Below are 115343 nucleotides of genomic sequence, written 5' to 3'. Positions count from 1 at the left end.
TTGCCTTCCAGGGTTTCGTTGGAATCGAATACGTCGTAGATCACCTTGATCCCGGTTTTTGCCTGGAAGTCGGCGAGGGTGGTCTCGCCGATGTAATCGGTCCAGTTGTAGACGCTGACGCTCGGCTGAGCCTGCGCCCCGGCGCAGAACAACACCGCCAGCGCGACCGGAACCACGGATTTCAATAGACGCATATCGACACCTCTTTGAGTTATTCGGTGATCGTTGCAGCTCGGGACGCTCTGATCGTTCCCACGCTCTGCGTGGGAATGCCTCAAGGGACGCTCCGCGTTCCAATGGGACGCAGAGCGCCCCGGGCTGCGTTCCCACGCGGAGCGTGGGAACGATCATTAGGGTGAGTTAGACGCTGAGCAGCAGGAACTCGCGCTCCCAGGAGCTGATCACACGCTTGAAGTTCTCGTGTTCGGCGCGCTTGACCGCGACATACCCCCGGACGAATTTGCTGCCCAGATAACGCTCGATGGTTGCGCACTCTTCCATGCGCGAGAGTGCGTCCTCGATGGTGATCGGCAGGCGCAGGTTGCGTCGTTCGTAAGCACGACCCTGCACCGCGGCGCTTGGCTCGACCTTTTCGACCATGCCCAGGTAGCCGCACAACAGGCTCGCGGCGATCGCCAGGTAAGGGTTGGCGTCGGCGCCCGGCAAACGGTTTTCCACGCGCATGGCGTCGGGGCTCGAGGTCGGCACGCGCAGGCCGACGGTGCGGTTTTCTTCGCCCCATTCGACGTTGACCGGTGCCGAGGTGTCGGGCAGGAAGCGGCGGAACGAATTGACGTTGGGCGCGAACATCGGCAGCACTTTGGGAATGTACTTTTGCAGGCCGCCGATGTGGTGCCGGAACAGCTCGCTCATCTGCCCGTCGGCATCGGCGAAGATCGGCTGGCCGCTGGCGATGTCGACCACGCTTTGATGGATATGCATGGCACTGCCAGGTTCGTCACCAATGGGTTTGGCCATGAAAGTCGCAGTCACGTTGTGCTTGAGTGCCGCTTCGCGCAGGGTGCGTTTGAACACGGTGATCTGGTCTGCCAGGTCCAGCGCATCGCCATGACGGAAGTTGATTTCCATCTGCGCCGGGCCGTCTTCGTGGATCAGCGTGTCGAGGTCCAGGCCCTGGAGTTCGCACCAGTCGTAGACGTCTTCAAACAGTGGATCGAACTCGTTGGCGGCGTCGATGGAGAACGACTGACGACCGCTTTCCGCACGGCCAGAACGCCCCAGCGGTGCCTTGAGCGGCAAGTCCGGGTCTTCGCAGCGTTGGGTCAGGTAAAACTCCATTTCCGGTGCGACAATCGGCTGCCAGCCTTTGTCGGTGTAAAGCTGCAGCACTTTCTTCAGCACGTTGCGCGGCGACAGTTCGATCGGATTGCCGAACTTGTCGAAGGTGTCGTGGATCACGATGGCGGTGGGTTCGATGGCCCACGGCACCACGTAAACCGCGTCGGCGACAGGTTTGCAGACCATGTCAATGTCGGCCGGGTCGAGCAGGTCGTAGTAGATGTCGTCGTCGACGAAGTCCCCGGTTACCGTTTGCAACAGCACACTTTCCGGCAGGCGCATGCCTCGCTCATGCAGGAACTTGTTGGTGGGTGCAATCTTGCCGCGAGCAATGCCGGTCAAGTCGCTGACCACACACTCGACCTCGGTAATCTTGTGATCTTTCAGCCACGTGAACAGCTGATCGAAAGGGACATTCATAAAGACCTCATTGTTGGTTTGAATGACGCCGGGGAAGGCGGCTTCATCCACCGAACACTTCCCCTGTGGCGCGTTGACGACTATCTTGGGTGAGCCGCAGCGTTCCATCTATCCACTTTAAGCAGCACCAAAACGCACCAAACGAGTGCGTAAGGTCACCCATGACAGCGTGCAATCCGTTACAGGTTCAAGCCTTCAACACCGCCGACGTGGCCGAGCAGATCCGCGCCACACCGGGTTGGGTGCAGCACTATCAGCAAATGTCGCCGGGGCATTTCGCCGGGCGGGTGCGCTATCTGGACTTGCAAGGCGTGGAGATTTACGAAGAACAGATGAACACCCGGGTCGAGCAGAATTTCAGCGCCCCCGAAGGTTCACTGGCGTTCTGTTTCGATCGCAACGACAACTCGCTGTACATGTTGAACGGCGAGAGCCGCAACATCTGGATCACCCCGGAGAACTACCAGGAAATCGCCGTGGTGTTCGGGCCGCAATTCGTTCAACGGCATGGCCTGGACGTGGCGCGGCTCGAAGGCTTGTTCATGTCGCCGCTCAATTGCGGGCAGAACGCGCTGTTCAGCCGCTGGTTGAGCGGCACCTTGACGCGACTGGAGCAGACGCTGGATCCGCCGAGCAAAGAGGCATTGACCCAGCAGTTGCTGGAGGACTGTTTGTTCATCCTCGATAACGCCTGTGTGTGCCTGGATCGCGCAGGCTTGCAGCGCCGCGCCGAAGAGCGAACGATCATGAAGCGCGTCGCCGAATGGGCCGCCGATACCCCGGAAGAAACCCTCAATTTGCTGGAACTGTCCCAGGTGGCCGGGGTTTCGTTGCGTCAGTTGCAGCACGCGTTCAAGGCGTACACCGGGATGACGCCCTCGCATTGGTTGCGCTTGCGCCGGCTCAACAGTGCGCGTCGTGAGTTGCTCAGCCGAACGGCCAGCGACACGACGGTCGCTCAAGTGGCGATGCACTGGTCGTTCTGGCATTTGGGGCGGTTTTCCAGCAGTTATCGAGCGTTGTTCCAGGAACTTCCCAGCGAGACGCTCGCCCGCCAACACAGTGGACCTTGTCGGAGGTCATCATGAGTCGGTTATCGTCTTTGAGTCTGTGTGTCGTAGTGTCGATGGCCTGTACGCAGGTTCAGGCCGAAACGGTCGTGCCGTTGAAAGGGCAGAGTTCGCAACAAATCCAGCTGGACATCAACGATTGCCGCAACGTCGCGGCGAGTCAGAGCGCCTCGACTCCGCCACCCTCGGGCGGGCGACTGCGCGGTGCTGCGGTGGGTGCCGCTGCCGGGGCGGTGGGCGCTGAGGTGCGGGGGCGTCAGCATGACGAGTTTTACGATCGGGTCGACGACGATGTGAAACAGGAATATCGTCAGAACCGCGCCGGGCAAACCGCGGCGGCGGGCGCGGTGGTCGGTGGCGCGCGCCAGCGTCAGGAGCGCCGGGCGCAGCAAAAAACCACCGCGGCGACCAGTTCAACCGCCTATACCAGCTGCCTGCAAGGGCGCGGTTATCAGGTAACGCCCTGAGCACCAGGCGTTCGCTGCCGCTGTTCGATCAGGTGAACCATCAGGTCGGCATAGAGCGTGAGGGCGATAAACAGCGCCATGCGCACGGCGAAAGCGGTATAGACGTCCTTGCCGGCAAGACTGTCCTGCACCGACTGGCCCAGCAGGATGATCAACGTGACCAGGCTGTTGAGCCAGAACCCCGGGGTTTGTCGAGTCGGACTCAGGGCATAGAGCTTGCGCGCCAACAGCAAGCCGAACAGCAGCATCCACAGAAAGAACATCCACAAGTGCACGAACAGGCTGAGCGCGCACCAGAACACAATGGCCAACAGCCCGCCCATCAAAGTCGAGCCGAGCAGTTCACGACTGGCGTTGCGCGTCGTTACCGTCGAACTCTGCTGGCCCAGACTGACCGCTTTTAAAATGATCGGCAGATAACTGGCCGGGTCAATCAGCGCCAACAGAAACGCCGGCATCACGATCAGGGTGGCACGTAGCGCAATCCTGGGTACTTCCTGCGCCGGCATAGCGCTGGCGGCAGGTGGCGTGGGTGCATTGGCCGGTTCGGGAAACAGCCAGTGACTGATTGCCACGACGATGACGGCGAGGAGCAAGCCCTTGACCAGGGCACCGATGACCATCATCGCCAGATCGAACTCGGCAACGCCGGCCGAGGAAATCATCGTCAGGCCAATGATCAGAAAGGTCACGACCAGGGCGTTGCCACCGCGTAGCCCGAAACCAAAGGCCAGGAACAGACTGACACCGATCAGCAGCACACCGCTGAGCGGGTAATAACGCAGGACCGGGATCAGCAACAGGCCGATGCCGGTGGTCAGCATGGCAACCACTGCCAGCATCACTCCGGCCTTGAATGGCAGAGGCTTGTTAAGCGTGGCCAACAGCAACACTGAAAGCAGCGGCGCAATAAACGGAATCGGCAACGCCAGGCCGAAGCTGATGGCCAGGCACAGCGCCGTGCCGACGGCGAGACGCGGCGCCCGTTGGTATCTGGGCGGGCGATCAATAGGCATAAGACAGCCAGCTCATCAGCCAGAAAAACAGGCGTCCCAAGGGATTCAGCGGATTGTTCTGCGCAGGAAAGGCCATGACTTCGGCCTGGCCTCCGGCACGAATGGCGCGACTGTCACGTAGCACCTGCATCGCCTCGTCAGAAAATTCGATGATCACCGGGAAGCGTTGGGCCGGACGCAACCAGTCGCGACTGTTTTGCACGCTGGGCAAGGTGCCCGGCGCCGGCGTCTGCCCCACGCTGACGCCGTAGCCCAGGCTGCGCACCCGTCCCTCGAAGACCTCGCCCGGCAGCGCGTCCAGCACGATCGCCACCGGAGTTCCAGGCTTGACCCGCCCCAGGTTGTTCTCGGTCATGTCCGCACTGATCCACACATCGTGAATGGCAATCAAGGTCATGACCGGCGCGCCGACCGCGGCGAATTGCCCGACGTCGGTGCGCAGGTCCGTAATCAAACCCGCCGAGCGCGCACGGACTTGAGTGTTGGCCATGTCGAGTTCAGCTTTTGACAACGCCGTGGCGGCGCTGCGTAACAGTGCGTTGTCTTCCGCGCTGCCGCCTTCCTGTTCCCGTGCGCGCTGGACTTCGGCACGGGCCGCGGCGACCTGGCTGACGGCCTGTTCACGGCTGGCCCGCGAGGCTTCCAGCAGGCGCACGGAAATGGTTCCGCGGTCTTGGCGGTACAGGCTTTCAAGGCGTTCGTTATCTTGCCGGGCCTTGAGTTCATTGGCCTGGGCCGCCCGCAACGAGGCTTGCGCGGAGGCAATGCCGGCAGTGCTGGCACCGATCTGCCGACGGGTAGACTCAAGATCCGCGCGTGCGCGGTCGGCGGCTATTTGATAGGGCTGCTGATCGACCTCGAACAGCACATCGCCGGCCTTGACGTCCTGGTTGTTGCGCACATTCACGCGGATCACGCGTCCGGCCACTTCAGCCGCCACCGGAATCACAAAGGCACCGACCCGAGCCTGTTGCGTATACGGCGTGAAACGGTCAGCCAACAGATACCAGGCCAGGCTCAGGACGATCAGCAGCAGCACCCATTTGATGCCTTTTTTTGCCGGATCGGCAGCCGGCTCGGGCGCCTTGGACGAACGCGCTGCAGTGGCGGGCGGTGAGGGTTCACTCATCGGCTTTGACCTTGTCTGACGTGGAAGAGGGGGCTCGTAAAGGGGCCGGTTCATTCAGCAGGTTGCCCCAGTCTGTGCGGTGTTCCATTTGCTGGCGAGTGCCTGGGTCGACGGTCGGCTGGGCGCTGTACCAGCCACCGCCAAGGGCTTTGTACAGGGCGATCAGGTTGCTCACGGCATTGCTGCGGCTGATCAGGTAATTGTCCTGTTGTTCGAGCAATGCGCGTTGGGCATCCAGCACGCGCTGGAAGTCGGAGTAGCCTTCGCGGTATTGAGTGTTGGCCAGGCTCAGCGAGCGCTTGGCAGCGACTTGCGCTTCACGCAGGATGCGTTCGCGTTCCAGTGATTTGCTCAGGCCGCTGGCGGCATCATCGGCTTCGCGCGCGGCCTGGCGGACTTTGTCGCGATAAACCTCGATCAACTGCTGCAACCGCGCATCCTGCACCCGTACGTTGTTGCTGATCTGGCCGTGATCAAACAGGTTCCAGCGCAAACTGGGACCGCCGATCAGGTCCAGGCTGTTGGAGGTGCCCTTCAGCGTGTCGGTCGACCAGACGATGCTGCCGAGCAAGGTCAGCGACGGATAGAAATCGGTTTCTGCCACGCCGATCAGTGCCGATTGGGCGGCGACGTTGAGTTCGGCGGCGCGCACATCCGGTCGACGCAACAGCAGGCTGGCGGGCACGTCTTGCAGCACGGCCCGGTCGACCAGCGGAATCAGCCCCTGGTTCTCCAGCAATTGGGGCAGGGCGCTGGGCGGCCGTCCGATCAGTACGGCCAATGCGTTGCGGGTGCGCAACACTTGCCCCTCAAGCTCCGGAATGCTGCTCAACGTGCCGAGGTACTGGGTCTTGGCTTGTTGCAAATCGAGCTCGGCGCTTTGGCCGCTGTTGAACAGTTTCTCGGTGATCTCGAAATTGCGTTTTTGCTGTTCGGCGTTTTCTCGGGCGACGCGTAAACGCGCTTCGGTGGTGCGCAACGAGAAGTAAGTGTCGGCCACCTGAGCACGCAGCAGTACCAGTACGTCCTCATAATTGGCTTGAGCTGCGAAGTAACTGGCATCGGACGACTCGATGGCCCGACTGAAGCGCCCCCAGAAGTCCAGTTCCCAACCGACATCAAAGCCCACACTGTGCTGCCAGAAGTGGCTGTCTTGCGGGTTGCTGCCGCCGGATTGCCGGCGGTTGAAGTACAAACTCTCGGCACTGGCCTGTTGCAGTTGCGGATAGCGTCCGCTTTGCGCCATGCCTAGCCGGGCACGGGCTTCCATGACGCGAAGGCCGGCAATCTTCAGGTTGGAATTGTGCGCATCCGATTCGGCAATCAGCCCGTCGAGGACTGGGTCGGCGAACACTTGCCACCACTGGCGCACATCGGGATTGGCGCGTCTTTGGCTGGCCTGCTCAAGCGCAGGGCTGCTCCAGAGTTTTGTCCAGGCCTCGCCCGGGGCCTGAAAGTCCGGCCCCAGGCGCACGCAACCGCCAAGGCCCAGGGCGCCCAGCAGAAGTAGCCGACCCGAACGCGTCAGCATTGCTGCACTACAAGCAGGTCACGGGAAAACCTCATCCTGGAGTCCCTAAGTATTGAATGCCCTGGCTATTGGGCTTGAGCCGGTTTGCTTAGGTTAGTACAGCCCGGACAAACACAAGGTCATGTTGGACGATCATGGGGTCGGGCAACTGCTACGCTTCTGAAAGTTATTCATTCGGGCCAAAAAGACGGGTACGAAGACCATGAGCAGCCCCCAGGACGAGATTGCCCCCAGTTCCACCGGTTGGCGCTTCAAAGCAGGCATTGCGATACTCAGTTTGACAGTGATCTCCTGGCTGACGGTGCCACTCGCCGCCGCCGCGGATGTGCCCGGCCCAAAGATCGCGGCACTGACCGGCATCCTGTTTATCAGCAACAAGATTCTGTTGATCCTCGCCATTGCGGTCATGGGCAAGTCCGGTTTTCAGCAACTCAAGCGCAACGTGTTTGGTTATGTTTCCACGCTTGCACCGGCCGCCGACCTGGAAGTAGGCCCGGCTCGTCATAGAATTGGCATGGTGATGTTTTGCCTGCCACTGATTTCATCGTTTCTCGAACCTTACGTAGATACGCTTTGGCCGGGGCTGAGACCGAACCTCTGGCAGGTCCAGGTGTTGGGCGATGCCCTGTTGGTCGGCAGCTTTTTCGTTTTGGGCGGGAATTTTTGGGACAAGGTCCGTGCCTTGTTTATCCGCACGGCGCGTGTCGTGAATACCAGTACAGTGTGAATCGTCGTCAGGAGCGTCTGCAGGATGAAGAAAGAGGGACTCGATACAAACAAACCTGATGCTCAAGCCATCGTCGCTGCGCTCAACCTCGAACCGCACACGGAAGGTGGTTTCTACCGCAGAACCTTTCAGGCGGATCACCGCGCCATGGTTGAGACCGATGGAGGTCAGCGTTACTTGCTGACCTCCATCTATTACCTGTTGACCGAGGATGCGCCGATTGGCCATTTCCATCTGAATCAGTCCGACATCGTGCATTACTACCATCTGGGCGACCCTATTCAGTACAGCCTGATTTTCCCGGACGGCACACTGAAAACCGTGGTGATGGGCAGCGACGTGATTGCGGGTCAGTGTTTGCAGCTGCATGTGCCGGGCGGCGTCTGGAAGGCCTCGCAACTGATGGATGGCGCGGCGGGTTACGGCTTGATCAGTGAAGCCGTTGCGCCGGGGTTTGATTACGCGGACATGCAACTGGGGACTCGGCGCAAGCTCGGCGAGAGGTTTCCCGAGCATTCGGAGTTATTTGAAAAGCTGACAGCGGATTAACCAGAAATGATCCCGTGATCGATCGCGTATTTTACGAGGGCGGCGGGTTTGTCGATGTTGAGCTTGCGGCGGATACTAAGGCGATGGGTTTCTACCGTCCGGACACTGATGTCCAGCTCGCGAGCCATTTCCTTGTTGTTCAACCCTTGAGCCATTTTGTACAGCACTTGGCTCTCGCGCGGTGTCAGTTCGTTGTCGGTACTTTTATCGGCGATGAGCCGTTGGGCAATTTCGGCACTGTAGAACGTCCCGCCACTGACAATGGCCTCGATGGCCGCAATGATTTCCCGTGAAGGGGCGTTCTTCAGCACATAGCCGCTGGCGCCCGAGCGAACCGATTCACTGACGTATTCGTAGTTGTCGTACATGCTCAGCACCAGCACCTTGAGCGACGGGTACTGGCTGCGCAACAGCCGGGTCAGCTCGAGCCCGTTGATGTCCTTCAGGCTGATGTCGACCAGCAACAGATCCGGCTGGCAGCGTCCGACCATCTCGATGGCATCGGCACCATTCTCGGCCTCGCCCACCACTTCCAGCGGCGCCATGACCGCCAGCAGCGATTTGATTCCATCGCGAACCAGAGAATGATCGTCGACCAGGGCAACGCGGATCGGGTAGGGCAGGTTCATTGCAGGCATTCACTCTAATTGTTATGGGTTGAGTCAGCGTTCTGTACCAGGTGGCTTCATCGGCAGCAGCACGTCCAGCTCACTTCTTCCCGGCATCGAGGTCAGTTCGAATCGACCGCCAAAATGCTCGACTCGCTCGCGGATATTACGCAGGCCAATGCCGGCCTGGCGACGTTCGACCTGGGCGACGTTGAAACCTATGCCGTCATCGATCACCGTCAACCGTACGGACTTTTCGCAGCCGTGCAGGGTAATGATGACGTGTTTTGCCTGTGCGTGGCGTTCGATGTTGGTCAGGCCTTCCTGCACAATGCGAAACAGCGAGGCGGCGGCGCCATCGGCCAGGTGACAGTCGAATTCGTTATCGTTGAAGGTTACAACAAGACCGCTGCGTTGCTCGAACTCGGCGGCCAGTTGACCGATTGCCGCCGGCAGGCCGAGGGTGTCGAGCAAGGATGAGCGCAGGTCGTGGGAGAGGCTGCGCACCTCGCCGATTGCTTCCCCGAGGCGCTCGGTGGCGTCTCTTAAAATGTTCAAACCCTTGTCTTGGCCATTCTCCAGCACATGGCTGGCCAGTTCGAACTGAAACTTGATAGAGACCAGCAGCTGGCTGATGCCGTCGTGCAGCTCTCGGGAAACCCGTGATCGCTCTTCCTCCTGCAAGCTGACGATACGTTGGGTCAGGCGCTGCAGTTTTTTGTCGGCCAGGCGATGTTCGCTGACGTTCAGCGTCATGCCGCCGGCGAATACAAATAGCACCGCCACGAGCGCCACCACGGCAATCGCCAGCATGGTTGTGCGGATGCCCTGAGCCACCTCGGCACGCGCTTGCTGGGTGGCGCGTTCAACGTCTTCAAGGTAGATGCCGGTGCCGAGCATCCAGCCCCAACGATCGAGCATCACTACGTAGGCGAGTTTGTCGGTCACTTGGCCGGAGGAGGGTTTGTTCCAGGCGTATCGTTGAAAGCCTTCGCCTGATTGCGCACTTTTGAGCAACGCCTGGATCACCGGCAGGCCGTGAGGGTCTTTCATGTCCCACAGGTATTGGCCCACCAGCTCCGACTGGCGTGCGTGCATCAGGCTGCGGCCCTCGCGGTCGTAGACGAAGAAGTAGCCGTTGATGCCAAAGCTGAGCTTGCGCAGTTCCTCCAGCACTTGTTGCTGGGCATGCTCGTCACCGCGGCCGTCGTCGTACAGCGGCGCGATCAGGCTCTGCGCCATTTCGACGTAGTTTTTCAGTTCTGCGCGTTTGCTGGCCAGAATGCTGTCTTCGATCAGTTGCGCCTGTTGATCACCCAGTTGGCGGTTCAGGGAAATCACCAGTGCGCAGATGACCGCGATCGCCAACACCAGCGGCAGAATCCCGAGCGCGACGATTTTGTGTTTGAGCTGCATCTCTACTCCTGGCCAGACCGAGGGAGGGCGAAGGCCCGGCATCATATGCCAAAGATACGCGCCTCCAGTAGCGGTGCGAGGCGGAATGACCTGCGGCCGTGATGAAATGCAAAACATTTGGGAGCGGGCTTGTGTGGCGAGGGAGCTTGCTCCCGCTCGACTGCGCAGCAGTCGCAAACTTTTGGGGCCGCTTCGCGCCCTAGCGGGAGCAAGCTCCCTCGACACAGCCGCAGGTGTTGCATCAGCGTCATCTACGTAGAACTACGTAGGCGCCACGTACGTAGTAACGCGGATTTATTTGTCGACAGCATGGGGGGATATTGGGCCCGCTCCGCAAAGCGGACACAATTATAATAATTACCGCCGCAGTCACTGGCTGTCGGCAGGAGACACGCTATGCCCCGTCTGGCTAAACACCTCGCCTGGTTTGCCGTGGCTGTCTTGGGAGCGTTTGCGCTAAGTGTCGTGGCCCTGCGCCGCGGCGAAGCCATCAACGCCCTCTGGATCGTAGTCGCAGCCGTCGCTATTTATCTCGTCGCATACCGCTATTACAGCCTGTTCATCGCCACCAAGGTGATGCAACTCGACCCCAATCGAGCCACTCCCGCCGTACTCAACAACGATGGTCTGGACTATGTACCGACCAATAAACACGTACTCTTCGGTCACCACTTCGCAGCCATCGCCGGTGCGGGGCCGCTGGTCGGTCCGGTGTTGGCCGCGCAGATGGGCTACCTGCCCGGTACGCTGTGGCTGATTGCCGGCGTGGTGCTGGCCGGTGCGGTTCAGGACTTCATGGTCCTGTTCATGTCCACCCGCCGCAACGGCCGTTCCCTGGGCGACATGGTCCGTGAAGAAATGGGCCGCATCCCCGGGACCATCGCGCTGTTCGGCTGCTTCCTGATCATGATCATCATCCTCGCGGTGCTGGCGCTGATCGTGGTCAAGGCGCTGGCCGAAAGCCCGTGGGGTATTTTCACGGTGATGGCGACCATCCCGATCGCGATGTTCATGGGCATCTACATGCGCTACATCCGCCCGGGCCGCATTGGTGAAATCTCGGTGATCGGCGTGGCGTTGCTGCTCGGTTCGATCTGGCTCGGCGGGCAGATTGCCGCGGATCCGGTCTGGGCCAAAGCCTTTACCTTCACCGGACTGCAGATTACCTGGATGTTGATCGGCTACGGTTTCGTGGCAGCCGTGTTGCCAGTGTGGCTGATCCTTGCGCCGCGTGACTACCTGTCGACCTTCCTGAAGATCGGCACCATCGTTGCGCTGGCGATCGGTATCCTGATCACCATGCCCGAGCTGAAAATGCCGGCCCTGACCCAGTTCATCGACGGCACCGGGCCGGTGTGGAAGGGTGGGTTGTTCCCGTTCCTGTTCATCACCATCGCCTGTGGCGCGGTGTCCGGTTTCCACGCACTGATCGCTTCCGGCACCACGCCGAAGCTGCTTGCCAGTGAAGGCCATGCCCGTTACATCGGTTACGGCGGCATGCTGATGGAATCCTTCGTGGCTATCATGGCAATGGTTGCCGCTTCGGTGATCGAGCCGGGCGTGTATTTCGCCATGAACAGCCCGGCAGCTCTGGTCGGCGCCGATGCTGTTTCGGTTGCGCAAACAGTCAGCAGCTGGGGTTTCGCGATTACCCCGGAAGCCCTGCAAGCGGTGGCCAAGGACATCGGTGAAACCACCATCCTGGCCCGAGCCGGCGGTGCGCCGACCCTGGCGGTCGGTATCGCGCAGATCCTGCACCACGTGCTGCCGGGTGAAAACACCATGGCGTTCTGGTACCACTTCGCGATTCTGTTTGAAGCGCTGTTCATCCTGACTGCGGTCGATGCCGGTACCCGTGCCGGGCGCTTCATGCTGCAAGACTTGCTCGGCTCCTTCGTGCCGGCGCTGAAACGCACCGAGTCCTGGACCGCCAACCTGATCGCAACGGCCGGTTGCGTGGCGATGTGGGGTTACCTGTTGTACCAAGGCGTGATCGACCCATTGGGCGGGATCAACACCTTGTGGCCGCTGTTCGGTATCTCCAACCAGATGCTGGCCGGTATCGCGCTGATGTTGGCAACCGTTGTGCTGATCAAAATGAAACGCCAACGCTATGTGTGGGTGACCATGCTTCCAGCGGTATGGCTGCTGATCTGCACCACCACTGCAGGCTTCATCAAGCTGTTCGACGCCAACCCGGCGATCGGTTTCCTCGCGCTGGCGAAGAAATACAGCGATGCCCTGGCCAACGGTCAGGTGCTGGCGCCGGCCAAAAGCATCGAGCAGATGCAGCACGTGATTTACAACGCCTACACCAACGCAACGCTGACGGTGTTGTTCCTGCTCGTGGTGTTCAGCATCCTGTTCTTTGCGCTCAAGGTCGGCATCGCCGCCTGGGGCACCAAAGAACGTACGGATAAAGAAGCGCCATTCCAGGCTCTGCCGAACGCTTGATCGAGGAGGGCCACATGTTCAATGACCTGAGTCGCCTCGGTAAATACCTCGGTCAGGCCGCGCGCCTGATGGTCGGCATGCCCGACTACGACAACTACGTCGAGCATATGCAAACCGAACACCCGGACAAGCCGGTGATGAGCTACGAGATGTTCTTCCGCGAACGTCAGGAAGCTCGTTACGGTGGCAAAGCGGGGCCGAAGTGTTGCTGACCTGACAGCCAGGTTGATCCAAGCCCTGTGGGAGCGCGCTCCCACAGGGTTTGTGTTACTTCAGTCGAGCGAGCAATACCTTGCCGACCTCGATGGCCGAGGCTGGGTTCTGGCCCGAGATCAACTCGCGATCGATGACCACATTAGGCGTCCAGTTCGAAGCATTGCTGCGGTACACCCCACCGGCTTTTTCCAGCGCGGTTTGCGGGTAGAACTTCATGGCGCCACCATTAAGCAGCCCTTTGGCTTCTTCCTCTTCCTTGTTGCTGATAACGGTCATCTTGTAGCCCGCATAGATCCAGTCGGCGCGCCCCTTCACCGGCTTCGCGGTCTGGAGTTGGCGGGTGAAATTTTCGGCGTCAGTCGACCTGGTCGCTGAAGGTTACGATCTGGCGATTCGCCTGGGGCAGCTGCCGGACAGTGGTCTGGTGGGCCGCAAACTGGAAGATGCTCGGCTATGCATGGTCGCGTCTCCCCAGTACCTGGCTCGTGCCGGCATTCCTACGACGCTTGAGAGGTTAGGCGAGCACGTCTGCTTGCCGTTCATCATGCCCAGCAGCGGCAAGATCGGGCCATGGTTGTTCTGCCTTGACGGGAAAAATATCGAATGGCTACCGCAAGCCAATGTGCAGGTTCTGGATGATGTCCTCGGCATCGTTTCGCTGGCCGAAAGCGGCCTGGGCATCTGCCAGACTTATGACTTCATCGTCCGGGACAGAGTGCAGCGGGGGCAACTGGTGGAAATACTTCCGCAGTTGAGTGGCCGCAGTCGACCCTTCTCGATTATTTACCCGCCTCACCGACAATTATCAGCGGCATCCAGAGCGTTGATTGAGTTCATTCTGGACAACACCTTGGCCTGAACGCGTTGACACTCCCGCGCTTCCGGGAGGCTCTGGCGTGCGTTTTGCTTTGCGCTTGAACGTCACCCCCTCAGGAGTTCAACGGCATGGATTTGAAACGCTCTACGCAACAACCTTCGAATGTCGCCCACGGCCCGTCGACAGGCGCGCAGCCCACACCATCGTCACATTATCGCTCGCTGACAGAGGGCGAAGTGATTCAGCCAACGGATGTAGCCGGTGACGACCCTCAAGTCTGGACACTTGTGCCCAGCCATTGGGTCAGCCAGGTACATTGTCTGGCTGTGTACGGTCAGGTACGTCGGCCGACGATCAGCAAGGGCTGTTGCTGACAGGCTGCCAGTCGCCGGGACACCTGGCTGCGAGCTTTATCCTGATTGAATCTCGATGATGGATGGGGAGCTCCCCCATCTGCCATCTTTCTTTGCCAGAGCCCTGGCCATGATTTCCATTCTCCCTTTTCAGAGTGTTCGTGCACCTTCCCTCGGCGGCGAGACGAGATTGCGCTGTCTTGAAGCGTGAGCGTTCATCTGTGCACTGTTGCGAGTCTGCAGAAAACTGACGGTCTGAACAGCTTTCTTTCTGGTCAGACCTGTAAGACCTTGTTTTGCTATCGGTAAATAATAAATTCATGATTTTTCAAGGTAAGTGGCATGGGGAGTGCTCTACCCAGATGCATTCTTCAATGATTGCGCTGTGTTCGGCCAACCTGGCATTCGCCTGAATAGAAGCCGATCGAAGTCGTTGAAGAGAGGGGCAGTCCGCTGATCGACAGTGCTGTCGAGCAGTCAGGGACTCGTTTGATTCTTGACGGAGAAGCATCATGAACCACGATTCAGTTGCCGTGAGCGCAGCCAAACCAGCCAAGGCCTGGTACAAATCTCTCTTTGCACAGGTGCTGTGTACCTTGGTGCTGGGCATCGTGCTCGGTGTTCTGGTACCGGATTTCGCAGTGAAGCTAAAGGTGCTGAGCGACGGCTTTCTCAAGCTGATTGCCATGATCGTTGGCCCTATCGTTTTCTGTGTCGTGGTGCATGGCATCGCCGGTACGGGGGACTTGAAAAGCGTAGGGCGGGTAGGGGGCGTGGCACTGATCTACTTTGAGATCATGACCACCATCGCCCTGGCGCTCGGACTTGTGCTGGCTTTCATCTTTGGGCCGGGGCACGGCATGAACATCGACACTACGACACTGGATGCCGGTGCGATAAGCAGCTATTCGGAGAATGCCCACAAGCTTCAGGGCAGTGGTATCGGCTCGTTCATCCTGAACATCATTCCCACCACCTCAATTGATGCATTGGCGCGTAACGATGTGTTGCAGGTGCTGTTCTTTGCCTTGTTGTTCGGCTCCAGCCTGGCCTTGGTGGGCGGCAAAAGTGCGGAGCGAGTGACCTCATTCATCGATGACATCTCCAAGGTGCTGTTCAAGGCCATGGGCCTGATCGTGCGCCTGGCACCCTTGGGTATGCTGGGGGCAGTGGCCTACACCGTTGGCAAGTACGGTGTAGGTTCGATGAAGCAACTGATCTCCCTGGTCGCACTGTTCTACGTATCGATCCTGATCTTCGTGTTCGTGATCCTTGGCGCTGTGTTGCGCTATGCCGGGATCAACGTGTTCAAGTTCATTGCCTACCTGCGCGAGGAGTTGACCATCGTGTTGGCTACAGCGTCCTCGGATTCGGTGCTGCCGCAGATCATGCGCAAGCTGGAAGTGCTGGGCGTGAAAAAGTCAGTGGTGGGGCTGGTGGTGCCGACCGGCTATTCGTTCAACCTCGATGCCTTCTCGATCTACCTGACCCTGGCGGTCGTGTTTATCGCACAAGCTACCAACACGCCGCTGTCGATCGGTGACTTGCTGCTGGTGTTAGGGGTGTCGCTGGTGACCTCCAAGGGGGCCCACGGCGTACCCGGCTCGGCCATCGTGATTCTGGCTGCGACCCTGAGTGCGGTGCCAAGCATTCCGGTGATCGGCCTGGTGCTGGTGCTGTCCATCGACTGGTTCATCGGCATGGCACGCGCGGCGGGTAACCTGATTGGTAATTGTGTTGCCACTGTCGTGGTCGCGGCCAAGGTCGGTGATCTGGATCACGAACAGGCTCAGCGCGTGCTAAACAATCGGCAGGCATTCGAAGTGTCATAAGTGCCTGATGGAAGCGGCTACGCGCGCGTAGCCGCTGTCGTTGCTCAATGACCTTCAGTGGGCGTGGAACATGATTTTGGCGTAGTACGGATGGTAAGGCTCGCTGTCAGGTCGTCCTCTCCAGCATTAAATTTTTGCATCACTACTTGGCACTTTCGCTGCCGGTGTCACCTCTTGGTGCATTTTCATGAGAATTAATAGTGCATCGGTATTAATCGATGTGCCGCGCTGGACGCCTTGTATTACACGCAGAATAAAAACAGTGAGTAGGAATTTCCCGCTTGTAGGGCATAAAACTCAAATCAGTTGCCAAATGCACCATTTTCGTCCGTTCCAGAGTTGTGCAAGTTACAAGTGGAAAAACCGTTTCAGTAGCTTTATCGATTTTCGTCTCAAAAATGAAATAATGTGTCGCAATTAAGTCTTGCTGGAAGGTTTTTTCGATTTTTATGGGCCATGACAATACTTGGGCACAGCCCTTGCAAAAGTACTTTCAAACCACCGCAAGTGTGGTTTTCAACGAAAAAAATAATGGGGGAACGTTATAAATGGGGCGCCAGAAATCAAACCGCAAAGGCCAAGTCTCTGGCGTCGGGACGCGTCAAGAGATTGCCGAATTCACGAGGAATTTGTTTCCAAATGAGACAGGAAGTTAACGACGCACACTGAGGTGCTCAACAGAAACAGTACTCACTAAAACAACGTAAGGCCTGATTTTATTGAAATAGCGAAGTTATAAGAAAATGCCGTCTGTATCGCGGCAAGGAGTAGGGTATGTCCCGAGCTTTTTTTAACGAAATGTATGATGCGAGTGGTGGCTGCCGCCCACATTACCAGGAGTTCGCGCGTTGGTTGGCGGACACACCTCTGGAGTTGCTGGATCAACGTCGTCGCGAAGCCGACCTGTTGTTCCACCGAGCCGGCATCACCTTCACCTTATACGGGGACGAGCAGGGCACCGAGCGGTTGATTCCGTTTGACATCATTCCGCGCAGCATCAAGGCCAGCGAATGGCAAATGGTTGAGCGGGGCTGCATTCAGCGGGTCCAGGCGTTGAACATGTTCCTGGACGACATCTACCACGGGCAACGTATTCTCAAGGAGGGCATCATCCCGGCCGAACAGGTGTTGGCCAACGAGGGTTATCAGGTCGCCATGCAGGGCCTGAATCTGCACCGGGGCATCTATGCCCACATCGCCGGGGTCGATCTGGTCCGCGACGGCGATGGCAGCTACTACGTACTGGAAGACAATCTGCGCACCCCCAGCGGCGTCAGCTACATGCTTGAAGACCGCAAGATGATGATGCGTTTGTTCCCCGAACTCTTCGCCGCCCAGCGTGTGGCGCCCATCGATCACTACCCGAACCTGCTGCTCGACACTCTGAGGAGCTCCAGCCCGCTGGACAATCCCACAACCGTGGTGCTGACCCCGGGCCGCTTCAACAGTGCCTACTTCGAACATGCGTTCCTGGCCCGTGAAATGGGCGTGGAACTGGTTGAAGGCGCCGATCTGTTTGTCCGCGACGATCATGTTTATATGCGCACTACTGCGGGCCCCAGACAGGTGGATGTCATTTACCGCCGCCTCGACGATGCGTATCTCGATCCACTGTCGTTCAACCCGGACTCCATGCTTGGCGTGCCCGGCCTGATCGCCGCTTACCGCTCAGGCAACGTGGTGCTGGCGAACGCCGTCGGCACCGGTGTGGCCGACGACAAGTCGATCTATCCCTATGTCGGCGACATGATCCGCTTCTACCTCGCCGAGGAACCGATCCTCAAGAACGTGCCTACCTGGCAATGCCGCAAGCCGGAAGAACTGTCCCATGTGTTGGCGAATCTGCCTGAGTTGGTGGTCAAGGAAACCCAGGGTTCCGGCGGCTACGGCATGCTGGTCGGCCCGGCGGCCACGGCGGCGGAAATCGAAGACTTTCGCGCGCGCCTCAAGGCACGCCCTGAAGCCTATATCGCCCAACCAACCTTGTGCCTGTCGACGTGCCCGACCTTTGTCGAAAACGGCATCGCCCCACGCCACATTGACCTGCGCCCGTTTGTGCTGTCGGGCAGAGAAACCCGTCTGGTGCCCGGTGGCCTGACCCGCGTGGCATTGCGCGAAGGCTCGCTGGTGGTGAACTCGTCTCAGGGCGGCGGCACCAAAGACACTTGGGTAGTGGAGGACTAAGACATGCTTTCAAGAACCGCTTCGGACCTCTACTGGATGTCCCGTTACCTGGAGCGCGCCGAAAACCTGGCGCGCATGCTCGAAGTCAGTTACTCGTTGTCGTTGATGCCTCAGGCGGGGCGCACCGATGGCCGCGCCGAGCTGGCGATGTCGCTGCTGGCCGCCGGCACGCTGGAGGATTACAACGAGCGTTATGGCGAACTCAACACTGAGCGCATGTTGCACTTCTTCGCGCTGGATGAAACCAACCCCGGGAGTATCTATTGCTGTTTGCAAGCCGCGCGGGCCAATGCTCATGCCGTGCGCGGACGCATCACCGCCGACATGTGGGAGAACATCAACGCCACGTGGCTGGAGATGCGCAACATCGCCAGCAATGGTCTGGCGCGTTATGGCATCAGCCATTTCTGCGAGTGGGTCAAGGAGCGTTCGCACCTGTTCCGCGGTGCGACCTCGGGCACCATCATGCGCAACGATGCCTATTGCTTCATTCGTCTGGGGACTTTCCTTGAGCGGGCGGACAACACGCTGCGCCTGCTGGATGCACGCTACGAAATGTTTGGCGAGGAGTCGGAGGAGGTGAGTGACAACTCCGCGCGCGGCTACTACCAGTGGAGTGCCTTGCTGCGGGCCTTGTCGTCCTTCGAGGCGTTCAACGAGATCTACCGCAATGCACCGGGCGCCGAGCAGGTCTCCGAGATGCTGTTGTTGCGCGGCGACGTCCCGCGTTCGCTGCACGCCTGCATCGAGGAACTGGACCATATCCTCGCCAGCCTGCCGGGCAGTAACGGGCGGGCAGCCCAGCGGTTGGCCGCCGAGTTGAATGCGCGGCTGCGCTACACCGGTATCGACGAGATTCTCGGTTTCGGTCTGCACCTCTGGCTGACTGACTTCATCTCCCAGGTTCGCCATCTCGGCCAGACCGTTCACGAGTCCTATCTGGAGGTCGTATGAAACTGTCCATACGTCACGACACCACCTACAGCTATGCCGATGAAGTCTGCACCAGCATCCAGTTCCTGCGTTTGACGCCGCAGAACAGCGAACGCCAGCGCATCCTGGAATGGCACCTGGAACTGCCGCGCCTGGTCCGCAGCCAGTTCGATCCGTACGGCAACATCCTGCATGTATTGACGATGGACGAACCCCATGGCGCCTTGGTACTGACAGCTTATGGTCAGGTGGATATCGACTCGGACCGTGAACTGGAGCGCGACAGCCAATCGCCTTTGCCGTTTTTACGCAGCAGTAAGCTGACGATAGCGGACGATGCCCTGAATGCCTTCGCCGTGCAGCACTGCGGTATACGGCGTGATCGAACGGCGCTGACCGACCTGATGCACGGCCTGGCCGAGCATATGGTCTACAACCCGGGCGCGACCACTGTGGACACTACGGCCGCCGAGGCGTTTGCGGGCGGAGGCGGGGTCTGTCAGGACCACACCCATGCCTTCCTGGCCTGCGCCCGTAGCCTGGGGATTCCTGCGCGTTATGTCTCCGGTTATCTGTGCACTGAAGATGAAAACCACTTGGCCAGTCATGCCTGGGCTGAAGCCTGGCTCGACGGTGGTTGGTACAGCTTCGATGTCACCAACCGACTGACCCGGCCCGAACGCCATCTGAAACTGGCGGTGGGCCTGGACTACCTCGACGCCTGCCCGGTACGCGGCATGCGTCGTGGTGGCGGGGCCGAGTCGATGCTGGCGCGGGTACAGGTAACGTCGCTGTTTCAGGTTCAGCACCAATAAGCCTGAAACGTTCACCGTAATTGGCCATACCGTCAGGGAGACGGTATGGCCTTTCATCCAGAATTCACGAGTAAGCGCAAATGACTTATTGCGTCGCTATGCACCTGGCCGACGGGATGGTGTTCATCTCCGATTCACGGACCAATGCCGGTATCGACCAGATTTCAACGTTTCGTAAGTTGTTTATTTTCAGCACGCCGGGCGAGCGGCTGATTGTGTTGCAAACTGCGGGCAATCTCGCCACCTCGCAATCGGTGGTGAACTTGCTCAAGCAGCGTTGCAGCGGGCCTGGCCCGCACCTATTGAATGTCCGCACACTCTATGACGCCACCGTGCTGGTGGCCGAAACTGTTCGCGAAGTCGTCGCCCGGGACCGTACCAAGTTGGCAGGCAAGACCGACTTGAGCTGCTCTTTTCTGGTGGGCGGGCAGATCGCAGAGGGGCCAATGGATGTGTACAGCATTTACCCGCAAGGCAACTTCATTCAGGCGACGGAGGACACGCCATTCCTGCAATTGGGTGAAAGCAAGTACGGCAGACCGATACTTGATCGCAACCTCACGTACCGCACATCACTCGAAGAGGGCCTGCGCTGCGGGCTGATCTCGTTCGACTCGACCATGCGCAGCAACTTGTCGGTGGGTATGCCGCTGGACCTGCTGGTGTTCAGAAAAGACAGTTTTGGCGGTGCAAAAAGTTATCGCATCACGGCTGACGACCCGTACTTCATGCGTATCCGTATGCAATGGGCCGCCGGACTGCAAGACATGCTTGCCGCACTGCCGGAGCCGCCTGACGCTTACATGTCGTCGGCCAACAACAAAAACTAGCTCGTCACCTCTTTTACAGGCGCCGCCCGGATTCCTGGGCGGTTTGTCTGCTGCTGAGTCGGCTTTCTTGAATGACCTTGGGTTGGTCAAGTCTGCACGGATGAAACGCATTGCGAATGAGCGACTGCCATTGAGGCAATCAGCACTGGATTGAACGAGAGGTGTTTTATGAAAAGCAAACTACCAGCCGCCGCATGGATTCTGATCGCCATGACGCTGGGAATCGTGATTGGTTACATGGTATTCATCAATTTCCCGGACAAGGAATCGGCGACGAAAGTGGCGGGCTACATTTCCATTGTCTCGGATGTCTTTTTACGCTTGATCAAAATGTTGATCGGGCCGCTGGTGTTCTCGACCCTGGTGGTCGGCATTGCGCATATGGGGGATGCCGCCTCGGTCGGACGCGTATTCGCCAAGTCCCTGGGCTGGTTCGTGACAGCTTCGCTGGTGTCGTTGGTGCTGGGACTGATCATGGCCAATCTGCTGCAGCCCGGCCACAATCTCGGCCTCCCGCTACCCGATATCGGTGCTCACACCAATCTGGCGACGTCCGCTTTCACCCTGAAGGATTTCGTTATCCACCTGGTACCCAAGTCCTTCGCCGAGGCAATGGCCAACAACGAAATCCTGCAGATCGTGGTGTTCTCCATGTTCTTCGGCGTCGCACTGGCGGCGCTGGGCAAAAAGGCCGAACGCCTGGTAGGCCTGATCGAAGAACTGTCCCACGCCATGCTGAAAATCACCGGTTACGTAATGAAACTGGCACCCATCGCGGTGATGGCTGCCATGGCGGCGACCGTGTCGGTAAACGGGTTGGCAATCCTGTTGAAGTTTGCTGTGTTCATGGGCGACTTTTATCTCGGGCTGTTCTTGCTGTGGGGGCTGCTGGTGCTGGCCGGCCTGCTTTTTCTCGGGCCACGAGTGTTCAAGCTCGTGGTGTTGATCAAGGAAGCTTTCCTGCTGTCTTTCGCCACGGCCAGTTCCGAATCGGCGTACCCCAAAATTCTCGAGGCGCTCGATCGCTTTGGCGTGAAGCGCAAAATCTCCAGTTTCGTCATGCCGATGGGTTACTCGTTCAACCTCGATGGTTCGATGATGTACTGCACGTTTGCAGTGCTGTTTATTGCCCAGGCCTACGGCATTGAGCTATCCATCGGCACCCAGATCACTATGTTGCTGATTCTGATGCTGACGTCCAAGGGCATGGCTGGCGTTCCGCGGGCATCATTGGTGGTAATTGCCGCCACCCTGAACCAATTCAATATCCCCGAGGCCGGGCTGTTGCTGATTCTGGGCGTCGATACATTCCTCGATATGGGTCGCTCGGCAACCAACGCCGTCGGCAACTCCATTGCAACCGCTGTGGTGGCCAAGTGGGAGGGCGAGTTGATGAGTGAAGAGGAGGCTCTGGCGCACGCGCAAATGCTCGATCGCGAGAGTGCCGCGTCAATGGGCGCGCCAGTGGAAGCTTGAGAAACCAGAATCAACGTTTCATACGTAGTTTTGACTGATTGGAGGAGGGTGAGGCGTAGTCGTAAATTATCAAAACCACTTTTGTACCGAGTCCGCTGACAGGCACCTTGCCTGAGGCGGGCTCACTAAAGCGTTTTGCTGACACCTCAGGATTTTTATTGTGTATTTTTTATGGCGCTGGTGTCGACGAAACGAGAAAGTCAAGCGGCAGATGCTAGTGATGAGCGCCAAAACCCGTTTATCCAAGAGAATACTTATCTGGCTACGGTTCTGATGGTCCTGGACTGCCTTTAGGAGTTCATGTCACGGTGGATATAAAGTCTCTCGAGCAGGAAGAACTCTCCACTAAAGCTTCCGGTCGACTGCGTATGGCCATGGACTGTCTATATTTATGGGTTCGCCGTTCCGACCACGATAAAGATCGGAGAATTACGTGGTGAGCTACGCGTTACCTGAGTAAGTCGAGAGATTATTGCCATTAAGCGGCAGCGACTGGATGCGTCGACAGTTTTCGTACAATGAAATGAAATCTCAACTTCAGCGCGGCATGGATGTTCAGCACAATGCTTATGCGATACAGCGGATCTACGTTGAGTCGCACCGAGTCATCGTTTCCGCTAAGCACTCGCCGATAGATGTGGGAAGACATGCCTACAATCCGTTCGATGCCGACAGACCAAAGGAGATAGTCGTCAGTACAGATGGGCGCGTATCTATAAGATTCCCAATTTGCAGTTTGCAGTTTGCAGTAGAGCTGTGAAATTGATTCAAAAGCTGTGTGCAAACGGGCCAATCCCGAAACATGATGTTACGTGTAATGTATATTATGTTAAATTATGTATCTGGGCGGAACTTCTTCATTTCTGTCCACTTTCACTAAACCCCGATCGCTTTTCCAGAAAACTCCGTTTGCTGGAAAATCAGACGCTTGGCGCTCCATCCGCATATTCTCTCTTAGGTTGCCCTGTCATTAACGTCCGGTTCCGCAATAACACCCAGAAACTGGTCAGTGCATGGCGCATCTGCTAAAAATAGATACACCATCAATGATTTTAGCTGGCGAGTGCAGCAATGAAGCGGCCGTTCGTCCCATTCCCCATCTTTCCTCCTTACACTCACTGGCATCCTAATCAGGTGCCAGATTTCCCAAGCAATCTGCAAGTCATAGACTGTCTAAATGACGTCAGCCAATCGAGCCATCCATTCATTAGTACTTGGTACGTAAATCAGTTCATCAATTGGATTGCCCACAGCTGGAACCCTATTAATTCTCAACTGCATTACAGCTCATGCATCAATGGTCTAGAAAAAATGCTCAACTGGAGCTTCGCGAACGATCGTTGTTTGCTTGATTGGACGCGCTCCGATTTCGAGAGTTATTCGGAATTTATCCGTAGTCCTCCGCCTGATTGGACATCGGCTGGAAAACAATCGAGGTTCTTAGGACGTCCATCCAAGGATTTCCGAGAATGGAGAATCAATCCTACTTGGATGATTTTCCAAGGCAACCGTCCCGCAGGATCTCGTGAATTTGCTAAAAAGGTGTGGGAGCGGGAGATTAGATGCGTAAGTCAATTCATGGATTTCTACCTGAAGACCGTGTCCACAAACAGAGAGAACGTGGCCTCTGAAAGACTTAAATTTCTCACATTTAAGACTTCAGAGCCTCTAGCCCCTGTTTCTGATGAAGTCTTTAACTGGATATTGAAAACTCTACCAACATTGGATTTGAGCACGCACGATGTGCAGCTGCTTTCGATGTACCTGATGATCGCTAGGCATTCGGCTCGTCCCATGTGGCATGTGCTGGGTACCGCATCAAGCCCCGGACGTGTTGAACAATTCACACGCAGTGATCAGGGTATTTGGCAGGAAACCAACCCCAAAAATGGCAAATTAGTGTCCTTATCAATTGCATTTGGACAGGCATTTGAGCGTTACCTATTTTACCTGAATATCGACTCCAAACAGCCTTTACCTGATTCCAATCTCTTTCCCAGAGGTTACTCACTGGGCGCATTTTCCCTCACGGCGCTTTGGCGAATGATATGTTCGATTAGGGGGCGTCTTGCAGATATAGCAATGACATCGGACAATCCGGATATTGCCAACGAAGCTCAAAATATCCGACGACTAACAGCTGTCATGATATCTATCCGAAAATTCAGCAAATCGTAATACTATCTTTCGCTATTTTTCTAAGTAAGTTTGGCAGTCTCCCTACTACGCAGATGGTGGGGCTCGCGCAGAAGTGCTTCATCCGCCCTGCCCCTGCATTGACTACCCTGCACTATTCAACGTCACGGCAACTGGACGGGCTAACAGTTAGGAGGATGAAAGAAAGTACGGATGGATCATTAGATCCGGCTTTCCTGCGGTTCGCCTATCTGGTTTCGGCGAAAAGGCCTTCGTAGCAGTCTGTGACATATTCATTCACATCGAACTTCTACGTGAAGAAGGCGCTCCTTGAGCTGGCATTGAAACCCAGACTGAATCTGCAGCACCTCCGACACGACCATCGCGCCTGCGGCTGCTGCACATAAAAATAGGCCCAACACACCAGTCGGGTTATCGCTGAATTACGGACGATATTGCAGACACGGTTGACGTGCTCAGCTCTTAATCTCGTTAAGGCTGAGCGCATGATCATATTTATTATCATCGATGCTAATTGCGCGGATAGCGGCGTCCACGCTGGCGCCATGGTTCACCAGGCAGACGATGTTGAGGCGATGGATAGCGCTGTTTCAAGTTAGGGGGTGATGGGGTCACTAAAAGGTCTACAAGAATGTGATCAATTTGGATTACACCATGTTCCGTATAGTTTGATGCCAGCACTGATCGTGCTATTAGCTTTTCCACTGTTTAACGAGGCTCGCAGCACTGAACTCCGGCGAATCGTCAATAGTGACTTTACTTACGGCGTTTTTGATAAATGGTTCGCAAGGAAGCTTAACACGCACATAATGGATGCTACGGAAGAATTTTTCCATGTCCTGTAAATCGACTCGATTCTGCTTATTCATTTTAATGACCTCTAATGTTCGATTTTGAATTTTTCAGTCCAGATCACTAGCCTAGAACTCCAGCCTGAATAGTCAAGTTGAAAATCTGGGCTCTTGTAACTTAACAAATTTTTTTAAACACCCAAGCACGGTGTGGGCGTTGATCGGAGTGTTGAAATCGAAGTTTGTATTTCTTAAGTGCGCAAGCTGGCAATTTAATGAAATTATTTTAAAGACGAAAAAACGAACAAAGCGAAATCAAGGGTTTAGCTTGCCAGGCATTCGCTAATATTGTCTGCTGAGTTATGATAAATTGAGATCTGGCCGATAGTAATCACTTCAATAGTTGACTTGAGTTATAAGGCAATATAGTTGTATTGCCAAGCTATCGCGGCCATTTATGAATATTTAATTATTTCAGCCTTGGTTTTTTATTTCTTTTCTGCATATGTCCTTCGTCGGTTGTTACCGAAATCAGGGCGCTATTATCACGCCAGTTCGTCCGTGCTGCTTCGGGGCCAGTGTTCGTAAACCGCGCCGCCGACTTTGACCTGTGCTCGGCACGTTAGGCCTCCAGCCTCGCGACTACGGCCCAGGGCCTGCAGGCTCTATTTTCCATCTGATATAAGCCTCCCCTCCTCCAACTCATAATGTCGCCCGCTTAGCTGCCTAGCGTACGCTGACGGCAGTCATAATGATTTTGGAAGATCGAGCTCGCTGCTGGTTTCGGGCGTCACTTTGAAATCGACTCAACAGATACCAACTCCAAGTATTTGTATTTTTGCTTCTTCGCTTCGGCCTTTGCCTCCTGCTCAGCTACCAGCTTGCTGAGGCTGCTGGAATCGTGAACGAAGACTTCGACTTCACCGTCATACACCTTCGATACATGTAACGTCACACGAAGCTTGGACGTATGGTAACCATTAGTTTTCTTCGGGCGTGTGGTTGGGCTTGGAGTTGGTGGGGGCGATGTTGTATCTAGTACTGGTGCTGGTGCGTTAGGTGTCACCGGATCCACACTGGCCCCGAAGAGCGCCTTTCGCATTTCTTCTTCACTTACATCAATAGCCATATATCTACCTTGGAAAGCATTGAAAGCTATCACAGATCGAGTGCCCGTCTTTCAGTGGTTTACGATTTCGGCAGGGAGTGGGTTCGACAGCATGGTTGATACCTGCCGAGGCCGATGATAGCACCGGGATTACCCACCCTGGTCTCCTCGACCACGAAGCTCTATCTCCATCGCCAGCTAGTACGTCGAACCAGCTGGCTTGGAACTAACCACGCGTATAAGCATCCTGCGCGCGGTCAGTCAACTCTTCAGATCGCTAAGGATTGCTGCTCCTCATCGATACTCGGTAGGCCTGCCTGGCCGCCGAAGTCTTCCTCCTCTTCATCCAGGGATGTGCTACCAGCGGTTGACCATTCCCGTAGCTCTACTACGGCTGGAATTTTCTCCAGGGCATTGGTTGGTTCGATCCCGAGCTCCACCAAGCGCTGCAGAAGTTCTTCGAAGATTTCCTCTTTATGCATGCTCCAAGACGAGGCAAAGCAACGCCAAAACGTCCAGCCTGCACGTTCGAGGATACGTTGGCGATTCATGTCTGCCTCCCAGCGATCGGGGCCATGGAAGGCATCTCCATCACACTCGATTGCCAGACGATTATCGTTGGCTCCCTCGACGACCATGTCGAGCCTGAATGCCCCACTCTTCACTTGCGGGATGACGCGGTAGCCCCGCTCAACCAGTCTGCTGAAGACCTGCTGCTCAAATCCAGACTCGCAAAGCTTGATGAGGCCATCCTGATCGACCTCCTGCTCTGTGAGTGGTTTGCTGAAGTACTCCAGGAGTGTACGACGAACATCTTTCAGGGAAAGGTGATCCAGGGTCACCGATCGAATCAGGTACATCCTATCGCGTGCACGGCTTGCGGCTACGTTGAACCGCTGTTCAGCAGCAATGCCTGAAAGCGGATGGCAGTTCTCTGGATCTGCGACCATGGAAATGAAGATGATGTCGCGCTCGCTTCCCTGGAAGGTGCTGGCGTCACCACACGCAAATTCACGAGCGTGGAGCTCAACGGCCGGGCATCGTTCACGTACTAGCGAATCAATGAATTTGGCTTGTTCCATGCCCCCTAACAGCGTTACCACACCAATCGTGCGACCCGCATACTTGTCATCCTCGATAAGTGCCTGGATTTCTTCAACGATGGCTTCTGCCTCAAGCCTGTTGCAGCCCTTCTTGTTCCTCACTCCGTCTTTGACATAAATGTCCACTAGAGGTGGATCGAGGCGCTCGGATGGTCGAGGGATTCGAAGGGGCTGGATCGCACCGCCGTAGAACTGGTTGGAATAGGAAATGATGGGAGGAACGCAGCGGAAGTGCTCACGCAACATAACCATATGGCCAGCGAAGACTCGCGATGCCAAATCGTAAAGAGATTTATCCGGCGTCATGTCGGCGCCATAGGGCTGGTCATTCAGGAACCGGTTACGAAGCTCGCCGATCCTCTTGCCGGATTTGAAGCCACCATCGGGAGAAACTTGCTTGTCATCCCCTACTACCAGCACCTTTTTGGCCCTGACGATAGCCGGCAAAGCCCATAAGTCCGACTGGCTCGCCTCATCCACAATCACCAGATCGAAGGCGCCTATTTCCGCCGGCATGGACTCAGAAATCTTGGCGTGACTCATGATCCAGCATGGCACGGCACCGGCAGCATCCTGCATGCACTGCTGAGCATCGCGGCGATAACGCTCCGCGTTCGGCCCTGTCCCCTGCCCTATCTTGCGTATCGCTGTCGAGTAGCCGGCTAGTGCTTGCAGTACCATCGGGCTGGCATTGGCTTTAGTGGACAGCCAAGCCGCTCGGCTCACCACTTCCCGATACATACGTGCCAGGCCAGTTTCGAGTTTTACTCGCTTGCCATTTAGCTCGACGAGCTCATGACGCGCTTCGATGCTCTGCAGGTGAGAGCGTATTTGCGCATGCTGCCACGCCTCCTTCCAACTACTTGGGAAAGCCAGGTCTTCAGCTCCGTTTTCAACAGGAACGGTCAGCAACCGACCGGAAAGATTTTCCGCTCCAGCTGTCATCACCCGATGCGCGCCCTCCCTGACATAATTCAGGAGGCCACCGAGTTCTCTGATCCGCTGTAGTTCTGTCAGCAGGTCGACATACTGGGACACGACCCGATGCGTATCTTGATCCGGGCTGCCTAGGCACTCCAGAACGAATGTACGAAGCCGGCAGGAGATTGGGCTGTCGCCCGCGACTTTGGCCTGCAGAATTGCGAGTGAGGCGCCCGCCATGCTGAGATCTAATCGAGCAAGGTTTTGAGTGAGGTGATCCCGCAGGCGACGAATCTCGACGATTGTCAGCCTATGCATGTTATCGGGCGCATCTGCGAAGACCGCCTCGCAGAGTGGCTGTACTTTTTCGGCGTACAGTGAGGTGAGCTCGAGCGCAGCCTGAACTGTACTAACGGTGATCTCCAGTTGCCGCAGATGTGCCGTTCCCGCTTGAAGTCGCGGAATCCCCAGTGTCTCGGCCAGAGGGTTCCAACGCGCAGTGAAGGATCTCACGTCCGCGTAAAGCTTCAGGTAGTCCTGGACGATCTTCCACTGCTCGGCAGACTTGGGCGCTGAGCCATTGATCCGGACATTGCTGACGTGTGTCTTGGCTTGGGATGCTCCGAAGCTCATCAGACCAAAAGGCTTTCCTGTTTCGGTAGCTCTATCCACGGCCTCAGATGTTTTCTCGCAATCCAAGGCTTCCTCTGGGAATTCAACAAAGTTTTCCAGCATAACCTTGCGCCGTTGCATCAAGGCCTGGGCGGCTGGAAGCATGCCTACTAGGACTGAGATTTCACTGTCGTACCGTCCACCTGCCGCCTTGAGTCGCAGCTCCTGCGACCAAAGAATTTCGCAGTCCCCGTCGTCGTGCAGCGCCACAAGCTTTTCTTCGCAATGACCCAGCTCCAAATCTAGATTCTTGGCGCCAGCGACAACGGCTTCACTGTCGGATTTCAGGGGTATGAGATCCCCCTGACCTAGAGCATATTCGAGCGACTTTAGCTGGCAGAGTGAGCCGTGGAGCTTGCCGATCTCCGCAGCTGCCGGTAATTGCTCAACTTCAGGCAGACTGGAATTGATGTAGACAAGGTCACGCCCGAGGTCGCGACGGGCCTGTCTTAAGCCCCTACCGAACTCATCGTCAAAAGGCAGCGAGTGTTCGGGAGACAACGAAAGTTCGTCGTCAAACCAGGCGTACTGATCGCCGCCCTTCATCAGAAGCTCAGCAAGCTCTTCCGCACGATACTTGGCATCGCCTACCTGGATATCGGAAAGCTGATTCAGGGCAATCTCATTGACGCGGCGATCAAGCCTCACCAGCTCGGTATGAGCAAGATCAATTGATTGGTGCAGGCGATCAATCTCACTCCGAGCAAGTGATGGATTGATTTGCGAAACTTGGTGTTGGATAGCCTCAATCGAGCCTTGGAATTGCCGGATACCCTCACGGTCACTGGTCAGCAGCGCAACCGTCAGAGGCCGAACCTCAGCCGGTATTTTCGACTGGAGTACCTTCAGGGCCTGCTCGCCACGAGAGGTAACTAGGACACGCTTGCCAGTCGCCAGATAGTGGCAAATGATGTTGGCGATCGTATGGGTTTTGCCGGTACCAGGAGGGCCCTGAACGGCAACCCCTGGTGCGTGCTCCAGGCGCTGAACGATAGTGACCTGCTCGTCATTGTATGGAAGGGGGAAATACAGTTCCTTGGGTTCAGCTCTAGATCCATCCATGCTTCGGCTGGAAAGCCCGCGGAAGTTAACGTGCTGGTAATCGATTGCAATGTTCGAGGCCGGGGTCACCAACGCAAGTGGGCCGGCAGGAAGCTCGAGACATTCCTTAAGCTTCTCCCGGATCTTGCGAAGGTCGTTGATCAGCCAGTTGCTGGGTTTGGGGCGAGCAAACACCACCCACGCATCGCTTATCTGGAGCGTGTCACCTGGTTCCGGGAAGCCCTGGGCTCCATCTCCCATCACCTCCAAATATTTGCCTTTGCTGTCGAGGCTTCTGGCCGAGAGCTTGAGCACGTCAGCAAAGGTCGATGGCAAGAATGGGTTCAAAGGGGAGTCGACATGTCTGCCTAGATGATCGCGAATAGCTCTTTCGCACTCGCTGGCGCCAGGGATATTGGCGTTGATCAGCGCATCGAACTCGATCATCGGCTCTGTGGCGCGCGGGCGAACTTCGACCGCCATGCTCTCCTCGTTCAAAGAGATGTCGAGGGCTTGGGTCAACAATGGATAATTGAATCCCTGCTGCGCATCGTTGATCGTTAACGTCCAAGCGCTAACGCCCAAGCCCCATACCAGTTCGCGAGCAGATTTTCCCGTCTCCATCTGCTGCATCAATGCAAACATGTCGCCATAGAGGCTAATGGTCTTGCGACGTGGTTTCTCAAGCTCAGCCCATTCGTGCCACAGGATAAGATACGCCGTAAGAGCAGCCGAAGCTTGCGCGCGTACCTCGGACTCCACTGCGGCGATATCCCCACCCGGATCTTTGTCTTGCTGTTCGCGGATTAACTGGAGGAGCACCTGCTCAGAGAGCACTGGTAGCTTGGTGGGATTGTCACTGGCTTTAATGACGGAGCTATAGCTTCCATCAACGGGTGCTGGAGCACGTAACTCTTCGAGCCGTTCGATTTGCAGCCAGACATTATCGCCTGGGAACTGGAGATCAAAGTGCAGCCCAGGAAGACCTAGAAGGCCTGTCGGTGGATACACGTCATTAACAGAGCTCGATAGTTGATAGCGCGACGGATCAAGCTCCTTGAGGCTTTCCTCTGCGTACTCGAATAGTCGGCTGAGGAGCTCGTTAGGCGTCCGTTGCATGTTAATACTCCGATAATTCAGGGGGTGCGACTTCAACAGTCAATATAGAGTCAAGGATGCCATATTGCCTCTAGGTGTGGTTTTGAAATAATCGCTTCCTGACGAGTGTCCTTGAGAATCAGGCGGAGCCAAATCTAGCGATACGCAGATGACGTCGGCGGGCCAAACTAACAATGTCGTCACCGGTTGTCTGGGCGTTAACCTTCTGGTCATTGACATAAAAGTAGGAAAAAAGACCATCATGGTACCGAGCTGAGAGCCAGCATGCCCGGTGGTAATCCTTTTCTCGAGTGCTATCTATTCACGCACGACTGACATTCTGATCCGTTACCAAGGAGTCCGCCCTACATATGGAAATTGAAGCGCTCAGCACCTATGCCAAGGGCGACCGATTCGAGGAGCAGGTCTTTGAGTTCCTGTCTCGTGAGATCAATGAAGGTCGCTTCTATGCGTTTCGACCTGAGTGCTGCAAAATTTTCAGGAAGAAGGGTTACTACTCGCGTGACCGAGAAGACTTCATCATTTTTGACATTTCTGTCGAAGTGTTCCTGCCTGGTTTCGAAACCCCATCGTTGCTTGTGCTCATCGAATGTAAGAACTACAGCGGCAAAGTGCCCGTGGGAGACATCGAAGAATTTGGTTCAAAGATAAGCCAAGTGGCCGGCTTCAATGCCAAGGGTGTTTTTGCGTCTGCCAGTGCGTTTCAGTCCGGCACGTTCAACATTGCTCGGAATCGAGGCTTCGGTGTCTTGCGTTACTTCGATCAAACTGAGTTTCGATGGGAGCTTCCTCGCGCCCTGCTAACCGGGGCGCGTAGCGCTAGAGCCCGTAAGCGCGCAGAGATCGAATACGCCCTAACCCAGACGGATTTTCGGCCTACTGTTTATAGCGCCTATGCCGTAACTCCTGCCGGCTTTACGGATGGTTGGGAAGGCATCTGGAAAGGCCTCGACCTTGAGAGTGCCTTTAAAGAGAGCGACCTTAGTCTGATTCGTCAGCCCACGCTTATTGCGACACCCAGGGTCGCGTTCATTTCGCGGGACGGAATAGATCGCTTGGCTCAGCAGGCGTTGAAATCCATCTCATACATCCGGGGAGAGGTCGATCTTACTAAGCTAGCGTCCAGGGAGGCTGATGTCAGTGGACTGTCCGTGAGCTTCATTGAGGACTCGGGCTCAGCCCTCGGCAGTATCACGTTCAACCCGCTTGAGATCAAAATCTTCGGGGCAGATAGCCAATCCCACTTGGCCCGATTCACACTCGCCCATGAGTTGGGGCATCACTTTCTAGGTCATAAGCGCTACATGACACGAGAAGCCATCCGAGCGCAGGACATTGACCAGAGCCAGCTCATCACCATCCCTAAAGGGGAAGTCGAGCGGTTGGAGTGGCAAGCAAATACGTTTGCTTCATGTCTCTTGATGCCTAAAGAGGACTTTCAGGCTGCGTTTGGGTTGTTACTACAGCATCTTGGCATCCGAAACCGTGGTCACGGCCATCTGTATCTGGACAGTCAGAGGGACAACGTCATCCAGTTTCATGCTGTGTGCAATTCCCTGAGCGAATATTTTAACGTTTCGAAGACAGCGATCCGTTTGCGCATGAGGGCGTTGGAGCTGCTGGTCGAGGTAGGTCGGCAGTATTGATTGATCAGCATCTGACGGGAAGTTTATGTCGCATGGTCGGGCGGTGCTTGAGCGTACAGTCCTATATCACCCCGCCACTCTCTTTCACTCCGATCGATACCTAGCGCCCAGTTTCAAGCGCCAAGCTAAGGCCAGCGTACTAAACCTAGCTCCTTGAGCCGTAACGCCATTGCCGAATCGGATACTCCAAACTGCGTAGCAAGCGATACGACGTTGAGATTATTGAAGCGTTGGCACCGCGCCAGTGCCAGCTCTCGTTCCAGGGAGTCTGACGAGGCATACAACAAACCTTCAATGTTATGCGCATCGAGGTGATATGCGACCGTATCGTTAAAGTGAAGCTGGTCTCCACATAGGAATAGACGCCTGAAACGGTCAGCGACCAGCTTCGCAGGCATCAAAAAACAAGCCGCAAAGAAATCAGCCTCCCTTTCTTCAGGGTTTCGAGGCCCGCCGACTGGACGGCCATCTAACGCCCGATCCCTATGCATAACCTCACCTTTATGTAGGGCGAGGTGGCCGATCTCATGAGCACCTGTGAACAGTTTTACCGTGGAAGAGAATTCTTGGGAGATGGCAATGCGGTTCGCTTGGCGATCAATCAGGCCCGCAATCTTGGGGCCGGATCCGCCTCGGATGAATTTGGGATCACCTAGATTCGGAAGTTCCCGATATTCAAAGCCGTAAGCTAGCGCCGCCTTCCTCGGATCACGCGCCTGAAGTGGAGTGATATCTTGATCGCCCCATAGGTGATATCGGTCGCGCCAGAGCATGCGCAGCAGCTCGGATGCTTCTTGTTCGATACTCGGCATGTCCATGCAAATCACCGCATGTAGTGGTCATGACTTGATAATAACCCAATATGTAGGGTTTTCAAGTCCGTCCGAACCTCCGCTGATGGTGCTCTGTACACAACTGCTAATTTGCTTTAGTAGAGCCAGCCGCTTCGATACTTGAATTTTCTCGGATTGCCAATCGAGTGCGGGTGTCGAACTGTGTGAAAGCTGGCGGTAATGTGCTGTTACCCAGCATCAAAGTGAGTCGCTGATGAGCCCACTGAAGCGCGGAGCATTCTTTATTACAGCCCATCGGTTTGAGCGTAGCTTTGTTCATGGTCACTTCCTCGGCGGTTTTGTGGGTGCTGTCTTTGACTTCTCGGATGCGGGCGTAAATGTGGTATTCGAATCGCTTCCAGCTATCTCAGCCTCGGTAGCCTGTAGTTGCCGGAGTTGCTCATTCTCCGATTGGGCAGCCACAAGCAGCAGCCTTGCCTCCAGCTCGCGCTCGCTGCTCTTGGCTGCAGCTTCATTCAGTGCGGTGGCGTCCTTTCGAAGCGTGGCGATCTGTTGCTGGAGCTGCTCGGCAACGCCAGCGGATTTCGCCTCCGCCAGTTTCAGACCTTGGATCTCGCCAGTCAGTGTCTGTATGTGCGCCTCATGGCCGTGTAGCAGTTTCACTTGCTGCCTGGACTCTCCAAGCAACCGCTCGTTGTCACGGTTTAAACGAGTTAGATCATCCTGCTTCAGCACCAGGGTTTCCTGGAGTTTGCGCTTCTCCACTTGAGCCTCGTGGAGTTGGGATTCATGCCGGCGTTGATCCTGATCTCGTTGTTCTTTGACGGACTGCCGGTAGTGCTCCAATGCCCCGCGCGCATGAACATGCTTTTCCTCTAGGGAGTGGATCTGTTTATCCCGGTCACTGACCAAGGCTTCTAGGTCAGTGCAGCGTTGATTAAGTCCGGCATTGCGTGTCAGCTCTGCCTGGAGCGAGGACTGCGTGGTTTTTAGATCAGCAGTCTGAGCCTCAATGGCTGCTTGCAGAGTGTCGAGCTGCCTACGCGCTGCGGTCAGCTCATTTTGAAGGCTGTCGATCTGCGCCTGGAGCTCTACACGCTCAATATCAAAGGCTGATCGGGACTGTTCGATCGACTCGTTACCCTCCTCCATGAGTCGATCCAAAAGGCTTTCGACCATTGCCGAAAGTTCTTCACCCATGCGTTCGCGGGACGATAGTGGGCGTGGATCGTAGGATTCGATCTCCTTCAGGTACCGGGCAATGGTTGTCTTCGACCCGGTATTCCCCAGTTCCACACGCACGGCATCAATGCTTGGGTATGTGCCCCTAGCGAGCAGAGACTGCCTTGCTTTTTGCACCACCGCCTTGTTAATGCCGCCACGAGCCATGTGAACTCCTACGATTTCGTGTTGTGTTACGTGTCATGTAATTACGTGACACGCTAACACCAATTTTGTGGATGTAAAGTCAAACAATTAAAAAGCTATAATAGTACTTTATGGCTTCTTGACTCTTTATCTTGCCCAGAAAACCTCAATATGGCGCGGGATGGCAGAAACGCTCCGATTTTGAAGGCAAAGTACGATGGAAAAGGCAGATCGGTACCTCAGCGCCGGTACCCGGGAGAACACGCGAAAAAGTTACCGGGCTGCGATTGAGCACTTCGAAGTGACTTGGGGCGGGTACCTGCCCACGACCGGCGCGGGCGTCGTTCGCTACTTGGCGGAGTACGCCGACAAACTCTCTATCAACACTCTGAAGCAGCGCTTGGCGGCTCTTGCGCAATGGCACATCACCCAGGGCTTCCCCGATCCAACCAAAACGCCTGATGTTCGCCAGATGATCAAGGGCATCAGAGTCGTGCATCCTGCAAAGGTGAAACAGGCCGCCCCACTGCTCCTGAAGCACCTGGAGCAAGCGGTCACATGGCTTGAAGGGGAAGCTGCAGCTGCGATTGAACGGGGAGACTACAAATCGCTGGTGCGTCATCGTCGCTCGGTGGCGATTATCTTGATTGGGTTTTGGCGTGGCTTTCGTGGCGATGAGTTAGCCAGGCTAATGGTCGATGATACCCAAGCCATAAGTGGTGAAGGCATTACCTTTTTCCTGCCTTACACCAAGGGTGACCGCCAGCATGAAGGAACTACTTTCCAGACGCCGGCGCTTACCATGCTCTGCCCCGTGGAGGCATACATCAGCTGGATAACAGTTGCCGGCATTGCGAAGGGCCCTGTGTTTCAGAAGATTGATCGCTGGGGGAATCTGTCAGGCAAAGCCATGCAACCGCATAGTCTGATACCCGTGCTCCGTCGCATTTTCAAAGAGGCAGGATTGCCAGCGGAGCTGTATAGCAGCCACTCAATGCGGCGAGGCTTTGCAACTTGGGCGTCTGCCAATGGCTGGGACATCAAGGGGTTGATGAGCTATGTGGGCTGGAAGGATATGAAGTCGGCGCTGCGTTATGTCGATGCGGGCATGTCCTTTGGTGGCTTGGCGTCGCGCAATACAAGCCCCAAGCTCGTGCCACTTACCTGACAAGGAGCAGACGGGGCCGAACGGATGAGTACAACGGCCCGACATACTTGATGGGGGCTCCATTGAAGGTTTCGGTGATCTGGATTTACTCGCCTTCCAGTCCCCGAAATCCTGCACCCTCTCATTCATAAAAGGGTGGTCGGCGGCATAGGCAGCGATCAAGAAAGCAACGGCTTGACCCATTTCCACGCAAACCAAAAACTCACGCTTTACGTGCCAGCTGTTACCGCTTGGTACGCCGGCGAGCGAAAATCCGACCCCATCGCTTCCCTCAGCCCTGACGTCCAGGATAAGAGTTGAGGCACGCTCTGAATTTAGACGCTGGATTTTGACTAGAGCTATTCCGAATTCTGAATATCATACGGCCATGGATTCCAGAAACGAGACGGCATGATGAGACAATGCTTTGGAAGGACGCGCAACGGAACCAGATGCAAAAGATCTGGAAATTGGTGGCTGTTTTGCGCTGAGCACCGACTGATGGGCCTGTTGGCTATTCCGCTAATCATCGGGGGCGCTTTGAATCTCGCAGGCAATGCCACCTCGGTTCTGGGCTGGCTATCGATCATGCCACCTGACCTTGCGGGATTGATCAATCCGCAACAGGTATCGCTGCCAGATGCGATCAAGTCTGCTGTGGTTGACGGAATCAACTACACAGCGGCACCCACCAGTGAGACTCTTGTAGCCAAAGTAATTACCCGCGCTAGCTTGGATGATGCGAACTCAGGCGCTGACATGCCTTTTCTGTTTTCGTTGGTGAGTCCGTTCAAACCTACCGGAATGAATACGATCTTCCGAGGCGACGGCTGCAGATTCCTCGGAAAAGGGAGGGGGATTTCTCAAGGCAAAAACGGAGGGTACATCGACATCGTCGGTGCGTCGTGTGTGGACGACCGTGGTATCGCTTACGAGCTCCACGCGCAGGGAACGCGTCGGCTTGGCTTTGTGGTCAACGTGGGTGATTTTGCCAGCGATAGTGTGAAGCTGATCCAGGACAAAGGGGATCACACGCTGCAGCATTCCGAGAATGTAATGCTCCGTTTCGACCAACCAATTGCCCTACTTCTGGAGGCAGGTCGAGTCAGGTGAGAAAGAAGATACTGCAAGTGCGGAGCTGTACAGCAGCCATTCAATGCATCGTGGCTTTGCTGCTGGGTGCCCGCAAATGAGCGGGACATCAAAGGGCTGATGAGTACCGATCCCCCCTAAAGCCCATTAGTCTGCATCTTGCCACAGCCGACCACCCTTAAAGCCTCATATACTATTGGGTTAGCCAAATCTTCGGAACGCTTATTAGCATCAAGAAAATCTAATGCATCACTTATTCGCCATATTGCGTCGTTACAGGCCAACTGAACATTCCTTCCTGATCCTACCGCCAAAGGCGATGGTGTCCATCAGATTTCAAGTGGATAACACTTCTAGCTTTTTAAGAAGGCTTTCATAAAGTTACAATTACGCTCCTATTCCACATCATCAAGGCCAAAGTGATTAAAGAGCGTGCCATTTCACCAATGGCTTAGGGCTAGAGCTCCAAAAAAATACATTAGTATTTAATCGTTGCTATTTTTATAGCCAATATACCATTCGGGGCTAATCCAGTTTGATGTCCAATCAAGCTTCTCGGATATGGCTGCTATTTGAGTATACTCTTTAAAATACGCTTTAACAATATTATCGTTAGTTATATAAAGTGCATTCTCTAAAGAGTTGGTCGCATTTTTTGAAAAGTTAAATGAACCCGTCCAAACAGCATAAGGCTCAATGATGAAGAACGGGCAACCTCCATCATCTCCTTGCTCGATATTTGCAAAAACTAAAAATTTATTATGCATCCTCGGAAAAGCTGATTTTTTAGCGATGTTATGGCATCCGGCACACCTGACTGGATCTAGTGGATATATGTTATCCATAGTAGTAGCTCCGAGTATCCAGTGATCAAAATCTCCTCTCGGAATCGTAAATTTGAGTTTTGAATATTTTGAGTGAAGTGATTTTTTCCACTCATCACCTGATTGGTCATCTTGATCTGGCCTTAAGAAATCTTCTTTTTGAACGATTATTTGGACTTGCTCTGGTAGTGATAGTGCGTCTAATATTTCTGGGCTAGTTAGCCAGGCGACGGCTCCAAAGACCGCATTTGCCCTTGTAATGTGCTCAATCAATTTGGTCTCGATATCTCTAAAATAAACAGAGACGCCACAGTCATCGTGCACGCTATTGTCTTGGGTCTCACCGACCCCTTCAAGATTATGGTTTTCTAATTGGTATTTATTTAAATTCAAGTTCTCGCCTCGAAGTCTCGTAATAGCGATTAGGTGAGGTGGCCGCCGCACCGTCAAGCAGGTAACGGAGATTGGGCCATGCTGAAGTGGGATTGACCTAGCCGTTATCGCCAAAGCGATCTCGCTCTAGGGCAGTGGCGAAGTCATTGAACAGTTCGTCAGATACCCCTAGCTCCTCGATAACTCGATTGAGATTGCACGCATATATTGTATAGCTCCCCTTCTTCGATCCTGGTAGATAAATGTATTTGATCTTTGTAATATGTTGATTGTACTCATCAATATGTGGATGGAATAACCTGTAGCGATCTGAATCCAGAGGGTAGGTTATAATAGAGTTCCTGTACAAGGGGGGCTCTAGAAGACCCTCCCTGTCTCTTTTGTAAGTGTTGCAGTCGGCACATATAACGCAAAGATTCTTTGGCTCGAACATGAACTGAACGTATTTCGACTTAGGTAAAATATGTTCAATTGGAGCATTTACGGCAGCGATTGAACCGAGTTCTTCCCTGCAGTAAGCGCAGGTCAGCTTTTGTTCTCGTCGATAGAAATTTCTAATTTCGCGCCGCAGTTCTTCAAGGTCATCATCGCCCCATCGCGTGTGATTGAGCATGGGTTCCGACTTGACTGTCGCGATTTTTAGAATAATTTCCGGACTAAAAGTTACAGCAGAGTTAATGAGTGGCATGGCTGGCAACTAGCTCCTCTACTGAAGCGATAAGTTTTTTTACTGGATCTTCGTCTGACAATCTCGACTTAAATGTCAATAGAACATCGAGGCCATTTAAGATCTCGATGTCTACGCTTTTTCTGGCCCTTATTTTTGCTATAAGGTTGAATCCTAATCGGGATACATATTCGTTCATTCTACCAGGAGCACCGAAAAGTTCTGCCAATTGAAAGTCTGCAGACTTGTTATTGAAGTCTTTGGAGTTGAGTAATGATCCACTTTCCAGTACTAAAATGTAAGAGAATTCGGATGTGGCTCGGGAAACCACCTGTGGCGAATGTGTGGCGATAATAAACTGGCAGTCCGAAAACCCCGAAAAAGCTGATGTCAGCATAGGCATGAATTCCTCTTGCCAACGAGGGTGAAGGCTAATTTCTGGTTCATCAATCAAAATTACTGAGCCGTCTCTGATGTGCCCGGCAATTCCTAGCATTATAATTAATAGGCACTGCTCGCCGGAGCTAGCGCGGCGTAGGCTCAGAGATCCGTGGTCTTCCTTCTCTAGGATGATATCCATTAGTCGCATAAGCCCAAGCTTCATCAGAATGACAATTGAGTTTAAAATGGAGGGGTATAGCTTTTTGCCGTCAATGTAGGACTTGCTTGTTGCGAAATCAAACTCAAGCTCAATGGCCTTGCGAGCTTGGTAGTAAGAGGCGACATTGGACATCGCATACTCAACTGAGGACTTCTCTTCAGTATCTAACCCGTCATAGACATGCTTGTATCTTTTATCGACTCGTATCGGGCCAGTGCTTTCAACTGGCTCTACAAAGAAATATTCTTCTGTTGAATTGGCAGTGGAATGTACGGCTTTGTCAAAGGCTGGCTTTAGTATGAAATTGGCTTGAGGCCTGAAGTGTAGTGAAGAAAAAACCTCCAGAAAACTAGCGCTATTATGACCAAACAGAGCGCTTTTAAGTAAACCGCGAGCTGCAGAAGACATAAGGGATATTAATGATGAGGCAGAAGTTGAACTGTCCCCGCGTAGACCTACGTAACGGAAATTACTATAATTTTTGCTTCTGCTCCTAGAAATAGCAGGAAACTTATCAAAGGGGCTTGTTGAAATCGCTATAACCAATGGCTCATCTTCATCGTCATAATCATAGTCGTAACGCTGTATTAGCTCTTTTGCAATTCCAGACAGTAAACGACTTTTTCCTATGCCATTTTTACCCACTACCACGGTAAATGAATTGCTCGAAGCTGATAATGCTTCAGCTGGAATCAACTCAATCATAGTCCCATCATGATCAAAACTTCCAATTTTCAATGTTGCTTCCTTGAGCTTATGCTGGCTTTAAGTTATTAGGCGTCCTAGTTTTAATACTGCAGGCTGTTTTTATGTAATCAGATCGAGAATCGACCACCCAGCCTTGTGAGCGCCGCCCTCCGCTTCTCGCCCGCCGAACCTTAACCCATGCTGCTCTGGCGGATAGCTAGGCACAGTATGTGCGATGCTCGGGTCACCTCCATGTACATCTACATCGTGTTCTTTCTCGTTTTTCCTCACTGTCATCAAGTGATTGAACGAGTGCTATGAGACGCTTGGCGATGGCACCTGCAGTCTTGGGGTTGAGCCCTGATAAAGCGCCAGGCTGGATTCGCTCACAGATCCAAATCGCATTCCACTCTAGTAAGCTGAAGATGAAAACCGCTTCGCCCAGCGCCTGGGAGTACTCTGAATCGATAGATTGTCGAAAGCTAGCGTCCTTCATGACTAACTCAAGAGTTTAAGCCGGTTTCCTTGCCATACTGACCCCTCAGTCGTAGAGGCCGGATACATCCGGCAAGCCCATTCGCCTCGGAAATAATCGATGATGGGCGCAGTCGGCTGTCTGCGTTCCTGAGGGGTTCCGGGCTCAAGAACATTCCCAGCTGGGCTCTCGGTTGGTGGATCAAGCTTTGGTGCCGTCGGTGAGTTGGGTGCCGCGAGGAAAGCAAATACAACAACGCATGCCACCCAAGCGGCAAGAACCCCGACACCCGAAATGGCAGTCCGCTTGAATACAGTTTCAGAGCGCCCAACCGGTGTCGTAACCATCGCATCGTAATCGCCTGCAGATAGAAATCTGTACAGCTTGGTCTGCCACTGTTGACGTAATCCGCGTTGCACGAGAATAAAGTGCCAACCCGACCACGCAATGGTTACCACATACAGCCACACGATGACCATGACAGCCAAAATAAGCCAAGGATTGAGCGCAACGCTAATGCGTGCAACGGCAAGGCCAATACCTACACCCGCCGCTGTTGTAATGGCAGTAACTGTCTGACGGGTAGCGTCTGTCGCCTTTGAGGTCTCGTCGGTAACAGCCTTTCGTAGATCGCCCAATGACTTCAAGGTGTCTTTGGTAATCTCGGAAATCGACATTTGGTAAGCGATTTTGGCGCACTCTAGCGCAGCATCGAGGTTGTCTCTGAAATACGTAATGACCTCACCATCTGCACGACCCGAGCGGGCGATTTCAGTTGAGAGAAGCACGTGCTTCATCTCCGCTTCGCGAGCGTTCTCATAGACCCAGGACGCCGCCTCTTGAGCAAGCTGGAAATCCTCCAGATTGAAAGAATCCCCAGGCGGTCGATCCTCAAATTCAAGACTGAGCTTGGGCGGGCCTTTAAAAATTAAGCGATGGTCGCCAGCGCTGACCTCGTTGGCAATGCAGCGAGTCAGTGAAGCGTGGGCATATTCGGCCCAGAGTCGATGGAAAGGCTCGAGTTCGTCGAGATTTGAGCCTTGGAGCAGTAACAGTCGAATGTCCTCTGGTACGCTACGAGTATCGGCTGCCTCCTTAACCAACATGCGGGGCGATTTTGTCGCTGGTAATGGTGTGAGCGTCAGTGGCTCATCCCAATTACCGAAAGCACGAGCCTGGCAGATGAACGCTGCATTGAGTCCTAAGATGCGCCAAATCCCTGCCTTGTGACCTCTGCGTAGGAAGTCCGAAAATCCGACTTCAGTCATGATGTACAGAGTGTCAGAGAGATCCTCGGTTGATCGCGCAGGCTTCTTCACTCTCAACCTGAACGTGCCGAAGTCATCGACAATGTCGACCTCGTCGCATTCAGAGTACTCATGGTCGTAGGTCGAGTAAGTGAGCCCAGCTTCCTTGGCAAGCCTTGCCAAGCGCAACGCCAGACCAGCCGCAAGCTCAGATACGATTAAGTCAGTATCGCTTTCGGTAACCGACGCATTGCCCGTTCGCGCCTCTTGGTTGAGTAGACTAGCTAGGTCTATCAGCGACAAGACTATTCTCCGTGATCTTCTTGGTTTCTACGACAATGCGCTGGCCCCCGCCTGCTACTGGCTCGATCGTTACGTTAGGGGCACTCTCGATGTCTGGGAAGATGATTGTCACCCCTTCCACCGTTCTCAGCTTCCTGATTGCAGGCTGCCTTAACACCGCACGGTCTGGCTTGAACTCCAAGTGGTGAAGCTTGCTCTCTCTTACACGTCTTCGTGTCTCTCGTTCAAAGCGCTGAACGATTTTGTCATCAGTTGGATCACCGGCCGAAGAGAGCACCGCCTCAACGATCGCGTCCTCATCAACCTTCAATCGCTTGCCTAGGATTCCCTTGGCAGTCCGAAATGCCTTTGCCACATCTTCATCGGGGAGAAGGGTTCTGCAGGCATGTAGTGCCCGACGAAGCAGTGTACTAGCTGTTCGACTCAGCTCTTCGTCTGAAATTGTCCTAGTGACGCCCAGAAACGCCTCGAAATAATCAGCTAGGTCGGGGGCCTGCTTCTTGCGATCCCGAGCTGAAACACTAGACTGCGCAACGCCGTTGATTAGGCGCACTAGCGCCGTTTTCTGAACTGCCTTTTTGTCGTCAATTAGGGCCGTGACGATGCGACGTAAGGCAGCTTCTGGCTTTGAGCCGTCCTGCTCCAAAGCCATTTTGTAGTCATACTTGATCAGGCTGTAAATGACGGTGTCGGGAGTTCCAACTCCAAGCTCAAACATGCAGAGTACGCCGTCGGCGCTGCCTCCTACATGGAGAGTGTTGAATCCCCTGGATAGGCTTTGCGCACCTCGCTCGAAAGTTGTCGAACCATCGACGATCGACTCCAGTTCAATCTTTGTCGTGGAATTAGTCTTGAAACTGAATACAGCATCAGCAGCGCTTTCTACTATCTTAGTCTTGAAGAAATCGGTGTGCTCCGGCTTGCGCTCGGGCATGGCTTCAAACGTTTTCGCGCCGACAACGTGCAGGCTCATCCTGCGAATCGTAAGGGCGTCCTCTTCCTGCTGAGTGAAAAAACCCATCGGTCTTCCTGCTTGCGTCCATGCACCAAAGAGTGCACACGTGATTGTGGATCTCAACGCCATGACTGCAGCTTGAGAAAGAGCGCCGGTCAATAACCGGGCTTATATTATTTTTGCAGAGCAGAATATGCCCCCTGCGCGAGATAGTGGCAAGTAGACATACTAAAGCCATTAATTTATTGGTAAGCCTACGTAGGTTAGGCATGCGATACCTGGAAGTGTTCTGCTCTACCCCTTTCGGCGCCGGGCTTCACTCAGCCGCCAATGCATCCCTGCTTGATATGTCGATACCTGAGGGTGGTTGCAAGGCAACCTAGTGATTCCTAGATCGTGGATGAATGGCGCCTACGCCATACCCAATCAGATACCAAGACCAGCCAGCAACCACTGTCCTCCTCTAAGGAAATCCATGCCTGAAATATTCGACGGATGAAGCAACGGAATTTACATGGACGTCACCCGTGCCACTGAACTGCTAAATCCTCCTGGTGACTCAAGCGCGAGAAACTCCAGCTCCATCCCCGCCATGGACTCCTGCGAAAGCGCCAGCGCCCTCCTCAGCATATCTTGCACACGTGGTAGATCCACCCTCCCCAACCATTCTCGGGCGACTTGCTGCTTTTCGTAGTCCTGAGGCTTGTCCCACTCCTCGGAAACGATATCTCCGATTGCGCTCATTGACGGGACTACGATCCCGTGGGCCTTAGCAGTCAGGGTATTCATCCAGCCTTGAGGGTCGTAATCGGGAAAGCATATGACTCGCTTAACCTCGGACAATGCCTTCGTAACTGCCGCAGGGGTGATTTGTGGGCTTCCGCGGAAAAGCATGGGCAGGTGTTTCACCTCGGTTGGCCAACGATACTCGTTAACCGCGTACATGACAGCCTGGTTCTCCACCAAGAGCACGGTATCAAGACCATGGAGCTCCTCTGCCGGAACGCTGAGGCTTCCACCTATTGGGTGGCTGTACACTCCGGAGGCCAGTTGGAGTTGGCCAGAGACCGAGGCTACCATGACAATTCGATCTCCGGTCTTCGAGCGAGCTAGCTTCTCATTACGCGATATTTTCGCGACGGCCAGGCGATCGCCTTCGAGTTCTTCGAGGCTGACTTTCAACGCATCCACGCCTGTTTCTTTCTTCAGCATCATACCGACGGTTTGGAGGTCGACTTCGGTCAGCAACAGGTAGTTGTTACCAAGTTTCTTGCCAATTTTGTAGTCGTTATTGAGCCGTGACCAGGTAGCGTTGATCTGAACTTTCCTGGCGTCCTGTCGGATAGCGATTACTATGGGTTTGATCGCTCTCATGTTGCCAAAGATGCTCATAGCCGCCCCGCTCTCTCAAGAATCAAATCAAGGACTCGTCGGTTTGCGGACGCGCGAAGGTAGGGCGCGTAAACCGAATTCAGCCGATAGTTAAGCGGCTTGTGCCGTACCTTGCTTACCGCGGACTGCAGGCGTACATAGCCATCTAGAGCATAGAGCCATATGCTCAAGGAAATTTCGGGATCCCCATGCTCTTCCCAATACGCCACGGCTGATTGAGGTGTTTTGGTTTCGCTCAGGCTCTGCAGCATGTACTTGAGATGATCACGAGCAAATGGTTTTTCCAGTACCTTGGGTGGCTCGTCGTTGGGAACTACAGACTTCGACTCACGTGGCTTCGGCGGTTCCTCCGCACGTCGGGCTTTCGGTGGCGGAAGCGACGCAATCAGTAGCTCGAGGGCTTCCAAGCTCTCGCCTGCATCGACATCACAATACACACTGCCAACCAAATCGATCGATGCTGCCGGAACCCAGAAAGCCGAATCTTTCCGGTCAAAAAGAGGTTCCAGGTCGATAGGGTTTCCTGCCTGGAGAAATACATCGACGGCGTGAGCAACCTGGCGCATATGATTGCGTTTGCGTACCGCAAGACTCAGCCGGTCAAGGCGCCCGATCATTTCGTCTAGAGCGAGACGATTCCGCGACACGGCGCCCAGGAGGTTATCCAGAAGTATGCGCCGCAACGCTCGATCGCTATTGGTCATGCTGGATAAGCCAAGGTGAGTGAACAACCCAAGCTTCTCGTGCAGACGCTTGAGGCGGCCAATGGCATTGTTGATGTCCCGTAACCGGTCTTTCAGCCGGGGTGAGAATCCGTAACCGCCTTCAATGAACGCGCGCGTCTGGGCTTGCTCGTTCCGAAGATGGTTGGTGACTTGACGGCAGCTATGCGTCAAACGCTTCAGATGCCGTTCGGCTTCACCGGGAGAGTCAGACGCCTTGGCTTCATGGTATGCCTCACAGTGCTGCTTAATGGCAATGAGGGATTCTTGCAAGTCAGGAGCCGCTCGCTCGAATCCCTGGAGTGAAATCTGAGCGCCAACATCCAGAAGCAGGCCACTGAGATAGTAGAGCTCATCGTCTTCTTCGATTAGTCCTTTGGACATCAGGTAGGAAATGCCTTTTGTCCTTCGCTCAGGCAGTGCGATCCCTTCCTCGTCTGCAATCGACAATGCTTCGATAAAGGTCGCATTACGTGTGAGGGAATCTCCCAGCTCGATCCAGTCTGCCTCCTTCACAAGTTAAGCCCTCCCTGGTGGTCACCGTCATGCGGTTCACTCGTACCGACGTCCAGGCTAAGCGAATTATATTCAGCTATCCATGCCAGAATCGTATGCACGTACCCCATTTTTCCTGTGGCTACGTAGTTGGCAGACTCGCTGCTGCGCTTCACGATATAACCCGCGTCTGCCAATGCACGCAGCACCAATTTCAGCCGATCATTGTTGTCCTTGCCGCTCTTGGACTTGCTGAAAAAATCGTACCCGCTCAAGTCCCAAAGCTGCGTGCGGTAGGTCGGGTGGTTCTCGATTGAATCGAGCATGTCGGCGAAGGAGATAGTGTCTCCCGGGGCCAAACAGGTTTCACTGCGTCCCGCACGATTGATCAAACGGATGAAATCGAGACATGGACGTATCTGATCGCGCAGCTCGACCAATTGTGCGGTGGCCGCATCACGATCAACCGGCTCAGAAAAATCAATGAACCGTGCGAAATATGTATCGGGGGCCTCGGATTCGCCCAGTGTCGCCAATTTCCGCCCTAACGGCGCCAGCGCGTTCTCGACACCTTCGGCAAACACTTCATTGCGCAACTGCCGATGCAGCTCGGGGTAGGCGTACTGGCAGATGAAGCAGCCAGAAAGAAGCTTGTTCAGGACATCTCTCAAAGGGCTCACAGTGCACCCTCCCCGCCATCATTTCCAAGTGCATCGTTCAAGTCATCAAGCTCATCCATCTCTTCAATCCCGTATTCCTTCACCACAATTGAATCGGTGTCTGGCCTGCGCTCCAGGCTGTAACGGTTGTTGAATTGACGAAGAAGCTCAGGTGCACCTCCTGGGAAGCAGGCCAGCATGGAGAGTCCACGTTCATTGAAGTAGCTGACCAGCGCAACGTAGTTTTCAGGTGAGAGCTCGAGGGCTTCGTCGATCGGGATCGACATCTGGAAATCTGCCTCATTTCTTAGCAGTTCGAATAGCGATACGTAGATCATTGCGACGATGATCTTTGTCAGGCCGGTACTACTTAGGTGAACGAGCTCAGCGTTGTTCGTCGCTACCTTCACCCTGCCCTGGTCATTGCACGTGACAGACACGTCGAAACAGTCCGACAGGTTGGATGTGAAGGCACCATCTTCAATCTGGCGTTCGATGGTTCGAAGTGCGTCCATGAAGCCATCAGTTGGAAGGTATTCACCACCCATCCCGCTCCAACGCTTGTATTGCTGTTCGTAGTTCGTAAGGTCATCCCAGAACGACATCTCGTGGATTCGTGATGAGACTTTGAATTCGAACTGACGAATCTGCACAAAGGAACTGAGAACCTCGCTCGCTTTTGCCGTCGCGTCACGGCCAAGCTTAAGGATACTTCGGTGCAGTTGCTGGAGCTTAGAGCGATTGTCACAGAGCTCGTCTGACAGGTTTTTGGCTTGGATGATCAGCTTCGTTTTTTGATCAGGATGAGAAATCTCAATGTATTCCTGCAGATTTGGGGCGGCTTCCAACCATGCGAGTTCGAGCTCATAGGTAGTATTCGCAGCATGATTCATGATTTGTTCAATTGCCGCGCCCTGTGGCGTGTGTACCAAACGATCCCTCTGGAAATGCTTGTGAATCTCACGATATAGATCTGTGCCCTTGCGGTGGCAGTCCGTTCGACGGCGGCGAAGTTTGCCGACCTCATCTTCGATGTCTGATGCCTTCAACGTTGAGGCGAGATGAGCTTCCGCAGCTGCGTCGATTTGACCAAGTTCCCGCAGGACGCGTGCCACGGCGTTGAGTTCTAGGTCATCTTCATGCCCCTGACTGACCAATACTTTTCTGCGCTCAACGATCGCCCTTTGCGAAGCCTGTAACTCCAGTTGCCACTGATCGATTGCACGTTTGATACGATCACGATCAGCATTGGCACGAGCTAAAGCGGCTTTCCGATCGGGCACAGATGGTACTGTTTCTTCAACCCAAAGCCGGTAACTGTCGATCAGCGACTCGTGATCCCGAAGGCGTTTCACCCTCCTTTCCAAATCGGCAATCTCTAAGCTGAGCCGCTTGCTCGCTGTGTCATCTACTCCGGCAGACAGAAGCTGAGCTTCCATATCGATTTTGGCATTGTGAAGTGATGCCGCTAGCGTTGCATCGATGCGTTTTTCGGTGATTTCTTGGTCTCGATCTACTTGAGCCAGTTCCTGATCCAGCAGCGATCGCGAACTGTCGCCCGCGGCTTGTATATCGTTAATCTCGCGCTTGTGCCGTTTCTTCAAGTTTTCCTGCTGAGTGGTGAGTTCCTCGAGCCGAGACGCGGCTTCCGAAACGCGTGCTGCTTGTATTTCTGTTTCTTGAACCACTTCCTCGCGGGCACGGTCAATCAGTCCTCTGTGATCGCTTTTCAGTATTTCCAAATCCAGGTATGCACTGCTCAGGTCTTTTTGAGTTGTTGATGCCCTTGCGCCAGCTTGTCGTAGTCGATCTTCCACTCCACGCTGCTGTTTTTCCATCAGCTCCATGTCCGTGCTGAGCACCTGAATCTGAGCAGTCAATGAAGCAATCTCGGTTTCAAGAGCGTGAGTACTTGCAATTGCCGCCTGAGGGAGCACTTCAAGGTTGATCTCAACCCCATAGAGATTTTGCTGAACTTCCTCAAGGAATGCAGGGTTTAAATCCGTACGCATCAGCGTCTCGACTGGGATGAGTCGAGCAATATTTTCTGTCCAAGTAGGGTGATAGCGTCGTAAGAAACCGAGCAGTGTTTCAGCGCCAGCATTAATCTGTCGCTTGAGGTTATCCCGACTCTCAACCTGGGCATTCTTCCTCAACTGTAAACCGCTGTATTCCGCGGCTCGTGCCTGCCTTTCCTGCGACAAACTTTCGACTTCTGTTGAGATCGAATTGAGCAGCTTTTGCAGTTCATCAACAACAACTATCTGCTTGTTGATGCCACCTTGCGACTCATCCACCAGGCGCTGAGCTGCAGGAAGAGCACTGAGGGTTTTAAGATGCTCAAAGTGTGAAACCTCGCGAGCATGCGTGACCGTTGCTTGCAGCTGAATCTGCGAATACTCGGTGAGCTCGCATTCGTGAGCAGTTTGTATTTCATCAAGTTGCTTTTGCTGGTTAGTGGCTAGCTCGTTCCGCCGCTGCTGAATGCCTTGTGAAGCGGCTTTGTACTTAGAGAACACAGCATCTTTGCCATCCGCGGCGACCTGTCTAGCCGAAGCTTCGAGCTCCTGATAGACATTACGGATGTCTGCCCCTTGGCGGCTAAGCTTGATCTGATGCTCCTGTTTAAGGTGCAGTTGGTCTCGTATTTCGGGAAGCTGATCAAACTCCTCTAAAAGCTCGTGAGTGCGATTTTTCTGATAGACGACAAACTTTTCTTCGAATTTTCGGAGCCAAGCTTCTTCCTCCTTAACATGGCCAGTTATTACTCCCATTTGACCATTTAGGTCGCTCATTCGATCTCTATTCAGATTTTGTAAATGATCGTCTTCTGTATGTAGCTCAGCCAAAGCCGCGGCGCGGATGTTCTGACGCTCCCTCAGCTTTTCTTCCAGCATCGAAACGCGGCGTTTTTGTGTCCCCATTTGCCGAATGACGGCGCGGAATTCGTAAGACTGGAGATTCAGTTCAAAGATATCTGGCTTGAGAGAATCCATCAGTAGATAGCCAGCACGGTTGTCGACCACACTCCGGAAGGGTTGTGCGTTCAGCATCATCAGAGTGCGACTTGGATCGGCGTTGTCTTGTTGAAGAATCTCAGCCATGGTCGCTTTCATGGTATCGAAGGTACCGCCGCTCTCTATGAGCGCCAGAGTTACCAAATCAATACCATTGAAATCCTTGCGCTTCGGTGCCAGCGAGAAACCAGAACGGAGACTCACGACGAGCTTACGCTTGCCGGCGTCGGTGATTTTCTCGAGATGAGCTGTGCCGCTGTTAAATTGGATTATTTGCCGATAGTGATACGGCTGTAGTTCAGGGGAGCATGAGATGCCCAGTTGTGTAAGACGACCGTGTAGATCACTTGGCAACACCAAGTGGCCTGCTTCGTAATCACGGTACAAAAGCTCAGGGCTCCAGGCGTTTGAAATCAAACGGTACGAGTACCCTTCCCCGCTACGGTGCATGATCGCGCAGCGCGCGTCACCGGCATAATTGAGGTACTCAAAAACGATAAAGCTCGATGCCCTTGGCAGGTACCAATTCGCAAAGCTTTCACGGTTGGTGCTCGCTTTTACCAAGCGTCCAGGAGATGCGCCGTAGAATACAGGGATCAATTTGATGAACGATGACTTACCTATGCCATTTTCACCGGTGACGCTGGTGTTCCCATCCATCACGAGTTCTGCTTTGGCTCCCGCGCAAAGCGAATCGATCAGGACGATCTTGATTAATTGTGACATCGGACGCCTCTTTCGCTCAAACCCTAAGGCAGTACAGCCGATTTCTCACTCGGCGTTGCCAAAAATATGCACCAACTGGATTCCATGGTGCTTGCTCTGTGCAACAACGATATGTAGATATAGACGACACATCTATGGTGTTTACGTATACAGGTAAAGTTTTCAAGCAGATGGAGGTCGTCATGAAGCGGGGCAAAGCCATCGAGTCCGTACGCTGGGATTTGGCATTGAGGTACAGGTTGATCGAGACAGTTGCATGGTGGGAAGGCCGGTTGACTACGAACCACCTGATGCAAAGTTTCGGTATCAGCCGCCAGCAAGCCTCGAAAGACATCAATACATACATTGATGAGCATGCACCGAGAAATCTGGCTTACGACAAGCATCTCAAGGGCTACGTTCCCAGCAAGCACTTCAACCCGATATTCATCGAAGATAGCGCTAGCGCGTACCTTCATCTCCTTAACCAGAATCACGAGCGGGCCCCGCACATTGAGGGCTTAACGTTGGCATATGCGCACATAGATGTTTTGGATGTACCCGACCGATCTATACGCCCCGAGGTGCTTAGGCCGCTACTCAAGGCCTGCCGGGAGGGCCAAAGATTGGAATGCGAGTACGCGTCTTTCCGGACGCCAGAAGGCGAAACACGCCTCATAGCCCCTCATACGCTCATTCACACTGGTATGCGTTGGCACGTCCGAGCATATTGTGAAAAAAACGGTGAGTATCGTGATTTTGTGTTGAGTCGGTTTCGCGGCATTCCGGAGCTAATGAACGACGTCACAGACCACACTCGCTTGCTAGATCCGGGATGGACGACGCCGGCAACAGTGGTCTTGGAGGCTGACTCAAGACTGAAGGCTGGACAGCGCGCAATCATCGAAGCCGACTATGGAATGGAAGACGGTCAACTCGTAATCAAGACCCGTGGAGCTCTGGTTCAATACGTTTTGCATCGATACCAAATCGATACCACTAAGATGCACATGAAGCCGATGGCTCAGCAGATTGTGGTAGCGAATATGGATGAATTGAGCCCTTGGTTGTACTAGAGCGAAGACAATCAGCTGTTCAGGCGCAGTTTGGATGTGTAAAGAAATCATCCATATGACTGTAGGAGCATTTGCACTTCCTGGTCTGCACGCTCCATTTGCGTACGCAAGCTCACTTGGGCTTGTGCAGTTGCTATTCGCTAAAGCCTACATATGTAGGCCTCGCGCGAAGAGGATCGGCAGGTCAATTGGCAGAATCACTTCACGGCTGGTCGCCAGCTCGTTCTGTGACCACCATCTAATCTCAGATACGGCTTCATGCTCCTGAGGAGTCCAACTCTCAGAGGAGCACTGCTCCTCAAGTGCGTGAACGATGTAGTAGTTCTCTACCGCAAGGACGTGTTCACCGTCCGACAATTGCCACGGAAACTCCTTGCGCGCCAGGCTAAGACCAACGTCCTCCACCGCGATACCCGTTTCCTCTAGCAGCTCCCGAATCGCCGCCTCCTCGAATGTTTCACCGACTCTAAGCTTTCCACCGGGAGTCGCCCAATAGCTCCTGCCGGCTAAAGCGCCAGTCTTGTAATGGATTTTGAACAACAACAGGCGATGGGATGGGCTGATCAGCAAAATTCGAGCAGCAAAACAGCGTCGCGGCATAACGCCCCCGTCTCGACGATTACTATTAATCAATAACATCTAATACGTCAGCTCCCTTCATACGACGTACCTCAACCACGTAGTCGGCGATGTTGGGAACCGCATACTCGACCACTAGCTCGACAACAGTTTTCGTAGGCTTCCCAGAAGGCTTCACCGGATAATCATTGACTCTACGAAAGACCTCTGTGTTGCGGCGATGGGGAATAGGCCAGGTATTGCCCGAGTTCATGTGACACAGCCATATTTTTTCAGCATAGGCTGGGATGAGCGTCGTCGAGTCGAGGGTCAAGACATCGTGCTCTAGATTGCGGTAGTCACGAGCGCCGAGCAAACGGTGAAGCCGTTCCTGCTCAACCCAGAAGAACACTTTGTCATTGATCAGTTCGTACCATTGGCGTGGGGTTGTGCCATCCGTCAACGCCTTCAGTAAACGCCCCTCTGGCATGGGCTTCTGATCTCGCAGCACAATGTTTGATGGATGCCCGGCCTTCACATCCATTTTCTGGTCACGGTGTTGACTTTCGAACCGTGCGCGGTCTGCACCTTCAATCTGTAGATGATCGAGAACCGCTGTCGTACTCATTAGCCCATGGGCACGAATACTTTCCCAGGCACCCCGCTCTGCCATGTGGTAGACCCGGGGGTAGAGCTCGATTAGTTTTTGCAGATCCATCTTTTACCTCCTACCTGACCTTGCAGTCCAGTTGCGCCGATCAATCAGCGAACGAAGATCGCTGGCACCTGTGTCACGTGAAAACCGGGTGTTAATCAGCGATACCGGCGCTTGGGAAACGCGCTCCAACTCCTCCACAAACTTGATCGTGTCTGGGTCAAGCTGCTCGAACCGGCGTGCCTGACTGTTCGTGGACTTCAGGTAATCCGCAAAGGTCAACACAATATCTGTGGGAGCATTCAGAGCACAGGCTTTTCGGAACTGATCCCATTCGAACCAACCGACACGTCTGCTTCTATGGGTGGTTGATGTTTTTTCAGCTGCGTTCAAAGCCGGAGCTTCAAGGCCTGCGGACTCAGCAATTTCGTCGAAGGTTGTGGGACGTTTAAGCGCGCCGGAAGTGTGGCCTTGGTCGCCGTCGGGATCGCCCACGCGAATGGGCATTGGCCGAATAACCATCAGAATTTTGCGGATCCGACTCGGTGATATCCCCGCCTCAGCGAGGCATCCTGCGACATTAGTGTCCCGGGAAGTAACATGAGGATAAGCACCGTGGAAAATACTCAAACCGCTACCTTGAGTGCCTTCCAATAAGATGGAATGACCTTTACGGTAAGCCTCCTCCAGCCTGTCAGAAGTTGATCCATGGTAATTTTCGGGGGTGCCAACATAGGCACGAAGCGCCTCAACATCACGCGCTAGCCTGACTGTGCCTTTGCCTCTATCCAGAATACGTCGCGCAGCCGCGGCTCCGCTCCCGCTTCCAGTTGACGCGATAGTTGAGACCAGGTGTCCCTCCCTTTCTGTTCCAATGTCCCAGTCTTCGATAATGGTGGCTTGGGGATCAATGAACAGCCGGTCTTGGCCGATAGCGCAATCCTCGATCTCCTTCAAAAGTCCTGGTAAGTGGATAGTCATGCCTGGGCCGAGGAGCAATCGTGCGGTTACATCTCGTGATCCTGAGGGCAGATGGTGGTACGTATATGGGCCGGCTGTACTTGCCACTGTATGACCTGCGTTGGGCCCACCGACGCGTACCATCACGTCATATTCGCGCGCCAAATAAGCGACGATATTGCCTTTCCCCTCACTCCCATACTGACCGCCAATGAGCACATCCACACATCTGATTTCTGGAGGAGTGTACAAATGCAAACGGGCTGCAACCCTCACGAGCGTGTCGTTAGAGTCAGAGCGTTCGGTGTATACGCGCACGTCTGCGTCTTTCTTCAGTGCCTCGATCTCAGCCTGATCCCTCAGCTGATTGACCTCATCATAGGACGAAGTATCTTCGGTACCTTCGACACGCTCGGCATAACGCTCCTGAAGCGTGTTGTCACTCGCGTACAGATGGACATGAACTAGATTGGCCCCGAAAATCCTACGAAATTGCAGCACTTGGGCCAGCGTATTCAAATGGTCAACGACTAATGGACGCCAATCCGCTTCGTTTGCGCACATTGTCTCGGTTTCCCGAAGCATCCACTGTGAATGCTCTGCCTCATCTAACTCCCTTCGTCGATCAAGAATAGCCGGCTGCTCCATGTTTAGACGCCACCCATCATCTTGGAGTGTTCGACGATCGCGAACCACGGTGAATCCGAACTCCTTCTCCAGCAAATCGGCTAAGCCACTCTTGCCGCTACAGGTCTTTCCACTAATCACTAAGATCTGCCGAGTATCCATGCACTACTTCTCCCAGATTTTCGAGATCCGATCTGCGATTTCAATCGGATTAAGTACTTCGTTATCTAGAACGACGTCAGCTACGCCTGCGAGCGAACGTGCCGTCTGCTCGTTAGGGTGCATCAGGCTGGACAGGTATTGTGCTTCCTGGTCTTCGCCACGCTCCGCGTACCTTTGCCGCAGTACAGACTCCGATGCGACGATGTAAACGTGCCTCACCGAGTCCGCAAAATGAAGTCTGAAGAGCTCAACCTGAACGGGTTTGCGCACCGCATCCAATAGCCAATTCTCGATATTCGCCTGGGATTCGATGGCGGGCCTTGCCACTGAATCTACGAGCCAGGAAAACCTGGTAGCGATATCTAGGGCATCACCGAGTTCTTGGAGATGATGACGGTCTATGAGCACGTCTCGAGCAGTCAACTGCTCACGCAAAAAGGCTCCACTGCTGATGGAAGTAAACCCATAGCGCTCTTGGAGGGCTGTAGAAACCGATGTTTTACCGCTGGCTATCGGGCCACTCAATAGAAGTAGTCGTTTCACAGTGAGGACGATCCCTGTCTCTAAAATGCAATATAACCATTAAGCCTAGCTTGGTTGGCGGAGAAGAAAGGATTTTATGAGAGGCAGTTCAAAGCGCAGTTCGCTATGTTTGAGCGCGCTTAGCACCAACGGGATCTCTCATCCCGGTGCCTTAACATGCGCACAGGCTCAGATCGACCGCGCAAGATCAACTGTCGAGCACGACTCTTAACATACGTTTGACCGGTTGCTTGCAGAGAAGTAACTTTACAGGAGCTCAACGCGAGCGCTCTCTTTGGTAGCGGTAGCCGGAATACCTACACCGCTCCATTCAGGGTTAAGTGGCTTCTCAAAAAGGAACTGGCCATCCTCACTTATCCATGAAGAAGCAAGCTGTTCCTTTTAGGGCCCTTCAATCCGAGCTAGCAAGTATCCTCCTACGCACAGCTGCTCAACCAACCACGAAGCGTCTTCCACGCTGAACGTGAATACTCTGTCTTCGATGCCCAAAATCGGTACGAATAGCTCGTCGTTCACCCCTATGAAAAGCTGAAAATAGCTTTGCGAATCTGGATAGCGAAACGATCCAGATGCTCCAAAGAACATTCCGTCCAAGTCGTACCCGTGGTTGCATAACCAATCCTGCTGTGTGGACTGAGTACGAGACAGAATCAGTTGGTGAAATAGCTTTCCAAAATCTAATTTCTGCGGATTAGGGATACCAGTGAGGATTGCGTTTCGTTGATAGAGCGTTTTGACCAGGGTCGACAGCCCATCAGCTAGCTCCCCGCATTGCTGAGCAGTGAAGTCATATTCAGACCCGTCTAGGACGAGGCTTATGTAGCTATTTGCGAGTTCAACAGATGCCTCGAACCACCTAGCTTCCTCACCCTCACCCTCACCCTCACCCTCATCGTCATCGTCATCGTCATCGTCATCGTCATCGTCATGAGATAGAAATGCGCGCTCGGCCCTGAATCTAATAATTTCTGCAGAATCATGCTCTTTCAACATTGCCCACTCAGCCCTTTTCCGTGAAATACAAACTTAAACGGATTTTTTCGAGCAAAACTTTAGCGCTGCGCAAAATTACTTTTCAGTCAGATGTCTTTTTAATCCCACCACTCAAGTTTCGAATTTCGCCTCCGTTTAAATAGTCATGCGACATATTTTCTGAGGACTATCGAGACCATGAGTACAAAACTGCCGCCGAACAGATTCTTCACGTTCAAGGATGGTTCGCCCGAGGGGGAGTTGGACGAAGTTAGGCTCGCCATCTTCACTCGGCCCGGCATTGCCGAGGGTGAAGTCATAGGCGATGACAACAGCTACGCAGTTCTCCTGGATACAGAATCCAATGGCGTAATTTCTATCAAAATCGATGAGTCGCGCTTTAGGTTCACGCCTCAGCAGGCGGCTGCGCTAGCCTCAGCACTCACTGAATTATCGAGAGCTGAAGGATGACTTTCCGCCTTCGCTTTGGAGAAGCGGCGATGTGAAACAGAAGCTCTTCATCATGGATGGGGGAGCTTTCGAAAAAATATTCCGATCGGGCTCAAGGTTTCTCAAAACGAACCGTTTTTCATATCTATGACATCTCGAGAAACCGGTTTTGAACCTACCAACGATCGCATTTACACGCTCCCTGAAAGGCGCCGTTCCGTTTGCCGAGACCATCCAGGGTCGTCGTCAACGCAGGGCGTGGGAGCGTTTAGTTAGCTACATGGACTCATCAGATTCCCTTTCGGACTTTGACAGGGCTGCTGCCTTCGCTGAGGGCTATGCGCAAGCGCTCGTCGACGGTGAGCAGATCGAAATCTCAACAGAGCGTGACTTACTGATCATCTCAATCGTTGATGAGTGGCGGCGTCATTTCAACCGTACCAATGGTTCGTCCACTTTCAGCACTCCCCTCCTCCAAGGACATTCATGACTTCCAAGTTTCAGCGCTACGCGGACGACGAAATTTCAGATCCAAGCCTCCGAATGCCTCGTCAAATTTTGGCAACCAGCACCAACCAGTATCCGATTGACATCTTGGTTTCTCGCTGGGAAAAACACTTGGTCGAGCCATCTGTTGCTCACGAGAAGTACCCTTGGGCTGCGGGCTTCGTAATGGGCATTCCAGTTCCGTCTTGGCATCGCCCAGTAGTCTGGAATCTGGGGCAAAAGGCTCGGTTCATCGTTTCTGTGTGGTCTGGAGGTGATCTTGGAAGCTATCTCACTAATGAGTGGTGTGATTCGGGTGCGGGGCGAGCAATGGCTGAGAGCTGCGATATTTTGATCGATGGCTTGCAGCGGTTGCATAGCCTTGAAGAGTACCTTCTTGATCGCTTGGCAGTCCCAGATGCTCAGGGGCAACCAAGGGTTTGGTCTGAGATTGGCAATGGCGAACGGAAGCGTTTCTTGTCGACAGTCTTCATGCATGCGCATGTATCGTCTGATGACGAATTGTTGTTGCGAAAGACTTATGATCTTTACGCCATGGGTGTAGCTCCTCGTACGAACGAACAGCGTGCGGTTCGATAACCTAGATTTTATTTTCCGGGCATGCCCCTCTGGGGATGGCTGTCGTAAACCAAGTCTCGTCTATCGACGGGTCTTGGCCCTGCGGGCTTCCATCCTCATGCCTTCGACCTTCCTGGTCTGCGCGCTCCGCTTACATAATGACCAAGGTCACCACCTAGCTTGGACATTTCTTTCAGCTGCCACATACTAGCCTCATCCACTAAGGAACGAGGCTCAGCGAATGGCGTGGTCATTTTGGAAAGACAAACGTCCTGAATGGGTTCAGGCAGAGGAGCGAGCCTTCATCAAGGCAGCCAATGGTTTGAAAACTCTGCAGACAACTCCTCGCGGTGGGGTGAGGATTGACCCTGAGGAACTCAGAGATCAGATCCTGGCGGCAAGAGAACTGTATAAAGATCTGGTGAAGAAATAGCGGTGCGTACCCGCTGCCTGAGGATGACTCGGCGATATACGCTGAGCAAAGACTGCGAGAGTCTAGAGAGGTGGTGCGGGAACCCCTACCTTGTCTGGTGAGCGAAACCACTCCAATCAACAAACCGTGATTGTCTCCACATGGCTAAAATGTCTCATAAAGCGCAACCCCGCTCAAAAAGACTGGCTGATTAGGAACGTGTTTATGACGCTCAAAATTGCTTTTGCTGCTGTGCTAAAAGCGATGCGCGCGGCCAAAGGATTGACCCAGAGAAATCTCGCGGAAGTCAGCAGTCGAACATACGTTTCGAAATTAGAGCGCGCCCAGTCAAGTCCCACGCTGGAGATGATCATGGCTTTGAGCGGCCCGCTCAGAGTGAGTCCCATGACCCTGGTCGCCATTACTCTTTGCGCTGAGTCGGGAGAGTCCGTTGACGCTTTGCTGCGTCGCACCCAAGAGGAACTGGCGAGCCTAGGCCATGAGGGAGTTCTCAAAAACTTGGCGATTTCGTCGTGTGATGAGTTGCCAGCGCGACATATCTCTCCAAAGCCCGCAAGGCATCGCTCAGTGACGAAGTCCCAGCAAGCCGAATTCTATTTCGCTGAATAAACGCTTTTCATTGCCACGTAAGCAGACGGCTGACACGTCTGCGGTTGTGGCAAGCCTTTAAGGATCCAAGAGGTCGAGTGATGCGTAATTTCGATCTTGACCTGAGTAGGGTTACCTATGAGCACTTCATCACCGGCAAGGCAGCCATAAATTTCCCGAGGCCTCACGCCACTTCGGGCGGATGGCACTACCTAGCATATTGGAACAGCAAGGTCGGAGAAGCGAAAGTGTCGCTTGCTGGTATCCACTACCCCGACACGAGATTTTGCTTTGGTGACACGGGCATCTTGAACGCCACCGATGAACTTGAGCGGAGGGGGTGGAAGAGCGATCACCAAATCTATATGGCCGATCACTTACGCGCGACCGGAGATATGGTTCTCAAGTGGGTGCTCGGACGCTCAGACTTTTGCAACGTCGAGCTGTCAGAGTGGTTTCCGGACGATCATGATTTAGATGCCATGGTCGTAATGCTCAGAGGAGCCATCAACAAGCTGGAAAACGTTCAAGGTGATCGTCTTAGTCGATGGCTTGGTTCGCAGCTCCAGTAGGATAGTAGGAGCATTGTCTATTTGCTTACGAACAAAATATCCCCCTGCACTCCTCCGCCCATTAGCTCACCAGGTCACCATGATCAACACACAAATGCAGCAGATTCTTCCCCAGGTGATCAAGGTTGTGGAGCGGGCAGGTACTTTACTGGCGGAGGAATGTGTCCGTCCGGAAGGCCGTAGGGGCTACGGTGATAAAGCTGAAATCGACGTCGAAATTGAGGTGTTTCTCCGTGAGGAGTTGCTGAAAATTTTGCTATGCGATTGGTGGGGTGAAGAGACCGGCCACATACTTTTCGGCAACTCCTTCTGCTGGGTTGTTGACCCCAACGACGGCACCAGTGATTTCCTCAAAGGCCTAGATGGATCGGCCATCTCAGTAGGATTGCTTCACAACAATCATCCCGTTTTGGGCGTAGTACATGCACCTTTCACACCAACCGAGAATTCAGACTGCATCAGTTGGGCGCAAGGCATGGATCACCTGGCTAGAAATGGAAACCCCGTATATGTAGACCTCTCAAAGCAGGAGCTTACGGATGGAAGCTTGGTGATGGTGAGCGCTGCAGCCCGCAACAAGCCGCAGACCAACCGCGAGCTCTGTGCGCCGGCAGGTTTTTATCCCATGCCATCGATTGCGTACAGACTGGCTAAGGTCGCTGCTGGGGATGGAGTTTGCGGACTGTCTCTATATCCGGTGTCAGCCCATGACGTAGTCGCGGGGCACGCATTGCTGATTGGTGCCAAAGGCGTTTTGGTCGACGAATCCGGAAACCCTATTCAGTATCGTACTGAGGTGGAAATGTTGAGGGTTTGCCAACAATGCTTTGGCGGAGCAACCAATGCTTGTTCTGAACTCGTGAGTCGCGACTGGGCCAAAGTTTTTGAGACGTCGGCGAACTAGGGCGCTCTGTAAAGCCGGAGGGATCATTACCTACGCATTGGAGACGGCATGTTGCCAGTTTTTTCAAAAAAATTCGGTGTCTTTTGGAATCAAAAAGTAGCCGCGACTGACGTCGCAAAGGTGCGACCAGCATACACAACACTGGCTTCGCCGCCCTCCATCATGCCAGCACGCGATGCTAGCCGAACCATAGCCTGACAGCAGCGCTGAGTTACCTTACTGCCAAGTAGACGCTTACCCCATCGCTCATTGATGGAATCCAGCACGCTCATGGGCTTTTCAGGAGTGACCGGTTGTGAGATGGAAAAAAGGTCATCCGTGTACTCACCTTTTGGGCAAAGACTGAGCAGGTATACCTCTACATTGCTGTACTTGAACCCTGGTCGGAACACTCGGTCATCAACGATGACTATCGTCAACCTATAAAGGATCTGCCCATGTCCCTACCCCTTGTAGCGCAGAGCGTTGGCTACAAGTGCGAAGGCTGGCAAGGATTGCCTCCGGCTCGGGTAGTAAAGGTGATATCCCGGAAAAGTCGGCGACCAGTCCTCAAGAACACGGATCAACCGGCCATCCTGGACATAGGCCTGGACAACATCCTCCGGCGCATAAGCCAGCCCGTATCCTTCCAGAGCGGCGGCCATTGTCTGGGGTGAGGTGTTAAAGATCATCTGCCCAGACACCTGAACATGCAGTGCCTTACCCGCCTTGGAAAACTCCCAGGCATACAGGCCACCATGAGTGGGCAAACGCAGGTTCGCGCAGTTATGGGTGGTCAGATCCTGGGGAACTTGTGGCTTTTCACGATGGGCAAAGTAACTCGGCGCGCCCACCACAGCCATGCGAAAGTCAGGGGAAATTCTGACTGCGATCATGTCTTTTGCCACCTGATCGCCTATCCGCACTCCCGCGTCATAACGTTCAGCGACGATATCGATCAACCCGTAGCCGATATTGATCTCCAGGGTGAGGTCGGGATATTCCGGCAGCAACCTGGAGAGTTTCGGCCAGAGAATGGTGGATGCGGGATGGTCGTGGGACGTTATCCGAATAGTCCCTGATGGCTTGTCGCGCAACTCTCCCAACGCGGCGACTTCAGCTTCTATTCCCTCGTAGTAAGGCACAAGGCTGGCGAGCAAACGCTCGCCGGCTTCGGTCGGCGACGCCCCGCGTGTGGTGCGGGTCAACAAGCGGATTCCGAGACGCTCTTCAAGACTACGGATGCTATGGCTGATAGCGGATTGGGACACACCCAGATGGGCCGCGGCTCTGGTGAAACTGCGCTCGCGCGCAACGGTGATGAACACCGCTAGGCTGTTGAAATCGCTCTGCGCCATGATGAATTTATCTCATACCGGTTATCGCAGTATGCCACTTCTTGAATGGATCAGATCTTTTTAAAGTAGCTGCATCCCCAATAACCAAACAGTTTGTGGGTTGGTTTCCAATACCCTCAAAGGAGATGGATGATGCAAAAGCGCAAAATCGGCAGCAACGGCCTCGAAGTTTCAGCCATTGGCTTGGGCTGCATGGGTCTGACATTTGGCTATGGCCCCGCCACTGACAAAGCGGACGCAATCAAACTCATCAGGGCGGCCTTTGAGCGTGGTGTCACCCTCTTCGATTCGGCAGAAGCCTATGGGCAAGTCAACGAAGAAATGGTGGGTGAAGCCGTTCAACCATTTCGCGAGCAGATTGTCATCGCGACAAAATTCGGTTTTAAGGACGGCAATCCCGCCGCTGGGCTGGACAGTCGACCTGAGCGCATCCGTCAGGTGGCGGAAGAATCACTCAAGCGCCTGAAGACCGACTGCATTGACCTGTTTTACCAACATCGCGTCGATCCCAATGTCCCTATGGAAGATGTTGCCGGGGCCGTGCGCGACCTCATCACCGAGGGCAAGGTCAAATACTTTGGCATGTGTGAAGCTGGCGTAGACGCTATCCGTCGTGCCCATGCAGTGCAGCCGCTGTCGGCACTTCAAAGTGAGTATTCGATGTTCACCCGTGAGCCTGAACTGGAAATAATTCCAACTCTCGAAGCGCTCGGGATTGGTTTCATTCCCTTCAGCCCGTTGGGCAAAGGGTTCCTGACCGGGAAAATAGATGCCGGTACGACGTTCTCTAGCGGTGATGTACGGAATAATCTGCCTCGATTTGCTGATGGTGCCCGCGAGGCCAACCACCATCTCGTCGCCCTGATCGGTGAAATCGCCCAGCGCAAGCAAGCAACCCCGGCCCAGATTGCATTGGCCTGGCTGCTGGCACAAAAGCCGTGGATTGCGCCTATCCCCGGCACCACCAAGCTGCATCGCCTTGAAGAAAACGTAGGCGGAGCAACCGTGCAATTGACCGCAGAAGACCTTCGTGAACTCGGTGAGGTTCTGGCCAAGGTGCCTGTACAAGGTGACCGTTACAACGCGCAGATGATGAAAACCATCAACCGCTAAGCGTTCTTCAGCGCCTGACGGTGTTTCTTCAGGGGCACCGTCACGCGCTCATTTCCCACTATTCACCTGCACGAGCGATCAATCACTATGAAGTCAGACGAAGCGAACTTCGCCGTACCGGCATTTGCGCGCTACACCCGGGACGTGCTTTTGGAAGAGATATGGCAGCGTCCGCAATTGCTGCCCCGGGATCGCAGCATCGTGACCGTTGCCGCCTTGATTGCGCGGCATCAGCCAGCCGAAATGGCTCGCCAATTCGATTTGGCGTTGAACCATGGTGTTACGCCCACCGAACTGAGTGAAGTCATCACTCATTTGGCATTCTATTCAGGCTGGGGCAATGCCACATTGGCGGCATCCATCGCCAAAGACGTATTTGAGGCCCGCGATATCGCGCCAACCGCATTGGCGGATGTACAGGACAACCTGCTCCCAGTTGACGACGCCTTTGAGCAGATGCGCGTGGCAGCGGTAGAACAGATGATCGGGCCTGCATTCGACGCGCTCGCAGGCTATACAACTTCGGTATTGTTCCATGACCTGTGGCTGCGCCCGGCACTAACACCCCGTGACCGCAGTCTGGTCACGGTCGCCGCCCTGGTTGCAGTGGGGCAAGCCGCTCAAATCCCTTTCCATGTGAACAAAGCCATGGATAACGGCCTGACCCAAATTCAGGCCGCTGAAATCATTACGCATCTAGCCTTCTATGCCGGCTGGCCGAATGCAATGTCGGCGGCAGCCATCGCCAAAGGAATTTTCGAACAGCGCGCCGAGTAAACCGCTTGGCAAATCTGGCGCTGTACATCGAATGATCGGCCGTGAATCAGTCATTTCGCGCGAGCGAAGATTTCAATACATCCAGGGTAAGAACATGCAAAGCACCAAATCCGAAGAGCGGCACATCATCTGCGAGCTTCGCTGCGATGATTGCAACACCGAGCGGGTTAAAGCCTTGATTTTGCAATTTGTTGAGCCGGCAAGAGCGGAACCCGGTTGCCTGTATTACGACCTCTATCAGAGTTTAGAGGCACCCAATACGTTTTACATTATCGATGGCTGGACAAACCAGCAGGCGGTCGAAGACCACGCTGGCAACCAACATGTCGCCAGTGTTATGGATGAACTACGTCCACTGCTCACTTTCGGCCCCGTCATTACGCTCAATGCACGGGTAAGCGACTGAGGTCAATCGACTGATCAACAATCAGGGGCCTGCTACACAGCCTTATGAGGGTCATTCACCCATTCATATTTTCAATACTCGGTCACTGAAATTTTCTCGACGAATTACTGAATTGAACTCACAAGGCCGCGCGTTTTTGAAGGACTAATCATCAAGCGCCTCTCACCGTAGAGTGAAATCACACCATTGTAGGAAAATGAAAATGACAGATGTAACTGTAGTAATCGGTGCTGGTTCAATTGGCCAAGCCATCGCTCGGCGCGTGAGCGCTGGCAAACATGTATTGCTTGCCGATCTGCGGCAAGAAACGGCTGATGCAGCCGCGAAAGTTTTGAGCGATGCAGGTTTTGAAGTCACCACGTCCAAGGTTGATATCTCGTCCCGCGAGTCTGTCCAGGCACTCGTCGCCCTTGCTGCAAGCATTGGTGACATTACCGGAGTCATCCACGCAGCAGGTATTTCTCCATCTCAGGCTGCACCTGCCACCATTCTCCTGGTCGACCTGTATGGCACCGCTTTAGTGCTGGAGCTGTTTGGAGATGTAATCACAAAAGGTGGTTCGGCAATCGTCATCGCCTCGCAGTCAGGTCACCGCTTGCCGGCGCTCACCACCGAACAGAACAAAGCCTTGGCGTTAACCCCGACTGAAGATCTTCTTGCTTTACCGATGCTACAGCCCGAGCTAGTAACCGATCCCCTGAACGCCTATCAGATATCCAAACGTGGCAACTCTCTGCGTGTGGCTGCGCAAGCCGTTCGATGGGGAAAGCGTGGGGCGCGTGTTAACACGATTAGCCCTGGCATTATCTTCACTCCTTTGGCCCGGGATGAACTCAATGGCCCGCGTGGGGATGGGTACCGCCGCATGATCGAATCGTCCGCAGCCAAGCGCGGAGGTACGCCCGATGAAGTGGGTGCGGTCGCTGCTCTGCTTATGGGCCCTGAAGGGACGTTCATCACCGGCAGCGACATCCTTATGGACGGCGGAGTTACCGCTCAATACTTGTATGGCGATGACCAGTAGCGCCACAGGCCAGCAGGAGTGGTTTTATTCTTGCTGGCGTGCCCACTCGCGCACCGCTTCCGCGAACATCCGCAAGGCCATAGGCGGGTGCCGATTAGCTGGGTAGTAGAGACATGCGCCGGCATAGTAAGGGCCCCAGTCAGGCAGCAGATGGACTAGGCGCCCGGCCTGCAAATGTTCCTCGGCCTGATGCTCAGGTACCCACGCAATACCAATGCCCGCCAAAGCAGACTCTATCATCAGGTTGATGTTATCCATGGTCATGGGCCCGTCGACATCGATGCTGGCTGATCTGCCCAGATGATCGAGATCCCAACGAAACAGCGTGCCGCTGGCAAAGCGAAACCGGATGCATCGATGAGCCTTGAGGTCGTGTGGTGCCATAGGCGCCGGATGCCGACTCAGGTACTCAGGCGAAGCCACTGCAGCAAATCGCACATCGGGGCCGAAGCGCACCGCGATCATGTCGCGCGGAACATCGTCAAACAGCCGAATGCCCGCATCGAACCCATCGGCGACGATATCGACCAAGCGGCTTTCAGCCACACACTCGATATGGATCTGCGGATTGTCCTGGAGAAATTGGGGCATGACGTGGCGGATCAAAAGTTTGAATGATGATTCGGATGCACTCAGTCGTATCAGGCCTGAAGGGGTATTGCGCTCTGACGTGACGTCGTTGACCGCACATTCGAGTTCGCCCAACAGTGGCTGCACTCGCAAGAAAAGTTGCTCCCCCGCCTCGGTCAAGGCGACTGAGCGGGTTGTCCGATTGAACAAGCGAAGTTCAAGGCGCGATTCTAGCCCGCGCATTGAATGGCTCAGTGCCGAGGCCGAAACACCCAGCATCCTGGCAGCGCCGCTGAAACTGCGTTGTTCAGCGATGGCTACAAATGCGGTCAATTCAGGAAGGCCAGCACGAATCATTAGTGAATTCTCCTCAACTCCCCATGAAGCGGTGCGCCAATTGTTGAATTAGGCACAGGAATTTAAAGTGTACCTGTCAGCCACAACTTTGCGAAGGAGACGAAACATGCAGAAACGTCAGCTAGGCAAAAGCGGTTTGGAAGTGTCCTCCATTGGCTTGGGCTGCATGGGCCTGAGCTTCGCGTATGGCCCCGCCTTGGAGCGTAACGCAGCAATTTCTCTGATCCGTAATGCTTTCGACAAGGGCGTCAACTTCTTCGACAGTGCAGAGGCTTATGGGCCTTACACCAACGAGGAACTGTTAGGCGAAGCATTGGCCCCGATCCGGGATCAAGTCGTCATCGCGACCAAGTTTGGCTTCAAAAATGGAGTTCCTGGTGAAGGTCTCGATAGTCGCCCCGACACCATAAAAGCGGTCGTCGAGGCCTCGCTGAAGCGGCTCAAAACTGACCGCATCGAGCTACTCTACCAACACCGCATTGATCCTCAGATTCCGATTGAAGACGCTGTGGGTGCCGTGAAGCTACTGGTCGAGGAAGGCAAAGTTCTGCACTTCGGGATGTCAGAAGCGGGGCCACATGCAATCCGCCGCGCGCACGCCGTGCTTCCTGTTGCCGCCCTACAAAGTGAGTATTCGTTATGGTGGCGCGAGCCTGAAGAGCAGATCTTGCCGGTACTGGAAGAACTCGGAATCGGCTTCGTTCCATTCAGCCCGCTGGGCAAAGGCTTCCTGACCGGAGCCATCGATGCCGACACCAAATTCGCGGACGACGACTTCCGCAATGTGGTTCCGCGCTTCACCGAAGAAAACCGCAAGGCCAATGCGAAATTGGTCGAGGTGCTCGGTCAGATCGCCGACGGTAAAGGCGCAACACGAGCGCAGGTTGCCTTGGCTTGGCTGTTGGCGCAAAAGCCTTGGGTCGTACCTATTCCAGGTACCACCAAGTTGAATCGACTGGAAGAGAACATCGGTGCAGCCGACCTCCTCCTGAACAAGGCCGATCTTGTTTCCATCGCTACGGCACTTGAGCAGATCAAGGTCGTGGGTGATCGCTACCCTGCTCATTTGCAGAAGAACGTTAACCGCTAACTTCCACCGCCCTGGCCAACCGCGGCGCCCGTAGATGGGCGTCGGTGGTCTTGTTTTATTCAACCCGATTTCAAGAGTATCGCTGACCATGCCACCGACAGAACGCCACATGGAGACAACTCAGCCGTCCGACAAACAAAGCCTATGGATTCTGGCGACCCTCAGTGCCTTGATGGCCTTTGCTTCCATCTCAACCGATCTCTACCTGCCTGCCATGCCCGCCATGGCTAAGTCGCTGCACGCTAACGCGGGCCAGCTTGAGCTTACGATTTCCGGCTACCTGATCGGCTTTAGCCTAGGCCAGTTATTATGGGGGCCGGTCGGCGACCGATACGGACGGCGGATGCCAGTCGCGTTGGGGTTGCTGCTGTTTATCGCGGGTTCCGCCGGCTGCGCTCTATCGACGACGGCGCCAATGATGATTGGCTGGCGTGCGGTACAGGCGGTAGGCGCATGTGCCAGTGTCGTGCTGGCCCGTGCAATGATCCGCGATCTTTATGAAGGGCACCGGGCTGCACAAATGCTGTCGACCCTGATGACGGTCATGGCCGTGGCCCCGCTACTGGGCCCGAGCATTGGCGGGGTAATTCTCAAATTAGGCTCATGGCATTTGATTTTCTGGGCGTTGGCGGTATTTGGCGTGGCCACACTTGTTGCCCTGTATACGCTTCCGGAAACCCTTCCTGTCGAACGCCGCAATCACGCCCCGCTCAGTGGTGCCTTTTACCGATACGGCAAACTGCTGACCGATCGCCGCGTCCTGGGTTATGCCTCGGCAGGTGGATTCTTCTATGGGGGAATGTATGCCTACATCGCGGGAACGCCTTTCGCTTACATAGACTATTACCACCTATCCCCGCAGACCTACGGGATCCTGTTCGGTGTGGGCATCGTGGGGATCATGCTCGCTAATCAGCTCAACGCCAGGCTCGTCAGGCAAGTAGGTACTGATCAGCTGATGCGATTGGGAGCGCTGATGGCTGCCTTGTCGAGCCTCTGGCTGGTGATCGACGTATGGAGTGGTATTGGCGGGCTGACGGGATTGGTCGCGCCGCTGTTCGTGTTCGTCGCAGCAGCGGGCTTAATCGTCGCCAACTCGATCGTCGGTGCGCTGGACAGTTTCCCCCATATGGCTGGAGCGGTTTCTGCACTGATTGGGGCGTTGCAGTACGGAACAGGGATACTCGGGTCGGGCTTGGTCGGCGTACTGGCAGACGGTACCCCGAAGCCAATGGCGACAGTGATCGCAGTATTCGGAGCGGCCAGTATGGTGTGTGCGTTCTGGGTGGTTAAATCTAAACCTGGAAAGGACATCGAAATCCAAGGTGATCAGACTGCTACGGAGCGTTAAAAACAGGACAGGGCAGCCACTACGCTGCTTGCCCTGTCCTAGCCTTCTCTCGTTTCAGCTCACTTTGCGCCCTTCAACCGGGTAGCCCGGATCGGTGAAACCGTGGGTCGATGCATGCCCTGGCACAACCAGGCTGTCGACCAGTTTCTCGTCATCTGGCCCCAACTCCAGCCCTAAAGCTTCTATGTAGCTGTCCCAATGAGCTTCGGTGCGCGGGCCCGCGATCGCCGCGCTGATCAACTGATTTTTCAGTACCCATGCGATGGCAAAGGCAACTGAAGTGGTGCCGCGATCGGTCGCATGCTGGGCGATGGTCTGCGCGAGCTTCAAAGACTCGGGACGCCATTCTGTCTGCTGGATACGCTTGTCACCGCGCCCGGCTCTTGTATCAGCCGGTGGTGGCGCATCCACTGGGTACTTACCGCTGAGAACGCCACGGGCGAGCGGGCTGTAAGGGACAACCCCAATGCCGTAATTGCCTGCGACAGGCAGTTGCTCTACCTCGGCGATGCGATTGACGATGTTGTACAAAGGTTGGCTGACGGTTGGCCGCTGGATCCCCAACGCATCGGCAATGCGCACCATCTCGGCGATTTTCCAACCGTGGAAATTGGAAACCCCGTAATAGCGGATCTTGCCTTGGCGAATCAGGTCGTCGATTGCGCGCAGGCCTTCTTCCATCGGCGCATCACTCAAAGTGCGATGGAAATACAGGATGTCGATATAGTCGGTGCCCAGGCGCTTCAGGCTGGCTTCGACATTCTGCATAATCCACTTGCGCGACTGCCCTTGTTGATTCGGGCCTGCATCGGCCGACGACGGATAGCCGAACTTGGTCGCCACGACCCAGTTGTCACGCTGAGCCGCAATGGAGCGGCCCACCACCTCTTCGGAACGTCCAGCGTGATAAGCATCAGCAGTGTCGATGAAATTGATGCCTGCGGCACCCGCCTTGTCGATGATGCGCTTACTGGTAGCTTCATCGGTCTCGCCGCCGAACATCATCGCACCCAGGCACAAAGGCGATACTTTCAGGGCGCTGCGGCCCAGATAACGGTAATTCATCATTAACCCTCAAAGGCGTTTAAAAGATGAATTGATCCTAGACCCATTTGTATTGGTGATTAAGGTGCAAAAAAGGGATACGGCCATGAGACTAACTCATGAATGATTTACGCCTTGTAGCGCAGTGCATCCACTACAAGAGCAAGTGCCCGTGAAGACTGCCGCCGGCTCGGGTAGTAGATGTGCAAGCCCGGGAAGGTCGGAAACCACTTCTCCAGCACCCAACAAAGGCGGCCGGCCGCAACGTACTCTTTAACCAGATCCTCAGGCAGATAAGCCACACCGCACCCGTCCAGCGCAGCCGCGAGCATCGGGTATGTGCCATTAAAGGTCAGTTGCCCTTGCACCCGAAGCTGTAACTCGCGGTCACCGTTAGCCAGTTCCCATGGGTAGCAACCCCCATGAGTGGGGAGCCTTAGGTTGATGCAGTTGTGAGCTGCCAGATCTTCCGGTAACTGCGGTGCTAAATGCACTTTCAGATACGCCGGCGAGGCGACCATCGCCATGCGTAAGTCGGGGCCGATTCGAACGGCAATCATGTCCTGGGCAACCTGGTTCCCCAGGCGCACGCCAATGTCATAACGCTCTGCAACGATATCGGTCAGCCCGTAGTCGGTCATGATTTCAATCTTGATATCTGGATAGCGCGGCATGAAATCCGCCAGACGCGGCCACAGCACCGCGTTGGCGGCATAGTCCGTGGCCGAGATACGAAGCGTGCCGCGAGGCGAATCCCGCAGCTCGACCACTTCGGCAAGGTCGGCCTCGATCTCATCGAAGCGCGGGGCCAGCTTATTGAACAGTTGCTCTCCGGCTTCAGTGGGCGCCACACTTCTGGTGGTTCGCGTCAGCAAACGCACGCCAAGTCGGGCTTCCAGCGCGCGGATGGTATGACTCAGAGCCGACTGTGAAACGCCGAGCTGAGCGGCTGCGCGTGTGAAGCTGCGCTCCCGCGCGACAGCCACAAATGCCAAAAGGTCGCCGTATCCTTCGCGCGCCATTCATGAACCTCATTCATATAGTGATCGTTGTTGAGCATATCTCAGAGCAACGTCCATTGATGAGCTGAACTCATGACGCCATGCAGGTTATGCCTCTTAATCAATGGATTTCAGTTGCCTACCATGGGTTGGTCTATTCATTCGTTTCAAATGTTCGAGGTATGCAATGAAGACCATCGGTTACGCCGCACAAACCCCACAAAGCCCTCTCGCCCCCCTACGGTTCAATCGCCGCGAACTGCGCCCCAACGACGTTGCCATGGAAGTGCTCTACTGCGGCGTCTGCCACTCCGACCTCCATACCGCGCGTAACGATTGGGGCTGGACGGTCTACCCTGCCATGCCCGGACACGAGATTGTTGGCCGCGTCACCGCCATCGGAAATGAAGTGAGCCGCTACAAAGTCGGTGACGCTGTGGCCGTCGGCTGCATGGTCGATGCGTGCATGACCTGCGACCAATGCCGCAAAGGCGAAGAACAACTGTGCCGCGAGGGGAATACCAACACCTACAACGGCAAGGATCGTTTGAGCGGTGAGAACACCTTCGGCGGTTACTCCAAGCACCTGGTGGTACGTGAAGAATTTGTGCTGCGCGTCCCTGAAAGTCTTGACCTGTCAAAGGTCGCCCCGCTGCTGTGTGCGGGTATCACCACTTACTCCCCGTTACGTACCTGGAACGTCGTTCCCGGCAGTCGTGTTGGCGTAATCGGTCTCGGCGGCCTGGGCCATATGGCCGTCAAGCTGGCAGTGGGAATGGGGGCCGAGGTGACGGTTATCAGCCGCACGCGGGACAAGGAAGCCGATGCCCTGGCCTTGGGTGCCACACGCCTTCTGCCATCGAGCGACAGCGCTGCCATGGTCGCTGCGGCTTCAAGTTTCGATCTGATCATCGATACGGTGCCAGTCAAGCATCAGCTCGATGGTTATGTATCGCTGCTCGATGTCGATGCGACCCTGGTGATGGTTGGCCAAGTCGGGCCGATGGAAGAGCAGAACACCGTGCCGATGATACTCGGCCGGCGCCGCATTGCTGGCTCGCCCATCGGCGGCATTCAAGAAACCCAGGAAATGCTCGACCTGTGCGCCGAGAAGAACATCCTGCCTGAGTGCGAAATGATCCGTATGGATCAGATCAACGAAGCCTTTGACCGGATGGAGCGCGCCGACGTGCGCTATCGCTTTGTCATCGATATGGGTTCGTTGCCAGCGCCTGCGCCAACCTGATCGCCAGCCGTACCCTCAGGTTCGCGGGCAACGGATCCAGGCCCGCGAGCATTTCGACACTCCAATAGGAACGTTCGATGAAACTGCTCACCGCTACGACCTTCGCCACCCTCCTCTTCGCCACCGCCGTGGACGCTGATCAAGCTCAGCCGCGTCCCGATCCGAAGCCGTCACCCGACCTACTGGAAGTCACCCCGCAGCTATACAAATACACCACCGAGCTGCTGTTCGGCGAAGTGTGGAAACGTGCAGAGCTGTTACCGCGAGATCGCAGCCTGATTACCTTGTCTGCCCTGATCGCCAGCGGCCAGATCCCGCAACTCACAGGGCACATCAAACTGGGGCTCGACAATGGCCTCAAGCCAAGTGAGATCAGCGCATTGATTACCCACTTGGCGTTCTACTCTGGCTGGCCTAACGCGATGTCTGCAGCCGGCGTCGCCAAGCAGATATTCAGCGAGCGACATATTCCAGCCGATCAGATTTCGCCACCAGTGGGCGCTCCCCTGACACTTGATCCAGAGAGTGAAGTAAAACGCCGTGCCGCAGTCGAGGCTGGTGTTGGAGGCGTGGCGCCGGAGCTGGCTCGATACACCAATGACGTGTTGTTCGGTGACCTTTGGCGGCAAAGCAATCTCAACGCCCGAGACCGCAGCCTGGTCACTGTCGCCGCTCTTATTGCCCAGGGCCAAGCGGCACAGCTCCCGTTCCACCTCAACCGAGCCATGGACAACGGCCTGAGCCAAGCCCAAGCCGCCGAGGTGGTGACGCATTTGGCGTTCTACGTTGGCTGGCCGAAGGCGATGTCGGCGGTGCCGGTGCTCAAGGACGTATTCGCTTCACGCAAGCAAGTCTGATACTCAAAGCTAGAGCGCGTGACGCTGTATACCGTTGGACACCCGCAGGATATCGGCCATCACCGCCATGGCGATTTCTGCAGGGGTCTTGCTGCCCAAGCGCAGGCCGATGGGTGCATGGATCCTTTGCAGGCTCGCGTCATCGAGCCCACCAATCCGCGCCAGGCGTTCAAAACGCTTACTGCTTGTGCGCTGCGAACCCATCGCGCCAATGTAGAACGCCTGAGTACGTACCGCTTCAAGCAGTGTGAGGTCGTCCAGGCGCGGATCATGCGTCAGAGCTACCACGGCTGTTGACGCATGGCATCCGCCATTGGCGATGTAGACCGCCGGCAGCACCTCATGTACTTCAACCCCCGACAGTGTGAAGCCGGCAATTAGTTCTTCCCGTGGCTCGCACAGAATCACCTCATAGCCCAATGCAATGGCAAAGCTGGCGCAGAACTCCGCGACGGGTGAAAGCCCGGCCAGCAGCAAACGCTGCACCGCGCCAATACGAATTGCCACCTGTTCCACGCCGACTTCGACTCTCGCTACATCCATGCTGCCAGGGTCGATGCGACGGTGCTCGGTGCCCAGCAGCACTTGACGAGTTATCAAGCCCGATCCAGCGAAAGCCGCCTCAACGGCCGCAAGATGCGCGTCGGTATCGCTGGTCGGAGCCAGATATTCCACAAGCACGTCTAGAACGCCACCGCATGGCAACGCCAAGTTGGGTGCCAGACCTCCCTCGCCATAGCGAACCACTTGGTTCACCGGCCTGAAGAATTGACTAGCGACCCGCTCAAGAAAATCATCCTCGACACACCCGCCAGACAGTGAGCCCCGATGCTCGCCAGAACTCAGACAGACCAACATCGCCCCAGGGCCGCGCGGCGCCGAGCCGAAGGTGGCAAGGACAGTGCAAAGCCATACAGGCTGACCCTGTGCGATCCAGGCTCGGGCCTGCTGAATGACCTGAAGATCAAGCTGTTTCATGGCATCGATCCTCAAATAGTCATTAGCTTTTCCTTGGTGATGGGCAAGCTGCGAATGCGTTTTCCAGTTGCGTGGTAGACAGCATTGGCAACCGCTGCTGCAAGGCCGGTAACGCCGATTTCCCCGATCCCTCGGGCACCGAACTCACTGAGGTTGTAATCCGGATAGTCGAGCAAAGTCACGTCGATGTCGGGCAAGTCTCCATGCACGGGCACCACGTATTCGGCATAGTTGTTGTTGACCGGCAAACCGCTGCTGGGGTCATTCTCCGACGCTTCAAACAGCGCCATCCCCACGCCCATGATGATCGCTCCTTCCACCTGATTTCGCGCCGCCAGCGGGTTAACCACCTTGCCCACATCGATGGCACTGACTACCCGTGCTACGCGCAGGCGCGAAATGCCTGGATCCCAACGCACCTCGACAAAGTGCGCGCCGAAGGAACGATAGGAAAAGTCTCCGCCCTTGGCTCCGCTCTGGAAGTGCCCCTCGGCTCGGCCCAATCGCTTGTGACGAAGTACATCGGCAAAACTTGCACGCTGGCCATCCTTAACTAATTGACCACCCTCCACCGTCAAGCTATCTGGCTCACCACCCACCAGTAGCCCACCGTCCATGACAGCGTACTGCCGCAACTTTGCGAGCGCAGCCCGGGTGGCGCCTGCGATGGCCGGCAAGATACTTGCGGTGGCCCACGAACCACCCGCCAACGCGCCCGGCGGAAACGTAGAGCTGCCCAGTTCAACCTCAATACGCTCGAATGGCAGGCCAGTCAGTTGAGCGACAGCCTGCGCCACCACTGTATAGGTACCGGTGCCGATATCCTGCTGACCGCATTGCACTAGGGCGCTGCCATCCGAGCGGATGATCACGCGGGCGTCGGTGGGAACCTGGAAGGCTTCCCAGTTGCAGGCGCCCATGCCATAGCCAATGACCTCATCACCGTCACGCATTGAACCGACCGCTGCGTTGCGTGCGTGCCAGCCAAATCGTTCGGCGGCGGTATCAATCGCTTCGGGGAGATGATTACTCGACCATTCCAGGTTGAGGCTTTCGTCTCGCGTGGCCAGATTCAGCTTGCGAAACACCAGCGGATCAACACCACGCAGCAGCGCCAATTCGTCGATCGCCGACTCCAGAGCAAACAGGCCAGGTGCGGCACCAGGTGCACGCATTGATGTGGGAGTGCCTCGATTAAGCGGACTGTTCTTGTGATTCACCAGCACGTTCGGACAGGAATAAAGGCTACGTGTGACGCCGCCGCATGCTTCGGTGTAGGCATCGGTGGTCGAAGTGCTATTGAATGACTCATGCCGAATAGACACCAACTTGCCGTCCCCATCAGTGGCAAGGCGAATGCGCTGCAAGGTTTCAGGACGATGCCCTGCGGTTGTAAACATCTGCGCCCGGGGCAGCATCAATTGCACCGGACGCTTCACGACCTTGGCGGCGGCGCAGGCTGCTATCGAGTGAGGCCACGGCCACAGTTTGCTGCCAAATCCGGAACCGATGAAGGGTGCATGCACTTCAACGCGGTCTGGAGGCAGGTCGAAGACATTGCCCAGCACGTTGCGGTGATTGACGACTCCCTGCGTGCCCTCGTAGACATACAGCTTGCCGTCGCGCCAATACGCCGTAGTGGCGTGCATCTCCATCGGGCTGTGGGTTTCCACCGGAGTGGTATAGGTCTGATCCAGCCGCGTGGCCGCCGTCTGCCAGGCTGCATCCGGATCGCCTCGGCTGTGCCCGCGCCCTCCCTCGCGCGCACCCTTTTGCCGCAGTGCATCTTTGAGGTTGGTGATGGCCGGACTTTCGGCATATTCCACCTTGACCTGATGCGATGCCGCTCGGGCTTGCTCGAAGGTATCAGCCACAACTAACGCTACAAACTGGCCCGGATAGGCGACCTTGTCATCCTCGAAAGGCAATCGGCGCTCGTCGACCTTGGCGGCGCTGAGAATGTCCTTGAAGGTCATGGCTACATCAGGTGTGCGGTGCAGCGCGGGGAAGTTTCCGTGGTGCAGAACGGCGACCACGCCCGGCATCGCGCGTGCCCGTGTGTCATCGATGGCCACGACCCGGCCATTGGCGATCGTGCTGTAGACGCCGTAGGCATAAGCCATGTCTGGAAAGGGATGGTCTGCTGCATAGCGTGCTGCGCCCGTGACTTTAAGGCGGCCGTCGATACGCTTATACGGGGTGCCGATTATGGACTGGCTCATCAGAGTGCGCTCCTATGCTGTCAGATCGCGAAGGTTGCGAGTCACGACCTGTTGGCCGAGCGGGATCTTGAACGCGTTATGCCCGTAAGCGCGGGCGCCCTGCATGGCGCGCTCCCCCACCTGCGTAAACAGCCCAATATCGGCTTTCTGGCCGACCAGGGCACGCTCGGCTTCGAGGGCTCGCCAAGGCTTGGTGCCCACCCCGCCCAAGGCAATCCGTGCATCAGTAATGCGCTGGCCGTCCATCAAAACAACGACGGCACTCGACGCCAGGGCGAATTGATAGGAGTCCCGGTCACGCAGTTTCAGGTAGCCCGAGCGACTATTCGCCAGCGGTGCATCCAAAGTCACATGAGTGATGAGCTCATGGGGCTGGAGCGCATGTTCGATCCAGGGCGTCTGACCCGGCAACATGTGGAAATCGCCGAAGGGTATCTCGCGTTCCCCATTCGGGCCCTGCACTGTCACCTGCGCACCGATGGCGACCATCGCCACGCACATGTCCGAGGGGTGAGTCGCGATGCATTGCTCGCTGGTACCTAGCACGGCGTGGACGCTGCGGTTGTGACCACCGATAGCCGCACAGCCGGATCCAGGCTGGCGCTTGTTGCAGGGCGATACACCGTCGCGAAAGTAGTTGCAGCGCACTCGCTGCATGACATTACCCCCGGTGCTGGCCTTATTGCGCAGCTGCGTAGAGGCACCGGCCAGAATCGCCTGAGACAACACGGCATAGCGATCGCGGATCAGCGGATGGCTCGCTAGTTCGGTATTGCTAACCAGCGCACCAATGCGCACGCGGCCATCAGCAAGCGGCTCGATTTGCTTGAGAGTGAGGTGATTGATATCCACCAACCGGTCGGGTTGCATGACATCAAGCTTCACCAGATCCAGCAACGTAGTACCGCCTGCCAGATAGAACGGCAGGCCCGGTGCGGCATGGCTACTGATGGCCTGAGCAGGCGATTGCGCGCGGGCATAGTCGAAAGTACGCATCAGACCGCCCCTCCCATCTTCCCGCGTGCCGACTGAATCGCCGCGAGAATGTTCTTGTAGGCACCGCAGCGACAGATATTGCCGCTCATGGCCTCCTTGACGCTGGCATCGTCAGTGCCGATGTTTGGATCATTGAGCAGCGCCACGGCGCTCATGATCTGGCCTGAAGTGCAGTAGCCGCACTGATATGCATCGTGATCCCAGAAGGCTTCCTGTACTGGGTGCAGGTCGTCTCCCTGGGACAAGCCTTCAATGGTAGTGATGCTGTCTCCATCGTGCTGCATGGCGATTGAAAGGCAGGAGTTGATCGCGACACCGTTGACCAATAAGGTGCACGCGCCGCACTGGCCGTGATCGCAACCCTTCTTGGTGCCGGTCAGTTGCAGGCGGTCGCGCAAGACGTCCAGCAATATCGCGTTAGCCGGGACGTTGAGCTTGTGCAACTTCCCATTTACCGTCAGTTGGATGCGTTGCTCACCCGCTTTGGGCGCGCCTTCGTCTTCGATCACTTGTGGCGCCAACTGTGCAGCAACCACACTTTCAGGGATCCAGGTCGACACGGTCGCTGCGGCGATTCCCGAAACGCCAAACTTCAGAAAGTGACGTCGTGAAGGTGTGACGCCGGATAGCACCGCAGCCGGTGAACCTTCGGGCTTGTCTAAATCTTTAGTCTCAGTCATCAAGTTCCACCTTTAACAGTCGCCGCTGCGGTGAACGCGGAGCGCGGTGTGAATCAAAAGGCCTTGGCGTAGTCTTCGTCGGACACTTGCTCTAGCCATTGAACCGCGCTGCCTTCGAGCAACTCGGCGATTGCGACATGGCTCATGCCATTTGTGGGCGTTGCGCCATGCCAGTGTTTGACGCCAGGCGGAATCCACACCGTGTCGCCCGGGCGAATGACATGAATTGCCTGTCCCTCCTGTTGCACTAGGCCGACACCGGAAGTGACTATCAACGTCTGGCCCAACGGATGGGTGTGCCATGCGGTACGAGCACCAGGCTCAAAAGTTACGGTACCTCCGCTGACGCGAGCACCATTTGATCCCTGGAACCGTGAGTCAACTCGGGCCTTCCCTGTGAAGTATTCCGCAGGGCCTGTAGTGGACGGTTGAGAGCCCACCGGGGTGACCGTCACTGATGAGAACTCTTCACCGCGAACACTGAATGCAACAAGCATTAGCGCCACGCCGATCACTTGAAACAAAGTTGCATATTTCAGTCTGTGTGCCCTGAGCGCGGGAAAGCCAACAGCAGACATAGGATGTCCTCGAATTGGGGGAAGCCTAGCGTGGGTGATGCAGCGTTTGAATGTAGCCTTTACGGATACAGGTGATTAGTAGGTAGAATCCACATAACCTCATGAACTGGACTCATCAATGCTTCGGGAAAATGCTAACGACTTGCTTGCCTTTCTCGCGGTAGCCCGGGAGCGCAGCTTCACCAAGGCGGCAGCTAAACTAGGCGTATCGCAATCGGCCCTTAGCCATACTGTCCGGGCGTTGGAAGCTCGATTGGGACTGCGTCTGCTGACCCGCACCACGCGCAGCGTATCGCCCACCGAAGCGGGCGAGCGTCTGATCAAAAGGGTTGGCCCACGATTCGAGGAAATCGAGTACGAATTGGCGCTACTCAGTGATCTGCGAGACACCCCTACCGGGAAGATCCGGATCAACGCCATGGACTATTCATTGGACTTGGTGCTGCGTCCGGCGCTAAAAAGTTTCTTACCGGAGTATCCCGACATCTCAGTGGAGGTTTGCTGCGACTACAGCTTCGTCGATATCGCAGCGCAAGGCTTCGATGCCGGCGTCCGGCTCGGCGAAGACGTCGCCGAGGGCATGATTGCCACTCGAATTGGCCCGGACTTGTGCATGTCGGTTGTAGGGGCGCCCGTTTATTTCGCTACCCGCACGCTGCCGCAGACACCTCGTGATCTCGTACAGCACCAATGCAACAATCTGCGCCTACCCACAAATGGTGGTCTGTACGCCTGGGAATTCGAAAAAGACAACGAGACTCTGAAGGTTCGCGTTTCAGGGCAAATCACGTACAACGGCATTTATCATCTACTGGACGCTGCACTAGACGGCTTTGGTCTGAGTTACGTGCCCACGGACATTGCCGCTCCTTACATTGCAGAGGGACGCTTGATCCACGTGCTTGAGGATTGGAGCCCTCGGTTCCCTGGCTTCCACCTTTATTATCCAAACAGGCGCCAGGTGCCCCCTGCATTCGCTCTTTTGGTGGAGGCTTTGCGTTACCGGGAGTAGTGCATTTATCTACTTCGCTGCAGTGGCCTCTACCTGGGCAATTCGCACCTGGTCACCCGAACTTAATCCGTCAGGCGGATTGGCAATGACCTGGTCGGACTGGCTAACTCCATCGGCGAGTTCAAGGTAAGTGCCGTAGTCGCGAGCCACCGTGACCTTCTTTAGCTGCACTATTCCAGCTCCATCCACCGTCGCCACCTGCACGCCATTCTTACTTACGATCAGTGCACTAGGTGGCAGACTGAGCGTGGTGGGTGTAAGTACCCCTTCAAACTGCACGGTGGCGAACGATCCTGGAAGCAGTTCATTACCCTCGTTTTCAACACTGAGTTGAACGCGCATTGCCCCAGATCCCACATCGACCGCTTGGGCCAACGACTGCACCGTGGCATCGAACGTCTTTCCAGGACGCTCGGGAACGCTGAGCTTGGCGCGACCACCTACTTTTACCCACGCAAGTTGACGCTGAGGGACGCTGACATAAACGCGCAGCCGACTCACATCGGAGACGACGAACAATTCGCTTCCTGCTGTCATACCGACGTTTATCAATGCGCCGACGTCCGTGTTGCGGGCAGTCACTACTCCATCAAATGGCGCCACGATTCGGGTGTAACGCTGCAGCGCCTGCAGCCGGTCTACATTGGCCTGAGCTTCGTTGACCTGAGATCGCTTGGTAGCGAAATCGCCGAGGCGCTCCTCAACTTCTTGAAGCGATACGGCTTCGCTCTCACGCAACTGCTCCCAGCGTTTGGCCGTGGTGCTGGCCAATGCCATTTCACTGCGGGACGTGGCCAACTCTGCGCGGGCCTGGCGCAATTGCTGGTCTAGATCCGGGGCATCGATCTCGGCCAAAAGCTGACCAGCCTTGACCGGCGACCCTATGTCCTTGTCCCAACCCTTAAGGTAGCCACTGACTCGCGCATACAGCGGCGCGCGTGACCAAGCTTCGATACGCCCAGGAAGCTGCAGGGAAGCTGGCGTCACAAGGCTGGGCATAACCAGTGCGACCGTAGCGATCCGTTTACGCTCCGCAATCTGTTCCAACTGACCAGCTTGCGAGTGGCGACTAACAATCCCAACGATGATAATCACGCCGGCAGTCGCTACCGCCCCGAGGATGAACAGAAAGCGGCCGGACGCGCTGAAGTTTGCGGGGGCTTTCAAAGGCATATCAGATTGCTCCAGAAACAAGGTGCTGCTTGGGTTCAGTACGGAAATCGTTGCGGTGAGCCAGGCTGAAAAGCACTGGAACAAATAACAAAGTCGCGACGGTTGCGAACAGCAGACCGCCGATCACTGCGCGGCCCAGTGGGGCGTTCTGCTCCCCCCCCTCGCCCATGCCCAATGCCATGGGCAGCATGCCGAGGATCATTGCCAACGCGGTCATAAGCACTGGTCGTAAGCGTGCGATGCCGGCTTCCAGCGCTGCTGCGGTCGCATCACCCAGCTCCTGCAGGCGTTCGCGAGCGAAACTGATCACCAGCACACTGTTGGCAGTGGCCACGCCCATGCACATGATCGCCCCGGTCAACGCAGGCACAGACAAGGTGGTACCGGTGGCAAAGAGCATCCAGACGATTCCTGCTAGTGCAGCGGACAGTCCGGAAACGATCACCGCCGGGTCGACCCAGGATTGAAAATTGACGACGATCAACAGGTAGATCAGCACGATTGCGCCGAGCAGGCCGTACAACAGGCCCGAAAATGCGCGTTCCATGGTCTGCACCTGGCCCATTAGATTGACCCTGCTGCCACGCGGCACCTCATTGGCCATTTGCGCGATGATCTGCCGGATGTCTTTGGCGACGGCGCCAAGGTCACGGTCTTGGGTAGCCGCATGGATCTGTACCATCGATTGGACGTTGTACTGGCTGACCATGCCGCTGCCGGTCGTTCGCTCGAAGTCCGCCACTGCACCGAGCGTGGTGACGTTCGCCGTGCTGCCGTTGCCGACAGGCAGGTTGGCCAGGGCAGCTAACGAGTCCAGTTTTGGCTGTGGTGTCTGCAACACGATCGGGTAGCTCACACCGTTGGCAGGATTGAGCCAGTAGGTGGGTGCTACCTGGCTGCTCCCCGCCAGGTTGACGACAAGGCTGTTGGTGACATCGCGAGTGGTTAGGTTCAGCAACTGGGCCTGGGTGCGATCCAGGTCGACATTGAATACCGGCGCCTTGTTCGATTGCAGGATGCGAGCATCAGCCAACCCCGGCACCGTGCGGATTCGCTTGAGCAACTGCTGCGCATAGGCGAAGTTCGCTTCTACGTTGTTGCCCCGAATCTGAATCTCGATAGGCGCAGGGGCACCGAAGTTGAGGATCTGACTGACGATGTCCGCCGGAGGAAATGAAAAAGTGCTGTCCGGGAATCGTTCAGGCAAAACCTCACGCAACTTCTTCACATAGTCAGCCGTGGGTTGATGGCCAGTGCGCAACGCGATCTGGAAATCGCCATCCTGGGAGCCCATGACCCCGGTATTGTTGTAGGTCAGGTTGATGTTGCTCGGTGGCAGGCCGATGTTGTCTACCAAGGTGGTGATCTCATCGGCCGGGATGATGCTACGTATTGCCTCCTCTATCTGCGCGAAGCGTGAGGCGGTCTCCTCTACCCGAGTACCCACAGGTACCCGCACATGCATGAGCACTTGTCCGGAATCCACCGTCGGGAAGAAGTTGCTACCAATAAAAGGCACCAAACCGAACGACAGTGTCACGACCGCCATGAAACCCAGGAGGAATGCTTTGCGACGGCGCAGTGCGCTTTCGAGCACTTGCTGATATCGCTGGCGTAGTCGGTCGAAACGGATCTCAAACCCCCTTTGAAAGCGTATCAGCGGGTTGCGTGAAACCGGCTGTGGCTCATGGTGTACTTGATGCGGCTGCAGCAGGTACTTGGCCATGGTCGGTACCAGCGTCCTGGACAGAATGAAGGAACAGATCATGGCAAAGATCACTGCTTCGGCCATCGGTACGAACAGATACCGCGAAACGCCTTCGAGAAAGAACATCGGAACAAACGCTATACAGATGCAAAGCAGCGACACGAAAGCAGGCGTAACGATCTGGCGTGCCCCGTCCAATATCGAGGTCTCGACGTCCTTGCCCTGCTCCAAGTGCCAGTTGACGTTCTCGATAGTCACCGTTGCGTCATCCACCAGGATGCCGATGGCTAGCGCCAAACCGCCGAGGGTCATCAGATTGAGGGTTTCACCCAAGGCAGCCAGGATGATCAACGAACCCAAGATCGCCAGTGGGATCGACACCGCAATGATCAGGGTCGACCGCCAGCTACCGAGGAACAGCAGAATCATTACGCTCGTTAGCACAGCAGCGATAGCGCCTTCCAGGACTACACCCTTGATTGCCGCGCGCACGAACAGCGACTGGTCATTGATGGGTTGAACATTCAGCGCCTCGGGCCAACCTGGCTTGAGGGCTTCGATCTGTGCTCGAATGCCATCAACGATGGCCAGCGTTGATGCCGATCCATTCTTGAGCACCGACATCAACACCGAACGGCTTCCGTCGACGTGGACAATATTGGTCTGCGGAGCATTGCCATCATGGACATCGGCGACGTCACGGAGATAGATCGTGCTGCCGTCAACAACTTTGACAGGCAGCAACCCCAGATCGTCGATCGCCGACGGAGCACCATTGAGCTGCAGGGTGTATTCCAACTCACCGATCTTTTGTGTACCAATCGGCACCAGGATATTGTGGGCAGCCAGCGCAGCAGAAACATCCTGAGCCGAAAGTCCACGGGCCTGCAGCGCTTCAGGGTTGACGTCAATCTGAACTTGGCGTTGCTTGCCACCATAAGGCAGAGGCATCACTACACCAGGCACGGTAATCAAGGGCGTCCGAACAGTGTTCATACCCAGGTCGAAGAGTTGCTGCTCCGATAAGCCCTCACCCGAAAGCGCCAGTTGCAGGATCGGCACAGTGGCAGCGTTGTAGTTGAGGATCACAGGCGGCTGGATACCAGCAGGCATCTGCCGCAACGCGACTTGCGAGGCGGCCGTGATCTGCGCGTTTGCAACAGCAATATCTACACCCGGCTGGAAAAAGATCTTAACGACGCCCACGCCCGGGTACGTGTTGGATTCTATGTGCTCGATGTCGTTAACCGACGCGGTTAGCAAGCGTTGAAAAACTGTAGAGATTCGCCCTGCCATCTGGTCTGGCGGTAACCCCGTGTACTGCCAGGCCACGGCAATCACTGGTATCCGAATTTCCGGAAAAATATCGGTCGGTGTACGCGAGGCCGTTAACGGGCCGACAATCAAAACGAGTAATGCCATCACGACAAAAGTATAGGGGCGGCGCAAGGCCACCATCACGGTACGTATCAGCACTGATGGCTCCGGTTACTTAATCGACGAAAGTTGAATTCAGTTCAGCTCTTCGACTGGGAGTGCCCTAGGGCAACTTCGATGTGCATGAACGCTGGCGTGAGTTCGTCAGCAATAGTTCGAGCTCGTCGCGTTGGAACCAGGGTTCCGGCGTCTCGAATGAACAGCGGATCACGAAAGTAGATCCGTAGTTTGGCCAGCGTGTTGCTGACGGCTGGCTGGCTGATATCGAGACGAAGAGCGGCGCGGCTGACACTGTGCTCGTGGTAAACCAGCAAAAACGTCAGCAAGCTATTCAGATCGATACCGTGCAGCATCTGCGCGTTAATCGCCATGAGTTACGGCCGTCTGGGGAACAAAGCTCCAGAAATTCAGGCTTGCGCCCTCTTCGACCAGGCAGTTGAGCAACTGCATCATGGGCACGCTTTCGTACGATAGGGTCATTTTGGATTCACTGTCCCAATAGCCGGTGAGCCACCAAAGACCGGCCTCTCGCGTGCTTCGAGTCAGGGTGTAGTCGAGACACCCAACGGAATCTTGAAGTGTTCCGATGCAAGACTTGGCGGTTTCTTCGAAAGTCGATTCAGCGGTCTCGAAAAGACGTATTTCAATAGTATTGACGCATTCGATAGCCATCGGCTGATCCTGCTTAATAGGCTTAGCGCGAATCTAGCTGCGACGAGGTAAAGCGACTACGTCACTCAGTCAACATATGCCTATGAGCTCAGCTCATGAATAGACTCAAAGCCACGTAATTCGTGACATTGGAACTGAAACTTCCAATTGATAGACACAATTTGAAATCAATACCGACCGTGCACCTCGGAGATCGGGCCGGCTGCCGGGAGGAAGTGCGCTACAGCTCAGAGCGCTACCGGCGTAGCAAATCTGTTGAACGCTGCACTAATAAAAAAGACCCTCTCGGGCCCTTTTGTACTCAAACCTAAATCACTTGGTGAGCCAGGACTCGACTGTTGCGGAGCCATGTCAAACCGTTTCAGACCTTTACTACACTGTCCTCTTCCTCGGAGGCATCACAATATCGAATGCAGAGCTACTCCCTTCCCTACTCTTCAAAATCAATCAGAACCAACTCGCCCTCGAAGCCGCGATCATGGAGCTTACGCTTTGGGTCGAGCAACACGGCTCGGGTGAAGTTGGAGGCAATGTGCGCGGCGCGCTGGAAACGATCAGCAAGAACGAAGAGTTCATCAAAATGACGCTCGCGGTGCTCATGACACCGGAGTGTCCATTAGGAATCAGTGAACAGCAGTCTGTTTACTTTGCTCCTTTGAGTGCTTCGTCCCGACCCACCTGACACCGACCACCGTCTTCAAATGCCTCGCCGATGAAACTCGGGTGCGTATCATGCTGCTGCTGATCGCTCGTGAATAAGAACTTTGTGTATGTGAATTGACCTGTGCTCTGGATGAAGCCCAGCCCAAGGCGGCTCAATAGCCCTAGAGCGAACATTAGGACGCTCGGGGTTAGGCACAGCGCACGCTTCAGTGAGGAGCTGCACCCAACAGAAACATCTCTACCGCTCGACCGACCAACGCTTGAATCTGCTCGACTTCCAAAGGCTCTGAACTGGGTTGAAAAAGCCTGACCTGTACTTCAGCAGTTAACAGTGCCAGGAATTGTGCGGCCTTAACCTGTGGGTCAGCCTGACGGAGCTCACCCCGGGTCATGGCTTCGGCCATCCAGGTCGACAACACCTCATTACATTCGCTTGGCCCTGCTTCGTAAAACAGCATGCCGATGTTCGAACGCCCCGCCTCGGCCATGACCATCCGGTACACCGCCAGCGCACTGCTCTCATTGGTCAACACCAATAACATTCGCTCGCCAAAGCGCATCAGCATTTGCTCGAACGTAACCTGATCCCTGTCTCGGGCAGACAGTTGCGCCACCGCCTCGGATAAATGCACGGTGGCGACGGCACGAACGACCTCCACAAACAACGATTCCTTGGACGGGAAATAGCCATACAGCGTGGCTTTGGAACCGCCCAGCCGCTTGGTCAATTCATTCATCGACGCCCGTTCATAGCCCACTTCCTGAAACAGAAGCGCCGCAGCCTCAATGATCGAGTCGCGGCGCGCCTCCGTCCTTACCTTCATCACCACTCCCACTTCATAAGTGAACCGACGTGTACATTTTTCGCTTGACAGGCATTTGCTCGCCACGCAAGAATCTAAAGCGTACCAACTGGTTCAGTTTTAAACAAAAACCCACTGTACTGCCCACGCCCTTCAAAGACAAGGAACGGCTGGGTCACCCCTGGATTTTGTGAAGCTGAAGACAGCTTTATCCCACCTGATCACGCTCTTCAAGCAGGGTTCTGACATGCACAAATTGCTCAAGACTTCTCGACTGACAATGTTGACGGTCACCCTGGCCATGGCCGGATGTGCCGGGACATCGCCGTCGTTGTATTCGGATATCGATTCCTCGGCACGCCTGGCGCCGAACAACGAGGGTGACGTCGACCGGATGCCTTATATCTACAAAGCCAACGTGGACTGGAAACAGTATTCGGCGTTTATTCTGGAGCCGGTCACGCTCTATCAAGCACCGGATAATCAGTTCGGCGACCTGTCTCAAGCCGACCGGCAAACCCTCTCCCAATACATGCACCGCCAGTTCAGCGAACGCCTGCAAGAACGCTTCAAGTTGACGCGGGTCGCGGCGCCCAATGCCCTGAGAGTCAAGCTGACCTTGACCGGCGCGCAAACCACTACGCCCTTTCTCGGCACATTCACAAGGTTCGATCTGGCCGGCGGCCCTTACAACATCGTGCAATCGATTCGTGGGAAAGAAGGTTCGTTTACCGGTTCGGTCAGTTATGCGGTCGAGATTTATGACGCGTCCAACAACCGTCTGCTTAACGCTTACGTGACCAAGCAATACCCGAACTCGCTGAACATCAGCGCCACGCGTGGATCGCTGAGCGCCGCAAAAACGGGGATCGATAAAGGCGCGGACGCGCTCCTCGCCCAGTTCGAATAACGCCGCCCATGAAAACGTATCCGTACCTGATCGCCTGCGAGCATTGCGACACGGTGTATCAACGCTTCGCCGTGACCTCAGGAGAAGTAGCGCGATGCCGGCGATGCTCGGCCATCCTGTATCGCGCCGGTCTGCTTGATGTCGACCGATGGCTAGCGCTGACCGTCGCGGCGGCTATCGCCTTCGTGATCACCAACGTTTGCCCGGTCATCCGTATCAGCTTCCATGGCCTGCACAACGAAGCGACACTTTGGGACGCTGCCGCCGCGCTTGCACACAGCTCGGCATACCCCATCGCAGCGTTGGCTGCGCTTTCGATCATCGTTGCGCCCATGTTGCAGATCGCCCTGTTGGGCTGGGTGTTGGGATTCGCCCGGGCCGGGCGAATGGCTCCTGGTTTCTCCCAGGCCATGCGGCTGCTCATCCGTTTGCATCCCTGGTGCATGGTCGAAGTCTGCATGCTCGGCACCTTGGTCGCGGTGATCAAACTCTCAAGCGTTGTGCAGGTGCTGCCGGGTGCGGGTATTTGGGGGATGGCCGTGTTAATGGCGCTGCTTGGACTGATCGCCAACCGGGACATGCGCTGGCTGTGGGAGCTGAATATGCCGCTACAGGGCAATGAGGTGAGAAATTGAAATACTCACCGCGTGCCGTGCATCTGGGCGTCATCGCCTGCCACCTGTGTGGACTGGTCTGTGAGAACGTCCCCGATCAAGGCGAGCTCGCTCAATGCCCTCGCTGCCGCTCAAGGCTTCATCGACGACGCCCAGACAGCATTGCCCGAGGCTGGGCCTTTCTGCTGACGGGCCTGATTGCCTATATCCCCGCCAATGTACTGCCGGTGATGTACTCCAGCCTGTTCGGTCATGGCAGCGAGAGCACCATTTTGCACGGAGTCATCGAGTTCTGGGCGTCGGGCTCTTTCGGCATTGCACTGGTTATTTTCATCGCCAGCGTGGGAGTGCCCTGCACCAAATTTCTGGTTCTCGGCACGTTGCTGTTCACCGCACAGCAACGCAGCAATCGGGCGATGCGCGAGCGTGCCCGCCTCTACCGCCTGATCGAATTGATCGGTTACTGGTCGATGCTCGACGTGATGGTGGTCGCCGTCGTGGCCGCACTCGTCAAATTTCAGACCCTCAGCGTCATCGAACCGCGCGCGGGCATTTTTTTCTTTGGCCTGATGGTGATTCTCACCCTGCTCTCGGCCATGAGTTTCGACCCACGTCTGATCTGGGATGGTGAGCAAAACCATGCATCAAATGCCTGACAACGCCCATGATTGGCCACACCCTCCGACGGTGGACAAACGCCGCCGGCTATCGTTGGTCTGGCTGGTGCCTCTGGTTGCCGCACTGGTCGGGGTTTCGATGTTGATGCGTGCCTGGCTGTCGGTCGGCCCGCAGATCAACCTGACGTTTCAAACTGCCACAGGCCTGGAAGCGGGCAAGACGCCGGTCAAATACAAAGATGTCACGGTCGGCAGCGTCTCCTCTATCACCTTGAGCGATGATCGCTCCCATGTGCTGGTCACCGCCTCGCTGGTTGAGAGCGCCGAGAGCCTAGCTCGCGAGGACACACGTTTTTGGGTCGTGCGGCCACGTATTGGTGCCCGTGGTATATCCGGTGTCGATACATTGCTTTCAGGGGCTTACATCGGTGTGGATACCGGCGCCTCAACGAAACCTGCCACCACCTTTACCGGTCTGGAATCTCCGCCCACCGTCATCAGCGGCATGCCGGGCAAAATCTTTACTATTCGTACCTCGCAGCTCAATTCGCTAGATATTGATTCCCCCGCATACTACCGAGACGTAAAGGTCGGGCGGGTCGTGTCCTATCAGCTGGACAGCGATGGCAAGGGTGTGAACCTGCAAGTCTTCATCGACGCCCCCTATGATCGCTTCGTGACAACGGATACACGCTTCTGGAATGCCAGTGGCGTGGATTTCTCCATCAGCGCCGAAGGGCTGAAAGTCAAAACTCAATCGGTGGCTGCCATCGTGGCTGGAGGCATTGCATTTTCTTCGCCGGAGGGCAGTCGCGCCGAACCGGCAACCGCCGACTCGCCGTTTTCACTGGAGCAAGATCAGAAAAGTGCCATGGCGCAACCGGATGGCCCGGCCCACTACATCCAGCTTCGTTTTGACCAGTCATTGCGTGGCTTGACGGTGGGTGCGCCAGTGGAGTTCTCCTCAGTCACTGTCGGCCGGGTCGTCTCGATGGAGCTCGATTACGATGCGTCCAGGCAGCGCTTTCCGACGATCGTGGGGATAGAGATCTATCAACAGCGATTGGGGCGGGTGCAGGAAAAGCTACCCAAACCCCATGGCGACCGGGAGCAACAGGCGGCTACCTTTTTACGAGGCATGGTCGAACAGGGGCTGCGCGCGCAAGTGCGCTCGAGCAACCTGCTGACCGGTCAACTCTATGTAGCACTCGACTATGTGCCAACCGCACCAAAGGTTACGTTCGATACCCGTGCGCGACCACTCAATATTCCAACCATCCCCAGCAGTTTCGACCACCTGCAAGAACAACTGGCCAGCATCATCGGCAAGGTCGACAAACTACCGCTCGACGCCATCGCCCGGCATCTGGACGCGACGTTGGTTGGCCTGGACAAGACGCTGCACCAGGTCAATGAGCAAGTGCTGCCGCAAACGACGCAGACATTGCAGCAAGCGAATCAAACACTAGGCGTTATGCAGCGGTTGATGGATGGGGAGGCGCCGATACCGCAGGCATTGGGCCATACACTGCAAGAAGTGAAACGCGCGGCGGTAAACTTTCGCGTGCTCACTGAACTGCTGAGTCGCCATCCGGAATCCTTGTTGCGCGGCCGGCCAGATGATCAGCCCGCTCCTCGTCCCCTCTCGGTTTCCCAGGAATCATTGCAATGAGCATTGCGGCCCGTTTTGGCCTTATTGCCCTGATCGCAGGGCTGGCCGGGTGCGGCTCAACGCCCACCCATTATCACACCCTCGTTGCACCGTCCCCCGTAACGTCAATACAGCTTCCCCCCGCTCCTTTCCTGATCGATATTCTGGAGGTGGGCGTGCCGGTTCAGATCGACCAACCGCAATGGGTAGTGCGGCTCGGAGAAACCAGTATCGGCATGCTCGAAGGTGAACGCTGGATAGCGCCGCTGAGTGACGAACTGCGCAGCGCACTCTCCGCGGAGCTAACGCATCGTCTCGGCACCCAGGATGTTTCCGGACTGACACCGTCGTCAGATAAACCGCTGCTGAGGATAAAGGTACAGGTTCGACGCTTCGATAACTGGCCAGGTAGGCAGGTCGAGTTGTACGCGAACTGGAGTTTGAGCTTCGCTGACGATACGACCCCCTCCCACTTGATTTGCCAGGGCCAGTTCAGGGAGGACGCGTCCGGTGACTATGCTCACCTCGCCCGCGCTCAACAACGAACGGTTACGGCGCTGGGCGAACAAATTGCTGAAGAAGCACGTCGCTGGTCAATGTCACGGAGTTCGGAGTGCACACAGTAGATTCACACAAACCAGTGCGCGTCGACTCAGAAATAGGTTTTATTTAACGTGGCGCGTTTCCTTTGACGGTCTATACCCGAAATATGAGCTGTAGCACTTGCTGAAATGACTGGGGGAAACAAAGCCACAGGCGACCAACACATCGACCTGAGACAGCTCCGTGTGTTGGAGAAGTCGTCGCGCCTCGGTGATGCGCAGTTCCATGTAATACCGTTGTGGCGTTGTTCCCAGCTGCTCTCTGAACAGGCGCTCGAGTTGCCGGCGTGAACGGCCGGCGAAGACAGCCAGTTGCTCCAACTCCAAAGGTTCTTCCAGGTTGGCATCCATCAACTTGACCACCTCACGTAAAGGCGCACTCAAACAGATATTTTCAGTAGGTTTTATGCGCCGGTAGCGAGACTCTTCGAAAGCAAGGATGTCCTCAATACCCTCGACGAGCGCCTTATCGTGCAGGCCTTTGATCCAGTCCAGCGCCATATGGAATGCCCCGGAAGGGCTGGATGCCGTCAGCCGGTCTCGATCTATGACATAGGGCTCACTGCTGACCTGCGAGGCCTTGCAGAACTCCGCGAGCGCGGGGCGATGTTCGGGGTGAACCGCACAACGATACCCTTCCAGCAATCCTGCACGACCCAAGAACCATGCACCATTCCACAGGCCGGCAAGACTGACACCCAGATCTGAGGCTGCTCTCAGCAACTGGATCAACTCATCAGAGGCCTTGAGCTCTGTCCTGTAACCGCCGCAAATGACCAACAGTTCCAAGTCCTTAATTACTGAACAATCAATATTGGCATCTGGCCGAATGACCAGCTCCAGATCGCTGACGACCTCCCCATCGTTCAAACCGAACGTTCGGGAGGAAAACGACTTGGAGCGTAAAAGATTGGCCGTGACAATAGTATCCAGCGCTTGGGTGAACGCGGGTAACGAGAAGTGTTCGAGCAGCAGAAATCCTGCCCGAACCGTTTGCATAGTCTCGTCAGGTTGCTCATTCAAATAGCGAAGGTTTTTGCCCTTCATACCTCCGCTAAATTGGCGTCGTTCGATCAATACTAGACCCACTCTTTTACGTTCGAGGATGCGTCGTTTGGAGCATTGATAAAGCTCAACGCTATTCACAAGCAATCATTGCTGTTGGACTCATTCTGCAACTGATCAGGCAAGCTGAAAGCCATGACGTAACGGATCTTTGTCATCAACGAAAATCGTGTTGTGACCGGTGATCTGCGCCCAGCCACCGATACTTGGCCTGATGCCATCGAACGTTCCGACTTTAACCGACGCTTCGACTCTTCCTTCAAAAATCGTTCCGATCAAGCTTTCGTTTCGGTACGTATCCCCTACCTTTAACCGTCCCTTTCCGAAGAGTTGAGCCATACGTGCAGAGGTACCCGTACCACCGGGAGAGCGATCAATGGCTTTGTCGCCGTAGAAAACTGCACCGCGACCATCAGCTGCGGTAGTGTATTCATCGTCACACCAGATGACATGGTGGACGCCACTGATTCTGCTGTTTTCCGGATGCACGGGATCACTGACTTCTGCCAGGGCTGAGCGAAGCTTCTGGCTCAGATCGACAATGTCTGCAGTGGTCAGTCCTTTCAAGCCGGCCCAGTTTTCCTGCGGCTCGACCACCGCATAGAAATTACCGCCATAGGCAATATCCACGACGAGCTCACCGACACCTGGGACATCTACGACCACATCAGCACTGTGTAGATAACTGGCCACGTTGAATAGCCGAATGGAGTCAACGTATTCACCACTCATGGTGTAGTCGACATCTACTCGCCCTGCCGGCGTTTCGATGGCCAGCTTGCCAGGTTCGCTCGGGGTGATCAGGCCCTCCTCGATCACGACCGTAGACAATCCGATAGTGCCTGCTCCACACATGGGCAGGCAGCCGCTGACCTCAATGAACAACGCACCAAAGTCACAGTCATCGCGTGTGGACGGATAGATGATGACGCCAGACATGATGTCGTGCCCTCTGGGCTCGAACATCAGTGCGGTTCGTACCCAGTCATGATCTCGGACAAAAATTTCTCGGCGCTCGGCCATCGACACCGACGGCAACAACGGGCCACCACCTGCAACCACCCGAACCGGATTGCCACACGCATGCGAGTCAATGCAAAAAAAACTGCGTCTCATACTGGAACCCTTCAAACAAGGTTGCGAGGGGAATGACGTTGCAATGCGCCACGTGACAGACGGTCTAGAAGCAGTGCAACAGCAACAATCGCCAGGCCGGCACGAAGGCCTAGGCCCATCTCCATTCTGGAGAGGCCGCGAGTCACTTCAGCTCCGAGACCTCCAGCACCTACCAGGCCTGCCAACACCACCATCGCCAAGGACATGAGGATGCATTGGTTAAGGCCGACTAAAAGTGTTGGCGCGGCAGTCGGCAGTTCAATCTTGAACAAAATGTCCCTAGGCGAAGCACCGGATGCTTGCCCCAGTTCAAGTAAATCTTTTGGCAGCTGTTTGAACGCCAAAGTAGTCAACCTAAGCATCGGCGGAATGCCGTAAACGATGGTCGCGATGATTGCCGGAACTCGTCCCAAGCTGAACAGCATCACGGCAGGGATCAAGTAAACCCATGGCGGCACCGTCTGCATGATATTGAGGATCGGCTGAAACGCCTCGTCAACGCGCTTCACTCGTGCGGCTAGCACACCGAGCGGAAAGGCGATTGCCACCGAAATAAGAACCGCGACAGAAACCAGGGCAATGGTTTGCATAGAGGCGACCCAGAGCCCGGAAAACAAGCAGAAGGCCAACATCAAACCGGCGAATATCGCGACACGTTTATTGGCAAGAAAAAACGCGCCTACAACGACGATGCCAATGAACAAGTAAGGATGGGGGGCCAGTAACGCAGTCTCTACTGCACCCAATACCGCCTCGATGACTTGGCTGATTCCTTTGAACAGACCGTGCAGATTGGCGTTCAGCCAATCAACGGCAGGGGCGAGGAATTCACCTGGAGAAAATTGGATCTCAGCGGTAGTCATTGGTTTTCTCCCATCCGCGAGCGGGCAGCGTGCTGCGCCAAACGATCCAGAATCATGGTCAGAATGACGATGGCGATGGCTGCGTTGATCGACTTGGCGATATCCAGCGTGCGAACAGCACCGTAGATGGATTCACCCAGGCCGCCAGATCCGACGATGCCGGCAATCACGACCATACCGAAAGCCATCATCAGACTTTGATTTACCCCTGCCATGATGCTTGGTTTAGCGAATGGCAGCCGAATCTTGAAGAACATCTGCCAGCCGGTAACACCGCTGGCATCCCCTAGTTCGATGAACTCCCGTGGAGTCATACGAATCCCCAAAGAGGTCAACCGGATTGCTGGTGGTACGGCGACAATGAAGGTGGCCAACAGTGCCGTGGCCGGGCCGTAGCCAAGCAGCGCGATGGCGGGCAACAGATAGATGTAGGGAGGCATGGTCTGGATCAGATCCAGAACCGGATCGACGACTCGATCAACTGAGGGGGCAAGACCCGCCAGCACGCCAAGTGGGATCGCTACAACCAGCGCGAGCACGGTTGCCGTCAGAACCAGGGCAAGGGTACTTACTGTCTCCGGCCACAGCCCAATCACATCACAAAACAACAACGCGAGGCCGGCGAGAATCGCAAATCGGACGCCAACTACACGCCATCCGATAAGCGCGATGGCAATCGCGACGATGTAATACGGTGGGTAAGCAATGCACCAGAGAACGCTTTTATAAACGCCCGTCAACAATGCGTTGACGCCGTCGAACAAAAATTCACCGTGATCCGATAGCCATTCCAGACTTGCGTCGACGACCGAGTCGAATTGATCGGAAAAGTCCGGAATGCTCATGTCGATGCCTCCAGAACAGAATCGGTTGTCGAAGCCGAGAATTCATTCGGAATGCCTTGAACGCCACGCAACAAGTCGCGTGGCGTAATGATCCCAACCACCGTTCCGTTATCGACCACTGCAAGAGCGTCACGGTCGGACTTCATCGTCAGTCCAATTAACTCGTTGATATCAGCGCCGAGCGAGGTTTTGCTAAGCCTGGAAATGTCGCATCCGGGGTTAGCCGCTTTGAAGGGTTCGACCGGTGTCATGACCGAGTGAGCTTTGACGAGGTGCAGCCGGGAAATACCTGCCACAAACTCAGCCACATAGTCATCAGCGGGGTTGAGGACGATCTCTTCGGCAGTACCCACCTGAATGATTACGCCATCCTTCATGATCGCGATGCGATCACCAATGCGAATGGCCTCATCCAGATCGTGAGTAATGAATACAGCGGACTTGCCCAGCTCCTTGGTCAGTTGGCGGAACTCATCCTGCAACTGACGGCGAATAAGCGGGTCAAGCGCACTGAAAGGCTCATCCATCAGAATCACTTCAGGGTCAGCAGTAATAGCGCGTGCAAGGCCTACGCGTTGCTGCATACCTAGCAATCAGCTGCTCTTCAGCTGTGATTTCCTCGTATGTGGTCTCGTATTCTCTGGCGATGGTTCGCAGGCATGTCGCGAGCTTGATTTCTGTCTTGGGACGAGGCGAATACCGAGCGAGCCTATTTGTGGCATCAGGACAACCGTCACGGAAATCGCGAAGCAGGACAGCTGCATCCGACTTGAAAGCACTGAGGGAGGGGGTAACAAAACGACTCATGGCCAAACCTCTCACGGCCAACGTTGAACCCTAGTATTCCGTTGACCATTCGAGATGGCTGGGATGAAGAAGTTGAAGCAACGGTGCAGAGGCTTTATCTAGCTAGGGCTGAACGCCACCGTCATTGGCGCAGTGGCAATACTGAAAATTTTCTCTATAAAAGTCAAGTCGCAGACACTAGCCCAGCAGATCGATCCAATACTGTGCTTAGTTCATCTATCGAGTCGCGGTTAGAGGCATCGAAAAACTGTTTTTTGCAGAAAGACCGCTGCACTCCGATGCTTTTGGTTTGGTAGGCTGTGATTCGACTTGGAAGCTTTGATGAGGGGGAAAGGATGACGAATTGGATATGGGTACTGCCATCTGAGGCAGTAGTGGGTAATATGATTGCGGGTCGAAAAATCGTCAGAATTTCCAACAACAAGAAAATGCTGTCGAAGAGCTTATGCAAGGTAACGCTTCGCTCAATGTGGCCTGGCTACTACCAAAGCGTGATGATCGAGTGAATAAATTGTTCTGCCTGATGTTCAACGCCGAAGGGCTGAAAGCATCTATTCTTCCAGGTGAAGGACATTCAAATTCGCCTCAATTTCAAATCTAAAAATCGTTAGCGCCGCGCAGCGCCCCCACGTAAGCGGAGCGCGCAGGCCTATGGCCAAAGACGTGAGGATGGAAGCCCGGCAGGGCCGAGACGCGGAGTGGCTCGGTTCACGACAGCCGTCCGCGAAAGCGGCACGCCACCCCAGTCGAATCAGTGAGATCCTAAGGCTTTATTCGGCACTGCTACCGTCGTGGGTCGAACACAGCGTGCTAACCCACTGCTCTTCCATAAGCCTGCCAGGAGCCCCGCACATTGGGCGACAGTCACCGGCATGACGTCAGGATGCCGCGTTAGATGCGACTGCAAGGTATCGCAAAGAACACCGAGAAAAGCTACGGATAACGCGCTCTGAACTCTTCAATCTTGATTTCGGGTAGAGCCTTTTCGTTTGGAGGAATATCGCTCATGTCGAACTCAGCAAGGTAGCTATGGTTGCGGTTCTGCCGTTTTTAAATAACTGAGCAGGCTCTCGCTCCCACCTTCCCGGCGAAATGTGACGAGCACATACCTGCTGCCCGCCTCATCTGATAAGACCCAATAACCCCCTTCCTTCTGAGCCATCACCACAACACCGGTTTGGATAACCCGGCCGTCTTCAAACCTTCCATGAGCGTCGTCGCCTTGATGTTCGAATACGACTCCAACACATGTCCGAGACTTGATGAACGCTTCAGTGAGGTATGCAGTAACCGGTTCAGCGAAGCCTTGGGAAACGGCTCCGGCTATGCACTGGAGATCAAAGTCAGAATGCTGTTTGCTGTGAAAATCTACATCGATGGAGCCGGGCATTAAGTGTCCTTACCAGATGGACTGACCACTTCTATACGCGATCAGAAAAAAGAGAAAATCGTTTTGAGACTCGCCGTTTGGCGTCGACCGGGGCCGACCAACACATACACGGTGTTCTTGGTCTCGGCCAGGATGCTACCGTCGAACGATGTGCACATACTCGACCGCACCCAATCACCAGGCTGAAAGCGACCACGGCTATCTTCTATTACTCGATGGGCAAAGACCACCAATGGAAGATGCCCAGCGGCGTGAATCTTAGCCAGATCAGCAGCGGATACATCTGCTTGGAAAAGAGTCCACTGCTCGACCAAGCAATAAGCTTTTCTGGGAAAGTGCTCAGAAACAAGTGCACGAGCCTCATCCAGGCTCACCGATACACCTTCTAAGAAAGCATGGTCATCATTCAACAGCTCGTTACCATCCGCGCTAGCCATTCACGCTGCTCCCCTGGCAAGTCAGTGCACGCCTTGCCCAGCGCTGCGATCGTATAAGGTTCGCATATTGGTCAACGTCGTCACATCCAGGCTGGAACGATACGAGTCGTGATAAACCGAGCCACCCTCAACCGTCACTACACAGACGGCGTCACCATCTGAATCTTGCCCTAGGGCCAAGCTATCGACCTTCTCCATCCGCCAAGCGTCGCCACCATTCATGTTGGCAGGGGTGACAATCTGAATCTCTTTGACGAAGACCTCATCGTCTTGTGACTGGAGCACTTGATGGAGCTTAGGTTCGTCATTGACCATCAATTCAAACTCTTGCGCCCTGCCCTTCACGATCATTTTTACGGTGAGGTGGAACCAGTGCTTCCTGAGCATCCTGGAAACTGCATGCCAGTGCGCAAGCCGCTCACCAAACAATCCTGGGACGCCTGCCAAATCATTATCGTCTGTTCTAAACATCGGGTTCTCGTTGAATCCATCGCGACGGCGATGCTTTGAGGTTTGAGGGCAAGGGTCAGTGCGCCACGGCTCAATATCGCGGGATAGCTGGCGCTGAAGTTGGCCGTAATTGGCGAATAATACACGATATTGACGTTTATTCGTACTGGTCAATTGTGGCTATATCCTGACTTTTGGGCAAGTCATGGAATTGAGAACCGCATTTGCAGGAGTGCTTCGTGCGCTCCGCGTAATACGACGTGCCAAGTACGCCGACGTCTCGGATGCCACCCACCGGCGAAAGGTAAGTGCGCTAGAAAATGCCCAGACGAGCATCACCCTTGAGCAATTTGCAGATCTGGCGGAGTCGCTTGGGATTAGTCCGGTGGCGATGCTTAGCTTGTGCATTGCTCACCAAGAGGGAAAGCAGCCTCTTGAAGTAATGTGTGAAGCTGAGGTCGAGGTATCAGATTTTCACGCTGGTGGAGGAATGGAAGCGCTCAGCGAGCAATTTGATGGGAATGGCTCGCTTATAAAGCGGGGTCGGGGTAAGCCGTTGAATGCTGAGAATGAGAGAGCCGTGCTGAGTCTCAAGTCGACCGGTGCGACTCAACGGCAGACTGCCGAGACACTGGGACTTGCATTGACCACGGTCAGAGAATACTGGGCGAAAAAGTAGCTAGTGATTTCTGGAAAGTTGGGAAGTGACCAGCCTTGAGCGCGCTCTGCGTCGTTGACTAGAATTGAGTTACTAGGGCGTAAGCCTGCTCGATGACGCGAGAGGAGATTGCAGAGGCACTGGACTTGAAAGTGTAGTGCATCCAAGAGGTAGAACAGCCTGCAGTTCGATTACTTTACTGCTGGTCTTTTATTGATGAACGCTCAGTGAAAACAGGTCACTGAGGTGCAACACGCTTATTTCGCTTTTGAGACTTTATAACTTTATCATTTTTTATCTTTTCAGACTCTAAAGCACGACCAGGATCAATCAACTTAAGAATATCTATGACACTAAACTCATACTCATGAGCCAGATTATCTAACTCGCCAAGGAATCGTGCTGCCTTAACAACTTCAGGATCACGAAGAAGAGGTGCGATGGCTTCGTATTCCATTGCAATTCGATTGCTTAGGGCAATAAATTCTTGAACGTTAGTCATAGATCTTCTCCTCTAAGTCATCCTTAGATTCTCCAACCTCGGCAGGATCCTTTGACGCATGATGAACATGAGGACTCAGCCCAGCATTTGATTTAAGCGCCTTGCCAACGCCGCCGCCTAAACTTAAAAGAGCAGAATTATTTGCTAGCTGCGCTGAGGAAGACGATGTGTCCATTCGCTGAATCATTTCCAGCAAACCATTATTCGTTCTAGCTCTCAAGCCATCAGCATCCAACTCCAAACCGCAGCCCTCCCCCTCATACCTGGCGACAAGCAGGTCATAGACCTGACCAAGGCTATATCCGTATCCCTTGGCCAGCGCCTCTAGCTTTAGGTAAAACTCAACGTCCAGTTTGTAATCCAGACTCTCCTGCTGCTTTTTGAGCCTGCGCAAAGCCTGCTCAAGCTCAAACTCCTTGAGTCGGTACTCTACAAGCGTATGAGTCCTAACCATTAGCCGCTCCAGCTTCTCGTAAGGATCCGGTATGAGATACACACAGTATAATAGCGTTCACGACCGATAAAAACCCTTACGCAAAAGAGGTAAATACTCAAATTTATCATGAGCTTATGTGAGCTCAGGTCAATCACGCCACCTTTCGTCAGTAAAGCACGTCCAACCAGTTTTGTAATCGACACGCAACATGAGGATCGTTCAAGATCGAAAAATCACCGAGCGACAACTGTTACCAGTGACGTATCAATACGTGTACATGGGCAAGACGCCAGTAGGAAAGGAGGCCTCTACGGCTCCAGTCAATTTATCGAAAATATGTCCTTAAAAATATAATTCCAAGCCGAAGGTTGCTCATCACTCTAGCTGAACCACAGCGAAGCACCGACGCTGTGTCAATTTATGATAACTATTATGGAGGTCTTGCGAGTAGATACTTCAAAATTAATTCATAAAAATCATTGCCTTAGGTAACTCTCTCAACCTCGATAGTCTAAGGCATTCATTTTTTGAAGTCGCACACCGACAATGGATTCGCGGTCAGCACCGGCATTATTTCAACAAAGCGCGTCTTACTCGCGTAAGTCTCGATGGTTCAGATGTAGCCATAATCAGGAGCGAGCAGGTCTGATCTTCAGCGTAATCCCGCTCCTTCCTGAGCAACCGGTACGCTGCCCTCGTCCTCTTGCTGCACGCTTTGACTGAAGGATAATCCGGGATTGGCGAGTAGAGTGACCAATGGTGATCATAAAATTGGAACCGGAGGAAACCCGTCCAAATGTTGCTCTAAGTAACTAAGCTTGAAATCATGCAGTGCCAACTTCTAAAACATCTGCTTTGCGGAGCTTCAGCATGTGATTTTATAGAAGGTTTCGGGTCGCCAAGCTTACTTGAGAGCCCATTCAACACTATCGTACTCCGAGTCGCTTAACGTAGATTTTGCGAGTGTCAAATATACCTGTCTCTGGCCTGGACTATAAACCAGAGTTCCCACCAAGGAAACGTCTCCTTGAGAGGTAGGAAATGGAATGGAATAACCCTTTGCAATGTCTCGTATGAACTCTGCTTCGGAAGTACTAATCACGCCGAATCCGATACCCAACATCCAGTACGCCACTGCTACATCACGGGGGCGTGCAGAATCCGTCTCGAAGTGACTTAATATTTCTCCATGCTTCATTGTCTTTTTCCACAGAGGATTGATAATTCGGCTGAAGAAGTACGATCGGGCGAAACCTTGCGCTCCGTTTTCATTTCCATCCTGTAGCCAGTAGAACATCAAGAATTCGGCGGCGTTTGCCGAAGGCATGCTCTCGGTTGTAAGTCCAAAGAACCAGGTTTGCATTCTGGCGACTAAAGCTACCAAGCGCTCATTATTGACTTTTGCCTGGGTAGATGATGAACATTGAAGAGGAAACTGCGTGGTGAGTCTAGAGGCGGGGCTTCCCGCGTATTCAGCGAAAGCCGTCCAAGCCTTGTCCAGAAGGGTAAAGTTCGAGGTGGCCAATCGCTCGAGAAGAACAGGTGTATTGTGTCGCAGACAAACGCTCATCCGTGGTTTCCGCCAATCCAAACGCAGGGCTGGAGCGAGGCCCACAGCTAGATCAGACTTGAAGCACTTCGGGCAGTAATTGAGTGCCTCATAGTACGGCGTCATACCGGCGCTGAGGTTGCTTAAGCCGCCATTTTTTTTGGGGCTTTCGCAACCGGAGGGATTGGCGCTGCCATCGCGGTAAGAACTACTCTGTCGTGGCAGTGTGAATTTGGCAGAAATATAGAGTCGGTCAGCCAGGCTTACATGCTGCAGTATTTCAAGGTTCCCCCACTGCATATCGGGGTCTGAGCCTCCCCTACTGCAACAAGAAACCAGATGGCTCGCTAAGCTGTACCCAGTGCTGTGACTTAGATCCATAGCCTGCCTGGCGACCCAGGATGAGAAGGACTCGTTATCAACCACTGGGTGGTGATGCCGCAATTCGGTTTCCGGTGGTTTTGAGTGCGATAGCGCCAACGCTTGCGTGGTGCTGCAAGAACCTCTCCCCACATCCCTCCTACTGCGGCCTACGTTATCATCTCCCGCAAAACGTTCAACCACAACTGCGGCCTGGAGTACTTCTGCTTCAAATGTCTCGGACGGTATGGTTTGCCCACATGCTCCATGGCTAATCTCAAGATTGGTGGACTCTTCTTCAACACACGAAAACATAGGGAGAGACTGCTCGTCATCTACGACATTCAATGTGATCTCCTCCATGATCTTGTGAATCAGCGCTGTGACCGCAAGTCCTATGTACCCACCCGACCAATCATAAATAGAATCTAAACCGAGACCTTCAACACGACGAGGGGGGCACGGCGGCAAGACATGAAGCGCGACATCGATCATGAACCGGCCAAACTCCGAATAAGATTGCATCGGTTCGAGCTGTATCGTCCTACAGCCCAAAGACGCGTCCTTCAACGCAATCTTCAGCCATTCAACCGAGTTGGCAACGCCGAATATCACGATTCGCGCTGGCTGATTAATTCGCAGGAGTTGGAGAATCACCGCCGCGTTACCTGCCTGTGCACTCTCGTCAAAACCATAAATATCCGCGTCATGGACGATGAAGCATTCGTAGCTCCGTGCCTCCAGCACTGCAAGCTGCAGTGCATTCAGGCCCACTGTTGCTGACCCCGTCTTGGCATCAACAAGCGGCGGAATTCGCAAAGCTACATCCAGATTCGCCTTGAAATTACCTGGTTCAAAACTTGAAATCTCATCTATGGCTAACACATTCTGATCAACTGCACGCAACCGCAGGGCCAACTGGTTGGCCAAGGCAGTGGAGCCACATCCAGGGGAACCCACTACGAGCATTACTTCCCGCAATGCCTCCGCTGCACCTTTGCCAACCCCCTCACATTCTGAGGATTCTGCGGACGTACAAAACCGATAGCACTCGTTCAGAGCTTCTTCATTGCCAGAAGCTCCAGACCAATACGCATCGCTTTCATCGTGGATCAACGCTGACCTCCTGTCCCGCTGCCGCAGGTACGGTAATCGCGATTTTATTTCGTTGTGGGACTGAGGCGTAGTGCGGTCTTGGCATTTCAGTGAAGCGGTCTCCGCTGTCAAGAAAGCTAGACTGCACAGCTCGTTCGGTAATGCTGCAAAAACCGATGACGGGCAACATAACCTTTACCTCAACGCGCGCACTTAATCTGCAGGCGCACTGTTCAAAATCATCGTAGGTCGGGTCTCCAACCTATCCAGTGCCTCGTTGACACCCTGCATGGCATTCCACGCTTTCAAGATGCTATCTGCATTGACATATTCCTGGCCGCTCTCGACCTCCATCCGGCAAGCCTCCCTCAAAATCTCCACAACCGCCCGGCGCGAGCGATATTCCACCCGGATACGATCTACGACTGTTACCGTAATCGCAAAGTCATAAAGGTTCTTCAAAAAAGCCATGTTGACGACCGATTTCTGCAACAGCGGCATGTAGCACAGATATCCGTTCACGAAGGATTCTCCTTCGAAATCGTTATTCCAAGCGGTTAGCTCTGATTTTCGAAGGCTGAACCGACTCAAAAGTGTTGCATCCTCTCCATAAACTTCCCTAAGACCTTCAGCAGTTCCGCTCATAATCATATTCATCTGCCAAGCTGGCCCAGCAAGCCCCTTAATCGCGCCGTGCTCGCGATTGACCCGCTTGTCCGTGAGTGTCTGGCGAAGCAGTGGGGCTTCATCAATAAATACAGCTCGAACGTTATTCTCCCTTATCAGATTCTGAGCTAGCGCAACGTCGCGATATGACAGGTTAAGCGGTCGCTTGTAGAATTGCTTACCCACTTCCGCGAGGAAAAGCTTCATGATGCTTAGGTTCGCAATGTTCTCCACGAGATCGATGTAAATTATCTTGCCAGGCCATTTTGAATTCGGCTTGAAGCTTTGAGTCTGCCAGCGCTGACCTAATGACGATTTGCCGACGCCTGGATGCGCGATCAAGGACATACCGGCATTAGAGGTGCACCTAGGTAAAGCCACTAAGCGCTGAGCGTTGAGCTCCGCTGCCATCGCCGACGGATGCATAAGGAAAAGCTCTCTCATGCACGCAAGTGCCCGATCTTCGCGTGTTAGGTCTAAGAGCTCTTTGGTCTTTTCGGTAAGATGGTTCATAGGTCGTCATCTCCCATCATGGGGGGCGCAGGGCCACGTTGTACCGATGCTGAACCTCCATCTGATGTCGCCGCGGCGTTGCTGGCTCTGGGCTCTTCAGTGGTGGCAGAAGGCAAAGACTGAGAAGAGTTTGTGATCAAGCCTGGAGACAATGCATTCAACGCTCGTTCTTGGAGTGCACTAGATTCTTCGAGCCTTCTGAGCTCCCCATCTGTAATAAGAGTTCTCATCAACTTCCGCTGCGCATTGACATAGACTAACCCAAGAATCGTCAATTCATTCCTACGCTGGCCATACTTCCGCCTTACATCCCACTCCCACATCGTCTTAGGGATATTGCCATAGCCCTTATTGATCAATGCTATTTCTACCCACTTGCCCTCGTACTCAACCCAGGCGCGATGAATATTGTTATGGTCTATTTTAATCCTTACCTGCCTTCCCACCTGATTTTTATAAGGGCCAGCCGTGTAAAGTAATTCAGTTGTCAGTATTCCCTCACGCCGCACCGAAACGTGACGCTCATGAAGGATATCTATCCAAAAGTGCTCAGGATCCGCTAAAGTCCTCGGAACCTTTATGACGCCATCATGCACTCCGAAGCTTTTCAACCAGCGTTGATTGGAGGTAAGACGATCACCACCAGACCACTCATGCCAGATACAAATTTGAGTTATTATCAATATGAAAAGATCTGTGATGGAATACCTAGCCATGGCTTGTGGGTCTTCGCCACGTGCAATTTTTCGATTTGACGCAATAGCCCCGTTGAGTCTTTGCATGAATAGGGGGTTTATCTTTCCGAATCCACGCTCAACTTTACCGCCACTTTGAGGCCGCATTCTTCTCTGAGGAGTGATTCCGTGCTTATCAAGACCAGCCAGAACAGTTTTCGCGTTTAGATCCCTACCTCCGTCAACTCGGTAGTTCTCTCCCGCCCCATACTGCATCCAGACGAATGTTCCGGCCAACCCGTACTCTTCCAACAATGCGTCTTTGGGCTGGACGGCCATTAGCATTGCATCAGCTAATGTGTTTCTCGAAGGTGCACGATATGAAAGAGCGAACCCCAAAAATGAATCGGTATGATCATCCACAATCAGCGTTAAGTTTGGTCGCCCCAACCACTTTCCGGTTTCGGGGTCGATCGCATGGCAATCAAGTGGACTATTGTCTGCGTGAATTAACTGCAGGGCATGCGTAGTGACTGCTCCGTGCTCAAAGGTATTAAATTTATCGCGTGCAGCCTTTGAGCCTTTGTTGTTCGCTAACGCTTCGCGATCAGAAACACATTTTTTATAACGCCTTCTTATAGTCGCATCAGAAGGAGCAGCCTGGTTAAGATCGAAAAGCCGTGCTCGAGCACCATTAACCATTGCTTGCACCGTGCCCCCGGGGCCTACAGGATCTTCTTGGCTCGCTATAACCATGACGTCTTCAACTTCTTGGCTGAATCGGGTTGCGCCCTTGCGCCTACCTGGCTTACCCGGAACCAGACTCTCCCAATTGGGCCATTTGCGGTACCTAGCCAACAAATCATTGAGCACCGTGAGCTTCACCTTTAGCTCAGTCATGGCCCATTCTTTGTCAGTCTTGGTAATTTTTTCAGCTTTCTCAGCTTCATATAGAGGCTTGATGATTCGTTCCCGCATTCTTGCGGTGAGAATCTGATCGTCATCGTATCGGGATACAGGTTTAGACACTTCAGCCAGGAGGTGCTGTTGTGTGTCATGAGCAATAACTTCCGCCCGAATGCGCTCGCTAATATCTGAGGAGATTTTTAGGAGACTATCCCGATTCGCCTTCCATGGCGGTTCTATTTTTCCTGAGGATTGAATAAGGTAGCTATCAGTTTCGACGTCAAAGTCCAGCACGGTGAAAATCCCATCGCGCTCTTTCAGAAACACACTTTCCCCTACTACGTAGTCCATTATTAATGACTACACGCAGTGTCGGAATTTATGTTTTGATTCATCCTGTTTGGCGACGCCTTCAAGCCTCGATCGCACCACCTTCAGCGTAGGAGGTGCAAGACCTTTCAGCTCGCAAGCGTGGCACACGTGCCTCCAGCAATCGACCTTGGTATACGAGGGGAAATTCCAACGGTCAAATTCTTTCTGAATTATGTAAGTTTTCAGCGGCATGAGCCGGTAACTGGCAGAGGTCTCATCGATAATGCTGATGTACTCCTCAATTGGCGACTCATTCTGGCAAGCGCTAGGGGGAGATGTGATGCGGTCTTTATGATGAGCGAGCCGGAACTTCCTCACTTCCTCAGCCATGTGATCCTCGAAAAGGCGCCATCCCCTATCCAAGATATGCACCCGCGAAGGGCTTAGGGAAAAGCAATGCCCGTCCGACAGCCTGCAGAGCCTGACACTGTCACGCGGCGGCCGATGGATGCTAACAACCACCAGTAGTTCAGGGCCTAAGTCCGAGGTTGCGAAAGCTCCTACGTAGGTCATACATCCTCACCCTGTAAAAAATTTAACTGGAAGAATGATGTAGAGCATAGACAACGATGGTAAAGACACGCCACCGCTTGTCCAAATTACCGGAGATATGTAACTTATTGATTTATATAGGAGCAATTTCATTAATCTCCGTTTTTTTTGGAAAAATAAACGGTGATATCTGAAGGTTTTTATTTGGGACTTTATTTTTCAGGAGCTTACGAATCGGACGGGGGTATAAGGAAATGGACAATTTCTGTCGCCGGCATCACAAACCGGAAGTAATTCTCCGAATTTCAGGGATGTAATCATGCGAATCCGGATCGTCATGTCCGCTCGCTCCGTCAAGCGGTGTTCGATCGTGCACCGCAACGCATGCATAGTGATGGTTGGAGTGATGATGAAATTGATCAGCTTCGCTCTGCTTCACTTCACTGGTTACGAAACACGGCCGCGACTTTCGACGCGCCGTTTCGCGATATGAAAGACCTCCAGGCTGGTTTACGTAACAACAGCCTCAGCACGACACAAAACACCGACTACAACACTTTGGACGAACAACGAGCCCGCTCCGCGATCTCCACGTGTACCGTCCAGGATCCTGCTGGCCTTCATGTTTATCTGGAAAATGCTCTGTTCGACTAAGGTCAATGGTCGTGGCCCACCCCTATAGCCCCCTGCTGCGCCCTCTTCACGCTCACACCTGATCCATAGCCTCGACCACGCCCTGATCCTCACCCAGAAACCCGCCGCTTTGATGCTGCCACAGCCGCGCATAGATGCCGTTCTTCCCGAGCAATTCGGTGTGGGTTCCCTGTTCGATGATGCGTCCGCCGTCCATGACGATGAGCCGGTCCATGGCCGCAATTGTGGACAGCCGATGGGCGATGGCGATCACAGTTTTGCCCTGCATCATTTCATCGAGGCTTTCCTGTATGGCCACTTCGACTTCCGAGTCCAGCGCGCTGGTGGCCTCGTCAAGAAGCAGGATCGGGGCGTTCTTGAGCATCACCCGGGCAATCGCGACGCGTTGGCGCTGGCCGCCCGACAGCTTGATGCCGCGCTCACCCACAAGGGTGTCGTAACCGGTATGGCCTTGCCGGTCGCTCAGTTGACTGATGAACTCATCGGCCTGGGCATTGGCCGCGGCGCTGCGGATTTGCGCGTCGGTTGCATCGGGGCGGCCGTAGGCGATGTTGTCGCGAATGGAACGGTGCAGCAGGGAGGTATCCTGCGTGACCATGCCGATGGCGCCGCGCAGGCTGTCTTGCGTCACTTGTGCGATGTTTTGGCCATCGATGCGAATCTCCCCGCTGTCGACGTCATAAAAGCGCAGCAGCAAGTTGATAAGCGTGGATTTGCCAGCGCCAGAGCGGCCCACCAGGCCGATTTTTTCGCCCGGACGGATGTGCAGGCTCAGGCCATCGAGCACCTGGCGTTCGCCACTGTAGTTGAAGCTCACCTTATCGAAGGTGACCGCCCCTCCGGAGGTCACCAGGACACCAGCGTCCGGCGCATCCTGCACCTTTGGGCCGCGGGTAAGGGTTGCCATGCCATCCTGCACGGTGCCTATGCTCTCGAACAGCGAGGTCATTTGCCACATGATCCAGTGCGACATGCCATTGATACGCAACGCCATGGCGGTGATGGCCGCCACGGCACCTGCGCCGACCTCACCCTGGTGCCATAGCCACAGGGCATAACCCCCTGCTGCCATGATCAATGCCACCACCAATGCCTGATTGACGATCTCGAACTGGCTGACCAGGCGCATCTGGCGAAAGCCGGTTTGTTTGAAATCCTCCATCGCTGCACGCGCGAAATGCGCTTCACGATTGGAGTGGGAGAACAGCTTCACCGTAGTGATGTTCGTGTAGGCATCCGAGATACGCCCGGTCATCATCGACCGCGCATTGGCCTGTTCCTGCCCGACTTTCCCCAAGCGGGGCACGAAGTACCACATGGCCAGCCCGAACAACACGACCCAAGCAACGAAAGGCAGCATCAGTTTCAGGGCGAAGCCGCCGGCCAGTGCGATGATCGCGATGAAATACACCCCGATCCCGGGGGCGATCTCGATCAGGGTGAATAGCATGTCGCGCACCGCTAGCGCAGTCTGCATCACCTTGGTAGTGACCCGGCCGGAAAACTCATCAGAAAAAAACGAAAGGCTTTGCCGCAGCATCAGGCGATGGAAGTCCCAGCGCAGTCGCAACGGCAAGTTAATCGCCAATATCTGGTGCTGCACCATAGTGCGCAACGCGACTAGCCCGACGCTGGTCACCATGACGATGCCCATGCCCCACAACACGCGACTTTCCTGCGCAGCCGCTTCACCGCCTGCCTGCCAGGTCGAGAGCAGGTCCACGACCTGCCCGAGGAAGGAAAACAGCCAGGCTTCGTAAATCGACACACCGGCACTGAGCAGCGCAAACGCAAGGATGTAACCGCGGGCTCCCCGCGTGCAGGCCCACAGGAAGCGAGCCAGGCCGTCGGGTGGCGGTGGTACCTCGTCAGGAGGAAAGGGGTCGAGCCTTCGTTCAAACGCACGAAGCATGGTGTTCTCCAAAAACGATCAAGTTGAGGAGATTCTGCCATTGAATGGTTGCTTTGAGGGTGTTGCGAAGTTTGAGGTATGGCGCTTAGGCAGGTCGCTCTGAGGATTGGGTTGCCGGGGCACACTCGCCCGAGCGCTGGCCCTGGCCGCGCTCGAGGCGTCATCGCAGACTATTCTTGATCTGGGTAACCGACCGGTCGCACCGAAGGAGGTCACTCGTTTGAGCACTGTGTCCTTTTCGAAATCCGCCGCGGTTCGATCTGATGCATGAAGGCAAATCGATCCGCGCCGTCATCGAGTTCCGATGAACTACCGGGTCTGGGGCGCGGCCCCAGGCATTTTTGTCTGACACCCTGAAACGGAGACGCCAGCATGAGTACCTTGCAACTTCACCCTTCACTGGACAATGGTATCCAACCCGCCGCCGCGAATTTCACAGGTGGCACCCTGCAATGCCTGTGTGCGACCGACAAGGTCGAGGTCAAGATCGACGCACAAACTCTGCATAACCACGCGTGCGGCTGCAGCAAATGCTGGAAACCACAAAACGCGACATTCGCCGTTATCGCCGTGGTGCCTCGAGATAAGGTCAGCGTCATTGCCCACGGCGAAAAACTGGCGATTGTCGACGAATCCGCCACCATCCAACGCCACGCCTGCAAGCAGTGTCACGCCCATCTCTTTGGGCGCATCGAGAACAAGGACCATGCGTTTTATGGCCTGGACTTCGTCCACACCGAGCTTTCGCCACAGAGCGGATGGGCTGCGCCAGGATTCGCGGCGTTCGTGTCCTCCATCATCGAAACCGGCACACCGCCAGCGCAAATGAAGTCTATCCGCGAGCGCTTGCGCTCGATCGGCCTGGAACCCTATGACTGCCTGTCCCCGGAGTTGATGGACGCCATGGCGACTCATGTCGCCAAACAGAAAGGCCTGCTCCCCGCCGCCTGATTGATCGGTCGCCGCGGTTTCTTTTCCGGACCGCGGTTGGATCTCGTGAGCAAGGCCGCTATGTGTTTTTGCACATCGGGCGGCCTGAACGACACTTCCACACTTCGGTGGGATGTTTCCTAATAGCAGTCCCCAAGTGAAGCTTGCCGCGTCTAGATCATGTGGCGAGCACCCGGAAGCAACACCAACCCGCCAGCTACACTCATTCGATACATTTGCGCATCGAGACTTCTACCATGGCGACCAAAACCGCAATCGTATTCGCTGGCGGCGGCAGTTTGGGTGCGGTGCAGGTGGGTATGTTGCGGGCCTTGGTCGAGGCCAATGTTCGATTCGACATGGTGGTGGGCGCTTCGGTAGGCGCAATCAACGGTGCCTACTTTGCCGCAAGGCCCGATTCCGCTGGCGTCGAGGCGCTTGCCGGATTCTGGCGCGGGTTGAGTAAAACGGACATCTTTCCGCTCTCCTGGCTCGATACCTGTAGAGGGCTGCTCAAGCGGCGTGGTTTTCTGTTGCAGCCGGCGGCCTTGCACCGATTGCTGGGTCAGGCACTGCCCATTCATCGCATTGAGGATGCGGCGCTGCCCCTACACATTGTCACCACCGACCTGCTCAGTGGCGCCGAGACGGTGCTGTCCAGTGGCGAACTTGAGCAGGCGTTACTGGCCAGCGCTGCCATCCCGTTGGTGTTCCCCTGCGTACAAATCGCCGATCGGTTCCTGGTTGACGGCGGCGTGGCAAGCAATACACCTATTTCGACTGCCGTAGCCTTGGGAGCCACCAACGTCGTGGTCATTCCCACCGGGGTCAGCTGCGCCCTGACACAACCGCCCCGAGGCCTGGTCGCCTTGGCCCTGCACACCGTCAATCTGATGAGCATGCGCCAACTGGTGAGCGACATCGAACACTTCCGCACGCTCACCAGCCTGCACATTGTCCCGCCCTTGTGTCCTGTGGATGTCTCGGTGTTCAACTTTGACCAGACCGAGTCTTTGCTGCAGCGTGCCTATGAGCAGACCCTCCGGTGGCTGGAACATGGGGGGCTCGAACGCACCAAGGTACCGGGAGCCCTGACCATCCATTCGCATGCCCATGAGCATTGAGAAAAAACATCGGGTGTCACTGGACGAGCAACTTCACCCGATGAAACGGTCGACGGTAATTAGCTACTTTGATGGCTCAACCCATTTCATTGATGCAGACCACTTTGGGCTGCGTCATGTCCTCATAAGCAAACCGGACACCTTCTCGCCCCAGACTTCCGTACTTGAAGCCACCGAAAGGCATGGCATCAAAACGATAATCGGAAGAGTCATTGATCATCACGCCACCGGCTTCAATTTGCCGCGCCAATTTCAAGGCCTTGGAAAGATCACGTGTGAAGAGTCCGGCATGCAAGCTGTACTCCGGAGCGTTGGCCAGAACAACAGCATCATCCAGGTGGTCAAAAGGCTCCAGGATGACAACTGGCGCGAAGACTTCCTGCTGCCAGATCCGACTGTTATGGCTTACCCGCTCCAGCACGGTCGGCGCATAGCTTCCCACTTCGCGATGATGTCCGCACAGAAGAACGGCCCCCTCGGCCAGTGATTCATTTACCAATTGTTCGGTACGACGGGCCGCCTGTTCCGTAATCATCGGGCCTACATCCGTTGCTCGCTGGTCAGGATCACCCACTACCAAGGCACGCGTTTGGCTGACAAAACGCTCACGGAAGTCCTCATAAATTGAACTATGTACAAGGATGCGTTGAGTGCCGATGCAATTCTGCCCTGCTGCCCAAAAGGCGCCAGACACGCAGGACTCAACAGTCGGTTCGATATCGCAATCTTCAAGCACGAGAACCGGGGCATTTCCTCCCAGATCCATGGCCAGCTTCTTCAACCCTGCACTACGAGCAATGGCCTCACCCGTGGCAAAACCGCCCGTAAAGGAAATCATCCGAACTTCACGAACCTCCACCAATGCTTTACCCAGATCGACGCCTCCGGTCGCCGGGGTTACCACAGACGGAGGCAGACCTGCTTCCACCAGGCACTCAACCAGCTTGAGAGCAGACAACGGTGCGAGCTCTGAGGGCTTCAGGATCACAGCATTACCACCGGCGATGGCCGGGCCAAGTTTATGGGCGACCAGGTTCAGCGGATCGTTGTAGGGAGTGATCGCGACGATAAGCCCCAACGGTTCTCGAGTGAACCAGCCTTGGCGCGATTCGGAGCCTTCATATGCCTCAAATGGAATCACTTCCCCGGCGTTACGACGAGCCTCTTCCGCCGATAGCTTCAGCGTGTTCACACAACGCTTCACTTCCTTCTCTGCTTGTCGCAGCGTCTTCCCCGCCTCTGCAACAATGAGTTTGGCAAACGCTTCAGCCTCAAGCTCTACACGCCGGGCCGCCTCCTCAAGGATGCGTGCACGGAGGTGACGAGGCATTGCCGCACTCTCGCGCACGCCGATTCGCGCACGTTCCAGCAAGCCAGGAACTGCGGCTGCATCGAGGCAAGGGACGCTTCCCACCAGGCGACCATCGAATGGACTGAACACATCAATCTGTTTGGCTTCAACAAGCTGGATACTGGCCATGCTGGATACGCTCATGACTATCTCCTGTTATTTGCCGTGGGTGGTGTGGATGGCGACGATGTCCGACAGCAATGCGAAGGCCGTCTCGATGCGCCCTGCCCCAGGCCCGGACACCGTGACAGCTCCCAGCAGTTCGGTATTGAATGACACTGCATTCGTAGCACCGCTGATTCCGGCAAGAGGATGTGAATTCGACAGTAAGCGAGCTTCCACACTCGCTCGAACCGAGCCATCTGCTTCACGATCGGCTGAGCCAATCAGTTTCCAGCTCGCGCCATTGGCACTTGCCTGGGCAATATCTTGCGCGCTGATATTGCTGATACCCGAGCACGCTACATCGCTGACATTCAGTCGTGCGTTGAGCAGTTCGTTGGCCAGGATCACCACCTTGAGGCGTACGTCAAACCCTTCCACATCGGCGGTTGGATCTGCCTCGGCGTAGCCGAGCTGTTGCGCTTGTACGACGGCATCGTTGAACGCCAGGCCGTCTTTCATCTGGGTGAGCACGTAGTTGGAAGTGCCGTTCAGGATGCCTTCGAAGCCTTGCACGTTGGCACCCGCCAAGGCCTGCTTGGCCAGACGAATCACGGGGGTGCCACTCATCACCGCCCCCTCGTATTCGAAAGCGACCTGGTTGCGACGGGCCAACGCCTTGAGCTCCGCATCGTGCAGCGCAATAGGCCCCTTATTGGTAGTCACTACATGAATGCCGCTTTCCAAGGCCCAGCGGCAAAAGGTAGAGGCGGGCTCGCCATCCACCGGATTGGTGAAAGTGGCTTCAGCGATGATGTCTGCACCGGAATGCTTGATCACGGTTTCGTTGAAGGCCTCAGCATTGCCGCCGGGCAGTTGAGCGAATGCGCCCTTCTCAACCGGCAGCGCCACCAACTGCTTTGCATCCAGACCGTCTTTGGCAACGATTGAGCCGAGGAACAGATCGGTGACACCGACAATTTTAATAGTGAAGCCGAGGGCCTCTTTCCACTCGGCATTACGATCGGCGACCAATTGGGCGAAACCACGGTTCACGCCACCAAACCCTACCAAGGCAATTTTGTACTCAGTCATAACCGCTGTTCCTATATTGATGTTGTTCGATAGGAACATCCTAAGAGGCGGGCTTTGGCAGTTGAATATGGCAGAGTGCTGTATTAATTGGGCGTTTTGCCCAAGCACGAAGTTGTCTGCGAAATTGCACTTCACATGATCACCCTCTTGCATTCGACCTGACCTGCACGCTTCGTACCCAGGATCGGCAAAGAATTGCCCATTGCCGCCGGTAGCGGCGACAGGCAGAAAGCAGCCAAAAGCAGGCATTGATGATGGCGTGGATCAACTGTTGGAGGTGGTCAGTCACCAACGAGACCTTCGCCAACCAACACAGGATCTGTTCGCGGAGGCCCTAACCTCTGTAGCGGAGAGCGTTGGCTACAAGTGCGAAGGCTGGCAAGGACTGCCTCCGGCTCGGGTAGTAAAGGTGATATCCCGGAAACGTCGGCGCCCAATCCTCAAGAACACGGATCAACCGGCCATCCTCGACGTATGCCTGGACAACATCCTCCGGCGCATAAGCCAGCCCATACCCTTCCAATGCAGCGGACATTGTCTGGGATGAGGTATTGAAGATCATCTGCCCGGGCACCTGAACATGCAGCGCTTTACCGGCTTTGGAAAACTCCCAGGCATACAGACCACCATGGGTGGGTAAACGCAGGTTCGCGCAGTTATGGGTGGTCAGATCCTGGGGGACTTGTGGCTTTGCGCGTTGGGCAAAGTACCCCGGCGCGCCCACCACAGCCATACGAAAGTCAGGGGAAATCCTCACTGCGATCATGTCCTTTGCCACTTGATCGCCTATCCGCACCCCCGCGTCATAACGTTCAGCGACGATATCGATCAACCCGTAGCCGATGTTGATCTCCAGGGTGAGGTCGGGATATTCCGGCAGCAACCTGGACAGTTTCGGCCAGAGAATGGTGGATGCGGCATGGTCGTGGGACGTTATCCGAATAGTCCCTGATGGCTTGTCGCGCAGCTCCCCCAACGCGGCGACTTCGGCTTCTATTCCCTCGTAGTAAGGCACGAGGCTGACGAGCAAACGCTCGCCGGCTTCGGTCGGCGAGGCACCGCGTGTGGTGCGGGTAAGCAAGCGGATTCCGAGGCGCTCTTCAAGACTGCGGATGCTATGGCTGATAGCGGACTGGGACACACCCAGATGGGCCGCGGCCCTGGTGAAACTGCGCTCGCGCGCGACGGTGATAAACACCGAAAGGCTGTTGAAATCGTACTGTTCCATTATGAATTTATCTCATACCGGTTATCTCAGTATGCCACTTCTTGAATGACTCAGATCTTTTTAAAGTAGCTGCATCCCCCAATAACCCAACAGCTTGAGGGTTGGGTTTCCAATACCCTCAAAGGAGATGGATGATGCAAAAGCGCAAAATCGGCAGCAACGGCCTCGAAGTTTCAGCCATTGGTCTTGGCTGCATGGGCCTGACATTCGGCTATGGCCCCGCCACCGACAAAGCGGACGCGATCAAACTCATCAGGGCTGCCTTTGAGCGGGGTGTCACCCTTTTCGACTCGGCCGAAGCCTATGGGCAAGTCAACGAAGAAATGGTGGGCGAAGCCGTTCAGCCATTTCGCGACCAGATCGTCATCGCGACAAAATTCGGTTTCAAGGACGGCAATCCCGTCGCAGGGCTGGACAGTCGGCCTGTGCGCATCCGCCAGGTGGCGGAAGAGTCACTCAAGCGCCTGAAGACCGACTGCATTGACCTGTTTTACCAACATCGCGTCGATCCTGATGTCCCCATGGAAGATGTTGCCGGGGCCGTGCGCGACCTCATCAAGGAAGGCAAGGTCAAATACTTTGGCATGTGTGAAGCCGGCGTAGACGCTATCCGTCGCGCCCATGCGGTGCAGCCGCTGTCGGCGCTTCAGAGCGAGTATTCGATGTTTACCCGTGAGCCTGAACTGGAAATTATTCCAACCCTCGAAGCGCTCGGGATTGGTTTCATTCCCTTCAGCCCGCTGGGCAAGGGTTTCCTGACCGGGAAAATTGATGCCGGCACAACCTTCTCCAGCGGTGATGTACGGAACAATCTGCCTCGTTTTGCTGACGGTGCCCGCGAGGCTAACCACCATCTCGTCGCCCTGATCGGTGAAATTGCCCAGCGCAAACAAGCGACCCCGGCCCAAATTGCACTGGCCTGGCTACTGGCACAAAAACCGTGGATTGCACCTATCCCCGGCACCACCAAGCTGCATCGCCTGGAAGAGAACGTAGGCGGAGCAACCGTGGAACTGACCGCAGAAGACCTTCGTGAACTTGGTGAGGTTCTGGCCAAGGTGCCTGTACAAGGTGAGCGCTATAACGCGCAGATGATGAAAACCATCAACCGCTAAGCGTTCCTTATCGTCTGACGGTGTTCCTTTCAGAGGGCGCCGTTAAGCCCTCGCGTTCCCATTCTTCACTTGCACGAGCGATCAATCACTATGAAATCAGACGAAGGAAACTTCGCCGTCCCGGCATTTGCACGTTACATCCAGGACGTGCTTTTGGAAGAGATATGGCAGCGTCCGCAGCTCCTGCCCCGGGATCGCAGCATCGTGACTATTGCCGCCTTGATTGCACGACATCAGCCAGCCGAAATGGCTCGCCAGTTCGATTTGGCGTTGAACAATGGCATTACGCCCACCGAACTGAGTGAAGTCATCACTCATTTGGCGTTTTATTCAGGCTGGGGCAATGCCACGTTGGCGGCATCCATCGCCAAAGACGTGTTTGAGGCCCGAGGGATCCCGCCAACCGCATTGTCGGATGCACAAGACAACATGCTCCCGGTCGACGAAGCCTTTGAGCAGATGCGCGTCGCTGCGGTAGAACAGATGATCGGCCCCGCTTTCGAAGCACTCGCAGGCTATACCACTTCGGTACTGTTCCATGACCTGTGGCTGCGCCCGACACTAACTCCCCGTGATCGCAGTCTGGTCACGGTCGCAGCCCTGGTTGCAGTGGGGCAAGCCGCTCAAATTCCCTTTCACGTGAATAAAGCCTTGGACAATGGCCTGACCCAAATTCAGGCCGCTGAAGTCATTACGCATCTGGCCTTCTACACCGGCTGGCCGAACGCAATGTCGGCGGCTGCAATCGCCAAAGGCATATTCGAAAAGCGCTCCGAGTAAGTCGCTAGGCAAATCCGGCGCTGTACGTCGAATCGGCGGCCGTGAATCGGTCGTTTCGCGTTAGCTAAGTGCTCCTCTACATCCAGGGTAAAAACATGCAAAGCACCAAATCAGAAGAGCGGCACATCATCTGCGAGCTTCGCTGCGATGATTGCAACATCGAGCGGGTCAAAGCGTTGATCCTGCGATTTGTCGAACCGGCAAGAGCAGAACCCGGTTGCCTGTATTACGACCTCTATCAGAGCTTCGAGGCACCCAATACGTTTTACATTATCGATGGCTGGACAAACCAGCAGGCTGTCGAAGAGCACGCTGGCAACCGGCATGTCGCCAGCGTTATGGATGAGCTACGTCCACTGCTCACTTTCGGCCCCGTCATTACCCTCAATGCTCGTGTAAGTGACTGAGGTCAATCGGCTGGTTGCACTTATGGGAAGCGCCAACGGTTATGCGCTTCAGATTTCACTAAGAACGGTTTTTGAGTGATGTTCGCTTAGGGTCGTTCTCTGACGGTCAAGACTACGAAGCGTGCTGGTCAAGTCCGATACAAATGGCTGGT

97 protein-coding genes and 6 pseudogenes (1 of these 103 cut by a window edge) are annotated in these 115343 nt (G+C 54.9%); 47 read left to right on the top strand and 56 right to left on the bottom strand.

Annotation, left to right across the window (positions count from 1 at the left end):
• Nucleotides 1-194, bottom strand: the beginning of a protein-coding gene (locus AC1RO5_RS10095; protein WP_493174766.1) for a polyamine ABC transporter substrate-binding protein. 895 nt of this gene lie to the left of the window's left edge; only the first 194 of its 1089 coding nucleotides appear in the window; the start codon lies at nucleotides 192-194; its stop codon lies beyond the left edge, outside the window.
• A 166-nt stretch (nucleotides 195-360) separates the two neighbouring features.
• A complete protein-coding gene (locus tag AC1RO5_RS10090; RefSeq protein WP_493174765.1) occupies nucleotides 361-1719 on the bottom strand; it encodes a glutamine synthetase family protein in 1359 nt (452 codons plus the stop codon).
• 161 nt (nucleotides 1720-1880) lie between these two features.
• Between AC1RO5_RS10090 and AC1RO5_RS10085 the strand changes: the two genes are divergently transcribed.
• Both AC1RO5_RS10085 and AC1RO5_RS10080 read left to right on the top strand, forming a co-directional pair.
• A complete protein-coding gene (locus AC1RO5_RS10085) occupies nucleotides 1881-2807 on the top strand; it encodes a helix-turn-helix domain-containing protein (protein WP_493174764.1) in 927 nt (308 codons plus the stop codon).
• On the top strand, nucleotides 2804-3256 hold the full coding sequence (locus tag AC1RO5_RS10080) for a hypothetical protein (protein WP_493174763.1): 453 nt from the start codon (nucleotides 2804-2806) through the stop codon (nucleotides 3254-3256). The genes AC1RO5_RS10085 and AC1RO5_RS10080 overlap by 4 nt, the downstream gene beginning before the upstream one ends.
• Here the strand turns inward: AC1RO5_RS10080 and AC1RO5_RS10075 are convergent.
• The 3 genes from AC1RO5_RS10075 to AC1RO5_RS10065 are packed head-to-tail and all read right to left on the bottom strand — an operon-like array spanning nucleotide 3241 to nucleotide 6932.
• Nucleotides 3241-4272: a DUF2955 domain-containing protein gene (locus AC1RO5_RS10075; RefSeq protein ID WP_493174762.1), complete on the bottom strand. Its 1032-nt coding sequence runs from the start codon at nucleotides 4270-4272 to the stop codon at nucleotides 3241-3243. The two genes, AC1RO5_RS10080 and AC1RO5_RS10075, sit on opposite strands and share 16 nt — an antisense overlap.
• The gene (locus AC1RO5_RS10070; RefSeq protein WP_493174761.1) at nucleotides 4262-5401 is read right to left on the bottom strand and encodes an HlyD family secretion protein; all 1140 of its coding nucleotides are present in this window, start codon (nucleotides 5399-5401) and stop codon (nucleotides 4262-4264) included. The genes AC1RO5_RS10075 and AC1RO5_RS10070 overlap by 11 nt, the downstream gene beginning before the upstream one ends.
• Nucleotides 5394-6932, bottom strand: a complete 1539-nt coding sequence (locus AC1RO5_RS10065) for an efflux transporter outer membrane subunit (RefSeq protein ID WP_493174760.1) — start codon at nucleotides 6930-6932, stop codon at nucleotides 5394-5396. Before AC1RO5_RS10065 ends, AC1RO5_RS10070 begins: the two co-directional genes overlap by 8 nt.
• 202 nt (nucleotides 6933-7134) lie before the next feature.
• Here AC1RO5_RS10065 and AC1RO5_RS10060 point away from each other — a divergent pair, with 202 nt between their 5' ends.
• Nucleotides 7135-7659, top strand: coding sequence for a transporter suffix domain-containing protein (locus AC1RO5_RS10060; RefSeq protein WP_019649704.1), 525 nt, complete (start codon nucleotides 7135-7137; stop codon nucleotides 7657-7659).
• Between the two features lie 24 nt (nucleotides 7660-7683).
• On the top strand, nucleotides 7684-8208 hold the full coding sequence (locus tag AC1RO5_RS10055; protein WP_493174759.1) for a cupin domain-containing protein: 525 nt from the start codon (nucleotides 7684-7686) through the stop codon (nucleotides 8206-8208).
• Here the strand turns inward: AC1RO5_RS10055 and AC1RO5_RS10050 are convergent.
• Together AC1RO5_RS10050 and AC1RO5_RS10045 are read right to left on the bottom strand one after the other, a co-directional pair.
• A complete protein-coding gene (locus AC1RO5_RS10050) occupies nucleotides 8205-8837 on the bottom strand; it encodes a response regulator transcription factor (protein WP_019649706.1) in 633 nt (210 codons plus the stop codon). The two genes, AC1RO5_RS10055 and AC1RO5_RS10050, sit on opposite strands and share 4 nt — an antisense overlap.
• Nucleotides 8838-8870: 33 nt before the next feature.
• Nucleotides 8871-10232, bottom strand: a complete 1362-nt coding sequence (locus AC1RO5_RS10045) for a cache domain-containing protein (protein WP_493174758.1) — start codon at nucleotides 10230-10232, stop codon at nucleotides 8871-8873.
• A gap of 396 nt (nucleotides 10233-10628) precedes the next feature.
• Between AC1RO5_RS10045 and AC1RO5_RS10040 the strand changes: the two genes are divergently transcribed.
• Nucleotides 10629-12686: a carbon starvation CstA family protein gene (locus AC1RO5_RS10040; RefSeq protein ID WP_493174757.1), complete on the top strand. Its 2058-nt coding sequence runs from the start codon at nucleotides 10629-10631 to the stop codon at nucleotides 12684-12686.
• 14 nt (nucleotides 12687-12700) lie between these two features.
• Nucleotides 12701-12898 carry a YbdD/YjiX family protein gene (locus AC1RO5_RS10035; protein ID WP_007938220.1) on the top strand — a complete coding sequence of 66 codons (198 nt, stop codon included), beginning with the start codon at nucleotides 12701-12703 and terminating at the stop codon, nucleotides 12896-12898.
• A 55-nt stretch (nucleotides 12899-12953) separates the two neighbouring features.
• Here AC1RO5_RS10035 and AC1RO5_RS10030 read toward each other — a convergent pair.
• Nucleotides 12954-13280, bottom strand: a pseudogene (locus AC1RO5_RS10030) (type 1 glutamine amidotransferase domain-containing protein); the annotation flags it as partial.
• Here AC1RO5_RS10030 and AC1RO5_RS10025 point away from each other — a divergent pair.
• The 8 genes and pseudogenes from AC1RO5_RS10025 to AC1RO5_RS09990 form a co-directional block, all read left to right on the top strand.
• Nucleotides 13240-13761: pseudogene (locus AC1RO5_RS10025) on the top strand (substrate binding domain-containing protein); the annotation flags it as partial. The pseudogenes AC1RO5_RS10030 and AC1RO5_RS10025 overlap by 41 nt on opposite strands.
• Before the next feature lie 823 nt (nucleotides 13762-14584).
• On the top strand, nucleotides 14585-15904 hold the full coding sequence (gene dctA, locus AC1RO5_RS10020) for a C4-dicarboxylate transporter DctA (protein WP_493174756.1): 1320 nt from the start codon (nucleotides 14585-14587) through the stop codon (nucleotides 15902-15904).
• A gap of 774 nt (nucleotides 15905-16678) precedes the next feature.
• Nucleotides 16679-18088, top strand: a complete 1410-nt coding sequence (locus tag AC1RO5_RS10015) for a circularly permuted type 2 ATP-grasp protein (protein WP_007938225.1) — start codon at nucleotides 16679-16681, stop codon at nucleotides 18086-18088.
• A 3-nt stretch (nucleotides 18089-18091) separates the two neighbouring features.
• Complete coding sequence (locus AC1RO5_RS10010; protein WP_493174755.1) at nucleotides 18092-19042, top strand: alpha-E domain-containing protein; 951 nt, start codon at nucleotides 18092-18094, stop codon at nucleotides 19040-19042.
• Complete coding sequence (locus tag AC1RO5_RS10005; RefSeq protein ID WP_493174754.1) at nucleotides 19039-19836, top strand: transglutaminase family protein; 798 nt, start codon at nucleotides 19039-19041, stop codon at nucleotides 19834-19836. The genes AC1RO5_RS10010 and AC1RO5_RS10005 overlap by 4 nt, the downstream gene beginning before the upstream one ends.
• Before the next feature lie 80 nt (nucleotides 19837-19916).
• A complete protein-coding gene (locus AC1RO5_RS10000; protein WP_413697606.1) occupies nucleotides 19917-20666 on the top strand; it encodes a proteasome-type protease in 750 nt (249 codons plus the stop codon).
• A 168-nt stretch (nucleotides 20667-20834) separates the two neighbouring features.
• The gene (locus tag AC1RO5_RS09995) at nucleotides 20835-22142 is read left to right on the top strand and encodes a dicarboxylate/amino acid:cation symporter (RefSeq protein WP_493174753.1); all 1308 of its coding nucleotides are present in this window, start codon (nucleotides 20835-20837) and stop codon (nucleotides 22140-22142) included.
• Nucleotides 22143-23213: 1071 nt separating this feature from the next.
• A complete protein-coding gene (locus AC1RO5_RS09990) occupies nucleotides 23214-24320 on the top strand; it encodes an integrase (RefSeq protein WP_493174752.1) in 1107 nt (368 codons plus the stop codon).
• Between the two features lie 1560 nt (nucleotides 24321-25880).
• Here the strand turns inward: AC1RO5_RS09990 and AC1RO5_RS09985 are convergent.
• Nucleotides 25881-26219 (bottom strand): hypothetical protein, encoded by a 339-nt coding sequence (locus tag AC1RO5_RS09985; RefSeq protein ID WP_493174751.1) that lies wholly within the window; start codon nucleotides 26217-26219, stop codon nucleotides 25881-25883.
• A gap of 248 nt (nucleotides 26220-26467) precedes the next feature.
• A complete protein-coding gene (locus AC1RO5_RS09980; protein WP_493174750.1) occupies nucleotides 26468-31090 on the bottom strand; it encodes an AAA domain-containing protein in 4623 nt (1540 codons plus the stop codon).
• Nucleotides 31091-31404: 314 nt separating this feature from the next.
• Here AC1RO5_RS09980 and AC1RO5_RS09975 point away from each other — a divergent pair, with 314 nt between their 5' ends.
• The gene (locus AC1RO5_RS09975) at nucleotides 31405-32700 is read left to right on the top strand and encodes an ImmA/IrrE family metallo-endopeptidase (protein ID WP_493174749.1); all 1296 of its coding nucleotides are present in this window, start codon (nucleotides 31405-31407) and stop codon (nucleotides 32698-32700) included.
• Nucleotides 32701-32825: 125 nt separating this feature from the next.
• Here the strand turns inward: AC1RO5_RS09975 and AC1RO5_RS09970 are convergent, their stop codons facing one another.
• Nucleotides 32826-33518 carry an ImmA/IrrE family metallo-endopeptidase gene (locus AC1RO5_RS09970; RefSeq protein WP_493174748.1) on the bottom strand — a complete coding sequence of 231 codons (693 nt, stop codon included), beginning with the start codon at nucleotides 33516-33518 and terminating at the stop codon, nucleotides 32826-32828.
• Nucleotides 33519-33815: 297 nt separating this feature from the next.
• The gene (locus AC1RO5_RS09965) at nucleotides 33816-34883 is read right to left on the bottom strand and encodes a DNA-binding protein (protein WP_493174747.1); all 1068 of its coding nucleotides are present in this window, start codon (nucleotides 34881-34883) and stop codon (nucleotides 33816-33818) included.
• 196 nt (nucleotides 34884-35079) lie between these two features.
• Here AC1RO5_RS09965 and AC1RO5_RS09960 point away from each other — a divergent pair, with 196 nt between their 5' ends.
• Complete coding sequence (locus AC1RO5_RS09960; RefSeq protein ID WP_493174746.1) at nucleotides 35080-36030, top strand: tyrosine-type recombinase/integrase; 951 nt, start codon at nucleotides 35080-35082, stop codon at nucleotides 36028-36030.
• Between the two features lie 480 nt (nucleotides 36031-36510).
• Nucleotides 36511-37122 (top strand): hypothetical protein, encoded by a 612-nt coding sequence (locus AC1RO5_RS09955; RefSeq protein ID WP_493174745.1) that lies wholly within the window; start codon nucleotides 36511-36513, stop codon nucleotides 37120-37122.
• A 464-nt stretch (nucleotides 37123-37586) separates the two neighbouring features.
• Here AC1RO5_RS09955 and AC1RO5_RS09950 read toward each other — a convergent pair whose 3' ends face one another.
• The 8 genes from AC1RO5_RS09950 to AC1RO5_RS09915 all read right to left on the bottom strand — a co-directional run bounded on the left by AC1RO5_RS09950 (nucleotide 37587) and on the right by AC1RO5_RS09915 (nucleotide 50264).
• Complete coding sequence (locus tag AC1RO5_RS09950) at nucleotides 37587-38318, bottom strand: phospholipase D-like domain-containing protein (RefSeq protein WP_493174744.1); 732 nt, start codon at nucleotides 38316-38318, stop codon at nucleotides 37587-37589.
• A 674-nt stretch (nucleotides 38319-38992) separates the two neighbouring features.
• On the bottom strand, nucleotides 38993-40324 hold the full coding sequence (locus tag AC1RO5_RS09945) for an AAA family ATPase (RefSeq protein ID WP_493174743.1): 1332 nt from the start codon (nucleotides 40322-40324) through the stop codon (nucleotides 38993-38995).
• A 447-nt stretch (nucleotides 40325-40771) separates the two neighbouring features.
• Nucleotides 40772-42298, bottom strand: a complete 1527-nt coding sequence (locus AC1RO5_RS09940) for a hypothetical protein (protein ID WP_493174742.1) — start codon at nucleotides 42296-42298, stop codon at nucleotides 40772-40774.
• A complete protein-coding gene (locus AC1RO5_RS09935) occupies nucleotides 42276-43319 on the bottom strand; it encodes a hypothetical protein (RefSeq protein WP_493174741.1) in 1044 nt (347 codons plus the stop codon). The genes AC1RO5_RS09940 and AC1RO5_RS09935 overlap by 23 nt, the downstream gene beginning before the upstream one ends.
• A gap of 444 nt (nucleotides 43320-43763) precedes the next feature.
• Nucleotides 43764-44645 (bottom strand): DUF7281 domain-containing protein, encoded by an 882-nt coding sequence (locus AC1RO5_RS09930; RefSeq protein ID WP_493174740.1) that lies wholly within the window; start codon nucleotides 44643-44645, stop codon nucleotides 43764-43766.
• Nucleotides 44642-45883: a hypothetical protein gene (locus AC1RO5_RS09925; protein ID WP_493174739.1), complete on the bottom strand. Its 1242-nt coding sequence runs from the start codon at nucleotides 45881-45883 to the stop codon at nucleotides 44642-44644. Before AC1RO5_RS09925 ends, AC1RO5_RS09930 begins: the two co-directional genes overlap by 4 nt.
• Nucleotides 45880-46542 carry a hypothetical protein gene (locus tag AC1RO5_RS09920; protein WP_179677461.1) on the bottom strand — a complete coding sequence of 221 codons (663 nt, stop codon included), beginning with the start codon at nucleotides 46540-46542 and terminating at the stop codon, nucleotides 45880-45882. Before AC1RO5_RS09920 ends, AC1RO5_RS09925 begins: the two co-directional genes overlap by 4 nt.
• Entirely contained in the window at nucleotides 46539-50264 is a 3726-nt protein-coding gene (locus tag AC1RO5_RS09915; RefSeq protein ID WP_493174738.1) for an ATP-binding protein, read from the bottom strand. Before AC1RO5_RS09915 ends, AC1RO5_RS09920 begins: the two co-directional genes overlap by 4 nt.
• Nucleotides 50265-50446: 182 nt before the next feature.
• On the opposite strand from AC1RO5_RS09915, the gene AC1RO5_RS09910 reads away from it, so the two are divergent.
• Entirely contained in the window at nucleotides 50447-51319 is an 873-nt protein-coding gene (locus AC1RO5_RS09910; protein ID WP_493174737.1) for a helix-turn-helix transcriptional regulator, read from the top strand.
• 147 nt (nucleotides 51320-51466) lie between these two features.
• Here the strand turns inward: AC1RO5_RS09910 and AC1RO5_RS09905 are convergent, their stop codons facing one another.
• The 5 genes from AC1RO5_RS09905 to AC1RO5_RS09885 form a co-directional block, all read right to left on the bottom strand.
• Nucleotides 51467-51958, bottom strand: a complete 492-nt coding sequence (locus AC1RO5_RS09905; RefSeq protein WP_493174736.1) for an NUDIX hydrolase — start codon at nucleotides 51956-51958, stop codon at nucleotides 51467-51469.
• Entirely contained in the window at nucleotides 51945-52595 is a 651-nt protein-coding gene (locus AC1RO5_RS09900; protein WP_493174735.1) for a DUF7002 family protein, read from the bottom strand. The genes AC1RO5_RS09905 and AC1RO5_RS09900 overlap by 14 nt, the downstream gene beginning before the upstream one ends.
• 3 nt (nucleotides 52596-52598) lie before the next feature.
• Nucleotides 52599-54281, bottom strand: a complete 1683-nt coding sequence (locus AC1RO5_RS09895; protein ID WP_493174734.1) for an adenylosuccinate synthetase — start codon at nucleotides 54279-54281, stop codon at nucleotides 52599-52601.
• A 3-nt stretch (nucleotides 54282-54284) separates the two neighbouring features.
• Nucleotides 54285-54824 carry an AAA family ATPase gene (locus AC1RO5_RS09890; RefSeq protein ID WP_493174733.1) on the bottom strand — a complete coding sequence of 180 codons (540 nt, stop codon included), beginning with the start codon at nucleotides 54822-54824 and terminating at the stop codon, nucleotides 54285-54287.
• Nucleotides 54825-55205: 381 nt separating this feature from the next.
• Nucleotides 55206-55817, bottom strand: coding sequence for a hypothetical protein (locus AC1RO5_RS09885; RefSeq protein ID WP_493174732.1), 612 nt, complete (start codon nucleotides 55815-55817; stop codon nucleotides 55206-55208).
• Between the two features lie 177 nt (nucleotides 55818-55994).
• On the opposite strand from AC1RO5_RS09885, the gene AC1RO5_RS09880 reads away from it, so the two are divergent.
• From AC1RO5_RS09880 to AC1RO5_RS09855, 6 genes are all read left to right on the top strand, one after another.
• Nucleotides 55995-56267, top strand: a complete 273-nt coding sequence (locus tag AC1RO5_RS09880) for a hypothetical protein (RefSeq protein WP_493174731.1) — start codon at nucleotides 55995-55997, stop codon at nucleotides 56265-56267.
• A gap of 465 nt (nucleotides 56268-56732) precedes the next feature.
• Nucleotides 56733-57332 (top strand): DUF262 domain-containing protein, encoded by a 600-nt coding sequence (locus AC1RO5_RS09875; RefSeq protein WP_493174730.1) that lies wholly within the window; start codon nucleotides 56733-56735, stop codon nucleotides 57330-57332.
• Nucleotides 57333-57552: 220 nt separating this feature from the next.
• Entirely contained in the window at nucleotides 57553-57744 is a 192-nt protein-coding gene (locus AC1RO5_RS09870) for a hypothetical protein (protein ID WP_493174729.1), read from the top strand.
• Nucleotides 57745-57948: 204 nt separating this feature from the next.
• Nucleotides 57949-58353 (top strand): helix-turn-helix domain-containing protein, encoded by a 405-nt coding sequence (locus AC1RO5_RS09865; RefSeq protein WP_493174728.1) that lies wholly within the window; start codon nucleotides 57949-57951, stop codon nucleotides 58351-58353.
• 80 nt (nucleotides 58354-58433) lie between these two features.
• Nucleotides 58434-58904, top strand: a complete 471-nt coding sequence (locus AC1RO5_RS09860; RefSeq protein ID WP_493174727.1) for a hypothetical protein — start codon at nucleotides 58434-58436, stop codon at nucleotides 58902-58904.
• A 79-nt stretch (nucleotides 58905-58983) separates the two neighbouring features.
• A complete protein-coding gene (locus tag AC1RO5_RS09855; RefSeq protein ID WP_493174726.1) occupies nucleotides 58984-59808 on the top strand; it encodes an inositol monophosphatase family protein in 825 nt (274 codons plus the stop codon).
• Nucleotides 59809-60251: 443 nt separating this feature from the next.
• Here AC1RO5_RS09855 and AC1RO5_RS09850 read toward each other — a convergent pair whose 3' ends face one another.
• Nucleotides 60252-61145, bottom strand: coding sequence for a LysR family transcriptional regulator (locus tag AC1RO5_RS09850; RefSeq protein WP_493174725.1), 894 nt, complete (start codon nucleotides 61143-61145; stop codon nucleotides 60252-60254).
• A 132-nt stretch (nucleotides 61146-61277) separates the two neighbouring features.
• On the opposite strand from AC1RO5_RS09850, the gene AC1RO5_RS09845 reads away from it, so the two are divergent.
• From AC1RO5_RS09845 to AC1RO5_RS09830, 4 genes are all read left to right on the top strand, one after another.
• Nucleotides 61278-62258: an aldo/keto reductase gene (locus tag AC1RO5_RS09845; protein ID WP_493174724.1), complete on the top strand. Its 981-nt coding sequence runs from the start codon at nucleotides 61278-61280 to the stop codon at nucleotides 62256-62258.
• 87 nt (nucleotides 62259-62345) lie between these two features.
• On the top strand, nucleotides 62346-63035 hold the full coding sequence (locus AC1RO5_RS09840; protein WP_493174723.1) for a carboxymuconolactone decarboxylase family protein: 690 nt from the start codon (nucleotides 62346-62348) through the stop codon (nucleotides 63033-63035).
• A 94-nt stretch (nucleotides 63036-63129) separates the two neighbouring features.
• Nucleotides 63130-63441, top strand: coding sequence for a putative quinol monooxygenase (locus AC1RO5_RS09835; RefSeq protein ID WP_493174722.1), 312 nt, complete (start codon nucleotides 63130-63132; stop codon nucleotides 63439-63441).
• Between the two features lie 202 nt (nucleotides 63442-63643).
• A complete protein-coding gene (locus tag AC1RO5_RS09830) occupies nucleotides 63644-64465 on the top strand; it encodes an SDR family oxidoreductase (protein WP_493174721.1) in 822 nt (273 codons plus the stop codon).
• Between the two features lie 24 nt (nucleotides 64466-64489).
• On the opposite strand, the gene AC1RO5_RS09825 is transcribed toward AC1RO5_RS09830, so the two are convergent.
• Nucleotides 64490-65392 (bottom strand): LysR family transcriptional regulator, encoded by a 903-nt coding sequence (locus AC1RO5_RS09825; protein ID WP_493156473.1) that lies wholly within the window; start codon nucleotides 65390-65392, stop codon nucleotides 64490-64492.
• 106 nt (nucleotides 65393-65498) lie between these two features.
• Between AC1RO5_RS09825 and AC1RO5_RS09820 the strand changes: the two genes are divergently transcribed.
• Together AC1RO5_RS09820 and AC1RO5_RS09815 are read left to right on the top strand one after the other, a co-directional pair.
• Entirely contained in the window at nucleotides 65499-66482 is a 984-nt protein-coding gene (locus AC1RO5_RS09820) for an aldo/keto reductase (RefSeq protein WP_493174720.1), read from the top strand.
• Between the two features lie 34 nt (nucleotides 66483-66516).
• Nucleotides 66517-67833, top strand: a complete 1317-nt coding sequence (locus AC1RO5_RS09815) for a Bcr/CflA family multidrug efflux MFS transporter (RefSeq protein WP_493174719.1) — start codon at nucleotides 66517-66519, stop codon at nucleotides 67831-67833.
• Between the two features lie 54 nt (nucleotides 67834-67887).
• Here the strand turns inward: AC1RO5_RS09815 and AC1RO5_RS09810 are convergent, their stop codons facing one another.
• Nucleotides 67888-68898, bottom strand: a complete 1011-nt coding sequence (locus tag AC1RO5_RS09810; protein WP_493174778.1) for an aldo/keto reductase — start codon at nucleotides 68896-68898, stop codon at nucleotides 67888-67890.
• Between the two features lie 107 nt (nucleotides 68899-69005).
• On the bottom strand, nucleotides 69006-69899 hold the full coding sequence (locus AC1RO5_RS09805; protein ID WP_493174718.1) for a LysR family transcriptional regulator: 894 nt from the start codon (nucleotides 69897-69899) through the stop codon (nucleotides 69006-69008).
• A gap of 166 nt (nucleotides 69900-70065) precedes the next feature.
• On the opposite strand from AC1RO5_RS09805, the gene AC1RO5_RS09800 reads away from it, so the two are divergent.
• On the top strand, nucleotides 70066-71124 hold the full coding sequence (locus tag AC1RO5_RS09800; protein WP_493174717.1) for an NAD(P)-dependent alcohol dehydrogenase: 1059 nt from the start codon (nucleotides 70066-70068) through the stop codon (nucleotides 71122-71124).
• A 77-nt stretch (nucleotides 71125-71201) separates the two neighbouring features.
• Nucleotides 71202-71981, top strand: a complete 780-nt coding sequence (locus tag AC1RO5_RS09795; RefSeq protein WP_493133874.1) for a carboxymuconolactone decarboxylase family protein — start codon at nucleotides 71202-71204, stop codon at nucleotides 71979-71981.
• Nucleotides 71982-71990: 9 nt separating this feature from the next.
• Here AC1RO5_RS09795 and AC1RO5_RS09790 read toward each other — a convergent pair whose 3' ends face one another.
• Genes AC1RO5_RS09790 through AC1RO5_RS09770 form a run of 5 tightly spaced genes read right to left on the bottom strand, consistent with a single transcriptional unit; the run spans nucleotide 71991 to nucleotide 77354 of the window.
• Nucleotides 71991-72959, bottom strand: a complete 969-nt coding sequence (locus AC1RO5_RS09790) for an XdhC family protein (protein ID WP_493133872.1) — start codon at nucleotides 72957-72959, stop codon at nucleotides 71991-71993.
• A gap of 11 nt (nucleotides 72960-72970) precedes the next feature.
• Nucleotides 72971-75181, bottom strand: coding sequence for a xanthine dehydrogenase family protein molybdopterin-binding subunit (locus tag AC1RO5_RS09785; RefSeq protein ID WP_493174716.1), 2211 nt, complete (start codon nucleotides 75179-75181; stop codon nucleotides 72971-72973).
• Between the two features lie 12 nt (nucleotides 75182-75193).
• Entirely contained in the window at nucleotides 75194-76177 is a 984-nt protein-coding gene (locus AC1RO5_RS09780) for an FAD binding domain-containing protein (protein WP_493174715.1), read from the bottom strand.
• Nucleotides 76177-76857, bottom strand: coding sequence for a (2Fe-2S)-binding protein (locus tag AC1RO5_RS09775; protein WP_493156460.1), 681 nt, complete (start codon nucleotides 76855-76857; stop codon nucleotides 76177-76179). Before AC1RO5_RS09775 ends, AC1RO5_RS09780 begins: the two co-directional genes overlap by 1 nt.
• Before the next feature lie 53 nt (nucleotides 76858-76910).
• On the bottom strand, nucleotides 76911-77354 hold the full coding sequence (locus AC1RO5_RS09770; protein ID WP_493134769.1) for a (R)-mandelonitrile lyase: 444 nt from the start codon (nucleotides 77352-77354) through the stop codon (nucleotides 76911-76913).
• Between the two features lie 199 nt (nucleotides 77355-77553).
• Here AC1RO5_RS09770 and AC1RO5_RS09765 point away from each other — a divergent pair, with 199 nt between their 5' ends.
• Nucleotides 77554-78447, top strand: coding sequence for a LysR family transcriptional regulator (locus AC1RO5_RS09765; RefSeq protein WP_493174714.1), 894 nt, complete (start codon nucleotides 77554-77556; stop codon nucleotides 78445-78447).
• Nucleotides 78448-78456: 9 nt separating this feature from the next.
• Here the strand turns inward: AC1RO5_RS09765 and AC1RO5_RS09760 are convergent, their stop codons facing one another.
• Genes AC1RO5_RS09760 through AC1RO5_RS09745 form a run of 4 tightly spaced genes read right to left on the bottom strand, consistent with a single transcriptional unit; the run spans nucleotide 78457 to nucleotide 83437 of the window.
• Nucleotides 78457-79620, bottom strand: coding sequence for an efflux RND transporter periplasmic adaptor subunit (locus AC1RO5_RS09760; RefSeq protein WP_493174713.1), 1164 nt, complete (start codon nucleotides 79618-79620; stop codon nucleotides 78457-78459).
• Nucleotide 79621: 1 nt separating this feature from the next.
• Nucleotides 79622-82801: an efflux RND transporter permease subunit gene (locus AC1RO5_RS09755; protein ID WP_493174777.1), complete on the bottom strand. Its 3180-nt coding sequence runs from the start codon at nucleotides 82799-82801 to the stop codon at nucleotides 79622-79624.
• A gap of 44 nt (nucleotides 82802-82845) precedes the next feature.
• Complete coding sequence (locus AC1RO5_RS09750) at nucleotides 82846-83136, bottom strand: LysR family transcriptional regulator (protein WP_493174712.1); 291 nt, start codon at nucleotides 83134-83136, stop codon at nucleotides 82846-82848.
• On the bottom strand, nucleotides 83126-83437 hold the full coding sequence (locus tag AC1RO5_RS09745) for an antibiotic biosynthesis monooxygenase family protein (RefSeq protein WP_493174711.1): 312 nt from the start codon (nucleotides 83435-83437) through the stop codon (nucleotides 83126-83128). Before AC1RO5_RS09745 ends, AC1RO5_RS09750 begins: the two co-directional genes overlap by 11 nt.
• A gap of 403 nt (nucleotides 83438-83840) precedes the next feature.
• On the opposite strand from AC1RO5_RS09745, the pseudogene AC1RO5_RS09740 reads away from it, so the two are divergent.
• Together AC1RO5_RS09740 and AC1RO5_RS09735 are read left to right on the top strand one after the other, a co-directional pair.
• Nucleotides 83841-84047 (top strand): annotated as a pseudogene (locus tag AC1RO5_RS09740) (hypothetical protein); the annotation flags it as partial.
• A gap of 68 nt (nucleotides 84048-84115) precedes the next feature.
• Nucleotides 84116-84256, top strand: a pseudogene (locus AC1RO5_RS09735) (ArsR family transcriptional regulator); the annotation flags it as partial.
• A 50-nt stretch (nucleotides 84257-84306) separates the two neighbouring features.
• Here the strand turns inward: AC1RO5_RS09735 and AC1RO5_RS09730 are convergent.
• On the bottom strand, nucleotides 84307-84924 hold the full coding sequence (locus tag AC1RO5_RS09730; protein ID WP_493174710.1) for a TetR/AcrR family transcriptional regulator: 618 nt from the start codon (nucleotides 84922-84924) through the stop codon (nucleotides 84307-84309).
• A gap of 226 nt (nucleotides 84925-85150) precedes the next feature.
• Here AC1RO5_RS09730 and AC1RO5_RS09725 point away from each other — a divergent pair, with 226 nt between their 5' ends.
• Genes AC1RO5_RS09725 through AC1RO5_RS09705 form a run of 5 tightly spaced genes read left to right on the top strand, consistent with a single transcriptional unit; the run spans nucleotide 85151 to nucleotide 89321 of the window.
• Entirely contained in the window at nucleotides 85151-85813 is a 663-nt protein-coding gene (locus AC1RO5_RS09725; protein WP_493174709.1) for a DUF3313 domain-containing protein, read from the top strand.
• 8 nt (nucleotides 85814-85821) lie between these two features.
• Nucleotides 85822-86448, top strand: a complete 627-nt coding sequence (locus AC1RO5_RS09720; RefSeq protein WP_493174708.1) for a paraquat-inducible protein A — start codon at nucleotides 85822-85824, stop codon at nucleotides 86446-86448.
• Nucleotides 86445-87083, top strand: a complete 639-nt coding sequence (locus AC1RO5_RS09715) for a paraquat-inducible protein A (protein ID WP_493174707.1) — start codon at nucleotides 86445-86447, stop codon at nucleotides 87081-87083. The genes AC1RO5_RS09720 and AC1RO5_RS09715 overlap by 4 nt, the downstream gene beginning before the upstream one ends.
• Nucleotides 87076-88716, top strand: a complete 1641-nt coding sequence (locus AC1RO5_RS09710) for a PqiB family protein (RefSeq protein ID WP_493174776.1) — start codon at nucleotides 87076-87078, stop codon at nucleotides 88714-88716. The genes AC1RO5_RS09715 and AC1RO5_RS09710 overlap by 8 nt, the downstream gene beginning before the upstream one ends.
• Complete coding sequence (locus AC1RO5_RS09705) at nucleotides 88713-89321, top strand: PqiC family protein (protein ID WP_493174706.1); 609 nt, start codon at nucleotides 88713-88715, stop codon at nucleotides 89319-89321. Before AC1RO5_RS09710 ends, AC1RO5_RS09705 begins: the two co-directional genes overlap by 4 nt.
• A 39-nt stretch (nucleotides 89322-89360) precedes the next feature.
• On the opposite strand, the gene AC1RO5_RS09700 is transcribed toward AC1RO5_RS09705, so the two are convergent.
• The 8 genes and pseudogenes from AC1RO5_RS09700 to AC1RO5_RS09665 all read right to left on the bottom strand — a co-directional run bounded on the left by AC1RO5_RS09700 (nucleotide 89361) and on the right by AC1RO5_RS09665 (nucleotide 96444).
• Entirely contained in the window at nucleotides 89361-90344 is a 984-nt protein-coding gene (locus AC1RO5_RS09700; protein ID WP_493174775.1) for a GlxA family transcriptional regulator, read from the bottom strand.
• Nucleotides 90345-90479: 135 nt separating this feature from the next.
• Entirely contained in the window at nucleotides 90480-91478 is a 999-nt protein-coding gene (locus AC1RO5_RS09695) for a 4-hydroxyproline epimerase (protein ID WP_493174705.1), read from the bottom strand.
• An 11-nt stretch (nucleotides 91479-91489) separates the two neighbouring features.
• Nucleotides 91490-92341: an ABC transporter permease gene (locus AC1RO5_RS09690; protein ID WP_493174704.1), complete on the bottom strand. Its 852-nt coding sequence runs from the start codon at nucleotides 92339-92341 to the stop codon at nucleotides 91490-91492.
• Nucleotides 92338-93186 carry an ABC transporter permease gene (locus AC1RO5_RS09685; RefSeq protein ID WP_493174703.1) on the bottom strand — a complete coding sequence of 283 codons (849 nt, stop codon included), beginning with the start codon at nucleotides 93184-93186 and terminating at the stop codon, nucleotides 92338-92340. The genes AC1RO5_RS09690 and AC1RO5_RS09685 overlap by 4 nt, the downstream gene beginning before the upstream one ends.
• Nucleotides 93183-93773: pseudogene (locus tag AC1RO5_RS09680) on the bottom strand (CBS domain-containing protein); the annotation flags it as partial. The pseudogene AC1RO5_RS09680 and the gene AC1RO5_RS09685, both read right to left, overlap by 4 nt.
• A 1247-nt stretch (nucleotides 93774-95020) precedes the next feature.
• Nucleotides 95021-95383: a hypothetical protein gene (locus AC1RO5_RS09675; RefSeq protein WP_493174702.1), complete on the bottom strand. Its 363-nt coding sequence runs from the start codon at nucleotides 95381-95383 to the stop codon at nucleotides 95021-95023.
• A gap of 41 nt (nucleotides 95384-95424) precedes the next feature.
• A complete protein-coding gene (locus tag AC1RO5_RS09670) occupies nucleotides 95425-95820 on the bottom strand; it encodes a DUF6957 family protein (protein WP_493174701.1) in 396 nt (131 codons plus the stop codon).
• 21 nt (nucleotides 95821-95841) lie between these two features.
• Nucleotides 95842-96444 carry a hypothetical protein gene (locus AC1RO5_RS09665; protein ID WP_493174700.1) on the bottom strand — a complete coding sequence of 201 codons (603 nt, stop codon included), beginning with the start codon at nucleotides 96442-96444 and terminating at the stop codon, nucleotides 95842-95844.
• A gap of 31 nt (nucleotides 96445-96475) precedes the next feature.
• On the opposite strand from AC1RO5_RS09665, the gene AC1RO5_RS09660 reads away from it, so the two are divergent.
• Entirely contained in the window at nucleotides 96476-96949 is a 474-nt protein-coding gene (locus AC1RO5_RS09660; RefSeq protein WP_493174699.1) for an XRE family transcriptional regulator, read from the top strand.
• Between the two features lie 217 nt (nucleotides 96950-97166).
• Here AC1RO5_RS09660 and AC1RO5_RS09655 read toward each other — a convergent pair whose 3' ends face one another.
• The 5 genes from AC1RO5_RS09655 to AC1RO5_RS09635 all read right to left on the bottom strand — a co-directional run bounded on the left by AC1RO5_RS09655 (nucleotide 97167) and on the right by AC1RO5_RS09635 (nucleotide 103980).
• Complete coding sequence (locus tag AC1RO5_RS09655) at nucleotides 97167-97430, bottom strand: hypothetical protein (protein ID WP_493174698.1); 264 nt, start codon at nucleotides 97428-97430, stop codon at nucleotides 97167-97169.
• The gene (locus AC1RO5_RS09650; protein WP_493174697.1) at nucleotides 97423-97884 is read right to left on the bottom strand and encodes a hypothetical protein; all 462 of its coding nucleotides are present in this window, start codon (nucleotides 97882-97884) and stop codon (nucleotides 97423-97425) included. Before AC1RO5_RS09650 ends, AC1RO5_RS09655 begins: the two co-directional genes overlap by 8 nt.
• Before the next feature lie 886 nt (nucleotides 97885-98770).
• The gene (locus AC1RO5_RS09645) at nucleotides 98771-100891 is read right to left on the bottom strand and encodes a TniQ family protein (RefSeq protein WP_493174696.1); all 2121 of its coding nucleotides are present in this window, start codon (nucleotides 100889-100891) and stop codon (nucleotides 98771-98773) included.
• 192 nt (nucleotides 100892-101083) lie between these two features.
• Nucleotides 101084-102049: a TniB family NTP-binding protein gene (locus tag AC1RO5_RS09640; RefSeq protein WP_493174695.1), complete on the bottom strand. Its 966-nt coding sequence runs from the start codon at nucleotides 102047-102049 to the stop codon at nucleotides 101084-101086.
• Entirely contained in the window at nucleotides 102046-103980 is a 1935-nt protein-coding gene (locus AC1RO5_RS09635) for a TnsB C-terminal domain-containing protein (RefSeq protein ID WP_493174694.1), read from the bottom strand. The genes AC1RO5_RS09640 and AC1RO5_RS09635 overlap by 4 nt, the downstream gene beginning before the upstream one ends.
• An 846-nt stretch (nucleotides 103981-104826) precedes the next feature.
• On the opposite strand from AC1RO5_RS09635, the pseudogene AC1RO5_RS09630 reads away from it, so the two are divergent.
• Nucleotides 104827-105147: pseudogene (locus tag AC1RO5_RS09630) on the top strand (hypothetical protein); the annotation flags it as partial.
• A 52-nt stretch (nucleotides 105148-105199) separates the two neighbouring features.
• On the opposite strand, the gene AC1RO5_RS09625 reads toward AC1RO5_RS09630, so the two are convergent.
• Nucleotides 105200-107059, bottom strand: coding sequence for an ABC transporter ATP-binding protein (locus tag AC1RO5_RS09625; protein WP_493174693.1), 1860 nt, complete (start codon nucleotides 107057-107059; stop codon nucleotides 105200-105202).
• A 372-nt stretch (nucleotides 107060-107431) separates the two neighbouring features.
• On the opposite strand from AC1RO5_RS09625, the gene gfa reads away from it, so the two are divergent.
• Both gfa and AC1RO5_RS09615 read left to right on the top strand, forming a co-directional pair.
• Nucleotides 107432-108010, top strand: a complete 579-nt coding sequence (gfa, locus tag AC1RO5_RS09620) for an S-(hydroxymethyl)glutathione synthase (RefSeq protein ID WP_493174692.1) — start codon at nucleotides 107432-107434, stop codon at nucleotides 108008-108010.
• Between the two features lie 236 nt (nucleotides 108011-108246).
• Entirely contained in the window at nucleotides 108247-109113 is an 867-nt protein-coding gene (locus AC1RO5_RS09615) for a patatin-like phospholipase family protein (RefSeq protein ID WP_493174691.1), read from the top strand.
• A 76-nt stretch (nucleotides 109114-109189) separates the two neighbouring features.
• Here the strand turns inward: AC1RO5_RS09615 and AC1RO5_RS09610 are convergent, their stop codons facing one another.
• The 3 genes from AC1RO5_RS09610 to AC1RO5_RS09600 all read right to left on the bottom strand — a co-directional run bounded on the left by AC1RO5_RS09610 (nucleotide 109190) and on the right by AC1RO5_RS09600 (nucleotide 112889).
• A complete protein-coding gene (locus tag AC1RO5_RS09610; RefSeq protein WP_493174690.1) occupies nucleotides 109190-110608 on the bottom strand; it encodes an aldehyde dehydrogenase family protein in 1419 nt (472 codons plus the stop codon).
• 12 nt (nucleotides 110609-110620) lie between these two features.
• The gene (locus AC1RO5_RS09605; protein WP_493174774.1) at nucleotides 110621-111661 is read right to left on the bottom strand and encodes a homoserine dehydrogenase; all 1041 of its coding nucleotides are present in this window, start codon (nucleotides 111659-111661) and stop codon (nucleotides 110621-110623) included.
• A 334-nt stretch (nucleotides 111662-111995) separates the two neighbouring features.
• Nucleotides 111996-112889, bottom strand: coding sequence for a LysR family transcriptional regulator (locus AC1RO5_RS09600; protein WP_493174689.1), 894 nt, complete (start codon nucleotides 112887-112889; stop codon nucleotides 111996-111998).
• Between the two features lie 134 nt (nucleotides 112890-113023).
• On the opposite strand from AC1RO5_RS09600, the gene AC1RO5_RS09595 reads away from it, so the two are divergent.
• From AC1RO5_RS09595 to AC1RO5_RS09585, 3 genes are all read left to right on the top strand, one after another.
• Nucleotides 113024-114004 (top strand): aldo/keto reductase, encoded by a 981-nt coding sequence (locus AC1RO5_RS09595; protein WP_493174688.1) that lies wholly within the window; start codon nucleotides 113024-113026, stop codon nucleotides 114002-114004.
• 90 nt (nucleotides 114005-114094) lie between these two features.
• Nucleotides 114095-114784, top strand: a complete 690-nt coding sequence (locus AC1RO5_RS09590; protein WP_493174687.1) for a carboxymuconolactone decarboxylase family protein — start codon at nucleotides 114095-114097, stop codon at nucleotides 114782-114784.
• 95 nt (nucleotides 114785-114879) lie between these two features.
• Entirely contained in the window at nucleotides 114880-115191 is a 312-nt protein-coding gene (locus AC1RO5_RS09585; RefSeq protein WP_493174686.1) for a putative quinol monooxygenase, read from the top strand.
• Nucleotides 115192-115343: the final 152 nt, after the last annotated feature.

The sequence above is a fragment of the Pseudomonas sp. GW822-FHT02G04 genome, from assembly GCF_058802085.1.
Note: the sequence above shows the minus strand (reverse complement) of the source record. Positions and strands in the feature narration are given on the sequence as shown.

What these genes read in the sequence shown, in the direction of transcription:
- AC1RO5_RS10090 (WP_493174765.1), bottom strand. Translation starts at nt 1,719, where the DNA reads ATGAATGTCCCTTTCGATCAGCTGTTCACGTGGCTGAAAGATCACAAG.
- AC1RO5_RS10085 (WP_493174764.1), top strand. Translation starts at nt 1,881, where the DNA reads ATGACAGCGTGCAATCCGTTACAGGTTCAAGCCTTCAACACCGCCGAC.
- AC1RO5_RS10080 (WP_493174763.1), top strand. Translation starts at nt 2,804, where the DNA reads ATGAGTCGGTTATCGTCTTTGAGTCTGTGTGTCGTAGTGTCGATGGCC.
- AC1RO5_RS10075 (WP_493174762.1), bottom strand. Translation starts at nt 4,272, where the DNA reads ATGCCTATTGATCGCCCGCCCAGATACCAACGGGCGCCGCGTCTCGCC.
- AC1RO5_RS10070 (WP_493174761.1), bottom strand. Translation starts at nt 5,401, where the DNA reads ATGAGTGAACCCTCACCGCCCGCCACTGCAGCGCGTTCGTCCAAGGCG.
- AC1RO5_RS10065 (WP_493174760.1), bottom strand. Translation starts at nt 6,932, where the DNA reads ATGCTGACGCGTTCGGGTCGGCTACTTCTGCTGGGCGCCCTGGGCCTT.
- AC1RO5_RS10060 (WP_019649704.1), top strand. Translation starts at nt 7,135, where the DNA reads ATGAGCAGCCCCCAGGACGAGATTGCCCCCAGTTCCACCGGTTGGCGC.
- AC1RO5_RS10055 (WP_493174759.1), top strand. Translation starts at nt 7,684, where the DNA reads ATGAAGAAAGAGGGACTCGATACAAACAAACCTGATGCTCAAGCCATC.
- AC1RO5_RS10050 (WP_019649706.1), bottom strand. Translation starts at nt 8,837, where the DNA reads ATGAACCTGCCCTACCCGATCCGCGTTGCCCTGGTCGACGATCATTCT.
- AC1RO5_RS10045 (WP_493174758.1), bottom strand. Translation starts at nt 10,232, where the DNA reads ATGCAGCTCAAACACAAAATCGTCGCGCTCGGGATTCTGCCGCTGGTG.
- AC1RO5_RS10040 (WP_493174757.1), top strand. Translation starts at nt 10,629, where the DNA reads ATGCCCCGTCTGGCTAAACACCTCGCCTGGTTTGCCGTGGCTGTCTTG.
- AC1RO5_RS10035 (WP_007938220.1), top strand. Translation starts at nt 12,701, where the DNA reads ATGTTCAATGACCTGAGTCGCCTCGGTAAATACCTCGGTCAGGCCGCG.
- dctA (WP_493174756.1), top strand. Translation starts at nt 14,585, where the DNA reads ATGAACCACGATTCAGTTGCCGTGAGCGCAGCCAAACCAGCCAAGGCC.
- AC1RO5_RS10015 (WP_007938225.1), top strand. Translation starts at nt 16,679, where the DNA reads ATGTCCCGAGCTTTTTTTAACGAAATGTATGATGCGAGTGGTGGCTGC.
- AC1RO5_RS10010 (WP_493174755.1), top strand. Translation starts at nt 18,092, where the DNA reads ATGCTTTCAAGAACCGCTTCGGACCTCTACTGGATGTCCCGTTACCTG.
- AC1RO5_RS10005 (WP_493174754.1), top strand. Translation starts at nt 19,039, where the DNA reads ATGAAACTGTCCATACGTCACGACACCACCTACAGCTATGCCGATGAA.
- AC1RO5_RS10000 (WP_413697606.1), top strand. Translation starts at nt 19,917, where the DNA reads ATGACTTATTGCGTCGCTATGCACCTGGCCGACGGGATGGTGTTCATC.
- AC1RO5_RS09995 (WP_493174753.1), top strand. Translation starts at nt 20,835, where the DNA reads ATGAAAAGCAAACTACCAGCCGCCGCATGGATTCTGATCGCCATGACG.
- AC1RO5_RS09990 (WP_493174752.1), top strand. Translation starts at nt 23,214, where the DNA reads ATGAAGCGGCCGTTCGTCCCATTCCCCATCTTTCCTCCTTACACTCAC.
- AC1RO5_RS09985 (WP_493174751.1), bottom strand. Translation starts at nt 26,219, where the DNA reads ATGGCTATTGATGTAAGTGAAGAAGAAATGCGAAAGGCGCTCTTCGGG.
- AC1RO5_RS09975 (WP_493174749.1), top strand. Translation starts at nt 31,405, where the DNA reads ATGGAAATTGAAGCGCTCAGCACCTATGCCAAGGGCGACCGATTCGAG.
- AC1RO5_RS09970 (WP_493174748.1), bottom strand. Translation starts at nt 33,518, where the DNA reads ATGGACATGCCGAGTATCGAACAAGAAGCATCCGAGCTGCTGCGCATG.
- AC1RO5_RS09965 (WP_493174747.1), bottom strand. Translation starts at nt 34,883, where the DNA reads ATGGCTCGTGGCGGCATTAACAAGGCGGTGGTGCAAAAAGCAAGGCAG.
- AC1RO5_RS09960 (WP_493174746.1), top strand. Translation starts at nt 35,080, where the DNA reads ATGGAAAAGGCAGATCGGTACCTCAGCGCCGGTACCCGGGAGAACACG.
- AC1RO5_RS09955 (WP_493174745.1), top strand. Translation starts at nt 36,511, where the DNA reads ATGGGCCTGTTGGCTATTCCGCTAATCATCGGGGGCGCTTTGAATCTC.
- AC1RO5_RS09935 (WP_493174741.1), bottom strand. Translation starts at nt 43,319, where the DNA reads ATGGGTTTTTTCACTCAGCAGGAAGAGGACGCCCTTACGATTCGCAGG.
- AC1RO5_RS09930 (WP_493174740.1), bottom strand. Translation starts at nt 44,645, where the DNA reads ATGAGCATCTTTGGCAACATGAGAGCGATCAAACCCATAGTAATCGCT.
- AC1RO5_RS09915 (WP_493174738.1), bottom strand. Translation starts at nt 50,264, where the DNA reads ATGTCACAATTAATCAAGATCGTCCTGATCGATTCGCTTTGCGCGGGA.
- AC1RO5_RS09910 (WP_493174737.1), top strand. Translation starts at nt 50,447, where the DNA reads ATGAAGCGGGGCAAAGCCATCGAGTCCGTACGCTGGGATTTGGCATTG.
- AC1RO5_RS09905 (WP_493174736.1), bottom strand. Translation starts at nt 51,958, where the DNA reads ATGTTATTGATTAATAGTAATCGTCGAGACGGGGGCGTTATGCCGCGA.
- AC1RO5_RS09900 (WP_493174735.1), bottom strand. Translation starts at nt 52,595, where the DNA reads ATGGATCTGCAAAAACTAATCGAGCTCTACCCCCGGGTCTACCACATG.
- AC1RO5_RS09895 (WP_493174734.1), bottom strand. Translation starts at nt 54,281, where the DNA reads ATGGATACTCGGCAGATCTTAGTGATTAGTGGAAAGACCTGTAGCGGC.
- AC1RO5_RS09885 (WP_493174732.1), bottom strand. Translation starts at nt 55,817, where the DNA reads ATGTTGAAAGAGCATGATTCTGCAGAAATTATTAGATTCAGGGCCGAG.
- AC1RO5_RS09880 (WP_493174731.1), top strand. Translation starts at nt 55,995, where the DNA reads ATGAGTACAAAACTGCCGCCGAACAGATTCTTCACGTTCAAGGATGGT.
- AC1RO5_RS09875 (WP_493174730.1), top strand. Translation starts at nt 56,733, where the DNA reads ATGACTTCCAAGTTTCAGCGCTACGCGGACGACGAAATTTCAGATCCA.
- AC1RO5_RS09870 (WP_493174729.1), top strand. Translation starts at nt 57,553, where the DNA reads ATGGCGTGGTCATTTTGGAAAGACAAACGTCCTGAATGGGTTCAGGCA.
- AC1RO5_RS09865 (WP_493174728.1), top strand. Translation starts at nt 57,949, where the DNA reads ATGACGCTCAAAATTGCTTTTGCTGCTGTGCTAAAAGCGATGCGCGCG.
- AC1RO5_RS09860 (WP_493174727.1), top strand. Translation starts at nt 58,434, where the DNA reads ATGCGTAATTTCGATCTTGACCTGAGTAGGGTTACCTATGAGCACTTC.
- AC1RO5_RS09855 (WP_493174726.1), top strand. Translation starts at nt 58,984, where the DNA reads ATGATCAACACACAAATGCAGCAGATTCTTCCCCAGGTGATCAAGGTT.
- AC1RO5_RS09850 (WP_493174725.1), bottom strand. Translation starts at nt 61,145, where the DNA reads ATGGCGCAGAGCGATTTCAACAGCCTAGCGGTGTTCATCACCGTTGCG.
- AC1RO5_RS09845 (WP_493174724.1), top strand. Translation starts at nt 61,278, where the DNA reads ATGCAAAAGCGCAAAATCGGCAGCAACGGCCTCGAAGTTTCAGCCATT.
- AC1RO5_RS09840 (WP_493174723.1), top strand. Translation starts at nt 62,346, where the DNA reads ATGAAGTCAGACGAAGCGAACTTCGCCGTACCGGCATTTGCGCGCTAC.
- AC1RO5_RS09835 (WP_493174722.1), top strand. Translation starts at nt 63,130, where the DNA reads ATGCAAAGCACCAAATCCGAAGAGCGGCACATCATCTGCGAGCTTCGC.
- AC1RO5_RS09830 (WP_493174721.1), top strand. Translation starts at nt 63,644, where the DNA reads ATGACAGATGTAACTGTAGTAATCGGTGCTGGTTCAATTGGCCAAGCC.
- AC1RO5_RS09825 (WP_493156473.1), bottom strand. Translation starts at nt 65,392, where the DNA reads ATGATTCGTGCTGGCCTTCCTGAATTGACCGCATTTGTAGCCATCGCT.
- AC1RO5_RS09820 (WP_493174720.1), top strand. Translation starts at nt 65,499, where the DNA reads ATGCAGAAACGTCAGCTAGGCAAAAGCGGTTTGGAAGTGTCCTCCATT.
- AC1RO5_RS09815 (WP_493174719.1), top strand. Translation starts at nt 66,517, where the DNA reads ATGGGCGTCGGTGGTCTTGTTTTATTCAACCCGATTTCAAGAGTATCG.
- AC1RO5_RS09810 (WP_493174778.1), bottom strand. Translation starts at nt 68,898, where the DNA reads ATGAATTACCGTTATCTGGGCCGCAGCGCCCTGAAAGTATCGCCTTTG.
- AC1RO5_RS09805 (WP_493174718.1), bottom strand. Translation starts at nt 69,899, where the DNA reads ATGGCGCGCGAAGGATACGGCGACCTTTTGGCATTTGTGGCTGTCGCG.
- AC1RO5_RS09800 (WP_493174717.1), top strand. Translation starts at nt 70,066, where the DNA reads ATGAAGACCATCGGTTACGCCGCACAAACCCCACAAAGCCCTCTCGCC.
- AC1RO5_RS09795 (WP_493133874.1), top strand. Translation starts at nt 71,202, where the DNA reads ATGAAACTGCTCACCGCTACGACCTTCGCCACCCTCCTCTTCGCCACC.
- AC1RO5_RS09790 (WP_493133872.1), bottom strand. Translation starts at nt 72,959, where the DNA reads ATGAAACAGCTTGATCTTCAGGTCATTCAGCAGGCCCGAGCCTGGATC.
- AC1RO5_RS09785 (WP_493174716.1), bottom strand. Translation starts at nt 75,181, where the DNA reads ATGAGCCAGTCCATAATCGGCACCCCGTATAAGCGTATCGACGGCCGC.
- AC1RO5_RS09780 (WP_493174715.1), bottom strand. Translation starts at nt 76,177, where the DNA reads ATGCGTACTTTCGACTATGCCCGCGCGCAATCGCCTGCTCAGGCCATC.
- AC1RO5_RS09775 (WP_493156460.1), bottom strand. Translation starts at nt 76,857, where the DNA reads ATGACTGAGACTAAAGATTTAGACAAGCCCGAAGGTTCACCGGCTGCG.
- AC1RO5_RS09770 (WP_493134769.1), bottom strand. Translation starts at nt 77,354, where the DNA reads ATGCTTGTTGCATTCAGTGTTCGCGGTGAAGAGTTCTCATCAGTGACG.
- AC1RO5_RS09765 (WP_493174714.1), top strand. Translation starts at nt 77,554, where the DNA reads ATGCTTCGGGAAAATGCTAACGACTTGCTTGCCTTTCTCGCGGTAGCC.
- AC1RO5_RS09760 (WP_493174713.1), bottom strand. Translation starts at nt 79,620, where the DNA reads ATGCCTTTGAAAGCCCCCGCAAACTTCAGCGCGTCCGGCCGCTTTCTG.
- AC1RO5_RS09750 (WP_493174712.1), bottom strand. Translation starts at nt 83,136, where the DNA reads ATGGCGATTAACGCGCAGATGCTGCACGGTATCGATCTGAATAGCTTG.
- AC1RO5_RS09745 (WP_493174711.1), bottom strand. Translation starts at nt 83,437, where the DNA reads ATGGCTATCGAATGCGTCAATACTATTGAAATACGTCTTTTCGAGACC.
- AC1RO5_RS09730 (WP_493174710.1), bottom strand. Translation starts at nt 84,924, where the DNA reads ATGAAGGTAAGGACGGAGGCGCGCCGCGACTCGATCATTGAGGCTGCG.
- AC1RO5_RS09725 (WP_493174709.1), top strand. Translation starts at nt 85,151, where the DNA reads ATGCACAAATTGCTCAAGACTTCTCGACTGACAATGTTGACGGTCACC.
- AC1RO5_RS09720 (WP_493174708.1), top strand. Translation starts at nt 85,822, where the DNA reads ATGAAAACGTATCCGTACCTGATCGCCTGCGAGCATTGCGACACGGTG.
- AC1RO5_RS09710 (WP_493174776.1), top strand. Translation starts at nt 87,076, where the DNA reads ATGCCTGACAACGCCCATGATTGGCCACACCCTCCGACGGTGGACAAA.
- AC1RO5_RS09705 (WP_493174706.1), top strand. Translation starts at nt 88,713, where the DNA reads ATGAGCATTGCGGCCCGTTTTGGCCTTATTGCCCTGATCGCAGGGCTG.
- AC1RO5_RS09700 (WP_493174775.1), bottom strand. Translation starts at nt 90,344, where the DNA reads ATGAAGGGCAAAAACCTTCGCTATTTGAATGAGCAACCTGACGAGACT.
- AC1RO5_RS09695 (WP_493174705.1), bottom strand. Translation starts at nt 91,478, where the DNA reads ATGAGACGCAGTTTTTTTTGCATTGACTCGCATGCGTGTGGCAATCCG.
- AC1RO5_RS09690 (WP_493174704.1), bottom strand. Translation starts at nt 92,341, where the DNA reads ATGACTACCGCTGAGATCCAATTTTCTCCAGGTGAATTCCTCGCCCCT.
- AC1RO5_RS09685 (WP_493174703.1), bottom strand. Translation starts at nt 93,186, where the DNA reads ATGAGCATTCCGGACTTTTCCGATCAATTCGACTCGGTCGTCGACGCA.
- AC1RO5_RS09675 (WP_493174702.1), bottom strand. Translation starts at nt 95,383, where the DNA reads ATGCCCGGCTCCATCGATGTAGATTTTCACAGCAAACAGCATTCTGAC.
- AC1RO5_RS09670 (WP_493174701.1), bottom strand. Translation starts at nt 95,820, where the DNA reads ATGGCTAGCGCGGATGGTAACGAGCTGTTGAATGATGACCATGCTTTC.
- AC1RO5_RS09660 (WP_493174699.1), top strand. Translation starts at nt 96,476, where the DNA reads ATGGAATTGAGAACCGCATTTGCAGGAGTGCTTCGTGCGCTCCGCGTA.
- AC1RO5_RS09655 (WP_493174698.1), bottom strand. Translation starts at nt 97,430, where the DNA reads ATGACTAACGTTCAAGAATTTATTGCCCTAAGCAATCGAATTGCAATG.
- AC1RO5_RS09650 (WP_493174697.1), bottom strand. Translation starts at nt 97,884, where the DNA reads ATGGTTAGGACTCATACGCTTGTAGAGTACCGACTCAAGGAGTTTGAG.
- AC1RO5_RS09640 (WP_493174695.1), bottom strand. Translation starts at nt 102,049, where the DNA reads ATGAACCATCTTACCGAAAAGACCAAAGAGCTCTTAGACCTAACACGC.
- AC1RO5_RS09635 (WP_493174694.1), bottom strand. Translation starts at nt 103,980, where the DNA reads ATGGACTACGTAGTAGGGGAAAGTGTGTTTCTGAAAGAGCGCGATGGG.
- AC1RO5_RS09625 (WP_493174693.1), bottom strand. Translation starts at nt 107,059, where the DNA reads ATGCTTCGTGCGTTTGAACGAAGGCTCGACCCCTTTCCTCCTGACGAG.
- gfa (WP_493174692.1), top strand. Translation starts at nt 107,432, where the DNA reads ATGAGTACCTTGCAACTTCACCCTTCACTGGACAATGGTATCCAACCC.
- AC1RO5_RS09615 (WP_493174691.1), top strand. Translation starts at nt 108,247, where the DNA reads ATGGCGACCAAAACCGCAATCGTATTCGCTGGCGGCGGCAGTTTGGGT.
- AC1RO5_RS09610 (WP_493174690.1), bottom strand. Translation starts at nt 110,608, where the DNA reads ATGAGCGTATCCAGCATGGCCAGTATCCAGCTTGTTGAAGCCAAACAG.
- AC1RO5_RS09605 (WP_493174774.1), bottom strand. Translation starts at nt 111,661, where the DNA reads ATGACTGAGTACAAAATTGCCTTGGTAGGGTTTGGTGGCGTGAACCGT.
- AC1RO5_RS09600 (WP_493174689.1), bottom strand. Translation starts at nt 112,889, where the DNA reads ATGGAACAGTACGATTTCAACAGCCTTTCGGTGTTTATCACCGTCGCG.
- AC1RO5_RS09595 (WP_493174688.1), top strand. Translation starts at nt 113,024, where the DNA reads ATGCAAAAGCGCAAAATCGGCAGCAACGGCCTCGAAGTTTCAGCCATT.
- AC1RO5_RS09590 (WP_493174687.1), top strand. Translation starts at nt 114,095, where the DNA reads ATGAAATCAGACGAAGGAAACTTCGCCGTCCCGGCATTTGCACGTTAC.
- AC1RO5_RS09585 (WP_493174686.1), top strand. Translation starts at nt 114,880, where the DNA reads ATGCAAAGCACCAAATCAGAAGAGCGGCACATCATCTGCGAGCTTCGC.